Below are 115,343 nucleotides of genomic sequence, written 5' to 3' on the forward strand. Positions count from 1 at the left end.
ATATATACCACTAGGCTAGATAAATGTTTTTTTGTATATTTCGTTGTGTTCTTGATATCACTAAAAAGGAGGATCTGCCTAAGCCCACACCCATTTTGAAGCCCTTTTTATTTATGAGTTTGCAAGGTATAAAATAGAAAAATAACCTTATATAAACTTTTATTGGTTAAATATGGTATAATAAGATTGCTCGAGTTTAGCCTCAAAATTAATCTGTCGACAGAGAAGAGTTTTTTGTGATGAAAATAATATTTTCATTATGTTGTTGAATGCAATCATAATTTTACAGACTAAAAGAAAATAATGCATGTTTTTTACTTTTGGATTGCGTTTTGGTTATTTATGATTTTTGAAGAGTGTTTATTTTGAACTTTAAAGGAGAATATGTTTTGAAAAAATACTTGTTATTTACATTTACATTTTTATTGTTATTGACTATTTCAGAGAATGCTCAGGCGGCTGATAAAGAAAAAAATCTACCCCAAGAGTTTTTTGATGAACACATTAAAATAGTGATTATGGAAGAGTTAAAAGATCAAGGAATTAATTATGACCCTTCATTTGAAATTGATAAAATTGAAACTTTGCTTTTAAAAGAATCTAAGACTAATAGTAAAAAGGAAAGTGCATTAAATACAATTCGTAAATTTAAAGAATTTGACTATGTATACTTAAGTGAAGATGGAAAGGTCTATAGTTCAAAACGCGGATATCTAGGTGAAGCAGAAAAAACTGAAATAGATGCTAATAACACGCCAAATTCAAATAATATAAGTACTTTAAGTATGAGTAATCCAACTGTATCGGAAATACATGGAGGTTCTTCTGGAGCATTTGAGAGAAAACAACTTAATTTTTCCGGATTTGATGGAATAATAAGCAATCTTACTCTGCCGAATATTACCGATGTAACTAGTGGCGAACAACCTTGGGTTTACTATGGTTTTGATTCTTCACAGGGAGGCATAGAAGGAGGATATTCTTACCAAACAGGAACTAAACGATGGTTACCATATATTAGAAATAAAGAAAGTGGTTTGTTATATGCAGATGCAGCTTATGTTAAATACGATGGCAATACTATAAACAACTTTAAATTTTATATAAAAAAACAAACTGGTGCGACTTATTTTACTGCATATTTAGTAGATGGCGCTAATACAGTTAAATTTGCATCTACTCCTTTTACAAATGCAAGCACTGTATCAGTAAAAAGAAATACTACCATAGCTAAAGATAATTTCAATGGATCAAATATTTATACTCGATCTTTAAATCAAAAATGGGATAATGTACAAGTATCAAAGTATGATTCTGATTATTATTATCCGTGGTCTAATTATCCTGAATATAGTGAATGGAAAAATGGACAATGGTACGGTACAATCGATTGTTTAAATACCTATATAAAGAGATCTTCTGGTTATACATCCATTTATAAATAGAGAGAAATTATGAATCGCCATCTCAAATTATTACTATCTTCTTTTTAACATGTTTTTAGACCATACGAATATAAGTATATGAATGATCTTAAATTCCTTCATATTACAGATAAAAGAGTCTTAGCAGGAAAACCGTTCGTTAGTTTTGACGGAAATGATTTCACAGATGGTTATATCGATGGTAGTTACCATTTAAGTACTTTTAAAATCGTGAATTCAGGAACTAGTAATAAGGCACAAAATATTTATAACTCTATTGAAACAATGTAAGCCCGAAATATAAAAAATAAGCGAACCTACTCGGTACGCACGAAGAATGGCTATCTATCTGAATTTTTTCGGATAGATGGCTATTTTCTGTGAAAATAAACAATCTCTTGATCTTTCAATATTCTTATAAATAGCTGGTGATTCTGTATGTAGTTTAAAAATGCCTACAAGAAAGCAAAGGCACCTGCTGAAAGGTAACTTAAACTGGTCAAAACCTTAAAAAAGCGTGAGAAATCAAATTTTAGAAATGTTGACTTCTCGCGCTTTTCTGATGTGAAATTTGTTAATTATGCTGTGAAAATTTACTTATGTCCCCAGCCTCTTTTTCGGATTTGTCTTCTATGCAAAATAAAGCTGATACATCGAAGTTTCTTCGTCAATTGCTTTTGCGATTTCAAAGGCTTCCCGCTGTGTTCGTTCATTAGCAATGATTTCGTACATAAATCTTATAAGAAACATTAAATTTGCATTACCATCTATGTAATCATCTGGGCCTAAATAGGAGTGGCAACCACTTTTTAAAAATGCTGTAGCTAGCTGCTTTTCGCCTAAAGTACAGCCAGAGGCAATAACCTTCACATCTTTTAATTTACAATAATTTAAGACCTCTTGTGGACCGAAAAATTCACCTCTTGGTTCGTTTAACTCATAAATATCTGCACCAAGCTCAGGCATGCAAAAACGTCCTTCATTCCCGTGGAAGTTTAAAATTAAATAATCTATTCGATTATTTAAATCTTCTCCAGATAAAATATCGATTAAATCATTTGGTCTACCTATTAAATGAAGTGTTACTCTTACCCCAAATGACTCAAGTACTGAACGTAAAGCAAGTGATTCGATATCACAATCAGAGCCCACTACTAAACTAACATACAAATCTGGTTTACTCATTTTCTAAAATTCTCCTTTGTATCAGTTTTATATTAATAGTATACTCAAAATTGGGAGATATAACCAATAATGCGACTGTAAAGAAATAGAGAAGTCAAGACATTTGGGGATGTGTTCTGATTTTTGTAAAAATTTAGTGTTGATTCATGATAAAAGGCGCACCTCTTATAGGATGATAGGGATATTTGGTCTATAATCAAGAAAGATAATGTAAATAGTAGAATAGAGGGAGTCTTATGAGATTAACAGTAGAACGAAAACTGCAATTTGCTTTTGGTATAGTATTTTTATTTCTATTACTAATCACTAGTATTGCAATGTATTATTTAAATGATAATAAACAGACACTTGCGGAAATCGAAAAAAACACTGAATTAATCAACTTATATAATGATATTTCCTTCCAAACGGTTCGGGCAAACGCAGCCATTCGAGGGTATATGTTATATGGGAAAGAAGATATGCTCGACAATCATCTTGAAATACGAGATACTTTACATAAATCCATTCATCGTATTGAAGAACTCGGACATAAAAATGCAGATTTTGAGCAATTTTTAAAGCAGTTAGAGGAATGGGAAAAGCCTATAGATGAACAAATTGTGCCGCTTTTTCAAAGTGGTGAAAAACAGCAAGCACAACAGTTGGCATTACCGGTTTTAGGGAAAGGCTCTCTCAAGCTCGTTGAATTTGGGAAAACGATGGCAACGGCTCAGCAGGATGAAATGCAGGCGAGTATAGAGGCTACTAAGCAAAAAGGTGACAGAAGTGGAACGGAAATTGCTGTACTAGCAATAGTTTCATTACTTATTAGCATTATTATTGCAACAGTTTTTGGGAGAAGAGTAGCGAAAAATATACAACAAACTGTAGTAGAAATGGACAAATTCTCAAATGGCAATTTACAAACGCACCTGCAATTTAAAACAAAAGATGAGTTTGCACAGCTGGCAGCTTCCTTTAATTCGATGTCAGAAAAGCTTAGACATACTATGAAGCATGTCGCTAATTCATCTGAGCAGGTAGCTGCAACATCTGAGCAGCTGACAGCGAGTAGTATGGAAGTGACACAGGCAACAGAAGTTGTCTCAGAATCGATTCAAGATATTGCACATGGTATTGAAGAACAGGATACTTTGACAGGTGATGTACGCAACTTATCTTCACACATTTTGAAAAAAATGAATGACATATCAACGAGTATTGATCATGTAAACGATGCAACTGTAGAAACTAAAAATATGGCTAGCATAGGACGTTCCTCAGTTCGTAATGTCATTGAACAGATGAATGAAATTGCGGAAAATACAGCAGAATTAAGTACACGAGTTAAAGACTTAGATGAAAATACAGCAGCAATCGTCTCAGCAGTTAATGTTATTAAAAATATTGCTACCCAAACAAATCTATTGGCTATTAATGCCTCTATAGAAGCGGCACGAAGCGGTGAGCATGGCAAGGGCTTTGCGGTTGTGGCAGAAGAGGTGCGAAAGCTAGCAGATGAATCAAATTTAGCAGCAGTAGATATTGAAAAAGTCGTTGTGAAAATTACTGAAGATACAAGAATTATCGAGGAAGATATGATCAACAGCGATGATTCAGTAAAAGCCGGGCGTGAAAAAGTTAATGTGGCAAGAGATAATTTCATACAAATTGACGATGCCATTAATGACGTGCAAGCACAAACCGTATCAGTTACAGCGGCAATTCGAACGATCCATCAGGATATCGAAAAACTTGTAAAGGAAATCGACTACATTAGCGAAGTATCCATGAAATCGAGTAGCAATGTTCAAAGTGTTGCGGCATCTTCTGAGGAACAAAATGCAGCGATGGAAGAAGTAGCGGCAGCCTCTACACATTTGGCAAAAATGGCGATTGACTTACAAGAATCAATTCAAGCATTTAAATACTGACACAAGAACCCCAATGAATCATACATATAAAATGATTCATTGGGGTTCAATGTTTAGTGGAAAGTGGTGCGGAAAGCTCGATTTATGTCGAGAAAACCAAAAAAATGTTTGAATTCAGTGTATTTCGACCGATAAAAAGATAAGAAGAAAATTTAATGTATTAAGGAGGGGTTGTGCGCTTCGTGGGCATTCTTTGAGTCTAAAAAGAAACCTCGAAATTGGACAAACACATTTTAGGAACTAGGAAAGTCAAAAGGAGGGCTGTTACATGAAACGATTATTTGGAAGTTTTAAGGGTAAGCTCTACATATTATTTGCTCTTATCTTACTAATCCCAGTTATTTCTGTAGGAAGCTTATCGTATCTTTCAGCAAAGAATTCGATAAAAGATGAAATACTATTTAGTGCAAATGAAAGTGTAGAAATTTTAAATACGTTAATTGATAAAACCATTACTGAAAGAACAAACGACATCAATGTGTTTAGTGAGGAAATAGATTCTTCTAAGTATGAACAGCAGGGATCTGCTGTACAAACAAAATTTCAACAATATATAAAGCTACATCCGGATGTTCTGAGCATTTATCTTGGAACAAATGAGGGGTCATTATTTCTAGAACCAAAATCGAATAGCGCCGATTATAATCTTTTGGAACGAGACTGGTATAAAAAGGCTACAGCATTAAAAGGAGAAGTTTTAATTACGAACCCTTATATAGATGCGGGTACTGGAGATATGGTCGTAACAATTGCTCGTCAGGTAAAGGATCAATCTGGGGTAGTTGCAATTGATATAAAATTAACAGACCTTCAAAAAGTCTCAGACTCTATCAGTATCGGGAAAAATGGATATCCATCTATTTTTGGTGAAGATAAAATGGTCATTTCACATCCGACTATAGAACCGGGTAGCGAAATAAAAGAAAGCTTCATCGACAAGATATATGACAGTAAATCCGGAACGTTTGAATATGTCTTTGAAGGTGAAGACCGTATTTTGTTCTATACAACGAATGAATTGACGAATTGGAAAATTACCGGCACAATTTTTGCAAAAGAAATTGATGAATCAGCATCACCCATTTTATTTAAAACCTTACTCGTGTTAATTATTGCGATTGTCATAAGTGCAATTGTTTTCTACTTTGTTATTAGGGGAATCATAAAACCGATTAAATCGCTCAAAGATAGTGCAGTAACCATTAGTAAAGGTGATTTAACAGAGAAAGTGATAATCACTTCTCAAGACGAGATTGGACAGCTAGGGCAAGCCTTTAACGATATGCAAGACAGTCTAAGGACACTGATTCAAAAAATAGAACAAAATGCTGAAGAGGTAGCTTCGTCAGCAGAAGAGCTTACAGCCAATGCCACTCAAACAAGCATGGCTACAGAAAAGGTGGCCATTTCGATACAAGATGTTGCGACGAGTGCTGACACGCAAACGACGAGTGCCAACAAGAATGCAGAATCGTTACAGGAACTTTCTAAGGCCATTCTTCATATCGCGGAGATCTCTTCTACGGTAACGGATCTTTCACAGCACGCAACGCTACAGGCAGATGAAGGTGGAAAGGCAGTCCAGGATACAAAAGATCAAATGCATTCTATCCATTTATCGGTTACTGATTCAAATACGAAAATTCAAACACTACATGAACGCTCTAAGAAAATTACGTCCATTTTAGATGTAATTACTAGCATTGCAGATCAAACTAACTTACTGGCTCTTAATGCGGCGATTGAGGCAGCAAGGGCAGGAGAGCACGGAAAAGGCTTTGCAGTTGTTGCTGATGAAGTGAGAAAGCTAGCGGAGCAATCACAGGAGTCTGCACAACAAATTTTCGAGCTAATTCATGGCATTCAGTTAGAAACAGAACAATCTGTAAACATCATGGCAAAAGTTACTGAGGATGTCCAAAATGGACTACATGTATCAGATGAAGCCATCACGAAATTCCAAGTGATTAAGACAAGCATGGATAAAATTACTCCTAAAATGGAAGAGGTATCTTCTGCCTCTGAACAAATGTCAGCAAGTGTACAAGAGGTGACTGCTGTTACGGAAGATTTAGCATTCTCAGCACAAGGAAATGCAACTGCCTCAGAGGATGTCGCAGCGTCTACAGAGGAACAATTAGCTTCGATGGAAGAAATTAATGCTTCTGCACAAGCGCTTGCGCATATGGCAGATGAGTTAAAACAGCTCATTAGTCAATTTAAATATTAATAGACATACGAAAAATGCCATTCCTCCTTTGAGGGGTGGCATTTTAGATTGTTGAAAAACTATTGTGTCAATGAGATTAAGATTACATTTTAAATAAAGTATGGCTCTTCGGCAAAACGAATGGGCGCTTTTTTAAGCGTTTGATAATAGGTTGTCTTTCTGATAAAACAGGATTTTGTTTGATAAATCTTAAAAGTATTCATACAAAAATGAACTAAAGCAGCTTTAGCGATACTGTTTTGAGATATAGGAAAATAATCGCAAAGATTTCCTTAAGTATTTTGTTTTTCAACACTATTAAACGAGAATGGGACTTAACTAATTGATCGAAATGAAAAAGAGAAATCTAATAGAATCGATTTCTCTTTTTCTTGATTAACCAAGTCATTCTATTTTTTTTATCTTATTTAATAATGGGTGTGTATTTCTGGAGATTTAATGGCACCCATAAAGCCTATTTCGTTTTCAACCTTTTATTAACCACGAACAGAAACACGGACAGAAAATCGAATGTGACAAAAATTAGCCTTTAAGAATCCAAAAACAGGCTCTATATTGATTTTTAGTTGTCGATAGATGGCACCTGGTTTTTCTTGTGAAATCTTATAATCTTTTTGTTCTTCCCGCTTTTCTGAACGCAACACGGTTTTATCTGTGCGAAAGCAACAATTATGCCAATGGTAAATCAAAAAAATGAAAAAAAAGGGTTTGAAATGAAGTATTTCGTCCGATAAAAGCCTTGGGTGAAATTTCATCGATAAAAGAAACACAAAAATATATATCTTAAGAATTTTGAAGACAAAGGAGAACTGTTGCATGAAAAAATTATTTAAAAGTTTTAAGGGTAAGCTCTACACGTTATTTGCTCTTATCTTATTAGTCCCAGTTATTTCTGTAGGAAGCTTATCATATCTTTCAGCAAAAAATTCGATAAAAGAAGAAATACTTTTTAGTGCGGATGAAAGTGTTAAAATTTTGAATACGTTAATTGATAGTGCTATTAGTACAAAAATGAATGAAATCATTACTTTTAGCGAGGAAATAAATTCTTCTAAGTACGGACAGAAGGAAACTACAATACTACCAAATTTTCAAGAATATATGAAGTTGAGTCCAGATGTTTTAAGCATTTATGTTGGAACAAATGACGGAACATTTATTCAAGAACCAAAAATAAATGGTGCGGATTATAATCCTTTGGAAAGGGATTGGTATAAAGAGGCTAAGGCGTTAAAAGGTGAGACTTTAATTACAAGTCCATACATAGATGCAGGGACTGGAGAAATGGTCGTAACAGTTGCTCGTCAGCTAAAAGATCAATCTGGTGTAGTGGCAATTGATATAAAATTGACAGACATTCAAAAACTTTCGGACTCTATAAAAATAGGGAAAAATGGATATCCTTCTATTTTTGGTGAGAATAATTTGGTCATTTCACATCCGACTTTAGAACCGGGTGGCGAATTAAAGGAAAGCTTCCTTGACAAAATATACGACGACAAATCGGGAACGTTTGAATATGTCTTTGACGGTGATGACCGTATTATGTTCTATACAACAAATGAATTGACGAATTGGAAAATTACCGGCACAATTTTTGCAAAGGAAATTGACCAATCGGCATCACCTATTTTGAAAAAAACGTTTCTCGTACTAATTGCTGCGATTGTAATCAGTTCGATTGTATTCTTTTTTGTCATGAAGGCAATTATAAGACCAATTAGATCACTAAAGGATAGTGCAGTAACTATTAGTAAAGGTGATTTAACAGAGAAAGTGATAATCACTTCTCATGACGAGATTGGGCAGCTAGGACAAGCCTTTAACGATATGCAAGACAGTTTAAGAACTCTTATTCAAAAAATTGAACAAAATGCTGAAGAGGTAGCATCGTCTGCAGAAGAGCTAACAGCCAATGCTAATCAAACGAGCATTGCTACAGAAAAGGTGGCCATTTCGATTCAAGATGTTGCATCGAGCGCAGACACGCAAACGACGAGTGCCACTAAGAATGCAGAATCGTTACAGGAACTTTCTAAGGCTATTCTTCATATCGCGGAGATCTCTTCTACGGTAACGGATCTTTCACAGCACGCAACGCTACAGGCAGACGAAGGTGGCAAGGCAGTCCAGGATACAAAAGATCAAATGCAATCTATTCATGTATCGGTGACTGATTCCAACACGAAAATTCAATCACTACATGAACGCTCTCAGCAAATTACATCTATTTTAGATGTGATTACAAGCATTGCAGATCAAACGAACTTACTTGCTCTCAATGCAGCGATTGAGGCAGCAAGAGCAGGGGAGCACGGAAAAGGCTTTGCAGTTGTTGCTGATGAAGTTAGAAAGTTGGCGGAGCAATCACAGACATCTGCACAACAAATTTTCGAGTTAATCCATGGCATCCAGTTAGAAACCGAACAATCCGTAAACATTATGGCAAAAGTTACAGAGGATGTTCAAAATGGTCTACATGTATCGGATGAAGCTATCACGAAGTTCCAAGTGATTATGTCAAGTATGGATGCGATTACTCCTAAAATGGAAGAGGTATCTTCTGCCTCTGAACAAATGTCAGCAAGTGTACAAGAGGTGACTGCTGTTACGGAAGATTTGGCATTCTCAGCACAAGGAAATGCAACTGCCTCAGAGGATGTCGCAGCGTCTACAGAGGAACAATTAGCTTCGATGGAAGAAATTAATGCTTCTGCACAAGCGCTTGCGCATATGGCAGATGAGTTAAAACAGCTCATTAGTCAATTTAAATATTAATTATAAATATAAAAAAACGCCATTCCATTTGAGGAATGGCGTTTTCGAATAATTATCGATCTTCTTCCCAGCAATCAGTATTTTTCAATGTTGGGATTGATTTTGCATAAAATACAGGATTTTTGCCTGCATTACGTTGCATTGTAAAGTCGTCTAACACTTTGAAGGCAATTTTACCAAGTAATAGGATAATCGTAATATTGATGATAGCCATTAGTCCCATGAATAGGTCTGCTAAGTTCCAAACAAGATCTACTTGCGCAAGAGAACCAAACATAACCATAGCAAGAACTAAAATACGGTAGCCAAACATCCAACCTTTATGAGCATTCATAAACTCAATATTAGATTCACCGTAATAGTAATTTCCGACAATAGAACTAAATGCAAAGAAAATAATCGCAATAGCGATAAAGTAAGGAGCCCATCCACCTACATGTACAGCTAAGGAATTTTGTGTAAGAATAATTCCATTACTTTCACCAGTATTATATAGACCCGCTAAAATAATGATAAACGCTGTTGCAGAACAAATCATAATTGTATCAAAAAATACACCTAAGCTTTGCACTAATCCTTGCTTTGCAGGGTGTGATGTATTAGCTGTTGCTGCAGCATTAGGAACACTACCCATACCGGCTTCATTAGAAAATAAGCCACGGCGTACACCTTGCATAATGGCAGCACCAATCGCACCACCAGCAGCTTCCTGAAGACCAAACGCTTCTGTGAAAATCAGTTTGAAAACGGCAGGTATTTCAGTCAGATTCGTAACAATAACAAATAGGGCTACAGCTAAATAGAAAACCGCCATCACGGGTACAAGTACTTGCGTAACTTTTACAATTCTATGTACGCCACCAAAAATAATCATGGCTGTTAACACAACTAATATAATACCAATGATATAAGGCTTAATATTAAATGCCTCACCTACAGAAGTTGCAATCGTATTCGATTGTACCGCATTAAAAATAAAGCCAAAGCTTAACGTTAAAAGAATTCCAAAAATAACCCCTAATTTACGTTGACCTAACGCTTTTTCCATATAATATGCTGGTCCACCACGGAACGTATCGCCATCCTTTACTTTGTACACCTGTGCAAGCGTACTTTCAATAAAGGCAGTCGCCATTCCTAAGATGGCAATAACCCACATCCAAAAAACTGCTCCAGGTCCACCTACACCGATTGCTAATGCAACACCTGTAATATTCCCAGTACCTACACGTGAGGCTGCGCTAATCGTAAAGGCTTGGAATGGAGAAACACCTGAATCTCCCTCTCTTTTCTCCACTATTAAACGAAACATTTCAGGGAAAAGTCGAATTTGGACAAATTTTGTGCCAAATGAAAAATACAATCCAGCAACTAATAACAATGTAATAATGCAATATGTCCATAAAATATTATTAGTATCACCTACAATATTCGTTAACCATTCCATTTGCTTTCCTCCAATCTCAATACGCTTTAGTCTACACTGTTTTTTTGTAATATATCCACTTTTTGAAAATACAGAATTATATTAATTTTTTGCGTGTTGTAATGTTTTTACAATATTTGATACGTCTAGTCCGAGATGTTATAAGTAATGGATTATTTTGTCGAAATTATAAAGGATAAAAATGATTAAATGAAACGAAAGAAAAGTGCATGTGTATAAAAAAGGAGGTACGGTATCGTGTTTTACTTTCTTTTGTTTTGGCATATTTCGTTATGATTATGTTATTGATCATATTTGAGGGGAATATTACTTTTTTGTTTCCTATGTTTCCATCATTAGATATTTACTCTTCTTAAAATGAAAAGCGGAAGAAATGGAGGAAGGGGATTACAAATGGTAAAGTTTTTGAAAATTCCTTTATTTGCTGTAGCTTTTTAGTATAATAATAAAATCATTGTATAATTAACCGGAGTTTGGTATGTCATTTATTGAAACCAAGTCGATTAGAATGAAGACTGACGCCCGAAAAAGGCGTTAGTCGGAGCGGAAATCAACATGATGTTATGTGTATTCAGTCAAATTAAAGGGGGAATTCGTATGAAAACTATTGGCATGATTGGTGGTATGAGCTGGGAGTCTTCTGCAGAATATTATCGTCTTATGAATGAAGAGGTAAAGCAACAATTAGGAGGCTTACATTCAGCAAAATGTATTTTGTATAGTGTAGATTTTCAAGAAATCGAGCAATATCAAGCTAAGGGGGCGTGGGAGAAGGCCGGTGAAGTGCTGGGAGAAGCAGCGCAATCTCTGGAGAGTGCAGGGGCTGATTTTATAATCATTTGTACAAATACAATGCATAAAGTTATTGATATCATCGCAGCAAAGGTTACAATTCCAATTTTACATATAGCTGATGCGACAGCAAATCAAATAGAAAAAGCGAGTTTACAGAAAGTTGCCCTTCTTGGGACAAAGTATACAATGGAGCAAGATTTCTATAGAGCTAGAGTAGAGGAATTTGGTATTGGAGTACTTGTTCCGCCTGCTGACGTGCGTGCTGAGGTCAATCGTATCATCTATGAAGAATTATGCTTGGGTCGAATTGAGCAAGCATCGAAGGACTATTATTTACAGGTGATTGGGGACCTTGTGCAATCGGGAGCACAGGGAATTATATTAGGCTGTACAGAGATTGGATTACTTATTAAACAGGAAGATGTAAACGTACCTGTTTTTGATACAACAGTTTTACATGCACAGGCTGCTGTAAAAATGGCGATTCTTAAGGGGGACTAATATGCCAAAAAAAGTACGAGAAATAGGAATCGTCATTGGAAAGTTACCACCTGGTGAAAAAAACTGTATTACCGATGTAGCTGGCGTACGTGTAGGTCATGTAACGCTTGACGAGGAAATGAATCAAGACGGTACTTATGCCTGTACAGGAGTAACTGCGATTTTACCGCATGAGGGGAATTTATTTCAACAAAAGGTTACCGCTGCAAGCTATGTGATAAATGGTTTTGGGAAAACGACAGGGCTTGTTCAAGTGAATGAACTAGGGGTTATAGAATCACCAATTATGCTAACGAATACATTTGGTGTTCCGGCTGTAACACAAGGAACGTTACAATTTATGCTAGATTCGAATAGTGAAATAGGTCATTCAACAGGAACAATTAATATAGTAGTCGGGGAATGTAACGATAGCTATTTAAATTCTATTCGAGAATGTCCTATCAGACCTGAGCATGCTGTGGAAGCAATTCACAAGGCGTCGAATGATACCGCTGAGGAGGGGGCAGTTGGTGCGGGAAGAGGAATGATGTGCTTTGGCTATAAAGGTGGGATTGGCTCATCTTCCCGAATTGTGAAGCATGAGTCAACGAACTACACGGTAGGATGTATGGTCCTTAGTAATTTTGGCCAAAGCTCAGAGTTTCAAGCACATCGATATAATGCTTCGAATGTTCAAAGTGAATCGACATTATCTCCAACAGATGGCTCCATTATCATCGTACTTGCCACGGATGCTCCACTTAGTAGTCGTCAACTGACACGTGTCATTAAACGCTGCGGCATTGGTCTAGGACGTACAGGCAGTCACTTTTCACATGGCAGCGGAGATATAGTCATTGGCTTTACAACAGCACATCAAATCGCTCATCAATCAAATCAGCTTGTCGAAACACGCACACAACTACGTGAGGATCATCCTATCATGAATCAATTATTTGTTGCAGCAGCAGAAGCAACAGAAGAAGCCATTTTAAATTCACTTTCACAGGCACAAACTACAATTGGCCGTAATGGACATAAAGTTGAAGCTTATCAATTTTAATTTTGTAAACGATAGGATGCCATTAGATGAAATTGTAGAGCAAATAAATTTTAGCCCTGTATTCCCAGATGATAAACAAATGCAAAATATCTATAACTTTTCATTGCGCCCGGAAACAAAAGATGATCGTAGTTCTATTTATTTTTATGTAAAACTTCAGAATGGAATTATTCGAGTAAAACAATTTTTTTATGATTGGGCGTTACCTTTTATCTTCATTCAGTATAAGACATCCCCTCTGAAGGTAGTTAGTAAGATGAATGCGGATGTGGCTTCTTTTTAGTGGATGTCCAAACACCTACTGAATGAAGATAAAGCCACCGGCGGATGTCACAGATTTTGAAAGGAATGAATTGTGCGAGCCCAATTCAAAATCCGGACGCAATTACGCCAAGGCGAAATTGACTTAAGCAGATACAAATTTAGTTGAACAAGGTAATCCTTTTATCATTAATAATAGAGTAGGTTTTGTTGGAATTGATTATAAAAATAACAAGACTTTATACTATTCTGTAGGATTTACAACTGTGGAGATATCTGTTTTTGAAGGTGATGCCACGGACGATGAGTTAATTGATTACCTTGCAAATTTAATGGTGATAAACCTAGATTTGGCAAAAAAATCATTTGTTACTGCAAGTTATACAGCTAGATATGATCAAGGAAAATAGGGAGAAGAGATGGTAAAATGGTATAAACCAGAATCAATTAATTTGAAAAACTCGTTCTCAGAGACATTACTAGAATATAAGCTAGATTTGGTTGGGATTGGTAAAGAAACGAATGAAGTTCAATTACTATATCGACAAAAAGAAAACCTTACAGATGGGTGTTAGATATCAATAGCACCACATACTTTAGAAAAGGAATTACCGAAAACTTTAGGAAGAAATATTGGGATTCGTCAAAAATGGAGATTTAGGTTATTGAAAATTCCATATGGAAATAGAAAAATTGAAGTTTATTATGGAGTTTAAGAAACTTTATATCCAGCAAGATGGTTCTGGTTTAGCTTTGATAATAAAATAATTCAATGTCATATTCGTTCTTCAGTAAATGAAACCCCATCTTTAGTGCGTGAAATAGTAATAAAAATACTATTTGCTTGGCATATTTAAGTAGAAATAACTAGAAAAATCTACCTCCGTTTTGATTGATATCAAAATGGAGGTTTTTTATATAACCGAATAAGTCTGAGTTCAATTCGTCATTTTTTATTATGTTTCGGTAATCTTCTATCCCCTCCGTGAATAAAATTCCTAAATAGGTGAAAAAACGTTGTTTTTCGACTGCTTGCATCAATTGTTTGGCGAATGTTGTTTGAAATGAAGAGAATAACTATTACTCTGTAATATTGCGTTTTTTATATGGTCAATAAATTTAAGGTATGATACATTCATTAAAAACTGAATTATCCAAAAATTTATCGAAACCTTAAATTGGAGGTGTGTAATATACATGACGCTGTTTTTTATCCTATTGAGGTAAATAAAACTTTAATGGGGGAATCAACGCCAGCAATTCGTGAAAATGGCGAGCCATTCATTCAAATCGGGGAAGAACATTCGAGGATTTTTGTTAAACCAATTTACTATCAACAAAAAATACCAAACAGTTTACAAGCAATTTATTTACGTCAAGGTGTGTATGAGCTATTAACACAAGCGCTTTTATTATTGTCTAAAAATTATAGCCTCATTTTATATGATGGCTATCGTCCGTTCCAAGTGCAGCAATTTTTGTTTACGAGTTTTTCTAAGCAAATCGCACAAGATTTTCCGCATTTAACTGAGCAAGAGGTTGAAAAAGAAACGCGAAAGTATGTTGCGTTTCCTAGCATTGAAGATGCTCATTTTACACCTCATTTAACAGGTGGAGCGATTGATGTGACACTAGGAGATTTAGATGGTAATGCTTTAAATTTAGGTACCGCATTTGATGAAATTAGTGAAAAGTCTGCGACACGCTATTTTGAACAACATCCAGAGGAAGATTGGGAAGCTTGTGTTCATCGCCGTCTTCTGTATAACTGTTTGACAATGGTTGGCTTTACGAATTATTCAGAGGAATGGTGGCATTACGATTTTAATAATGCTTCATGGGCAAGACGTGTAGGTGCGCAAGAAGCTAGTTATGGGGCTGTAGAAGCAATGATCCAAGACAATAAAGTAAAGGAGTTTCGATTTCTATGAAGGTCTATATTAGTGCAGATATTGAAGGGATTACTGGCACAACAGCTTGGAGCGAAACGGAGCTAAACGCGCCAGATTATCAGTTTTTCCAAAAGCAAATGACTAAGGAAGTAGAAGCCGCAATAGAGGGGGCTATTCTTGGTGGAGCAACAGAAATTTTATTAAAGGATGCTCATGATTCAGCACGTAATCTTGATATTTCTAATCTACCAGTAAATTGCAAGGTTATTCGTGGTTGGACGTATGACCCGATGTGTATGGTTGCGGGACTTGATAAGAGCTTTGATCGCGCCATTTTTATTGGCTATCACAGTAAAGGTGGAAGCGCGCGTAATCCTCTAGCACATACGCTTTGTGTTTTTGCTGATGTGAAAATAAATGGTGAGTACGCGAGTGAATTTTTAATTAATACGTATGCGGCTGCTTTACACAGTGTTCCGGTTTCGTTTGTTAGTGGAGATGTGGGATTAACAGAGGAAATTCAATCTATCAATAATAAGATCATCACATTTGCCACAAAAGAAGGGATAGGAAATGCGACCATTAGTGTAAGTCCACAGCTGACGATTAAAGAAACGAAACGACTGGTTGAGGACTCGATGAAGGTACCTAGGGAGGATTTACAAATCCCATTACCCGAGCGCTTTCAGGTGGAAATCATTTATCGTGATCATACACGAGCTTATCGAAATTCTTTCTATCCGAATGCTACGTTTAAACCACATAATACAGTGGAATTCGTAACAGATGATTTTTATGAGGTTCTTCGAATACTACAATTCTTAACATAAGTAACGAAAAGGTAGGTGAAAGGATGAAAATTAAAAATATTGTCGTGGGGAAGGTAGAGGCACCGCTTATAACACCGTTTAAAACGGCCTTAAGAACAGTTCATAGCATTCACAATATTGCCGTCTATGTCCATGCAGATAATGGCCAAATAGGTATCGGTGAAGCGGCACCGACTGCGGTCATTACAGGTGAAACACTTGGCTCTATTTCGCACGCTATCGAAGAGTATATAAAGCCAGCGATTATCGGAATAGATATTGAGGAAATGACAGAAATTATGGAGCGAATTGACAGCAGTATTTATCAAAACACCAGTGCAAAAGCCGCGGTAGATATGGCGATTTATGATTTATTTGCGAAGCACTATCAAACACCTCTGTATAAATTATTAGGAGGCTATCGGAAAGAATTAGTAACTGATATTACGATAAGTGTAAATGATTCAGAAGAAATGGTGAAGGATAGTATAGCCGCTGTTCAACGAGGTTTTCAAATATTAAAAATAAAGGTGGGGAAAGATCCAGCCGGTGATGTAGAGCGAGTTGTTGCTATTCGTGATGCAGTTGGACACGCCATAACATTACGGGTGGACGCGAATCAGGGCTGGACACCAAAACAGGCCGTACAAATTATTGGCGCACTTGAAGATGCAGGTACGAATGTTGAATTGGTTGAGCAGCCTGTTCATTGCCATGATCTAGTAGGAATGCAATTCGTGACGGCTAATACAATGACAAATATTTTGGCGGATGAAAGTGTTTTCTCTGCAAAAGATGCCTATACAATTATTGAAAAGCGAGCCGCGGATTTGATTAATATTAAGCTCATGAAAACAGGAGGCATTTATCAAGCACAGAAAATTTGCCACATTGCGGAGGCAAACGACATACAATGCATGATTGGCTGTATGTTAGAGACAAAAATTAGCGTAAGTGCTGCTGCCCATTTTGCCGCATCACAGAAAAATATCACGATGGTAGATTTAGACGGTCCTAGTTTATGTTTGAAAGATCCTATCGATGGTGGTCCAATATTTGAAAATGATCGAATTAGGATGACGGATGCAGTTGGGATAGGTTTTTCGTAATAAAGTTGCTTTAATCAGCGAGGGGTTCGTCACGCCTACTGACTAGAAATAAAACCATACGGGCTTTATGGATAGTGAATCTCTCACTTATGTTTCGCTAAAGGTGGGATATTTACTGTCACTTTATGTAGATAAAGAAGGGGGATGCTTATGATGAAAAGGTATTGGTTGCTTTTCGTGTGTCTTGTTGTAATGCTTTGTGCAGCCTGTAGCAATGATTCTTCAAGTGAAAAAAAATCAGAGTATCGAGTGGTTTATTCAGGGGAAATAAAAACGTTAAATTACTTAAAGACCTCTGAAACGAATGAGTTTGCTATGGCTGCGAACTTGGTCGATGGGTTAATTGAGTATGATAAGTATGGTGTTGTACAACCAAGCTTAGCAAAAGAATGGTCATCAAATGATGATGCTACAGTTTGGACGTTCAAGCTACGTGACGATGCAAAATGGGTTACTCATGATGGGAAAGAATATGCGGATGTTGTTGCTCAAGATTTTGTAGATGGATTACATTTTGTTCTTGATGCAAAAAATGAATCATCCACAGCTTGGATTGCTACGGTTGTAAAAAATGGGGAAGCCTTTTATAACGGTGATATGACAGATTTTACGAAGGTTGGCATAAAGGCAATAGATGAACATACAGTAGAATATACTTTAGAAAAGCCAACACCTTACTTCCTATCTATGTTGAACTATGTCTGCTTCTTCCCAGTTAATGGTAAGTTTATAGCGGAAAAAGGTGATAGTTTCGGTACAACTAATGATAATTTCCTTTATAACGGATCTTATATTTTAGATAAATTTGAACCGCAAAATGAGCGAGTACTTGTGAAAAATGATAAGTATTGGGATAAAGACCAAGTCCTGATTGATCGTATTCGCTATAAATACAATAAAGAAGCGGCTACAGTAGAACCAGAATTATTTTTACGTGGAGAAGTAGATTCAGCGAGTATTCCAACTTCTATCATAGATGAGTGGTTTAAAGATGATAAGAAAAAATCTCAAATTCGTCAAACGCAAAATAACTTCTATACGTATTTCTATGCATTAAACTTTAACCCGCAATTTGATGCAGAATATGAGCCTGATAATTGGAAAAAAGCGGTCAATAATAAAGATTTCAGAAAATCATTGTTCCATGCATTCGACCGTGAATCTGCAATGTTAACTTTAGAACCTTATAATCCAAAAGGTTTGCTTAGCAACACGATTACCCCTAAAAACTTTGTCAATGTGGAGGGGATTGACTACACACAGTTAGCGCCATTAGCTGACATTTCAAATAACGATTCCTTCAACAAGGAGAAGGCATTGGAATACAAGGAAAAAGCGAAAAAAGCTCTAGAAGGAAAAGTAACTTTCCCAGTAAAAGTGTTGATGCCTTATAACTCCGGTATGCCAGATTGGGCAAATCGTTCACAAGTGGTGAAACAGCAGATTGAAAGATTATTAGGTACTGATTATGTAGATATTACCATAGAGGCAGGGCCATCAACAGGCTTTTTATCTGAGGTTCGTAAACCTGGTAAATTTGCATTGCTTGAAGCAAACTGGGGTCCAGACTATGCCGATCCATCAACGTATACGGATCCATTTACTGTAGACGGTACTTATAATAAACCAGAGCTAGCTGAAGGCTATACAGAAACAAACGGAAAATCAAAATATCAAAACTTAGTGGACGAAGCAAAATCGACGATCGATACAGCAAAACGTTATGAACTGTTTGCCAAAGCGGAAGCCTTCTTAATTGATGAGGCATTTGTTATCCCTTATTCAGTAGGAGGTAGCGGCTATATTGCCTCTAAATTAAATCCATTTGAGGCTCAATACTCTCCATTTGGTGTGACTGCTGAGAAATTTAAAGGTCAGCGAGTTTTAGATAAACCAATGAGTAATGAGGAGTTTAAAGAAGCTTTAGCGAAATGGGAGCAGGAACGTGCGGATGCGTTAGCTAAGGCAGCGAAATAAAAACATTGAATTTCAGTACAAGATAAATGTCATAAGCTGTGAGAAGTATTGATGAAGGAGATACCGAATTAAAAAAGTCGGCATCTCCTTCAATCTTTCTGAAGAAGGAGGATGAAATGATGCTTAGGTATATAGGGAAACGTTTATTACAATCAGTTTTAACATTATTTATTATTATTACGATTGTTTTTTCGTTACTACGGTTAATGCCAGAAGAAGGTTATTTAGGGGCAGCAGCGAATAAAATGTCACCCGCACAACAAGAAGTATATTTAACGAATTTAGGTTTACGTGACCCGCTACTTGTACAGTTGGGGAATTTTTACGCTAAGTTGTTTCATGGTGATTTAGGTAAATCCGTTACATACCGGACAGATGTACCAGTCGTCACGATTATTGCAGATAAGATTATGTATTCCTTGCTATTTGGTTTAGGGGCGGTTGCGCTTTCTCTTCTAATTGGAGTTCCGCTCGGAATATTGATGGCCCAGATGAAGGGACGTTGGCTGGACCGCTTAGGGACTGGCTATATTGTCATTATCGTTGCAGTGCCAGCAGCAGTCTATTATTTAGTCATTCAAATGTATATTACAGATATTTTTCATCTACCAATGCTTTTTGATGAATATAATCCTATTACTTGGATTTTGCCACTGACTTCGATGGCGTTAGCACCGACTGCCTCTTATGCTATGTGGATGCGGCGTTACATGGTGGATGAACTAAACAAAGATTATATTAAGCTAGCGAGGGCAAAAGGAGTTAAAGAGCGTACATTAATGTTTAAACATGTACTACGAAACGCTTTTATTCCGATGGCACAGTATTTACCAGCGACTATTCTTTTTACTATTACAGGTTCCATCTACATTGAATCCTTATATTCCATTCCTGGTATGGGGGGCTTACTCGTAGATGCTATACAGCGGCAAGATAATACGATTGTACAAGGTTTAGTGCTTGTGTTCTCTTCACTTGGAATTATCGGACTAATTTTAGGTGATATTGCAATGGCCCTTGTAGATCCACGGATTAAATTAGGGAAAGGGGAGAGTGTACGTTAATGGGAATGTATTCAGAAGAAATAAATAATATCTCAAACAAATCACGTGAAACATTGTTTGAATTTGCGGAAGTAGATGAACGTCAAGCAGAAGAAACCGCCTATTCTAATTATTCCTATTGGCGTTCAACATGGAAATCCTTTTTAAAAAATCGCATCGCTGTCTTTTTATTAGTTGGCGTGCTTATTATCGTAGCTTTTACCATTTTACAGCCGTATTTACCAGCACAAAAATCACCGACTGAAATATATTTAGATGAGCAAACGGGTCTCCAAGTACGTAATATTGCACCAAACGCTGAATTTTGGTTTGGGACAAACTCCATTGGGCAGGATTTATGGGCACGTATTTGGGCAGGAACAAGAACCTCGTTATTTATTGGCTGTGTGGTTGCTTTAGTAGAGGCTATCGTCGGTATTACGGTCGGTACGCTTTGGGGCTTTTCTCGGAAATTAGAGGTGCCCATCACACAACTTTACAATGTCGTTGATAACATTCCGACTACTATTGTACTTATTTTAATGTCCTATATTTTGCGACCAAGCATTTCAACTATTATTATTGCCATGTGTATTACGGGCTGGGTAGAAATGGCAAGATTTATTCGTAATCAAATTGTTATTTTACGTGATCGTGAATATAACTTAGCCTCAAAATGTTTAGGAACACCTGATTACCGAATTATTTTAAAAAATCTACTACCCTATCTTATTTCGGTCATTATGTTACGAATGAGTCTAGCCATCCCATTTGCAATAGGCTCAGAAGTCTTTTTAACATACATCGGATTAGGCTTACCGATCAGTGAGCCGTCTTTAGGGAATTTAATTAATGAAGGACGAGTACTCATGATGTCTCCAGAATTAAGATATCAACTCATTTTTCCAAGTATTGTATTAAGTGTCATTACGATTGCATTTTATATTATAGGAAATTCATTTGCAGATGCAGCAGATCCGAAAAATCACGTATAAAGAGGGGGATGATGGAAGTGACACAAACTCAATCACCTATTTTAACCATCCAAAACCTTGTTATTAAATTTAAACTTCGTGGTAGAGTGCTAACGGCTATTCGTAATATTTCCCTCGATTTGTACAAAGGTGAAAGTCTTGCAATCGTTGGCGAGTCAGGTTCAGGAAAATCTGTTCTAATGAAATCGATCATGGGCTTGCTCGATAAAAATGGCTACATCGATCAGGGGCAGATTATCTATAATAATCAAGATTTAGCACAGTTTAGAACCGAACGGGAGTGGCTAAGCATTCGTGGAAAAGAAGTGGCAATGGTTACACAAGATCCTATGACATCATTAAATCCACTGAAAACGATTGGTAAGCAAATCGAGGAATGTGTTCATTTACATCAAGACTTAAAGGGGAGAGCCGCATACGAAGAAACATTAAAACTGTTAAAAGATGTTGGCATACATGATGTAGAAAAACGCCATAAGCAATATCCTCACGAATTTTCCGGTGGTATGCGTCAACGAATCGTGATCGCTATTGCGCTAGCATGTAAACCCAAAATATTAATTTGCGATGAACCAACAACTGCATTAGACGTAACAATCCAAGCACAAATTTTGCAGCTTCTAAAAAATCTCCAGCAAAAGTATGGACTAACAACTGTTTATATAACGCATGATTTAGGCGTTGTGGCGAAGGTTGCTGACCGTATTGCAGTGATGTATGCAGGTGATGTCATCGAAATAGGGAAGACGCATGAAATCTTCTTTAATGGCAAGCATCCTTATACATGGGCACTCATTTCTTCTTTACCGCAACTAGGCTCAAAAGGGGAGCAGCTTTATTCTATTAAGGGTACTCCACCAAATCTTTTTCAAGAAATTAAAGGAGATGCCTTTGCTCCTCGCAATCAATATGCGTTAAAGATTGATTTTGTGGAACGTCCACCATTTTTTCAAGTGAGTGACACCCATTATGCTCGTACTTGGCTATTAGATCCACTCGCTCCAAAAGTAGAGCCTCCTGAAGCGCTACAAGCCTTTTTCGAAGAAGGGAGACGATACGCGCATGAGTCATAAAGAAGTAGTAGTTGAGGTGAAAAATCTAAAAGTTGTTTTTGGGAAGGGCAAAAATAAATTTATAGCGATTGATGATGTTAGCTTCGATATTTTTAAAGGTGAAACATTTGGTTTAGTAGGTGAATCAGGCTCTGGGAAAACAACAATCGGCCGAGCTATTATGCGTATCAATGAAGTCACTGAAGGACAAATTCTATATCACGGTAAGAAACTAAATGGCAAAATATCGAAAGAGTGGGATCGAGAAATTACACAGAAAATCCAAATGATTTTTCAAGATCCTATGGCATCGCTAAATGAACGTGCAAAGGTAGACTATATTATTTCAGAGGGACTTCTTAATACAAAAAATTTCAAAAATGAGGCTGATCGTCAACAGAAGGTACGCAATGCCTTATTAAATGTAGGATTATTGCCGGAGTTTTCTAGTCGCTTCCCGCATGAATTTTCAGGGGGGCAGCGTCAGCGTATCGGCATTGCACGTGCACTAGTAATGGAGCCAGAGTTTATTATTGCGGATGAACCAATCTCAGCATTAGACGTATCCATTCGTGCACAAGTATTAAATTTACTAGCAAACCTACAGCTGCAAAATGATTTAACATATTTATTCATTGCTCATGACTTATCTGTAGTCCGATTTATTACAGACCGAACAGCTGTTATTTATAAAGGTAAAATTGTTGAGCTAGCAGAGACAGAAAAGCTGTTTGCTAATCCCTTGCATCCGTATACAAGGGCATTATTATCGGCAGTACCGGAGCCAAATCCTTATAAGGAGCGTGATAAAGTCGTAGAAATCTACGATCCGTCACAGCATAACTATGACATTCAGCCACCGTCATTTATCGAAATAGAGGAAGGTCATTTTGTCTTGGCTAATGAAGAGGAATTGGAAAGATACCGAACTTCACTAAAAATGGAGGTAAGTAAATGATTCGTCCAAAAGCATTGAAAAAAGGTGACACAATTGGTCTTATAAGTGCTTCGGGTGCAACCCCACCTGAAAAATTTCTCCCCGCCGTTCAAAGCATTGAAAAACTAGGATTTAAGGTTGTCGCTGGGGAAACATGTAGGGCAAGACATGGCTACTTAGCAGGCTCTGATGAACTAAGAGCCGCTGAAGTTAATCGAATGTTTAGCGACTCTAATATTGACGGTATCTTCTGCATTCGTGGAGGTTACGGAGCGACGAAAATTTTACCGCTTCTTGATTTCGATATGATAAAGGCAAATCCAAAAGTATTTGCTGGCTATAGCGATGTAACGGCATTACATATCGCTTTTAACCAACGATGTGGCTTTGTCACGTATCATACACCAATGCCCTCTACAGAATTTATTCGGCCTGAGATGGATGAGTATACATGGAAGTCCTTTATCGAAAATGTGACAGCAACAGAACGTACGGACTATTGTCTTGAAAATCCACCGGGGCGTACAATGACGACGTTTGTAGCCGGAAAAGCAACCGGATCACTTATTGGTGGAAACTTAACACTAGTGACGGCGTCTCTTGGAACACCTTATGAAATTGATACAAAGGGCAAAATCTTATTTTTAGAGGATATAGATGAGAGTGAGCAACGTGTGGATCGGATGCTTACACAGCTAAAATTGGCAGGCAAACTAGATGAGTTAGCAGGTATCTTATTGGGAGCTTGGACAAATTGTGGTCCTGAAAATCCAAAACATCCGGAGCACAGCCTATCACTACAAACAATTTTTCAAGAAATTTTAGGTCCACTTAATATACCTATCATTAAGGATATTACATGCGGACACTGTTTACCAACGATGTCTCTGCCATTAGGTCGAACAATCACAATGGACACGGAGAATCAGTTGATAAAAGTCGTAGAGTAGGTGTGAATATGAAGCAAATTATTACACAGATTCTTCAAAAAGCTCCCTATAAAGTGCATGTGTTTGTAAAAGATTGTAAGACAGAGCGTTTTTTCATTAGCGAAAAACTCGAAGATACATTTTCTAGTGCTAGCTTAATTAAGGTGCCTATACTGCTTGCTGTTCTAAATTATGTAGAAAACAACAACCTATCATTAGTGCAAGAGATTAAGATAGCACCAGAAGAATGGGTGGATTTTAGTGTTATTAGTGAGCAGCATCTAGAGCAAAGTACTATTTATGAGCTTTTAGTATGGATGATTATTACGAGTGATAATACAGCAACAAATGTACTAATCGATTTTCTAGGGATGGATGCACTTAATCAATATTTTCGTCAAATTGGACTGCAGCAAACAACAATTCAACGAAAGATGATGGATTTTGAAAGGCTTGCAAAAGGCTTTGATAATACTACTACGGCAAGTGATATGGCACTGCTATTTTCACGAATTTATCGCGGGGACCTTTTATCACCGGCGTTTAATGAGCTAACGTTAGATATTTTAAGTCGTCAACGTGTACACGAATCACTAAAGCGGTATTTAGTAGATGATGTGAAACTTGCTCATAAAACAGGTAGTCTTGATACGGTAGATCATGATGTTGGGATTGTCTACAGCAACTCGGGGGATTATCTTATTGGCGTTTTCATAACAGAGGTTACTAATAATGATCAAGCGAGACAGCTAATTGGTCGAATATCCAAAGTTGTTTACGATTACTTGGTGAAGCGGAAGGAGATGATAGAATGAATGCCATTGTGACGTCAAAGATTGCAAATTTACATGCGAAGCCAGATGAAGCCTCAGAATTAGTGGATGAGGTACTATACGGAATGACGGTTCAAACCATGGAAGAAATAGACGAGAGCTGGGTACGTATACAAACGGTTTATCGCTATGAAGGTTATTGCCAGAAGGATAACTTACTAGTGGATGAAGCTAAAACGCACACCTGGCTACAAGAAGCAAACCATTTTATTAACCAAAGCTTCGCCGATGTTTTGCAGGAGCCTCGAATTCAGAGTAAGAAAATGATGACGCTCGTTAAAGGCTCAATCATCTGTTCGATTGCCATTGACGAGTTAGATCCTGAATGGGCAGCGGTGCAATTAGTGTCGGGCAAGATCGGTTATGTACGTAGGCAATGGCTACAAGAAAAAATTCCAGAAAACAGCTTACCTGAGCAACAATTACGAGAAAATGTTGTCCAAACAGCGCTTAGTTATTTAGCAGCACCCTATCGCTGGGGAGGAAAATCGCCGCTAGGTATTGATTGCTCTGGTCTATGTTCAATGGCATATATGCTAAACGGGGTATATATTTATCGCGATGCCCATATCGTTGAAGGTTTTCCTATCAAGGAAATATCTCTAGAGCACATACAAAAGGGAGACTTATTATACTTCCCAGGGCATATTGCACTGTATATAGGAGATGAACTTTATGTCCATTCATCACTTGGTGGGAATGAGGTAAATATTAATAGTCTGAATGAATTACATCCACTATATAGAAAAGATTTAGCAACAACAATAACAGCAGTAGGGAGCTTATTTTAATCCTCTGAATGAGATCATTTTATCATCATAAGTTTTCATGAACCGCTTGGGGAGTATGAAATTTACCCACGATGAAATGCAACAGACGATTGGAAACTTAAGTGGGGGGCAAAAGGCGAAACTACTCTTGTTAAAAATGATATTGGAACGTTGTGAAATATTGGTATTAGATGAACCAACAAGAAACTTTAGTCCTTTGACGACACCTGTACTATATAGTGCGTTAGCAGAATTTGGTGGAGTTATCATTAGTATTTCGCATGATCGTCGTTATTTAAACGAAGTAGCGACAACTGTTTACGAGTTGACTAGCGAAGGCTTAAAGCAGTGATATTGAATGTTCAGAAAGATATTAAAACAGAGTATTCACGGTGGCGTTTAAAAGAGTGATAGAAAGCAAATATTACTAAAACCTCCATGCTACAAGGATAAATCCTGATTAAGCTTGGAGGTTTTGGTTAGTATTTATAAATATTTAATTGTTGACCGGCTTCAAGTCTATCAGAACGAAGCTGATTCCATTGTTTAATGGAGGTAACTTTAACATTATGAGCCTCTGCAATATGCATAAGAGAGTCTCCATCAGCTACGGTAATTGTTTTTTTATCTTTGACAGGACTGTCATACTGTTGTAAATCATACTTTGCAATCACTGCATTAAGTTTTTCATTATATTGTGAATCTGTTGCATAGGAACCTGTTAAAAACTTCGTTGCATCTGTATAGGACTTTGCATTTCTTTTAAAAACACCTGCATAGAAATTTTTGTTCCAGGAAACCCCATTACGCATTAATTTTACATAATCTTGGATGGAAGCCTCATAGGAAGGATATTTGCGAAATTCAGCCATCACCCTAGTCATATTACCGCTACCATCATCTTCAGATGTTTCAAATGTAACGGAGTTATTTTGGTAACTACCTTTCATACCAAATAAATTGTTATTTGGAGCGGATCCAAGACCACTTTGTCCATGATCACTTTCTAAAACGGCCTGTGCAATGATAATTGATGCATACAAGTCATTTTCAGCACCTTGTTTCCGAGCTATTTCAGCAATAGAGCCAATAAACTCTTCTACACTAGGGCTATTATCGACAACTACAGGTTCTTCAGTTTCATGAGTATTGAAAAACTGCGTCACCATAAAAAACGAAATACAGATAACAATAACAGTAATCAGAAGACCTTTGAAAAAATTTATGAAGTATTTCATTATTCATTGATGTTGGTAGATTACCACATCTCCCTCCTTTCTTCTCAATAACAAAGTTCATATATTTCTAATTATTACAAAGTTATAAATAGAAATAAAGTCAGTTTTCTTATATAGAGTACATCATTCATAGAACGAAAAAACCCCTCATTTAGTTCCTTAATTTCCAGCAAAATCGAGTAATAAAAGTGGCCAATTAAATATAGATTTGCTCAAAGACATTATACGATTTTCTATAGAAATTATGAGAGAAATAGAGTAGAGCGTCAAGAGGACCAACGTCTTGATGTAAAACAAAAAAATAAGTTTGAAATGACTTTAGTTAGTGAAATATATATATAGTACCACGATGTCTCTTTAAAATGAGTTAGTTCTAGACCTACTATGCTTAACGTATATGAAATGAAGAGGATTAAAATAGTAGTTTATTTCTATTAAAAACATTAAGTCAAGGTAATCTTTGCAAATGTTGAAGGTGATTTCCGTTCTGAACTAAGTGGAGTGTTACTATGAGGGGCATTACTAAAAAGGGAGCATAAACAATGATAGCATTTGAAAATGTCACAAAAAAATATGTAAATGACCAAATCGCAGTAAAATCTATTAATTTAGAGATTAATAAGGGAGAATTTTTTGTTCTTATTGGACCTAGTGGTTGTGGAAAAACAACATTATTAAAGATGATTAATCGATTAATTCATTTAACAGAAGGAACCATTCGCATTAACGGTAAAAGAATTAGCGATTACAACATTCATGAATTGCGATGGAATATCGGCTATGTCCTTCAACAAATTGCGCTTTTTCCCCATATGACGATTGAAGAAAATATAGCTGTTGTACCTGAATTAAAGAAATGGAATAAACCGCAAATCCAACAACGAGTTCGCGAGTTATTGGATATGGTTGGACTTGAGCCTGATAAATATAGTCAACGCAAGCCAACAGAGCTTTCTGGTGGTGAGCAACAAAGGGTCGGTGTTGTTCGTGCATTAGCGGCTGATCCAGAAATCATTTTAATGGATGAACCTTTTAGTGCTTTAGATCCGATTAGCCGCACAAAATTACAAGATGATCTTCTGGAGCTTCAGCAAACGATAAAGAAAACAATTGTCTTTGTTTCGCACGATATGCAAGAGGCCTTAAAATTAGGTGATCGAATATGTGTAATGAAGGATGGAGAAATTGTCCAGATTGGTACTCCACATGAAATCATACAAAATCCTGTTAATGATTTTGTTCGAGAATTTGTAGGGATAAGAGAGCATGGGACTTTCCATATACAGGCTGTAATTGAACCAATTGATGATGAGGTTCATCAAAGAAATCGAGAGAATACCATTTCTTCCGAGGATTCTTTACATACCATTCTTCAAAAATTAGCTCATGATGAATGTTTAGGCGTGGAAGATGACGGGAACATAATAGGCGTTGTCACAAGAGCATCCATGCTTCAGTATTTAGCGCAAGATTCCTTAGAAAGAGGTAATATTAATGGCTAATTTTTTTGGTGTGTTTAGCGAACGAAAAGGCCAGCTAATGGCATCTTTATTAGAGCATATTCAAATTTCATTCATTGCACTATTTTTTGCAGTAGTGATTGCTATTCCTCTAGGAATCTATTTAACGAATAAAAAGAAAATAGCAGAAAGTATTATCGGTATTAGTGCAGTTTTACAAACGATTCCTTCATTAGCTTTATTAGGGTTATTGATTCCGTTGTTTGGCATCGGAAAAGTACCTGCAATTATTGCCTTAGTTGTGTATGCACTTCTTCCGATTTTACGGAATACATTTACTGGGATAAATGAAGTAGATCCTTCATTAAAAGAGGCAGCAATGGCGATGGGGATGAATACGCGAAAGCGATTAGTGAAAGTAGAATTGCCTCTTGCTATGCCTGTTATCATGGCCGGGATTCGAACAGCTATGGTATTAATCGTCGGAACGGCAACTTTAGCAGCATTAATCGGAGCTGGGGGATTAGGGGATATCATTTTGCTTGGTATTGACCGAAACAATACAGCACTTATTATTTTAGGGGCTGTCCCTGCGGCGATTTTAGCATTAGTGTTCGACTTCTTACTTAAAAAGCTTGAATCACTTTCCTTTAAAAAGACAATTTCAGCATTGAGTATTATTAGTGTTGTGGCATTATTAATGATTATCTTCCCGTTATTAAACTTTAAAGGGAAAGAAGAAATTGTCATTGCAGGTAAGCTTGGCTCTGAGCCAGAACTTCTAATTAATATGTATAAATTGCTTATTGAAAATGAAACAGACTTAAAGGTGCAATTAAAACCTGGGCTCGGTAAAACTTCCTTTGTATTTAATGCACTTAAATCTGGCAGCATCGATATTTATCCAGAATTCACAGGAACGGTAATTTCAGAGTTTTTAAAAGAGGAAGCCATCAATAATAATCAAGAAGATGTTTATCATCAGGCAAAAGAGGGCATGTTGAATAAATTTGGCATGGTGATGCTTAATCCGATGAAATATAACAATACGTATGCATTGGCAGTTTCAAAACAAATGGCTGATACCTATCATTTGCAAACAATTTCTGACATTAAGCCTATTCAAGAAACGATAAAAGCTGGGTTCACATTGGAATTTAATGACCGAGAAGATGGTTATTTAGGCATTCAAAAACGTTATGGTATTACACTTTCTAACATAACAACAATGGAGCCAAAGCTTAGATATCAGGCGATCGACTCAGAAAATATAGATATGTTAGATGCATATTCAACGGATAGTGAAATACGTCAATATAATCTGCAAGTTTTGGCAGATGATCAGCAACTATTTCCACCTTATCAAGGCGCTCCTTTACTAAGGAAAGAGACGCTAGAGAAATACCCTGAGATTGAAACAGCTTTAAATAAACTGGCAAATCAAATAACTGATGATGAGATGCGCGAAATGAATTATCAAGTAAATGTAGAAGGCCAAAACATAGAAGACGTGGCTCGCGAATATTTAATAAATGCAGGACTGTTGTAAGACGAAAATTATTTGTACAAGTAGCTGAAAAGAGATGCTGATCTTTTATCTAGCTTTTTTTTGTCTCGGATTTTGAAGAGAGCCAATGCAAAAAGTGTAGCTTAACTTTGACATATCTTTAAGAGAATATATTTTGCGTGAAAACGAAGCGACAGCGGCAATTACGCTAAGATAAAAATACGTGACTTCGCATGTGACTATAATCTTAGGTATATTATACTTATTTTCTGATAACTTAAGAGAAATACAGGTGTTTTAGTACATTAATAATTAATACTCAAAGGAATAACCTCAAAAGAGATTGGATATGGAAAATAACGGGATTATGAAAATTAGATTGAATTATTCAATATACAATATTTGGATGTGGTTTATTTCGTTAGTATAATTTCTTCCAGTTCAAGTTGTTTCAGATATAAAAATGGATTAAAATGGGTAACGGCTCAAAAAATAGCTTTAATATTTTACTTTTACAGTTGAGCATAAAAATTTTAAAGACACATTTTGGAGGAAGAAATGAAAAAGAGTTTATTTTTAATGTCTTCGCTAATTTTATCAACTTCAATCATTCTTAGTGGCTGTGGAAAAAGCGTGGACGAAACAAAAAAAGACGATGAACCAAAGAAAACACAAGAGGAAAAGGCACAAGATAAAGTCCAAAAGGAAGAACCTAAAAAAGATCAAGAATCAACTAAAGGATCAGCTGACTTTGCTTCTTTAATTTCTTATATGGAAAAAGAAACTCAAGGGAAAACTAAAGTTCTTTTTGAAAACAATGAACCACAAATACATAAAATGGAGAAAGTTTCAATTTCTCTTGATGCATATTCAGTAGTAGAATTAAAGGATTTCCATACAGATTTTAATATTCCATTTGGTGAACAAACAAACGGTGGCGTCATTTTAGCTAAATATACAGTGAAGAATGATATGGATAAAGATGTGTATTACATGCCTACTTTAGACGCTACATTCACGGGTGCAACTAAAGATTATACGAATGATAAGTATTTAATTCCTGAAGAAGATCAATTACCAACAAAACTAGGCTATAAAACAGATTATTTATTAAAAGCGGGTGAAGAGGTAACGGGGTATATTGCTTATCCATTCGGTGAAACAGATTTAGCAAAAATCAATGAACTTGGCACAGTAACAGTAAAGGTATCAAAACCGTTTACTGAAAAAGAAAATTATGGCTCTACTTTTGGTTCAGATGGAAGATTTAACCTTGCTTTAAATTCAGATGGTTCGAAAAAAGTAGCAAGTAATTCGTCATTTTATCAAGATAAAGTAACACTGGACAATATGGGTGAAAAGACGATGTTAAAGGAAAAAAGCGATATCAATGAAAGTAAGAAAATAGGGGATGTAAATGCTATTCTAGAAGGGTATCAGTTTACAAAATTTATACCAAATGAAGTAGAAGCTCCTCGTTTCTCTAATTTCACTAATGGTGTCACTTTATTAACAGTAAAGTTTAAGCTAGAAAATAAAGCAACAAGTGAAATCGGCCTATCATCTATGTCATCAAAATTGACAGTTAATGATGGCAAGCAATATTCACTAAGTGAAGGTATGCTATTAAATTACAATTATAATGAAGTTATTAAAGCTGGTGAAACTGGTGAGTTATTACAAGTATTCGTATTAGATCAAGAGCAATATGAAAAAATTTGGAAAGATAAAGCCTTTGAAATCGAATTAGGTCCTATCCGAAATAAAGGAGCGGAGGATACTTCAAAAGGTAAAAAAGAAACGTTTATATTACCGAAATAAAATGCAGGAGCCCTCTCATTATTTGAGAGGGCTTGTTTTACTATTACCATCCTTTTAGACTTATTCCTTTTCGATGGGACGATTTTAGTAGTTTTAGTTTTTCCTCCCATTCATTACATATCTTCAGTATAGTAGGATCAATTTTTCGTAACTTAGTCCTTAATTGATGGGGATTGCTAGTATTTCATTACTAAACTTCATTTTCCAGAAAATTTATGGCAGGGATAGAGAATAGAATTAGCAGAAAAGGCCAAGTAAGAAATCCATAATAATTGACGATGTATGATATAAGCTATAAAATAAAAAAAGACCGTCCAGACGGTTTTTTATGCTTTTCTAGGGGGCGATTTTATGTCATCAAAAGCAGATTTAAAACGTTCACATATTATCCAAACGGCAATTCACTATTTAAAGGACAACGATTTAAGCACTTTAACTTTAGATAAAATTGCAAATAGGGCGAACATTAGTAAAGGTGGATTATTGTATCATTTTAAGACGAAGGATACCCTGCAATCAGCCATCGCTGAAACGATTTTGAACGAGGTTGTACAATCCTATGAGCACTTTATAAGCCTTGAGCAAGGGACAGGGAGATTAACGAGAGCTTTTATTTTAGCTTCCCAAAAAGATCTTGAAAATGGGGCAGCATTAAATATTGCGATACAAATTATGCAAAATGACCATTCAGCCGTCTCAACAGTTTATGAATGTTTATTAGACGAATTATTCCAAGATGGTTTGGAGGAATCCGTAGTTCATTTGATACGTTTAACGATTGATGGATTGTATTATTCGAAACTATTAAATATCGCACCGATTTCCGTTAAGGCAGCAGACGGTGTCTTTGAACAATTAATGCACATGACAAGGAAGGACTAACATACATGAGTGCTTTTGGTTTTTTATTCATTTCAATTATCTCAGAAGTTTTTGCAAGCTCGATGTTGAAACTTACAAATGGCTTTAAACGATTATTCCCTTCAATTGGTGTATTGGTTGGATATGGGACGGCTTTTTATTTCTTTTCTCTAACATTACAATCTTTAGCAATTGGCACTGCGTATGCGATATGGGCAGGGATCGGAACGGCACTAACGGCGATCATCGGTATAATCTTTTATAAGGAATTATTCAATTTTAAAAAAATTATTGGTATTTTATTAATTATTGTCGGTGTGGTTATTCTTAACCTTGCTGGTGGCGGGCATTAGGGAGGAAATTGAAAATGAAAGGTTATCTATTTTTAGCGTTATCCATTATCAGCGAGGTAATTGCAACAACGATGCTTAAGTTTTCAGAAGCATTTACAGTTCTAGGTCCATCCATAGCTGTCGCAGTAGGATATGGCATCTCGTTTTATTCATTGTCCCTATGCTTAAAAACGTTACCATTAAGCCTTGCATATGCCATTTGGTCTGGCATAGGAACAGCATTAACAGTCATTGTGGGTATCGTTATATGGGGAGATATTTTTAATCTTTACTCAGCAATCGGAATTACACTGATTATTGGTGGTGTTATTCTGCTAAATCAGGGAGATCATCATAATGCAACAACATAACGTCTAAAAAAGAAAACGTCCAATTGTCAAATTGGACGTTTTTTTATATTTACAAGATTGGTAGACTTAGATATTATTTGTTCAATTGTGTAGTAATTGTGTACTCATGAAACACTTTGACAACATCCTTTTTAGGAACGCCACTTTTTACATTAATAGAGTGAGGAACAAGTGTAATATTTGTTATTGGATCCATGTTTTCCTTCTGGAATCGAAGTGTAGAGTTTTCAAGCATTGTTTGACCAGAAGATTGTTCTAACTGATTATTATTCTGGTCGTATAATCTAAATTGGACATCATAATCCATTGTCTTATCAGGCGCCGGAAACATATGATAATAAAGAATTAACGAAACTGGTGATTGAGTAATTTTTTCAACTATAACTTTCTGTCCGTTCGGCAAGGAAAAAGATTGATTGATCATGGTTTCTGTTGTTTTAGCCGCAATGGCTTCACCTGTGGCAGTGAAATTAAATTCCCAAGGGTCACTAATTTTATCGTTTAATGTGTTAAAAGAAAACTGAATTTCATGTGGCTTAGAAAGCTCTATATTTGGAATGCTAATCTTACTATAAATGACAAATGTTTGGTCATCGATTTTATCATGACCTGCTCCTCCTCCAGACTCTACTTTCTTCCCATCTAATTTTATTTCAGGGAAAAGGGGTAGGTAATCAGTGTCTGAAAGGTGCTTATTAACTTGAAGATAATCCGAGTTTGGAACGGGTTTATTGCTATGATAAGTAGTCGTGATGAAAAGTTCTCCTTGATCTAACATAACTTCATTTAACGTTAAGGTTCCATATTTATTTTCTTTTGTTTGTCCGATTATATTTTTATACGTTGTATACATATCGTCATTAACATCTGGGTGATTCATATATTGTTCAATGAAATTACCTATTATCGGCAATTTAGCAAGTGCATTTGGGCTAGTAATGGCTATTGTAACGGCAAGCAAAGCAACACCTACGCCACTTAAAAATGTAATCTTCTTCTTCTTTGATGTTTTAGTTTTCAATTTTGGGTGTAGTCGTTTTTTTATGCGTGCTATTTCTAAATCTGACAACTTTGTTTCATCATATTGTTCTGTTTGAATTTTTGCTCGATTAAAAAGTTTAAATAATTCACTCATCCTTATAGCCTCCCTGTAATCCATTTTTGTTTTAATGCACGAAGTTTATGACGTCCACGAGAAAGTCTGTTATGTATAACGGGGACAGACACATTTAATTCTTCCGCAATGTTCTTGGAATTTATATTATCTAAATAATATTTTTTAAATAATAATTGATCCTCAGCAGATAAATGTTGTAAAAGCTCTTCTACGTCTTCTAATTCTGTCCTCTCCGTATTTGTGAAAGACTCTTCAAATTCTAATGTTGAAATGTAGCGTTCATTATAACGTTGTAATTTTTTTCTTCGATCAAGCGCTTTATATTTTGCAATAATCGCAATCCAATTTTTAAAAGACCCTTTCGCCTCATCGAAAAATTCACCATTCTGCCAAATAGCGAGTAGAGTGTCATCCAAACATTCGTCAACTTCCTCTGAGTAAGGAAAAAGATGCTTAGTGATGATGCTTTGTAGTAATCCACCATATTGCTCAATGATGTAATGTAAAGCATGTTCATTGTGATTTTTAAGTTCATAAACGACATTATCTGCTTGTATGTTCATAACAAACTCCTTTCTAAAATAAGCGCTTCTCACTCGTTTGATTGATTAAGTGATCAGAAATATTGTTTATCCTAAAACTAATCCAGGCAAACAGGTGAGGTATTTTTCATCGTTCACTATTAAATACGATTTTTTTTATTGAAAGCTATCCTGGAGTAAAAATCTTTTTAAATTATTTTGATTTCTAGTAAAAGGAGCAGAGCAGTACCTGATGTCCGTTGCTATTACATTTTTTTCGAAGACGGAGGAGAATAGTGTAAATCTTTACTCTCTTTTAAAACATACATATTAAATATAAGGGACCAAAAAAGTCGTCATATTTCTTGTCTTTACATATTATAACAAGAGGATGTTGAATAAAATGAAACTTCGATCAGTGAGGGGGGCCCTCATTGTAGTGCAGTCGATCTTCCAATAGAGTTTTTGTTTCAAATCTTGTAGGTAGTCTAACGGCTCGTGTTTATGTTAGCAATTTTAAAAAATTATTGATAAATGGTTCATTAACACTTGGAAGGAGCTGAGAAAATGAATAATGAAAACAAAAAAAACCATTTTCTATGTGAAGCGCTCTACGACATAAAAGTACTCCAGGATGTGATAAAGGATTTTCATTCTAAATATTTTGGTCAGCTGCTTGTAAAAATAGTTGGGAGTGATACGATTCCCTTTTTTTTAATAACACACAACGGTACTCATTTAAGGTTAATGGATACAGTAAAACAATTTGAAACAGAGTTTTTTCGCATAGAGGCTATTGATAGAGAATGTTGTAGAGGAACTGTTTCGCTTTTGCGAGCCTATGATTATGAAGGGCATGATACGAATGTGATAGCAGAGGTTGTCCGATTAGAGCGAACATCCTCAGAAAAATCCATTGATTTAAGTGGTATATCTGCCATTCAGTTATTGAAGCCTGACATGTTAAAAGGGAAATTTATCATTGAGCCGAAATGGTGATGGAATCTTTAACAGACGCAATTATGCCAAGGCATAAATTGATACTATTAAAATAACATCATAATTAGAGCATCTGTCTAGGTGCACGTTTAATCATTGAATTTATTAGAGAGAGAATCCTATGAAGGGAAGAGATTAATGAATGACAATTATTGGAATGCTGCATCATCGGCTAGATCCTAGAACTGTTCTTAAGTCATATGCATTTGCGGCCGTTGCACAAGCAGAAGGAGCTCAATTTTTCTACTTTACACCAAAAAGCGTTGACTTTGACAAACGTTCCATTAGAGGAAAGGTATATGAAAAGGGTGATTGGCATGAAAAAATGATGCCCTTTCCGGATGTTATATATAATGCAGGAAGTCCAGAAAAATTATCGGTATCAAAGGACATTATTGAGAAATTGAAAAAGGAAATACCTTTTACAACTCATTCTATAGGGAATAAATGGAATGTGATGAAGCGACTTAAAGAGGCGAAGGAATTTGATAAGTATTTAATTCCATCTGAGGTTGTTGAAAATGTTGATTTACTCCATAAATTTATGACTTATTATAAAAAAGTCGTATTTAAACCGATAGATGGCCGGAAGGGAAAAGGGATTTATTTTATTTCGAAAGTAGGAAGAACTAACTTTGAGGTAAAGAAGGATAGGGAAACTATTCTTTGTACACAGTCACAGCTAGATGAGTTAATTAGAGGTCAACTTTCTACAGGGACCTTTATCGTGCAGCCCTATATACAATCAAAAACAAAATCAGGTCAAATTTATGATTTTCGTCTACATGTTCAAAAAAACGGTGAGGGTGAATGGGTTATAACGACGGTTTATCCGCGAATTGCACCAAATGGCTCGATTATACCGAATATTAACAATGGTGGTTTTACAAATTATTTAGATCCTTTTTTAGAGCAGGAATTTAAAGAAGAAGCTTATGATATTCGGCGTATGTTAGAGCATTTTTCCTTGTCGCTAGCTCGACATTTAGATGAAATTCAGATGGCGCAATTTGGAGAAGTTATTGATGAAATTGGCATAGATGTAGGCTTAGATGAACAAAGAAAAATTTGGATGTATGAAGTGAACTGGCGACCAGGTTGCCCTCCTGCTTTTTATTTAGAATTAGATGTGGTCATCAATACTATAAGGTATGCAATGTACCTTGCTAAGAACCAGAAGAAAATTAAAAGGGCAATTAGGCAATATAGGAACAATGGTGGGGATTTAGTAGAAGAAAAGGCTTTACCAGTAGAAAAAATTATAGCAGAAGAAAAGGCTTCACCAGAAGTAAAAGCTTTGCCAGAAATAAAAGCATTACCAGAAGAAAAAACTTTGCCGATTATCGCGATTACCGGCAGTGCTGGAAAAACGACATCAAAAGCATTCCTGGCTTCCATTTTATCGGTAAAATGGAATATCTTTGAGTCAAAAGATTATTGGAATACAACAGAGCATACGAAAAAACATAAAGAAGAAATTAATGCTTCACATGAGGCTGTTGTGCTTGAGTATGGGATGGCCTATCCAGGTATCATTACAAATCACTGTAGCATTATTCAACCGAATATTAGTATTATCACAAATATCGGTTTAGCTCATGTGGGCAACTTTGATGGAGATATTAAAGGAGTGGCCAAGGCAAAATCGGAATTAATACATGGCATGGACCAAAACGGTTTATTAATCCTAAATAAGGATGATGATAATTCAAAGTATTTAGAGACACAGCAGTTTAAAGGAAAAATCTTAACAGTTGGAGTTCATAGCTCAGCAGACTATAAAGCTTATGATATTCAATATAAAGACATCGGTATGACCTTTAAAATTAAGCTGCATGGACAGGAAATTGCAATGTATATTCCAATTTTAGGGGAACATCATGTTTATAATGCACTTAATGCCATTGCAGTTGCAGATTATTTAGGTTTTAGTCCAGAAGATATTAAAGTAGGGCTAAACTTCAAAAAACCACCTAGACGATTAACGATTTATAACTGTCGCGACAATATTACGGTTATTGACGATACCGTTCACTCTCATCCTCAGGGCGTACGTGCTGCTATTGATGTTCTTACAAATATAGCGAATAAACGTAAAATTGCTATTATTGGTCAAATGCGAGAATTAGGGGAGTTGAGAGAAGAGGAATATCGTAAACTGGGCGAATACATTTACGAGCAAGACATAGATTTATTCATCACTTATGGTTTTAGAACAGAGGAAATGGGAGCAGCAGCGGAAGCAGTAGGGATGGATCCTTCTAAAATTTATCATTTCCTCAATAAGGACGATTTGCATGCTCTCTTAGAGAAAGTCATAAAACCCCACGACACCATTTTAGTCAAGGGTGCTAGTAAAACAAATATGTTTGACACGGTTAAATTTTTAGATCAAAAATTTCAAGAATAAATAAAAAAGCCCGAGTAATTGACCTTTTGAAGGAAACAATTATTCGGGATATTTTTTTGCTAAGAGATCATCGTATGAGAGCATTTTTAAAATTTAAGATACTTTTAGAATGAACTTTATTTCTTTTGCGGCGTTAATGGCTTTATTTTTAGCATCGGCTAATGTCGGACCTTCCGCAATTACATATGCATAACGATGTCCCATCGATAAAGGAGGGGTTAACAATGTCCCTCTTTTCGGCTTCACATATACTTCCACAACTCCTGGTGAATTAGTTGCTCTATTTCTTCCAAGAACTTTTTCTAAAATACCTTTACTTTCAACAATGACGTATTTTGTATAGACAAACTTTCTATGCTTTGGATTGATATCGGGGAGCTCACCTAAAAATAATTTAAGTGTTTCTTCCACTAAATTAAATCCAAAAGCGGCGTGAAGCATAGTGTTCATTGCTCCCCCTGAGATTCGTGGATTAATCTCAATAAGCTTCCAGCCATTCTTTGTTAAACGAAGTTCTAAATGCAGAGCACCATTTTCGATGTTAAACGCTTTAACAATAGATTGAAGAACTTCCTCAAGACCAGCTTGAATATCTTTTGGAGCTTTAACGAGAACACCATAACCAGTAATTATAAAACGTTTACCTTGAGTAATTTCTTGTTCAATAATACCGATGATATTAGCTTGTCGTTTATAGACAAGCGCTTCTACTAAATATTGCGGACCTTCGATATATTCTTCAATCATTATTGTTTCACGCGGATTTTTGCTTCGCAGATGGCTCAAGTGTTTATTCAGTTGGTCTGAGTCGTTTGCTAACAAAACATCTTTGGAGCCTGTTGATTTCGGAGATTTCACAATAAGTGGGAATTCTAAGTTGTTAGGGACGGACTCATTTTGCTTGAGAAGAAAAAACTTCGGAGAATAAGGCTGGTTCTTTAAAAAATTTCTAGTTTTTTCTTTATCCTCCATCATTTCAATAGCTGTTGAAGACGTATAGTTGACACAAAATTCATCACACAAAATTGAGGCAATATGGACAAAAGGGTCGACAAAACTAACAATAGATTTTATTTCTAGCCCGGTTTTAGTTAAATTATAAATTTCTTCTTTCATGTCTTCTATATTCGAAGTATCAATAAGAATCATTTTATGAATATCTGGGTAGGCTTTTCTCTGCTGTAACTGCTTTTCGTTGTTTGTAAAAAGGACGGTAAAATAACCTAATTTTTCTGCTGCTTTTGTTGCTTCACGACTTGACCCGGATTTGTTTGTGCCAATAAATATAATCGTTTTCAGATATATCACTCCTTCTATTGTTCGTTAGATACTTAATCAACTATATATATATGCGAAGAAATAGTTTTCCTCTAGTTATGTATCTCGCATACATCCAAGCAACTTTTAAGAAGCTACATATACTAGAGTGGAAAGGAGGGAAAAATAATATGAAGCCTCTTACGGTGCAGAATTTAACAGTCATTACTGCAGGCCATTTAGTGCAAGGGTCGGGGGAAGTGTTGATTCAACATGGCGCTTATCGACTGAAGCAAGTGAAAAAACCAAATACCGCCCTTTTTACAAATAAGCGTATTGTGAACTGGAAAGATTATGAGTCACTTTATCCTATTGTGCTTGTAACCGATAGACTATACAGTCAAAATGAATTACCTGAGCAAATAATTATCATTAAAGTAGAAGATACAGATGAGGCCTATTGGAAGTTTGTAAATTTTTATCGCAATCAATTTAATATCCCTGTCGTAGCCATTACTGGTACTTCTGGTAAATCGACGACGAAGGAAATGATCAAACATATACTTTCTGCAGAAAAAAATGTAGCATCCACGCCACTTAGTAGTAATTCTAGAACTGCTTCTTTACAATATTTACTGAATATTGATGATCAAACTGACGCAGCCGTTTTTGAAACTGCTGTTGGTTCACCGGGGGACATCAAACTTGCGGGGGAATATTTCAAGCCGACTATTGGGATTATTACAAATATAGGGGCACACCATTTAAATTATTGTAAAACTTTAGAGGGGTATATCCAAGCAAAGGGTGAAATGCTGGACATTATTAGTCCAACAGGCTCCTTAATTCTTAATGCAGATGATATCAACTCAAGTAAAATAGATTTATCGAAGTTTCAAGGACGCATTATTAAGGTAGGTAAGCATGAATCCTGTGATTTTCAAGCGAGTGATATTCGCTACCACAAAAATGGTATGCTGTTCAATGTTCATCACAAGAAGAAACTCTATGAAATCTATGTACCAGGTTTTGGCGAGCATCAAGTATATAATGCGCTCACTGCGATTGCAGCTATTTGTGAAATGGGTATGCCGATTTCTTTAGCAGCTAAACAACTGCAATCATTCCGAAAATTGAATAAGCAGCTTCAGGTGTTTAAGGGCATTAATAATTCCATGTTAATAGATGATACTTGGAATATTACGACTACCTCTTTAGAGGCAGGATTAAAGGTTTTGAATGCGCTCGGAGAAGGCAAGAAAACGATTGCCATTATTGGGACTATTACAGATTTAGGGTCTTGGGGATATATTATTCACGAACAAGCGGGAGAATTAATTAGTGAAATAGGGGTCGATGTACTTATAACGATAGGGGAACATGCAAGCATAATGGCGGTTCATGCTATTGAGGCAGGACTGAGTTCACCTGTGTATATTTTTAAAAACAGTACGCGCGTCTATAAATTGTTAGAAGATATTGTAGATGAAAATACGATTCTTTTCATTAAAGGAGATATGTATAGTAAAGAAGTTTCTAAGTTGGCAGATGATTTAAAAATAAAAAAATCTCGTTCTTCTGAATAGATTTCACCTAAATAAATGTTAATTTTCATCATTTACTAGAATGAGCATATCTATAGTCAATTGCTAGAAATGCATAAACTATGATACTCATTTATTCAGAAATATACTTTATAGAAAGGGGGCGTAGTTAACTTGCAACATATAAGTGTGAGCGATATAAGAAAATTATTACAAGGAGAATTATTAAGCGGTTCTGAACGCTGGTCTGTTAAACATGCAATTTATTATAACCGACATGAACTGACTCAAAATCATACACTTATGTTTGTTAGTAAAAGTGATCAAATTAACTGGCAAGAAATAGATCGAAAGGGACCATCTCTTGTCATTTCTGATAAATCTTCAGAGGAATTGAAAAATGCGCTGAAGAATACTACCGTTATACGCGTCAAGAGTATTTTGCATGCCTATTGGAAATTCATGGGGTATTACAGAAATCTATTTCAAATACCAGTCGTTGCTTTGACCGGAACATGTGGTAAAACGACAACGAAAGAAATGATTAAACACATAGCTAGTAAGGAATGGAATGTTCAAGCATCTGTCAGCAGTAAAAATGAGCCACGGCAATCCTTACCGTACTTGACTGGCATCGATCAGAATACAAAAGCAGCTATCTTTGAATTAGGACTAGGAAATACAGGGAATATTAATCACCAATGCATGATCTATCAGCCTACGATTGGTATTATTACGAATATTGGTGTCCATCATTTAGATGGATGCAATAATCTTGATGGCTATATCAAAGCAAAGGCTGAAATTGTAGAAGGAATAAGAAAAGATGGCACGTTAATCATTAATGGTGATGATGAAAACATTAAAAAAATCCCCCTAAATAAATTTAAAGGAAAGATTATTACTTTTGGTGTCAACGAAAAGGCAGATTATCAAGCTACGAATATACAATTCTCAAAAGACGGCATGAAATTTGTACTAAAAGTGTCAAATGACAAATATAATTTATTTGTTCCAGGATACGGAGAACACCAAGTATATAATGCATTAGCGGCTATAGCTGCCATAAAGGAAATGGGACTTCCCATTGCTGTGGCAATTTCGCAATTAAAAACGTTCAAAGCGATGGCAAGACACTTAGAATTTTCTAAAGGCATCGGCGAATGCACTATAGTAGATGATACTTGGACAAATAACCCGACTTCTGTTGAAGCGGCACTAAAGGTTTTAGATACGATAGGAAAAGGGAAAAAAGTAATTCTTATTTTAGGTGACATAAAGAGATTAGGGGATTTCGAAGAAAAGTATCATCGAGAAATTGGCACAATGGTCGCGAAAAGAAATGTTGATACGCTTATTACTATTGGCAACAGAGCAGAAAATATTGCCAACCAAGCGATGAAGGATGGAACCAAGGCAGATGTTCATATGTTTAAAGATGTTACAGGGGTTTTAGATGTACTAAAGCACAAGCTCGATAGTGAAACCATTGTACTTATTAAAGGTCCAATGTCTAGCAAATCTATGATAGAATTTGCGAATCAGTTAAAAAATAAATAATAGAAAAAGAAGCTTCCTTAAGGAAAGCTTCTTTTTTTAAAACATTAATTCTGTAAAGCATCTCAAATTGAAGCATTTGAAATAATTCTAGTAAATTTTCTTAAAAAACACGTTTTGCTGTAATATAATGCTCTTTATAATAGTCAACCATTAGTACTCTTGTAGTAATGCCACTAGAACTTGGAATGATAAGACGTTGATCTCCTCCATAAATAGCTACTAATGAAGGGGTTTTAGAGCCTTTAACGCTATTGAAGAACACCAAATCACCCTTTTTTAAATTTGTACGTGAAACAGTTGTTCCAACATTCATTAGTTCCTTTAAATTGGTTGTTCCAAGTTTAACTCCACTCTTACGATAGATGAAGTCTACATATCCTGGCGCTGTAAAGCGAAGACTTGCTTCATTATTTGTAGAGCTCATAGTTACTTTATTTTTATAATTAAAGGCGTTTTCAACAATCTTATCGCCTTTCGTTGCAGGATTAGCTGAAAGTAATGTAGGTAGTACTCTACGTGCCCCTACATAATTATCTGTATAATATGGTTTGCTATTTAAATCAGAAATAACGATATTCTGCTTAGAATCAGCCATGTGAATCATTTTATTGTTCCCAATATACATACCAACGTGGTCAGGGTCTGTCCCAGTTTTTTTACTCTTAAAGAATAGTAAATCACCTTTTTGTAATTGACTTCTGCTAACAGATGTTCCTTGTTGTAACATATAATCTTCATTATAGGTTGCAAGGTCTACACCATTTTTCTCGAAAATGTACATGAGAAATGAAGCACAAGAAAATTTATAAGGATATGTAGCCTTGTATTCGGAATTGCTGTATGTCGCCTTACCAATTAAGCTTTTTCCAGTTTGAATTAGTTGATCTGCTTTCGCATTAACTGCTTGTGAGTTATTAAGGGCATTTGTTGTTGCAGCCTCAGCTTCAATAGGTTGAACAGTTGGCTGTACTAGCCCCACTGAGCTAAAACCTATCGTCAATGCTAATGTTGTTGTTAAAAATTTTTTATTCATGTTGTAAAGTCCTCCTGATGCTATTGTTAGGATTAATCCTAATTTGGTTTGTCACTGGAATTAATCGTAGCATGAAAAAGTAGGGCTTCTTTGAGGTAATTGTTACCACGCTGGATGGAAGTTGGTTGCAAACACCTGATATAAAAGGCTTCATAGCCTTAATTTACAGTTTTATTACAAATGTTTCAGTTGGGTGAAGTGTTTGGGGAAACGAAAGAAGGAGGATGTCGATAAAATTCAGAAGTTGGGTGATAAAACGCGAAAGTTGATCGATAAAACAAAAAAGTTTGACGACATGGCAGTTGAATAGAAATAATAACTTCTATTCAACTGTTTTCTTTTAGATTTCCTGAATCATTTCTACCCTATTACCGAATGGATCTCTAAATTCGAAGCGTTCAAAATGAGGAATAGGAACTGAGTCGAAAATTTCTATATGATGTTCGGCTAATATCTTCTTCCAATGTTCTATATTTTCAACTTGATAGGCAATATGAGCTTTTGTCGTTAATCTATCAAAGCCATCTTCTGTCCCTACATGTACCTCTCTATTGCCGACCTGTAACCAAAATCCACCTCGTCCTTTCAACGAATCAGGCTTTTCAAGTTCTTTTAGTCCTAATACTTGACAGTAAAAATGTTTCCCTATTTCTTCTTCACCTTTTGGAATTGTTATTTGAACGTGATGTAAGCCTATAACCATGTTTTCTCCTCCTTTAATTCTAATCGATATTTACTTCTAGGATAATAATGCCAAATCCTTTAATTTAACGAAGGAATAGTTTTTTTCTCACGAATGTGGCCTTTGTAAAACCAGTAATGAGAATTAGGGAGTAAGCCCATAATAGCCATGATGCGAAATATCGATCTAAGTCAGCCGATAAATTCAGGAAAATATTATCGAAAACTAATAATACAACTGCATCGATGACCATTCCAGGTAATACGATACAAATAGCAGCCAGTAACCGTTCTTTACCTTTTGTCTTTTTCAAAGAATAAATAGGTATTGTCGCTATCCAAACGATCGGAATAGCTAAAATGTAAGTAGCTATCATGAGGAAAGGTTCTTCAAGGGTAAAAAAATAATGCCCTACAAATCGAAATACAGCACTTGCTACAAGCCAAATCCCAATACCCCAGCATAAAAAGAATCGCATAGTGTTCCTCCTCTTACCTCTAATTATTTACCTAGACGATGTAATGTCTGAAGGATTTTTTCTAATTGCCGATAGAATACATCTACATCGAAATCGTCCCGCATCATCACTTGTATGGCCAAGCCATCAATAAGGGCGTTGAAAAAAATGCTCCAAGTTTCCATTGACACACCGTCAATTGGTGATGTATCCCATAATTCATTTAAAATGTTACATAAATATTCATTTTCGGCCGCTAAAATCTGTCCAATTTGCTGTCTAATAGTCGGGTTCGTAAAGCCGTAGACGATTAAAGTTAAAAATAATTTATGGTAAAAGGCATCGTTTTCATATCGACTTTTTGAAGAGAGAAGTGCAGATTGAATCATTTCTCGATCAGTCATCAGAATCTCATTCCAAGAATTTTCACAGATGTCTTGGACAATTTCAAGAATGATTTGCTCTTTTGATTTGAAATGATAATAAATAGTTCCTTGTGTCACACTAGCTTGTTCAGCAACAGCCTTTAAGGTGAATTTTTCAATCCCTTTTTCTACTAAACTTTGCTTGGCAGCCATTAATAAATCTGACTTTTCGATACCAGTAGGCTTTGCCATTCATTTACTCCTCCATTTTATTAGTTAGTTGGATAACTAACTCTAAATTAACAGAATATCCCTATATTTACAAGTTTGTTTTAGTGACACAGAATACCTGAACCTATAGAGGAATAAATGATAGAAGGCCCTCAATAATACCAGATACTATGGTATAATAATAAAAACGGAATAATAAGATAGAGGTACAAATCATAAATTCGATTTGTTTAAAAGGGAAGATCGGTGCAAATCCGACGCTGTCCCGCAACTGTAAATGGGAGCACGTTTCAATTGACCACTGTTATGTATTGTAATGGGAAGGTGAAAGGTGTGATGAACATAAGCCAGGAGACCTGCCTGTATCTAGTACAACCAAAAAACCTACGAGGATAGGGGGTGTTGAGTGTGACTAGAGAAAATCTCCTGCACGCTCATAGTACGATGATTGCTAAAAAGGTAGCTTCTATTTCTAATAGACAGCTTTATTCGCCATGTCAATCACCGTATTATGTCGTGTATTTGTCATAGTAGACATCTTTCTGAAGAAGGAAAGATGTTTTTTTATGTAAAATTGAAGGAGTGTTACACATGAATCCACAAGTAATCGAGTATTATGAAAGTTTGTTAAAATTTGAAGTCATGGAAACGCAGTATTCAAGTACTTCTCAAACATTAAAAGAGGTGGTTGAACAGTATGTAGGGCAGGATGCTGTTCATAAAAATGATATTTTAACAGCTTATACGAATGTAATGAAAGAACTAATTGGATAGAGTGAAATTTTAATCAGTGGGACGCATTATCCCACTGATTATTTAGTGTTCACCAAATTTAAAGGCTACTTAACGTTCTCCATTTTATGGGGCATTATGAAGCCTTTTTTAATGAAAAAATTTCTTTATTTAGTGAGCTTAAAAACAACGTGCTAAATGATTGACATACTAAAAATACATGGGTATGATTACGTTGAACAATTGTTTTGAACGTTTGTTCAAAAAAAGAGGTGAGCTTAATAACTAAAAAAATAGATGTACAAAACGAGAAAAATAAAGAAGTTAAGGAACAAATTTTGAAGGCCGCAAAATCTCTGTTTTCTTCAAGAGGTTATGATGGGACAACTGTAAGACAAATTTGCGATGAGGCGAATGTTTCTCTTGCCTTAGTTTCATATCATTTTGGTGGGAAAGAAAATGTTTTTAATGCTTTATTTGAACCTCTTCGCCACACCTTTATGAATGCTAACTATGACTTGAACAATCCATTAAATTCTCTTAAAAGTTTTTGCAGAAATTTCGTCCTTTATCGAACGAACGAACATGAATTGATTGATATTTTACAGCAAGAAATCGTCATGAATAGTCCTAGATTAGAAATGCTAAAGGATGTCTTTTTACCTTCTTGGGAGCAACTTCGCACTATTTTAGTAGCCTGTAAAGAGCAAAAGACAATTGATTTTGAATCGATTGATTTAGCAATAAATTTTGTTATGGGAACGTTAATGTTCTCCTTTAATAATCCGTTTTTAAATCGTTCTTCATTCGATACAACTCCTGAACATGTAGCGGACCTTGCAGTAAGCTTTGTATTAGATGGGCTTCATACAAAAAATTGAAAGGAAGGTTTTAACAATGAAAGCAGCAAAATTATATGGAATAAAAGATATCCGTGTTGAAGAAGCAGCACTTCCAGCATTGGGACGTGGAATGGTCAAAGTAAAAGTTGAGTTTGCAGGTATTTGTGGTAGTGATATGCATGAATACGTAGGGGGTGCCTATCCATTCCGTACACAACCAGTACTGGGGCATGAGTTTGCTGGTGTGGTTGTTGAAGTTGCGGACGGTGTGACAAATACAAAAGTAGGTGACCGTGTTGCTGTTGAACCACCAATTCCATGTGGAAAATGTGATAACTGTAAACGTGGCTACTCGAATCTTTGTAAAAAAGGACAATCTTATGGATATACAATTTCTGGTGGTTTTGCAGAGTATGCAGTTGTCAGAGAAGAAAATGTATATCAATTACCAGATAATATGAGCTTAGAGCTTGGGGCACTTGTCGAACCAACAGCGGTTGCGGTACATGCCGTACGACAAAGTCAGCTAAGACTTGGTGATACGGCAGCTATTTTTGGTGCTGGTCCAATTGGATTGTTAGTTTTACAAGCAGTAAAAGCAGCGGGTGCTAGTGAAATTTTTGTTGTAGAAGTTTCAGATGAAAGACGTCAAAAAGCACTTGATCTAGGTGCAACTTATGTCATTAATCCAATTGAAACAGATGCAGTTGCCTTTATCCGTGAAAAAACAAACGGTGGTGTCGAAGTAGCCTATGACGCAGCTGGTGTTCAAGCTACATTTACAAGTGGCGTAAATTCTGTACATCCAGGAGGCGAGTTCAAAATCGTCAGTGTTTGGGAAAGACCAGTTGAATTCAATCCTAATACAGTCGTTTCACCAGAGGTAAAGATTAGTGGTTCATTTGCTTACTTTAATATATTCCCTGAAGTTATTCGTTTACTTGCACGTGGCGTTATTGATGGGAATGCAGTAATTACCAGTCAAATAAGCTTAGATGATATTGTGGAAAAAGGCTTTGAAGCACTAGCAAAAGATCGTAGCCAATGCAAAATTCTTGTGAATATGAATTTGTAATATTATAGAAAAAGTAGAGTAGCCAAACTGAAAATGATTGCGTTTGGCTACTCTTTATTTCTTATAAACTTATTATATTAATAGGAATACATATATTTGTCATAAAAAAACCTCTAGGACTTCATACTTATTTCACTTTTTAACTATATAATAATTTTGCGCTTATTATTATAGATTGGAGAATTAGACATGAAGAACACGCTTTACCAGAGCTTTTGGCGAACGCATTTTTATGCCGCACTATTTATAACTCCACTTCTTATTTCGCTAACATTAAGTGGTATAGGTTTTTTATTTTATACCAATGTTGAAAATCAGTTATATGATAAATACTTTTTTGGTGAAAGTGGAAAAACCGAGGTTCAATCTATTGATGATGCTGTTAAACTTGCAGAAGAATCATATGCAGGCTATAAAACAAATAAAATTATTGAGTTAGAAGAGCCATACAATACTCGTTTATCGATGAAGAATGCAGATGGCAAAGAGAAATATGTGTTTTTAGATGATCATAACCAAATTATCGGTGGTCAGGATGCTGATTACACATTTGCAAATATTATGAGAAATGCTCATAGTTCTTTATTTATTGGAGGAACGGTTGTCAATTATTTAGTAGAATTAGCTGCGTGCTGGGCTATTTTTTTACTGCTTTCAGGCACTTACATGACATTTAAAGCAAAAATACTAAAGAAAACAAAGCAGACAAATAAACGTCAAAAGAGTAGAAAATTCCATGCGCTTGTTGGAACAATAATTACAATTCCAATGCTTGTTATTATTTTCACAGGTTTACCATGGTCTGCGTTTATGGGGAAATATATTTATCAAGCTTCACAAGATCATCCATCTTTCGGTACGCCGTTATTGCAGCAGCAGCCACCTACATCTGATGTCAGTGAGATTCCTTGGGCTACTCGTCAAGAAACTCCTCCAACGTCAGAATCGGGACATGCAGCACATCATGGTATGGCTAATATGGGGTATGTCGCTAACCCTAACCAACTGAGTGTGGAAAAGTTGCAACATGAAATTGATGCAATGAATATATCAAAACCATACGCTATTATTTATCCTACTAGTGAAGATGGTGTTTATACAGTTGCAAAATCTAGTAATACTGGTGTCACAGGTCTAGATGTTAGTCCGTATGATGAAACGACAATGTATTTTGATCAATATAGCGGAAAATATATAGACAAGGTTGGATATGAGGACTATGGCATTCTAGCTAAATGGTTCACGTGGGGAATCCCTTTACATGAAGGTCACTTGTTTGGCTGGCCAAATAAATTAATCAATTTACTAGTATGTCTAGCATTTTTAGTAGTTATTGTTTGGGGAGTTAGAACATGGCTACTACGAAAGAAACAAGGTATGCTATCTGCACCACCTAAAATCTCTCAAAAAGTATCCATTCCTTTTATCATTTTCATGATTATTTTAGGGATACTAATGCCACTATTTGGACTTTCCTTAATTGCTGTCGTAATCGTTGAAATAATCATTAATTTGGTGTCTAAAAATAAAAAAGAAGTCATTTAAAATGCTAAGCGATACTGTATCCTTCATAAATAAGGATTGCAGTATCGCTTTTCTTTTTCTAAAGCCACCCTTTATCACTGGCGACTTGAACAGCTTGTTGTCTAGATTCGACATGGAGTTTTTGAATTGAGGTTGATAAATAGTTTCGGATGGTGCCTTTCGTTAAAAAAAGCTTTTTACTAATCTCATTAGTTGTGAGTCCCTCTTTTACAAGCTGCAGCACAGCAATTTCACGTTCATTTAATGGATTCTGTTCTTTCATAAACAACGTTGCAGCTAAATCTCTACTAACTACTTTTTCACCATTCATCACTTTTCTTATTGTTTCAATTAAATAATCGATCGGTTCATCTTTTAATAAATAACCATGTACCTCACAATCCATAGCTTTTTGTAAATAACCAGGGCGTGCAAAGGTAGTGACAATCATCACCTTACACGGTAAATTTGCCTGTCTTATTTTTTCAGCAATCTCAAGTCCAGAAAGATTCGGCATTTCGATGTCCAATACACAAACATCGGGTAGCTCTTGTTGAATACATTCCCACGCTGTTTGACCATCTGAAACTTCTGCAATCACTTCTATATCTGGCTCAAACGATAATAAGGAAGTCAAGGCGCCACGTAACATTTGTTGATCCTCTGCTAGCAATACTCTTATCATGTAGCTGGCTCCTTTCTATAGTGTTGAATAGGCATAGTTAATGTCACAATCGTTCCGCCTGTCGGTAAATTGTCAATGGAAGCATTTCCTTGAAGGGCAATCATTCGTTCTTTCATCGATGATAGTCCATTGCCATGCCCTTGGTTATGTAAGCCGATACCATCATCAACTATATTTAATGTTAAAATTCCATCTATATTGTTGATATCTATTTGGCATTTTTTTGCTTGACTATGTTTAATAATATTTGTAGTTGCTTCCCGAAGACATAAGGACAGCATCGTTTCCTCCACACTAGCTAGTAGTAACTTTGGACAATTATTTTTTATTTTTATGGAGATATCCGCAGTTTGTAAATGCTGTTTACAATGAATAAGCTCACTCTCTAACGAAATAAAATTCATATCGGAAACTAATTCTCTTACTTGCTTTAGTGCTGTTCGTGTTGTTGCTAAAATATCAGTTAGCTCATCTTTAACACGCATTGTATCTTTATCGACTAATTTTGATGTTAGTTCGGTTTTTATTTTAATCATTGTCAATGTGTGGCCAAGCGTATCGTGGAGGTCTCTTGCAATACGCTGTCTTTCTTCTTGCTGAACAAGCTGGGTATTTACCTCTGTTAATTCTAATTGTAATTTTTTGGATTTTTCTACGTAGTAAATCAGCATTGGAAATAGTAGTTGAATGATCATAATGGGTATTAATGCTTGGAGTTGTAATTTGTAAGATGCTCCTGAGTCAAACCAAATAACTATAAAAAACATAAAGGCAATGGTAATCATTCCTATAGCAATATGCCTTTTCTTTTTAGCTCTCCCAATTAAATCAGCAAATGTAAATCCAAATAGTAACATAGAAGATCCTTCATAAATACCCAGTATGATAATAAGTGTAAAGCCAAATAAAGAAGCTAACAGTAAACGCCAATCTTTAAACCATAAAGCAATATAGAAGGCTGCTAAAAATAACATAAGGATAATTATTTTAGCCATTAATGGTAATGGAGAATTCGAACTCAATACCATGGTAAATAAAAAAACTAGTGATACAACATCGATAATTAAATAGCTTTTAGCCTGATCTCTTGGATAAATCTTTATAGTTCACACCAACCCTTGTCGATTATTTCTGTGTGATACTTTGAATGGCATGTTTCCGAATCCATTCCATTGGCCCAACATGAAAATGCTTGATACAAATATGTGCAATGAAAAGTTGTAGAAGGGAGAGGGTTAGCCAAATACTGATAACTTCAATACTATTCAATTTTCCACCTAAACCTAAGCCCCAGCCATAGAAAATAATAGATGCAATAACATTTTGAAGCACATAGCAACTTAGAGACATTTTTCCAATCTCGCCAAATCTTTTCCATAACCAATCAAGCTTCTTATATTCTATCATTTTACCTAAAATACCAATATAGCCAATAGATAGAATTGGTGCGAATAAATAACGAACAGGTAAATCAAATGCTCCACCGGGAATAAAGATTAGAAGGTTTAGAGGTACTCCAATAAAAATACCGATTTTGAATAATTTTTGACGTGCCTGACGTCCTTTGCCATCTTGTAAAAATACACCATTTCTCATCAGCTTAACACCAAGTAAAAATAAAAAGATATTCATTGGGATAATAAAAATGGCTTCAGTTCTATAATAAAGAAAATGTGTGAAACGATATTGTATTTGCTCAAACCAAGTGCCATTTTCATAAAGACTAATGACTGGATCGAGTCCAGCAATGGAAACATTGGCGGCACCTTGCAATGTACCAACTAAAATCAATAGAATCATTAGTGCGTGGAAACTACCAAAAACGTATAAAGCACGTTTAATCGCTTTATCACCAAATTTAACAATAAAGGCAACGATGACGGCTGTCACAGCATAGCTCATTAAAATATCATATTCCATAACTAAGGTGAAGTGGATCAGACCTTCCATAAATAAAAAGACTATCGTCCAAATATACATGCCTGGCCAAGCATTTCCTTTTCGCAAAGCTTGCTGATATTTTAATTCTAGTCCAACTCCAAACATGATTGTTAATAAACCAAGGAGTTTACCGTTAACTAAAAATAGGACTGCCATTCGTAAAAAGTCGTTTAATGACCACCAACCTGAATAACTACTCGTTGTGATATACGAAATATCTCCAAGATAAGCAAAAATCCAAATATTTGTGCCAAGTGTCCCTAAAACAGCAAAGCCTCGTAACATATCGATTAGGGGTAATCTTTGTTGAACTTTCATTATAAAATCACTCTCTCTTTGTTTTCTTACAATAATGATAAGAAAACGAAAGGGAAAAACATATTCACAGCAGTCAAAAGTTCTTTATGACAGGTGTCATTTTATGGTGTATCGAAAGTTCAGGAAATAAAAAAACAGCTATGCTTTTTATTAGCACTATGGTGTTTTGGCTATGGAAATAGGAAGCGGTCACTTTTAGAATAATGTATTAGAAAAGCAAGAATTTTTCCTATGAGGCACCGAACTAAACTTCCCTAATTTAAATATTGCAAAAACTAATTAGATTAGTTAAAATGTAAATAGAATTAGTTAAAGAAGGGGATTTAATTTAGAATGAAAATTACGAAGATTGGTACAGTTTTTCAATTGTCATTTATGCCAAGGATTTTTCCTGTTAATTGTTATATTGTAGAAGAAGAAAACGAGCTTACCCTTATTGATGCAGCACTACCATATAGTGCAAAAAGTATAATAAAAGCGGCTGAAAGTATTGGTAAACCGATTACAAGAATCATCATTACCCACGCACATGGTGATCATATAGGAGCGCTAGACACGTTAAAAGGATTATTACCGGATAGTCAGGTGTGCATTTCTTCTAGGGACGCGCTGTTATTGGCAGGGAATAGTTCCTTGTTACCAAATGAAATAAACACGCCAATTCGGGGAAGTCTTCCAAAAAATATTAAAACTAAACCGGACTTATTACTTGAAGAAGGTGATCGTGTTGGTTCATTAGAGGTGATTGCAACCCCAGGTCATACACCTGGTTCCATTACTCTTTTTGACACGCGCAATAGAAGTTTAATTGCTGGGGATGCACTAATAACTAGAGGAAAGTTAATAGTATCGGGTATGATGAATCCGTTGTTTCCGTTTCCGGCTCTAGCTACATGGGATAAAAGCACGGCTCTTAATAGCGCAAAAAAATTAAGGGATTTAAATCCAAGTTTACTTGCTGTGGGGCATGGAAAGATGTTGAAGCAACCACAGGAACTTTTGGACATAGCAATCGCAGAAGCAGAAAAAAATTTTAGACAATCAAAATAGGAAGTGAAAAAAATGTCTCGTCGAATGAAAATAGATTTATCGATTATTTTACAAAAGGCAACGGAGATAGTTGATGAACAAGGATTGGACCAACTTTCAATTGGGCTTTTAGCGGAAAGATTGGAAATACGGCCACCTTCCTTGTATAACCATCTTGATGGATTAAATGAATTGAAGCAGAAGTTAGCTATTCAAGGCGTAAAAAAACTAAATGAATATATGCTTCAAGCTGCAGTAGGACGTTCAGGCGATGATGCCATTCGAGCAATTAGTAAAGCATATATTCAATTTGTTAGAGAGCATCCGGGGTTGTATGATGTTAGCACTCGTTTTCCGGATGCTAATGATCAAGAACTAAAGCAAGCACAAGAATCAGTCGTGCAACTTGTGCTTCAAGTGCTAGATGCCTATAATTTGCAAGAAGAAACTGCGATTCATATAGTCAGAGGATTACGAAGCATACTGCATGGATTCACTTCTATTGAACAGATGGGGGGATTTGGAATACCCCTTGATATCAATAAAAGCTTTGCAATCTTAATCAATACCTTTATTGGGGGCATTCATGCAGTTACAATTAATGAAGATAAATACATGCAAATGAAAGACTAAGGAAGTTCTATTCAATTGTGTCTTCATGTAAAAATTCTCTCACAAAACGGTATGGGAACCAAAATGGCGGTTGCAAACCTTTACCAACTAAGTGTGGAGAAATTAGCTAAAAATGAAGAACACTAAAATTATAGCGATACTACTTTCCCCGTCAGTTGAGGAGGAATAGCAGTGTTGCTTTTTTTATGTAGTTACGATAAAAATAGAAATACTATAACAAATTGAACGATTTATCCCTCATCAACGGGCAGTAATTTATTTGTACCGAAAGTGAAACGTCAGATAAAAGACTCCCACCTCAAAATTCAGGGGTGAAGAAAACCCTCACTGAGAAAGATTCACTTTATAAATATTTCATGCAGATTTTATAAAGTTTTAAGATTTGTATGGTAAATTTCTTTTAGTTTCAGTTTATTGGGGGAATGTACATGTCCATTAAAACAAGGTTTTTATTATCTTATGTTGGAGTCATAATTATCGCCATCACGCTTTTAATAGCATCTGTTTTTTTATTTTCATTTGCTATTACAGGAGATGTAAAAGCCATTGAACATTTTTATAAAAAATCCTATGTGCAAAAGCCTTTAACGACGGTAGAAGAAAATGCTTTCCTAGATTTAAAGTTGCTTGCTAAAAAAAACCCTCAACAGCTGTTAGATATTGATCAGTTGAAAAAAATTGGGGATCCTTCAATTGAAACCGTAGTAAGAAAGGATCATCAGATTATATATACTTCTCAAAGAGATCATGCAAAATTGTTACTCGATAGTCTTCCTGGATTTGAAGCAACAAATATCAATTCTCGCGATACCATCATGATTGATAATTTATTTTATACGTACGTCAAGTTCGATTTTTATTTTCCAGATGAAACTGAGGGCAGTATTTTTGTGTTAAGAGAGGTTAGCTCCTCTGCAGAATTAACGAGAGAGCTGTTGCCTATACTTTTCGGTATTTTATTCTTATTGTTTATGGTGATTATTGGTTTGTTAAATTATTTAGTGTCTAGAAGCATTATTAATCCTATTTCTGCTCTAAAGGAAGGGGCTGAACGGATTAAATCGGGTGATTTGAACTTTGAAATTTCCTCCCATTCAAACGATGAAGTTGGACAACTAAATCGATCGTTTGAGGAAATGCGATTAAAGCTTAAAGAATCTGTTCAACTACAATTGCAATATGAAGAAAATCGTAAAGAATTGTTATCAAATATTTCCCATGATTTAAAAACACCGATTACTTCGATCATTGGCTATGTAGAAGGGATTAAGGATGGAGTGGCGAATACAGAAGAAAAAATGGATAAATATTTAACGACCATTTATACGAAGGCGAAAGATATGGATTTATTAATTGATGAGCTGTTCTTATTTTCTAAACTGGATATAAAGAAAATCCCATTCCAAATGGAAAATGTTAATATTCATCAATACATGACTGATTATGTGGAAGAAGCGAGTTTTGATTTGATTGCAAAAGATATTCACTTACAATATGTTTCATCTCATACACCGCTTTATGTACAAGTAGATCTAGATAAGTTAAGACGAGTATTGTCGAACTTATTGAGCAACAGTGAAAAATATATGGATAAACAACAAAAGCAAATAATCATTTCATTACTGGAAAAGCCTGATGAAGTCATTATTCAAGTAACGGACAATGGAACTGGTATTGATCCTGTTGCTTTACCTAGTATTTTTGAACGTTTTTATCGTGCTGAACTATCACGCAATAGTCAAACAGGAGGTAGTGGCTTAGGCTTGGCAATTGCCAAACAAATAGTCCTTGGAATGGGTGGCGACATTTGGGCGACAAGTGAATTAAAAGAGGGAACCAGCATCTTCTTTTCATTGAAAAAAGCTGAGGAAAAGGTGAGAGATAGTGAAAAAAATACTACTAATTGAAGATGAAGTGAGCATTGCGGAGCTTCAACGAGATTATTTGGAAATTAACGGCTTTAGCGTGGAGATTCAACATAATGGGGATACTGGGCTTCAGCATGCGCTTCAAGGGGGCTACGATTTAATCATCCTCGATATTATGCTTCCTGGGATGAACGGCTTTGAAATTTGTAAACAGATACGTGCAGTTACCAATATTCCTATATTGTTCGTATCGGCCAAAAAAGAGGATATCGATAAAATACGTGGTTTAGGACTTGGTGCTGATGATTACATCACCAAGCCATTTAGCCCAAGTGAACTCGTAGCAAGGGTGAAGGCACATCTTTCGAGATATGATCGTTTAGCAAATAACCAACAAACGAACAATATCATTTCTATTCATGGGATTACTATTGATACGTCTGCAAGAAAGGTATTTGTTAATGGTGAAGAGGTTGCCTTTACCACAAAGGAATTTGATTTGCTCGTCTTTTTTGTGAGGCATCCAAATCAAGTGTTAAGTAAGGAGCAGCTATATGAAAGAAACTGGGGCTACGAATCAGCCGCAGATGTTTCGACCGTAACGGTACATATTCGAAAGTTACGTGAAAAAATAGAGCGTGACCCAGCACAGCCAAAGTTTTTGGAAACGGTATGGGGTGCAGGCTACCGTTTAAATGTCTAAGAATAATATCTCGTCATGATATGGCGGGATATTTTTTATTTCTAAAAAAGTTGTAAATACAAACAGTTCTTAAATTAATTTTCCTATTTTTTTATTCTTTTTTAATAATTTATTTATTGGCAGTTTAGAAATGGTCCTTATGATAAATATTGTAAATGAATTTTATGGAAAAGGAGAGATTTAAACAATGAAATTAAGAAAACGCATTGTCCCTGCAGCATTAGCCTTATCGGTTTTATCAGCAGGTCTAGTAACATTGAATGAGCCATTACATGTAGATGCAGCAAGTAATAAAACGGTGGCAGCAGCTCAAAATGAACAAGTAGCTAAAATTACAAACATTAAGCCATTAAACACAATGACGCTGCAAATTACGTTCAATCAGCCACTTACAGCTGAAGATGTGGATGCCAACAATTTAGATGCTATTAAAAAACATTTTGTTTTTAACGGTGATTTAGTGATTGTCAATGTCCCTCGATTAATGACTGGTTCTAAGAGTACATATATTGTACCCGTAACATTCCAGGAGGATGACTTCATCTATACGTTGAGCTATAAAGAACAACGTAATCAAATTTTTGAAGGAACAGATGAAAAGGTATTCGTGCGCAATGTAGAGCAAGTGACAAACGATACATTTAAACTGGAGGCATTCCAAGAGGATGGTGTAGTTGACTATGCCAATATTATTGAAGCCTATCGTGCAGGTCGCGGAAGTCTAGCGTTTAGCTTAGATCGTAATAATAGAGATGCTAGTGGCAAACGCTTTGACATCATTTCTTCGTTACGCGACCGCTATGTTACTGTGAAAACGAGCGAAGGGGAAGAGTTTGTAGCGGATTATGTTCCATTTACACAAGCTGCTGATGGCAAACAAGCACCTCAATTTAGACTACCTGCAGGAAAAACATTAAAGCCAGGTGTCACATATCGCGTTTACGCAGAATGGGCTGAGATTGATTATAAAAGCTTCGTAGCAAAGGAAATTGCTCCATTTACGCTTCAGTCTGCTAAAGCTATTGATAATAAATCATTTGAATTACAATTAACAAAAGACCCTCAATCCGATTTACTTGCAGGTAGAAGTGTAGAGCTACGAGGAAATGATGGTAGCACAATACAAGCACAATATCGCTATTCATCACGTAAAGGTGCTGTAGGCATTTTTGATCTTACAAACGGTGGCACATTAAAAGCTAATGTAAATTATATGGTTACACCATTAAACAACTGGGCTACAGCGACAAATGTAGTCTTACAAGGGAAATAATAGTTTATAAAATAATGAATCTGTCATTTGAAACCTAAACCTAATTTATCCAAGAGGATATTTCGAACATGAAAAAAATCTCGTCACGACTGCGGCGAGATTTTTTGCTTTAATCAACTTTTTCACTTAGTAATTGGGCAGCCTGTGGATCGATGAAGCCAACTACTTAGTACATGAATAAATCCTATAATCTAGAATCCCTTCATACTTTAAGTTCATATCAAAATGTTTATCCATTACTTCGTAAAGTTCAGGTGCAATATCCTTCGAGTGATGAAGTTCAGGGATTGAGAAGATTGATTTGTTTTTTTGTATTCGAGTATTTTTAAAACCAGCCTGGTTAAACAAAGCTACCCAATCTTTTTTCATTGAACATGAATCGAATCCATAAAACTGTTTGATTTCTTCTTCAATTTCCTCTTCAAGTGGTTCGTGAATAGTAAATTCAATGGCAATAAACCGACCGTCTTTCTTTAATAAACGAAAAATCTCTTTTAGGGCATTAGGTTTATTAACAAAAGAAAGCACAGATTCAGAAATAATAAAATCAAATGTATGATCAGGTAATGGTACTTGTTCTATAGAGCATTCAATTATTTTTACGGGTAAGCGATTATTTTTCATTCTCCTTTTAGCCTTTGCAACCATTTCGGAATTGATATCAATACCAGTTACTTTTGCTTTATATTCCTCAGCTAAATAGGCAGCGGTTTGGCCTGTGCCACACCCTACATCCAAAATACGGGAATGTCTGTTAATGTTTTCAGTCTTGAAAATTTCCTTTGTTAGATTAATACCACCAGGGTGCGCACCGCCCACGCCAAATTTGGACAGAAAATCTAGATATTTTGAATTTTGAATTGTAATCCCTTCTTTATTCGTATTTTTGTATAATATGAAATTAAAAATAGTATGGTTCCTGTAAGAGACAAAGTTGTCATGAACCTTTACAAAAAAGGAGGGTAGAATAATAAATTATTGGGCTTCAATATTTTTACAATACATATGTATATAATTTTTTAGCAACTTCTCCGATAGTCTAAACAATAAAAAAATACAAACGTATACTAGTTTAAAGATATTTGATTGGGGGTGAATTGATGCCATTTTATCCGCCTAATTCTAGAATGAGACCATTCCCACCAAGATATAGACAAGGTTTTGGCCCTCCTATTCAAGGTAGAAGGGAGCAACCTTTCTTTTACCCTAATCAACAACCCAGAACTTCTAGATTTGGAAGATTACCACAGCATTTAAATACAATTATGGGTCATGCGGGAACAATAACAAATGGAGTTGGTATGCTAAGGCAAATGGGAGCACTTTTAAATTTCTTTAGGTAGTTTATTTCGATGGAATATAAGGCATTGTAAGTGTTTAAGCTGAATAAAAACCCTCTTAAGTGTAAATTCTTAAGAGGGTTTATTGTGATTATAAACAGAGTAAACATTACATTTAATGCTTATTTTGTATAAGGTGCTTTTCAATAATAGAGCGATTTTTCTCTTTAAATACTTCGTTATGTGATGACACAACCCCATGGCGATAGGCAGTAGGCTCCAAATAAGTTTTAATAGAGTTCACCGCATTGGCAGCATCTTGGAAGGTCCCTAGAAGGAGATGAATTTTTCCTTCGAACGTTAAAATATCACCAGCTGCAAAAATTCCAGGCTGTACTGTTTCTCCCGTTGCTTTTCCTTCGAAATAGTAATCATCTTTTTTAGGAATGGTCATCGTTTGATCCAATTCTAATGATGCTTCGCGATTATAGCCATGACTAACAATTACTTCATCGATTTGACGCGTATAGCTTTGCTTTGTTTTTGAATCCTCACAAGTCACTAATTGAATCGCTGTTTTGTCAACATTAGCAGTCAATTTTGTAATAGTTGTATTGCATTCAATCTTTACGCCAGCATCTAAAGCCTCTTGAATTGTGGCTTCATGGGCAGATAACTTATCTTTACGATAAACAACAGTTACGTTTTTAGCGATAGGACTAAGTTCAACTGCCCAGTCAATAGCCGCATTTCCGCCTCCTGAAATAATAATTTCTTTGTCCGCAAAGTGTCGATAAGACTGCACGGTATAGTGTAAATTAGTCATTTCATATTTTTCTGCACCTTCTAGAGAAAGCTTTTGAGGGTTAATAATACCACCACCAACTGCTAAAAGAACGGTTTTAGAGTAATGTTTCTCTCCTTGCGCAGTATGTAGAACAAACATATCATCTTGGCGCTCGATGAAGTCGACTTTTGTGCTTGTTAATATAGTTGGATCAAAAGTTTTTGCCTGCGCAATTAACTGTTTTACAAATTGTTCTCCTAGTACAGGAGGGTGACCACCAATATCCCAAATTAGCTTTTCAGGATAAAGTAAAACTTTACCACCAAGCTGTTGTTGACTCTCAATTAATTTCGTTTTCAATCCTCGTAAACCACTATAAAAGGCGCTATATAGACCTGCAGGGCCACCACCAATAATTGTAACATCGTATACATGTTGCATTTATATCACCACATCCTCCAAAAAATAATAAAAAAGTGTTTGACAAAACTTTATAGGAAAACTAGACTAACTTTAGTGATAATGATTATCATTATCGGCTAATCGTTATCATAGCATGGAAAGAAGTAAAAGGAAAGAGAGGTTATGTTGTGCGTTTACAAGTTGAATCGATTCGTATCGGCTATGAGGACAAAACCATTGTGCATGATTTATCGCTACAAATTCCAGACGGTAAAATAACGACCATTATTGGTTCTAATGGCTGTGGTAAATCAACACTTTTAAAGGCTATTACAAGGATCTTAAAGCATAAAAGTGGACAGGTCATTTTAGACGGTCAAAATATTTCCGAGATGAATACGAAAGAATTAGCGAAAGAGCTGGCCATATTACCACAAAGTCCGGAAAGTGCACATGGTTTAACTGTTGAAGAGCTTGTATCCTACGGTCGATTTCCATATCAAAAAGGCTTCGGTAATTTATCGCAAAAGGATAAAGAAATGATTGACTGGGCCTTAAAGGTGACGAAAACTGATGACTTTCGTCAGGATACAGTTGATGCCTTATCAGGTGGACAGCGTCAACGTGTGTGGATTGCTATGGCATTAGCACAAGAGACCGATATTATTTTTTTAGATGAGCCAACAACCTATTTAGATATGGCCCATCAATTAGAGGTTTTAGAATTACTTTACAAGCTTAACGAAGAAGAAGGACGCACAATTGTTATGGTGCTACACGATTTAAATCAAGCAGCACGTTTTTCAGATTTTATTGTTGCGCTGTCAAAAGGAGAGCTTGTGAAGTTTGGTACTGCAGAGGAAGTCATGGTACCTGAAGTATTAGAAAAAGTGTTTAATATTGATGCAGTCATTGGTAAAGATCCACGTACAGGTAAGCCAATGTGCATTACATATAACTTACTAGAAACGGTAAAAAAGGAGATATATTCATGAAAAAGTGGTTATTACCTATGTTTATGATGGTCGTACTAGTGCTTGCAGCGTGCGGCAATAAAGAAGAGAAGACGGAAGAGGGCTCTAAAGATAAAGCATCTGCAGAAACGATTACGTATCAATCAGAATCAGGTTCTATTGAAGTACCAGCTAACCCAAAACGTGTAGTTGTGTTATCTTCATTTGTTGGGGATTTACTAAAGCTTGGCATTAATGTTGTCGGTGTTGATTCATGGGCTGCAGATAATCCAAACTTCCAAGATGAAATTAAAGATGCAGTAGTTGTTGAGAATACGGATATCGAAAAAATTATCGAGCTTGAGCCAGATTTGATTATTGGTTTAAATGGTATTGAAAATGCGGATAAATTAGCAGAAATCGCACCAACTGTATTATTTACTTATGGTAAAGTTGATTATTTACAGCAATTTATTGAAATAGGTAAAGCGGTCAACAAAGAAAAAGAAGCAACTGAATGGGTAAAAGACTTTAAAGCACGTGCTGCAGAAGCAGGAACGAAAATTAAAGAAAAAATCGGTGAGAATGCAACAGTTACTGTCGCAGAAATGTTTAATAAACAAATGTATGTTTATGGAGATAACTGGGGCCGTGGGACAGAAATTTTATATCAAGAAATGGGCTTAAAAATGCCTGAGAAAGTGAAGGAAGGTGCTTTAAAACCAGGTTATTTAGCAATTTCTACAGAAGTATTAAATGAATATGCAGGTGACTATGTGATTTTTAGTACGTTTAAAGGTGAGGATAGCGCCATTAAAAATGCTGCGTGGTTTAAGGATTTAGAAGCGGTGAAGAATGGTCATTTATTTGAAGTAAGCGGCAACGAATTTTACTTTAATGACCCAATCACTTTAGATTATCAATTAGATTTCTTTGAAAAGAAATTTTTACAATAATTTCAGTAGAGAGTAGCGAAGGCAAATGACAAAGTTTCGATATTTCCCATTTTGGCTTCAGGTGTTGCTTGCACTGATTTTATTAGCAGTGACAGTTACGATTTCGCTTTGTATCGGAGCGGCAAATACGAGTATTCAAGATGTCTTTCAAGCGATTGTTGGACAAGACGGCGGTAAGCATTATGCTATTTTACGAGAAATTCGATTTCCTCGTATTATTGCTGCTATTTTTGTAGGTAGTGCACTCGCAGTTGCTGGGGCTATTATGCAAGGGGTAACTAGGAATCCATTAGCAGATCCGGGACTTCTTGGTCTCACAGCAGGTGCGAATGCGGCTCTTGCATTGACGATGGCATTTATCCCAAATACGTCGTACTATTCGCTTATTTTTGCATGTTTCATAGGTGCAGGTGTAGGGATGATTGTTGTCTATGGTATTGGCGCTTCAACAAAGAATGGCTTTTCTCCATTAAAGTTAGTCTTGGCTGGGGCAGCTGTATCCGCTTTATTACAAGCAATAGCAGATGGTACGGGAATATTATTTCAAATTTCAAAAGATGTTTCGATGTGGACGAGTGGTGGTTTAATTGGCACTACATGGCAAACTTTAATAATTGCTCCTGTTATCGTTGTCGGATTAATTGTTGCGTTTGTATTTAGTCGTCAGCTAACCATTTTAAGTTTAAATGAAGAAGTAGCTGTTGGGTTAGGACAAAACACAGCAGTTATTAAAGGAATTATGATGTTTGTAGTTGTAATTCTTGCAGGCTCTGCAGTTGCACTTGTAGGTAATCTAGCATTTGTTGGCTTAATGGTACCACATATTGTCCGAGCGATTGTTGGCACAGACTATCGATTTGTTTTACCGATGAGTGCCATCATTGGTGGATGGTTTATGGTGACTGCAGATTTTGCAGGTAGAATGATTAATGCTCCATATGAGACACCAGTAGTTGCAATTATTTCAATTATCGGCCTTCCATTCTTCTTACTTCTTGTTCGGAAGGGAGGGCGTCAAATTGTTTAATGTAGGCCGAAAAAAACAACGTAGATGGTTAATGGCCTGGATACTATTAACAATAGTTATTTTTGTTATGGGTATATCAATGGGAGCAGCTTCGGTTTCGATTGATCGCATCATACCGATTATACTGGGCGACGGCAGCTTCAAAGAATCATTCGTCTTGTTTTCTGTTCGCTTGCCAAGGTTGTTTGTGCTGGCAGCAGCAGGAATGGCGTTAGCACTAGCTGGTGCTGTTTTGCAGGGAGTGACACGCAATGATTTAGCGGACCCTGGTATTATTGGGATTAATGCGGGAGCAGGTGTTGGTATTACGCTTTTTTATCTCCTTGTCAATGGAGATTTACCTAATTTTGCGTATGTGTTACCACTTGTCGGATTTGTCAGCGCTTTATTAACGGCACTTTGCATTTACTTTTTCTCGTATAAGCGCAACGTGGGAGTGCAGCCAGTCCAGCTCATTTTAGTCGGAGTAGGTGTAGCATCTGCATTATCTGGGGTAATGATGATATTAATCTCCTCTGCCGAGCGTAGTGACGTGCAATTTATCGCTCAATGGCTTGCGGGCAGTATTTGGGGAACAGATTGGCCATTTTTCTGGGCTTTATTGCCGTGGCTTGTGTTAGGTATTCCATTTATTTTTTATAAAGCAAATGTCTTAAATGTACTGGCGATGACAGAACAAACAGCAGTAGGTTTAGGTTTGAATATCGGTCGAGAGCGTTTGCAACTATTAGTTGTCTCTGTAGCATTAGCTGCGGCGGCTGTATCGGTCACAGGCGGCATTGCCTTTATCGGTCTAATGGCTCCACATATTGCAAAACAGCTTGTCGGACCGCGTTTCCAATTGTTTTTACCGCTCACGTTATTTATCGGTGCAAGCTTACTAATGCTAGCGGATACAATCGGCCGCGTAGCTATTTCAAGTGCGACAGTGCCAGCAGGTATTGTCGTAGCATGTATCGGAGCGCCATATTTTTTATATTTACTACGAAAAAACGACTGAATGGCTTATTAGAATATAGGGTAAATAATATAATAAAATAAAACCAGACCTTATATTTAGAGGATATAAGTTTGATTATATATAATCAAACTTATAATCAAACTTTTATTTGTATATAAAAATACATCCATTAAATCTTTATTGAGATAATGGATGTATTTTTTATTGTGGTCTTTTAAAAAGATTGATAATTTATAATTAAGTTCGATCATTTATAATAAAGTTTGATAAAAAACCTGTATGGAATGCAGTTTTCTTATTCAACAATCGGGCCAGATTGTTGAACAACATTCTTTTATAAATGGTACTACGTGATGCTTTGGTAACTATTTATTACAAACATAAATTATTTATAAATATCCAAATTGTATTTTATTAACATATCTTGTATTATTAATATAATTTAAAAGGAGGTAAAAATTATGGTCGATTTCGTCGCAACAATTTATAAAACTACACATCATCATCATATTAATTAGTCTTGCTATCTTTATTTTTTTTTAATATTGAATAGGAAGACTTTTTCCCGTTGAATCGTATAATTAAAGCCGTTTAGGAGCTTTAGTGTTATACGTTTTTTTATTTGCTAAAAACGAGGAGGAAGATATGATGAAAAAGATGGATTACCAAAATGTAAGAGGAACACAAGATTATTTACCTAAACAAGAGGCTATTCGCCGCACAATTCGTAGAACATTAGAAGATACGTTTATTTTATATGGCTGTAAACCCTTGGAAACACCAATTCTTAATTATAAAGATTTAATGGCATCTAAATATGCAGGTGGAGCAGAGATTTTACAGGAGATGTATACGCTAACGGATCGTGGGGAACGTGATTTAGCGTTACGTTATGATTTAACAATTCCATTTGCAAAGGTTATCGCTATGAATCCAGAACTATCGATGCCATTTAAACGCTATGAAATTGGTAAAGTATTTCGTGACGGGCCCATTAAGACAGGGCGTTTTCGTGAGTTTACTCAATGCGATGTGGATATTGTTGGCGTCAAATCACAAGCTGCTGAAGCAGAGCTTATGATGATGGCTGTTGATGCATTTCGTAAGCTGGACGTAGACATTCTCATTCAATATAACAATCGAAAGTTACTTTACGGTTTGTTGCAATGTTTTGCTGTACCTGAAGCAGTGATGAATCGCGTTATATTAGTGCTTGATAAAATGGAGAAAATTGATCGAATGACATTAGTGAAGGAGCTAGAAGAGTTAGACTTAACAAGCGATTCATTAGCTGCAATCGAACAATTTTTAGATGCTGAACCAGTACTTGATTATTTCAATCAATATACAGTGTTGAATAGCTTTGTGCAAGAAGGCATTGAAGAGCTACGTGAGTTAGATTCGTATTTACAAGCTTTAAATATAAAGGATTATTGCGTTTTTTCTCCATTTTTAGCGCGAGGTCTTGAAATTTACACAGGAACAATCTATGAACTTTTCTTAAAAAATGGTTCCATAAAATCAAGCATTGGCAGTGGTGGTCGCTATGATAACGCGATTGGAGGGTTAATTGGCATCGATCAAAGCTTCCCGACAGTCGGCATTTCATTTGGTTTAGATGTGATTTTTACAGCATTCGAATTGAATGGAAAAGCTGCTGCTGAAAGTGAAATTGACGTTTATATTATTGCTATTGGTGTTGAAAAGGAAGCATTACAGCTGGCCACAACACTTCGTCAACAAGGTAAACGTGCGGTCGTTGAACTTGGCGACAAGAAACTACGCAAGGCAATGGACAAGGCTAACCGTGAAAATATACCGAACGTTATAGTATTAGGTGAGCAAGAAGTTATGAATAACACATATCAACTTAAAGATATGATGACAGGAACGACTAAAGAAAAAATTTATAATTTTAATGGTTAAACGATGACATAGGTGAAAATGCAAAAATCTCCTGATGTTGCAACGAATAGCTTTTATTTCAGCTGTTTTCAATAAAGATAGAATTTATTCACCTTCTTCTTCCACAATCGGGCGCGTTTATGAAGTAACGCTGTAGAAAATGATCAAACTTTTTTATAATAAGAAAACAAAAAATGCTAAGGAAGCATCCATTTTGATTAATCTTTTTTCAAAATGGACGCTTCTTATTAATCTTAGTGTAAGGATTTACGAGGTGTTTTTGTTCAAACTTTATTTTAAAGCTACATTTATATTTCATTTAGTTTGATTATAATATTACATATAATACCATGGGTATTTCATATAACTACAATAAAAAAGGTACTACATCATTAAAATGTAATACCTTTTTAGTAGTTTGATTATAAATATTTCACCCTAAATAACTTTAGCTATTCAATTGTTTTTTGTTGAAAGGCTTTACGGAAAGCAAGGCCTCATCGATAGAAGTCTCAGAGTGACAGAAAGAACCCCTGCATCGATGTATGGCAATCCCAAGGCGACGGATTAAAGTGGTGGCGACGGAAAGTGAGGGCCTATCGAAGGAAAGAAGTCTCAGAGCGACGGAAAGAACCCCTGAATCGACGGATGTTAATCTGAGGGCGACGGATTAAAGTAGCGGCGACGGAAAGTGAGGGCCTATCGAAGGAAAGAAGTCTCAGAGCGACGGAAAGAACCCCTGAATCGACGGATGGCAATCCGAGGGCGACGGATAGAATTAGTGGCGACGGAAAGCGATGCCCCAACGACGAAAAGAACTCCGGTACCGACGGATAGCAAGCAAAAAAATGCTAGCAAGAGTTGAATAGTAGGGATTTTTCCGTTCTTTCTATCTAAAAAAGTTGGTGAAAGATTTAATTTGTACTATATGTATTTCAAGTTTTTTGGAACCTCTTTTTATGAGGTTCTTTTTTTATAAAATAGTTATAGGAGGTGAAGAAACAATGATTTTATTAAATCGTCAGGAATCGGAGCAACACAAAATTTTAGAAGCTTTGATACGAAGATTACCTAGTACACATACAGACTACATGAATTATTTTGAGAAGTTGAGGCGTATTCAAGCAGGCTTTGCTGGGGAGCAAAGAATTGATGCCGAATGGCTTGAAATTATTTTACCTCATCCGCATTATTTTCTTCATGATTTGCAAATAGTTAATCACTTTGGTACTACTCATCAAATAGACACGGTTTTACTATGTCCTCAATTAATATTGATTATCGAAATTAAAAATGTAACAGGCTTTCTAGATTTCGATGAATCCTTTAGTCAATTTACAAGAACAACAATAGAAGGCGATGTTGAGGGAATGACTAATCCGTTTCATCAAGGTTCGCGTCATTTAGAATGGATGACTGAGATGTTACATCAGTCCCGACTTAAGATTCCAGTTCATTATGCTGTCGTTTTGGCAACTAAAAATGCAATTTTATCAAAGAGTTTAAGGGGGCAACCAATTTTTCATGTTTCAGGTTTACGATATTACGTTAGAGAATTATTTCAACAGCATAAAGAGGCGACGTTGGATGAGGAAAAGCTTTTTCAATTTGCTTCTAAATTATTGTCCATGCATAGGCCAATCAAAAGAGAGATAGCACTGCCTGTTCAGGATATAGTAAAAGGTGTGCTATGTGAAAGTTGTTTAAATGGACAACCTATGAATTATCGTTATCCAAAATGGTACTGTCAACGCTGTGAAACAATTGATAACGAGGCTATTTTTAGAACGCTTGAAGATTATAGATTGCTAGTAGGCGAAACGTTAACGAATAAAAGTTTTTGTGAGTTTTTTAAAATAGATTCACCTAATTCAGCTTATAAATTACTACAAAAGTTACCGTTAAAAGCTGAAGGAACAAAAAGTAATAGGAAGTATTTAATTGTTAATTAAAGAGCAAAAAATTCAAGCGGTCTAAATATTTGCTAGATATGTTGTAGACGGAACGATGCGACGGAAAGCGATGCCCCATCGACGGAAAGAAGTGTCAGAGCGACGGAAAGAACTCCGGTACGGACGGAAAGAAACCTCGAGGCGACGGATAGAATTAACGGCGACGGAAAACAAGGGTTCACCGACGGAAAAAAATATCAGAGCGACGGAAAGAACCCTTGCCCCGACGGAAAGAACTTTCCTAACTGCGGTTTTCTCGCAAATTCCCTACTAGACAAATAGATTTTTTAAGTATATAGTTAGCTAGGCTAACTAATATAAAAGGAGTGGTATTTTTGACAATTGAACAAGAATTTTTTAATCAGTACCGCTTAATGTACAGACCGTTTATCAATTTAGTGAATATGCAGTTAGAGAAATATCAGTTATATAGTTCTCAATGGGCACTCCTTCGATTATTGATGGATAAAGGTCCACATACATTTGTTGACATTGCGAATTTCATGTATATTGAAAAACCGAGTGTGACAAGGCTTGTGCAAAAGCTTGTGGAGCTTGGCTATGTGGAAACTGTAGCGGGTAGGGATAAGCGTGAAAAGCTTGTGCAATTAACGGCTAATGGTGAGGAGGTTGTGCAGGAAATTAAGGCACAATTAAAACCATTTTTTGAACAGGCACTCGCAGGAGTATCAGAGAAAGATATTGAAATTGCGACAAAAGTGTTAGCGAACATTTGTGCAAACATCAATCGGTAGGAGAGAGAAAAAGTGGAAGCAACTAGACATAAACTTTGGACGAAGGACTTTTTAATCGTCTCACTTATTAACTTTACCATTACATTAATTTTTTATTTATTAATGGTAACAATTGCAGGCTATGCAGTTGAGCATTTTGGGGCATCAACTAGTACGGCAGGGCTTGTATCGAGTATTTTTATTATTGGTACTTTATTTGGTCGTCTCGGGACAGGGCGTATCATTGGGGATTGGGGTAGCAAGAAAACATTATTTTGTGGGTTATTATTGTTTATGTTATCAACGATGTCTTATTTTATCGCGACGAATTTGCCGCTTTTGATGATCAATCGCTTAGTACAAGGGATTGCACTTGGGATGGCGAGTACGGCGACAGGAACAATTATTGCACAAATTTTACCGCCTGAGCGACGAGGAGAAGGTATTGGTTATTACAGCTTAAGTGCTATTTTAGCTACTGCTATTGGACCTTTTGTTGGTATTCTTTTAACACAGCTGTTTGAAGATTATCGGATGATTTTTGCAGTCGATTCTGTATTAGCTATTGTTTGTTTTTTAATGTATTTTATCGTAACCGTTCCAGATGCACCGAAGAAGGCTAAAGAAATGGCTGAGAAAACAGGATTTAAGCTATCCAATTTTATCGAAATGCGAGCTGTGCCAATTGCTTTTGTGGCGCTTGTTATTGGTTTTGCCTATTCAGGAGTTATGTCATTTATGACGTTTTATGCGAAAGAGCTTGATTTGGTAACAGCGGGAAGTTATTTCTTTATCATTTATGCCATTGTTATTTTAGCGACACGTCCATTTACAGGGAAATTGTTAGATACTAGAGGTGCGAACATTATTATCTATCCATGCCTAGTTATTTTTGCAGTCGGCATGTATGCCTTTAGTTCGGCAACAAGTGGTGTTGCATTTTTACTTGCTGCTGCCTGCATTGGGATTGGATATGGCAATTTCAATTCAGTAGCGCAAGCAATAGCTATTAAAGTTACGCCAAATGAACGTTTAGGACTTGCGACATCGACATATTTTATATTATATGATTTAGGTTTAGGGGTGGGTCCTTATTTCTTAGGATTCTTCGTTCCGACGTCGGGGTACAGTGCTATTTTCTTCGCGATGGTATTTGTTATTTTAGTGTCAATTGTCCTTTATTATTTCTTATACGGAAAATTTGAGAATTTAAAACAAGCGTAAATCTCATACCATAGAATCTTTATATTGAAGAAAAAACATCAATATCAACTAGATAATGATGTTTTTTTCTTTAAATAAAAATACTTCTTGCAATCAGAGATGATAATCATTATCATTCTCAATATAAACTATTTCGGAAGTAGGTACTTAGCATGAAAAAAACATCATTATTGTCAGTATTAGTTGCAGGGGGCATTCTTATGACTGGCTGCGGCAATACAGATGAAGCTAAAAAAGAAGATAAGCCTGCAACAGAGCAAACAGAGCAAACTTCAAAGGTTGATCTAACTGCTGAACTAGAAGCTTATCAAAAATTCGCTTTAGAGCAAATGGATCAATTCTTAATAAAAACAACAGACTTTGTGGACGCATTTAAATCTGGTGACATTGAAAAAGCAAAAGCAGCTTATGCACCAGCACGTATGTATTTCGAGCGTTCGGAACCAATCGCAGAGAGCTTTGGTGACCTTGACCCACGTATCGATGGTCGTTTAGCTGATATCCAAGAAGAAGGTAAGGGTGAGGAAGAATGGACGGGCTATCATAAGCTTGAGCATGCGCTTTGGGTAGAAAATAAAACAGCAGGCTACGAGAAAATAGCAGATCAATTACTAGCAGATGCAAAAGAATTACATGCTTTAGTTCAAACTGTAGAAGTAACACCAGATGTAATGATTACAGGTGCGGTTGATTTATTAAATGAAGTATCGACATCTAAAATTACTGGCGAAGAGGAAATCTATTCTCACACAGACCTTTATGACTTTAAAGCTAACATCGAAGGCGCAGAAAAAATCTTTGAAATCCTACGTCCGAAATTAGAAGCGAAAGACAAAGACTTAGTAGCAACATTAGATGAAAAATTCAAAGCAGTCGATGATTTATTGGCACAGCATGCAACAGTAGATGGTGGATATGTTTCTTACAAAGAGTTAACGGAAGAAAACACAAAAGCACTTGCAGCAGCAGTAAATCAACTTGGAGAACCATTAAGCCAAATGGGTATTATTTTGGAGTGATAATAAATGACAGTGTCAAATGATGAAAAATGGATCAATAAAAAAATATCTAGACGTGACATGTTAAAGCTAACAGGCATGGGAGTAGCAGGTGTAGCTATCGGTGCTTCTGGCTTAGGTGGGGTTATGAAAGTAATGGGCTATGATGTGTTTGAGCCTGTTGCGGACAGCACGACAGCACATAATAAAATTGATTTCTATGGAAAACATCAATCTGGCATTATTACACCGGTTCAGACAAATATATATTTTGCTTCTTTAGATGTTTTATTTACATCAAAGAAAGAATTACAAGAGTTGTTCAAACAATGGACACCTCTTGTTGTACGTTTAATGAATGGTGAATTAATGGTAGATTTAACAACAAATACTAGAGTGCCGACGGGAGATACAGGTGAAGCGGAGGGCTTAGACGCTTCAAATTTATCGATCACAATAGGTGTTGGACCATCTTTGTTTGATAAGCTTGGTATCCAACATTTGAAGCCTGAGGAATTAAAAGACTTACCTCATTTCCCAAAGGATCAGTTACAAAAAGAATTTACTGGTGGAGATCTTTGTATTCAGGCATGTGCGGATGACCCTCAGGTGGCATTCCACGCAGTACGTAACTTAGTTCGTGCAGCATCTGGTAAAGTAGAAATTAAATGGTCACAGTCAGGCTTTAACTCATTCCCAGCTGGTGGAGGAACACCGAGAAATTTATTTGCATTCAAGGATGGCACTGGGAATCCATCGACTACTGATGACAAAGATTTAAATAAAGTTGTATGGGTCGATAAAGGCTGGCTAAAAGGTGGCTCTTATTTAGTTGCACGTAAAGTTCAAATGCATCTTGAAACATGGGATCGCACATCTTTGAAAGATCAGGAGGCAACATTTGGGCGTTATCGCGATAGTGGTGCACCTTTTGGTAAAAAGAAAGAGTTCGATGATTTCGATGTAGAGGCGAAGGATAGCAAAGGTGAGTATATTATGCCAGATACGTCACATGTACATTTGGCACGTAAATCAGGGGCGCGTATTTTACGTCGTTCTTACTCTTATGCATCAGGTGTTATGACGAATACAGGTGCGCATGATGCGGGACTCATGTTTATTTCTTTTCAAAAAGATCCAGCCCAATTTATAACAGTTCAAAATAGCTTAGGACGTATGGATAAAATGAATGAGTATACTACACATCGAGGCAGCGCAGTGTTCGCTTGCTTCCCTGGTGTACAAAAGGGGAGTTATATAGGTGAAGCACTTTTTAACGCGCTGTAGTTTAGTACTTTGCTTGTTATTGGCACTTGCTGTACCAGTGCAAGCAGCGCAATCATATAGTCACTTATACATTTCTATTAGTGATGCGCTAATGAATACGAAGCAGGACAAAGAAACTGAGGCAGAACATGCCCTTGAACAATTTGCAACAGACTGGGCGTCAGTCACGTCTGAGCAAAAAGAAGCAAAAGAAAAAGTGGATGAAATTCTTGCGCAAGCAGTTAAAGCTACTTCCAAGGATGAACGTTTAAAGGCACTATCTGACTTGTCAAATGCCTTACGTGCTTTAGAAAAGCTTGAGAATCCTGTAGATGAAGTAGCGCAGCGAGCAGAATTTGGCACGAAATTTAAACCTATCATGAAAGCATTTGAAGATGCCCTAGCAAGTGGTGATTTAACTACAATTGACGCAGCGTATAAGGATTTCAATGCAAAATGGAAGAAAATTGAACGCCCTGTACGCGAGCAAAGCATTGCGATGTACGGCCAAATTGAAACACAGATGGCCTTTATACGGATTTCACTTGCTTCTGAAAAGCCAGATGTAGCCTTAATGCAATCTCAATATGCAGAATTAAAACAAACAATTGAGGATTTTGTAGCAGGCAATGATACGGCGGAAGTTGTTGAAGGTGAGTATTCTTTAGCAACACTAGTCGCTTATATTGATGAAGCAAACGATTTTATCGATACGGGTGATTTCAAGGCTGCATCTGATAAAATTCGAGAGTTCATTAAAATATGGCCGAGTGTAGAAATTGATATTTCAACACGTAACGGCAGCCTTTATACAAAAATTGAAAGTGATATGCCGATCCTCGTTAGTGACTTATTAAAATCTAACGTCGACGTCAAAGCAATTAAAAGTAAGCTTGATACTTTCCGTACTGAAATTGAGCTGATTCAAGATGACTCAGATTATACTCTGTGGGATGCAGCCTTAATCTTACTTCGAGAGGGCTTAGAGGCACTGCTCATTATTATGGCATTAGTATCGTTCTTGGATAAATCTGGACAAAAAACAATGCGTAAATGGATATATGCTGGCGCATTTGTAGGGATCTTATTATCAGCGGTAGCAGCAGTTTTAATGTCGACACTTTTCCAATCAGCGACAATTGATACAAGTCGAGAGCTGATGGAAGGATATATTGGGTTACTAGCAGCTGCAATGATGATTGGAGTTGGTATTTGGCTCCATAGTAAATCAAGTGTGACAAGCTGGAATCGCTATATCTCCAAACAAATGGGCAATGCAATCTCAACTGGTTCGGTGTTTGCAATGGCAGCAATTAGCTTCTTATCCGTTTTCCGTGAAGGGGCAGAAACACTTGTCTTTTATGCGGGGATTGCACCTAAAATGGAGACATCTCAATTTGTGCTAGGTATCGTAGTAGCACTTATATTATTAGCTATTTTTGCATTTGTGTTATTGAAAGCAAGTGCGAAAATACCAATTCATAAATTTTTCGCAGTGGCAACGGTGTTAATCTATGTATTGGCGTTTAAAATTATTGGTGTCAGTCTGCATACATTGCAGCTAAGAGGTACTGTTTCAACAACAATTGTAGATGGCTTGCCAGTTGTCAGCTTCATTGGTTTCTATCCAACAGTAGAAACAATGCTCGGACAGGCAATTTTACTTTTACTTGTTGTAGCTACGATTATTTATAAAAAGAAACAAAAATAAGTAGAGGGCGGATGAATATACTTTCATCTGCCTTTTTTTGATGAAAGTATAAAGTAGTAATATTCAAAATCTGAATTTAGAGAAGTGAGTTAACCTTTGAAGATCATTTAAGCTACCCTAAAAATATAGAATAAGAATGTTAGGTAAAAATCCGCGTGACTTCTACGGGGAGTGGAAGAGCACGAGATACAGCAGAGAGTGTTGGCGTAACTATGCTTGCGTCAAAGCGTGAGTAAAAAATACAGCGATACGAATCGTGCCTTGCCAGAGAAGAGCAGGGCGGATTTTTACCATTTGAAAATATGCTAGAATTATTTTGAAGGAACCTTCAGACAACACCTTGTAGATCACTTATTTTTTTTAACTCAGCTTCATGCTCAATCGAGCGAGCTGATAGTAATTCAATAATGCGGTGCTGACTTTCTTGAATAACTGCTAGTCGGTTTACTTTTTCGTTCGTTTCTAAAACAGCTTGTTTGATTTGTTGCTGCTCAAATTCTACTATTTCAAGACGGTTTTCCAATGAATCAAGGCGGTTTTCCACAGACTCAAGACGGTTTTCGATTGAATCAAGACGTTGATTGATTTGCTTTAGTTCGCTTAAAACTGCCTCCATCGATTTCACCTCTCTTCTATTTAATATATCTATTTTGTTAATCTATCTCTCTTTATGATAATTCCTATCATTATAGCATGGAAAATCTAACTTACAAGTATCATTATTGCACTCATGGCCTAATGATGGCAGACTTAAATATTTTAGAAGAACGTTTTAGTGATTAAAAAAATGAAAAAGTTGAACATTTTTTTATTTTTTCAATACACCTTTACGAGTATATGTAATTAATTGTATATTTATCTTTTATAAGTATTTTGTTACTGAAACTAACAGTGGGAGTTTCTTAACTATGTAGAAATGGAGTATTATTGTATGGGGAGGATGGACATGACAAAAAATATAAAGAAAAATATACAATTTTCTCTAACTTTTTTCATACTATCTATTACATTTCAATGGTTGTTTCGTGATGACATTCAATGGGGACAAATTATTGGAATTTCAATTTTAGTTTTCCTTTTTAATATATTTTACGATTGGGCGAATATCCCCTATAAATGGAAGAAGGAATAAGTTTATTTGAGTGATTATTCGAATAGGCTTAATAAAATTGCTAAGTAGCTAATTCAGCGGATGTCTAAACATTCTCTAAAAAAGAGGAGCTTAGTCTAAGAACGCCATGCTGTGGCAATTTATCTGTGCGAAAGCGAAGCGACAGCAACAAAAGGGTTTATCTGTGCGAAAGCGAAGCGACAGCAACAAAAGGGTTTATCTGTGTGAAAGCGAAGCGACAGCAACAAAAGGGTTTATCTGTGCGAAAGCGAAGCGACAGCAACAAAAGGGTTTATCTGTGCGAAAGCGAAGCGACAGCAACAAAAGGGTTTATCAAAGCGACAACAACAACAACAACATCAAGTTGGCCTTAAAAAGATGGGGGGATGGAGATGGATAGTGACAAATACGGTAATGAAAGTAACGAAACCTACAGTTATAATACCTACAATATTTTCGCGTATATTATCGGTATTCTATTTTCACCAGTACTAGGGGTGATTATGGGAATTGTAGGTGTAGTACAGCGTAAGAAAAATGCTTGGAGTATTATTATCATTTCAATTCTTGGTTGGGTTCTGAATTTATTGGTAATTAAAAATCTATAATTGTAGCTTTACTGAAATAGGGATTGTATTATCATTAGGTGCAATTTAATAATGTTATTTAGCTCCAATAATCTAGGGGACTTGTGCGTATTACAACTCATACACATAAGTCCTTTTGTTATGTTGTTCATTTACAGATAGCGTTGTCAACCGTTTAAAATACCAAACATCTTAAAGGGGATATGCAAACAAATGAAAAATATTTTTGACCATTTGCATACAGCAGAAGTTTTAAAGCGTATAGACAAATTGAGTCCAAATTCACAACCGCAATGGGGAAAAATGGATGTTGCCCAAATGCTAGCGCATTGTTCATCTTTCCAAGACATCGCAATGGGAAAATCTTTTCCACCAAGAAGTTGGTTAGGTATAATAGTTAGGAAGGTTTGCAAAACAAATCGTTTACAATGACAAGACATTGCCACATAATATGTCTACGATTCCAACTATTTTGATTGCAGATGATAGAGAATTTGAGATAGAAAAAGAAAAGCTTAAACAAAAAATTATCACATTCCAACATAACGGACCTGAGAAGTGCACAACACATCCTCATCCTTTTTTTGGGAAACTCACTTCTGGACAATGGGGTAAATGCGTATACAAGCACCTTGACCATCATTTTAAACAGTTTAGAGTTTAAACATTTAAATAAAAAGATGTGCACCATTAGTTGAAGATTAGAAAAAGCATGTTTTGATCAATCTTAGTTCAAAACACGCCTTTTCTATTTGCTCTTTTTCAAGGTTTATAGAAACTATTCAGAAAACAAAATAGTTTTTTCTTAGTCTAAGGGGGAATAGTTCTGCCCTTTTTTAGAAGTTAGTTATCCCAATGTGATGGACGTTTCAAGTGGGAGGGAAGTTTTGTTTGGTGATTACCTTGGGCAGAATTAATTTGCATTTGGGTTAAAAACATACTGCTTGAAAGGTCTGCCCCGCGTAAATTGGCGTCACGTAAATCAGCACCTATAAAATCAACACCTCTTAAATTAGCATTTTGAAAGTTAGTGGCAATTAAATAAGCCCCTCTAAGATCAGTTGCTCTTAAATCTTTGTCCTTTAAATTTTTCCCAATCCAATCAACCCCACGATTGTCATACTTTCGAGTGTTTTTTCCAATCTTTACAATAAGGCTTTGGCGAATTTGTTCACTTGTTTCTAACAATAAATCATTCACGGGCAGTCGGAAATTAGGAATATCTATTGCTAGTAAATCATCTGCTTCTAGCTCTATTGTACGTTGAAGCTGTTCATATTGAATATGTAGTTTGTTAAATAGGGATGAATCAACCGTATACGATAATGCCTCTGATACGTAGGCAATCATTTCATACAATTGTTCCATAATCGGAAAGGCACTAAACATTTTCTCGGAAATTTCAGGGTGTTGTCGCCAGTCCTGTCCATGGAAGGTTGTTTGAGAAACCTTTTGACCAGCTCCTAAACAATCAAAAACTGTACATCCTTTAAACCCTTGATCTCTAAGTGTACTATGAATTTGACAACTAAAATCCGATTGTAGATTAGGGCAAGGTGTCCCAGCTGCTTTATTAATGGCAAAGTCGCTAGAGGCGGCAATATTTAAAGCCGTGCAGCATAGACCAAAACAGCTTTGGCAATCTGCCTGTAAGCCTTCACGTATCTTTTTCCCAATTGTATAATCGATTTTTTTTACTTCAGACATTATTGCTTACCTCTCTTAACACATAAACTTCTTACATTTAATTCTATCACTTATTATGAATAAAAGGATATTTTTACATTGATGAATTTTACATGGAGGGACTTTATTATTCGTTTAAATTAATAGTTTTTACAAAATCGGAACTTCGTATTGACAATTTATTGTAAAATGCTATAATTTTATCGACAGACAGTCGGTCTGGTGAGGGGGAATAAAAATGAGAAAAGAAGCGATAGAGCGCAGAAACGAAATACTTGATGCGGCTGATGAGCTTTTTGGTCAGAAGGGCTTTGATGGCACAAGTACTAACGATATTCTAGAAAAGGTCGGAATTGCACGGGGAACGCTTTATTATCACTTCAAGTCGAAGGAAGATATTATGGACGCGTTAATTGATCGATATAATACTCAAATTTTAGATGCAGCCAATGGAATCGCTGCAGATAAGAGCATACCCATTCACGAGCGTATTGTCCGTGTTGTAATGGCACTTAACATAAGTGGCGAAAACGGCAAGGAAATTATTGACCATATACATAAGCCTCAGAACGCGCTTATGCATCAAAAAATACAAAAAGTCATCATTAATGGCCTTCCTCCAATATTGACGGAAATAATCCGTGAGGGTATTGAGCAAGGACTTTTCAGTACGCCATATCCATATGAATGTATGGAAATGATTGTTGCCTATACGAATACTGTTTTTGATGATGATATGGTTGATATGACAGATGAAGAACGTGCGTCACGTATACCAGCTTTTGTCTTCAATGTAGAAAGACTGCTTGGTGTCGATAGCGGAAGTCTTATGTACATGATGAAGATGTTTGGGAATGGAGGTGAGGGTTAAGGATTTGGAATCGACAGTTCTGAGAATTCTTCAGAAAATTTTTCTGCAAAAGTCGGGAAAGCTCATTTCAGAAATAGGAATGGGTTTGCGAATTTGTGTTACTTCATTGATTTTCTTCAACTTGAATATAGAGGTGACGTATGTATTTCAGAATAATCCGGAATGACATTTCTAAAAGCAAACTGATAACGCTGACAACAACAATATTTGTCGCCGTAGCGGCTATGCTCGTTTCTCTCTCGGCGATACTTATCGTCAATCTTTCTGGTGCGATTGATTCACTTATGAATCAGGCGAAAACTCCGCATTTTATGCAAATGCATACGGGTGATATTGATACCGTACGGCTTGCGAATTTCGCGGATCAAAATAGCAATGTCGATGAATTTCAAGTGGTTGAGTTTCTCAATATGGATAACGGGCAAATTATTTTAGGGGGAAGTTCGTTAGCGAATAATGTTCAAGACAATGGTTTCAGCATACAAAGTGAAAAATTCGATTATCTTCTTAATCTTGACGGAAACATTATCAACGTAACCGATGGCGAGCTTTATGTTCCAATTAACTATATGAAAGACAACACCACAAAAGTCGGTGATAATGCAATAATAGGCGGAAAGAAATTTACTGTTGCGGGCTTCCTCCGGGATTCACAGATGAATTCCATGCTGTCTTCCTCAAAAAGATTTCTTGTCAGTCCGAATGATTACGCGGCAATAAAAGACCATGGAAGTACGGAGTATTTGATTGAGTTTAGATTAAAGGATTTATCGTCGTTAGGTGAGTTTGAAACTGCTTATGCCTCGGCTGGTCTTGAAACGAACGGACCAACGATTACATATCCACTTTTCAAAACACTTAACGCAATTTCTGACGGGATAATGATAGCAGTTATCCTTCTTATAAGCGTTCTTGTCGTTACTATTGCATTTATGTGTATACGCTTTACACTTCTTGCGAAAATCGAAGACGATTACCGTGAAATAGGTGTTATGAAAGCAATAGGGCTGCGTCTTTCTGACATTAAGAAAATTTATCTTGCGAAGTACACAGCGATTGCAGCAGGGGGGAGTATTCTCGGTTTTGCACTTTCGTTACTATTCAAAAACATCCTTCTTGAAAATATCCGGCTTTATATGGGGGAAAGCGAAAACTCTTCCTTTGCCGTTGCATTAGGAATAATCAGCATACTACTCGTATTCCTTGCAATAATAGCCTATGTCAGTGGTGTGTTGAGACGCTTTCGGAAAATATCTGCTGCAGAAGCAATACGCTTTGGCACTTCACAGGGAAAAAACGCAGGCGCAAAACGTTTTTGCCTGAACAGAAATAAGTTGTTTAACACAAACATTTTTCTTGGTATCAAAGATGTTCTCGCAAGGAAAAAACTTTACACCACAATGCTTTCAGTACTTATCATTTCAGCATTTATCATTATTGTTCCACAAAACCTTTACAGCACGATTTCCTCAACAAGTTTCATTAAATATATGGGTATTGGAAACTACGATATTCGTATTGATATCCAGCAGACTGATCACATTTCTAAAAAATCTGTCGAAGTTTTAAAGTCTATGAACAGCGACAGTTCCATTTCAAAATATACCATCCTTACAACTAAGACATTCAAAATAAAAAAGGAAGACGGTTCGGAAGAAAATATAAAAATCGAACTCGGCGACCATTCGATATTCCCGATTCAATATATCGAAGGCAGAGCACCAGCAGCAGAAAAAGAAATTGCACTCTCATCTTTGAACGCTGATGAAATGAGCAAAAATGTCGGCGATGTCATTACGATTGTGATAAAGGGGAGGGAGACGAAGCTCACGGTAAGCGGTATTTATTCCGACATTACCAACGGCGGAAAAACGGCAAAGGCAGTATTTACCGACACTTCGGAAAATATAATGTGGAGCGTTATTTGCGCGAAGCTTTCTGATAAATCTCATGTAAATGAAAAAGTCTCAGAGTATACGGACAGATTTACTTTCGCCAAGATTTCTAATATCGATGAATTTATAACTCAAACATTCGGCTCGACTATTAAATCAGTCGGTAAAGCATCCATTGCTGCCATTGCCTTAGCACTCGTAATAACGGTACTAGTAACACTGTTATTTATGAAAATGCTTGTCGCAAAGGACAAATATTCGATTGCCGTCATGAAAGCATTAGGTTTTACAAACTCGGATATTACTATACAGTTTGCTTCGCGAGCAGTATTTGTATCAACGATCGGCATTGTTCTAGGCACTCTACTAGCAAATACTCTTGGAGAAGTACTTGCAGGCGCAGTTATCTCCTCGTTTGGGGCGTCATCGTTTAGTTTTTCAGTCAATCCACTTTCGGCTTACGTTATTTGTCCGTTAATGATGCTATGCACGGTACTAATCACAACATTAATTGGTACATCTGGCGCGGGGAAAATAAAAATATCCGAAAATATAAAGGAGTAGTTTATGAAGAAGATTATCATCGGTGAACAAATTGAAAAATCTTTCGGTGAAGGTGATGAAAAGCTTAATGTTCTCGACGGAGCGTCCATTGACATAAACGATGGGGAGTTTGTTGCAATAATGGGACCCTCTGGCTCGGGAAAATCAACGTTAATGTTTGCATTAAGCGGCATGGACAGCATTGATGGCGGAAAGGTTATTTTTGATGGTAGTGAATTATCGTCCGTCGGGGAGGTTGAACTTTCAGATATACGTAGAACTAAAATGGGCTTTGTATTTCAGCAGCCGACGATGATTAAAAATCTAAATATTCTCGATAATATTATTCTTCCATCAATGCGTCAGAACAGAAAAAGTGTTGCAATAATATCAGAGAAGGCAAGAGCACTTATGAAGAGGGTAGGTATTGCGGAGCTTGAAATGCGCGACATTACACAAGTTTCGGGGGGACAGTTACAGCGAGCGGGGATCTGTCGAGCGCTTTTGAACAACCCGAAAATCATTTTCGGCGATGAGCCTACGGGTGCACTTAACTCAAAGTCAGCGCAAGAGATCATGGACATTTTTTCTGAAATAAACGCTGAAGGTACTACGATAATGCTTGTTACTCACGATGCAAAGGTAGCGGCGCATACGGAACGTGTTATGTTTATGCGCGATGGAAAAATCGTAAGTGAGCTGAAACTTCCGAAGTTTAATGGTACGAATATTGATGGCAGAGTAGGGAAAATAACGGAGAAAATGAGGGAAATAGGGATATGAGTTGCAGTATCTCACAATGTGATTGGTCAGATTGATCTTTTGAGTGGTTCCGTACCAAATTAGCAATAAATACTTGTCTACAGAGCATCAAAAAATCGCTAGCCTGTACCTCTTTAAAACGAAACAGGGCGATCCGATAAGGTCAATAGACCAAAGGATCGCCTATTTTGACCTTCCAAGTAAAGCTCAAGGATCTATAGAGCGATGCCAATAAGGAAGTGAAATAAGTTAAACCTATCAATTTATACGTTATAGCCGATGATACCAGATTTAGCCTATCTCTTCTTCTATAACAGGGAATGTGGTATTCTTCTTCATAAGGACGAATATGTTAAATTTTTATTAGGTGGGTTACTAGGAAAATATGAATATCATTGGCTATGCTGATAGTATGTTCTACCACAAGTTGGAGTCGAGGCTTATGGACTTTGTGAAATCACATCTGAGATTACATAATAATTTTACAAAGAAGAAGTGGTGAATGAAAATGGGGTAACAGTAAAAGATATATTGCAATTGCCATCGTTTAGAGGGGCAGAAGTATTAACTGGAAAAAATAATCTTCATCGTACGGTCTCATCCTTATCTGTGTTAGAAGTATCAAATGTCGATTTTTTATCTACGATTATCCAATCAGTTCAGGAAGAGTGGTATGCTGAAGAACTAGTCATTAGCTCTTTTTATTCAATTAGAGATAGTATTGAACAACAATGTGCAACCATTCAACACTTACATGATCTTGGCGAATTGGGACTTATCTTATATTATGTGGGAATTGTTATGCCAGAAATTCCAGAGGAAGTACTACAATTAGCTGACTCTCAAGGTTTTATTATTATTTGTATGCCTAAAAATGATTATTCTCTACGTTATAACGAAGTTATTTACGAAGTGATGGAAGCAATCGTTAATAATCAGGCTGTCAATGATCTGTTTGTGAAGGAAACATTAGAAAAGGTCAGTTTGCTACCAGAGCATTTACAAAGTGTAGAAATCACATTGAAAATGCTAGCTGATCGCCTGAAAGCAAATATTGTACTGACAAACAATAATTTTGATATTGTGAATCAAGTGATGTGGCCTAGAAATTCATCTTTAGATGTTTGGCAAGTTATACAGGAATTTTCACAAAGTCATCTGAATAAGGACAATGGAAAACTAGAATTTCAAAGAAACGATTTATCGTGTGTAGTTGAATATAAAAATGTTCAACAAAAAAATGGAGAACAGCTTCATCTATTTGTAATTAAAGAGAATACGCCATTGCCAGCGAAGACCATTGAAAAAATTAGTGAAGTTGTACAAGTGGCCATTAATTTATGGGGAGATAAGCATGATGAAGTTAGTGAGTATGCTTTAGTAAAAGCGATCATTAACGATGAAAGCGAAAAAATGCGAAGATTGGCTAACGTGCTAAATATCGATGTCTCTGCTATTCAAATGATGTGGTTAATTTATATATATGATTTATCAGAAGAGAAGAAAATAAGGGATGAACTGGAAGAGCAACTTTCAAAATATTATCAAACGACAGTGATTCAATGCATTGATCATTGTATTATTGTTCTTTTAGGAAATGGCTTGAATAAATTTCATGAATTTGAGATTGCTACGGAGTTTATTGAAACGACGAGTTACTACTCGCACATATCAGAAATCGTTTACTCACCGAAAATGAAAAATACTAAAGCTGTTCGTCAAATGTATCAATTGGTGAATCAAGTAGGTAAGAAAGTCCATATCATTTATCCAATGCGCAAATTATTTACTGCAGCTGAACTTCGATCGATGAAGCGTGCCATTGATTTAAGTAAACAAGGGGAAGAAGTAATTGAAGAATACCTGTCAGTTATTGACCCCATTCTAAATGATAAAGAGTCTCTAAATACATTAATTGCTTTTCTTTTAGATGCAAATGGAAGTTTTGATGAGTGTGGGAAAAACTTATACATTCACAAAAATACAGTAAAGTATCGTATCAGAAAAATTAGTGAATTAATTGGCAACGATGTAACGGTTTATTCGGAATTTTACGATGTGTATATGGCCTGCATGATCTATCGCCTAATTAATGGTTAGAAAAGTCTGAATTTTTGTCAAAAAAGATAAAAATTCAGACTTTTTTTTCATTTTTGAAAAAGACGTACGTTCCTAGCTTCTTCTATAATAAAGAACATTAATTAATGAACTATAAAAGGAGGGGTCGATATGGGGGAAGATAGTAAAGGTCAGTCTTGGTATAGTCTAGGGATTATTTGGGCCGGTGCAATGATTTGTATACCAAGCTTATTAGTAGGGAATACATTGATTTCTGGTATGAGTTTAACAAAGGCATTAGTCGTGTCTTTTGTTGGATATGCAATTGTAGTAATCATCATGATTTTGCAAGGAATGCAAAGCAGTGATTTAGGAAAGCCGACCGTTCATGTCGCAGGACAAGTGTTTGGTAAAAAAGGATCACGGACGATACTATCTATTATTTTGGCTATTGCTTGCTTAGGCTGGTTTGGCATTCAAGCCAATGTTTGCGGGGTTGCACTAGCTAATTTGTTAGCAACGTATGATATGAATGTACCTATTCCATTAGCTTCTTTACTTAGTGGTTTAGTGATGGTGATTTCAGCTGTTTACGGCATCAAAGTGCTACGTGTCTTAAGTTATATTGCAGTTCCATTTTTAATTGTCATTTGTATACTAGGTCTAGTTCAAGCTTTATCCGGCGATAATCTACAGCTTATCTTGGATTACAAACCTAAAAATAACATGAGTTTTTCGAATGGACTAGCTATAACGATTGGTTCATTTGCACTTGGGGCTGTAATCGCGGGTGATTATTCTCAATTTTCCGAAAAACGCTCAGATGTTTTTAAAGCTGCAACATTTGGGATTATTCCAGCTGGAGTATTGATGATTGGCGTAGGGGCAGTTTTAACAATCGCCTATCAAACAAGTGATATTACTGCTGTCTTTCTGAATATTGTCACTCCATTTATCGGTGGAATCGCTTTGATATTAGCTACATGGAAAACCAATTTGGTGAATGCAATATCAGGAGGAATCGCCTTAAATAATGTTTTTAACGTTTCGAAGGACAAAGAAAAAATGGCAATTGGCATAGCTGGAACGATTGGGACTTTACTTGCCGTGATCGGTATTTTAAATTTCTTTACACCAATTATGTCGATATTATCAGCGATGATTCCACCAGTTGCAGGCGTTATGATTGCCTCTTATTGGGTGATGAATAAAGGAGATAAAACAAGCTGGAAGGAAGTTGATGGTGTAAATCGTTTAGGTGTTCTCTCTTGGCTAGTTGGTGCAGTAATTGCAAGTATTCCAGTTGTTTTATCATTATTCCCTAGCATGCCGCAATTACCGAATCAGCCCCTAATTGGTATTGTTATTTCATTTGTAATTTATTATTTCGGTTATCGTTTAACAGTGCAAAAGACTGTCATATTGGAGGAGAATAGATGAGATATATAGATAAAGAAGCTATTGAACATATTGCGATTGGAGCCGCTTTTTTAGGAACAGGTGGAGGGGGAGACCCTTATATCGGGAAAATGATGGCTCTCTCTGCTATTGAAAAAAATGGACCAGTAAAATTATATTCAGTTGATGAAATTGAAGATGGGGACTTTTTCATTCCAGCAGCTATGATGGGGGCACCTTCTGTTTTAGTTGAGAAATTTCCGCGGGGAGATGAATTTGTTAAAGTTTTTCAAAAGCTAGCGAAGTATATTGGAAAAGAAAAGATTACAGGGACATATCCAATGGAAGCGGGTGGCGTGAATTCGATGATCCCAATTGTAGTAGCTGCACAACTGGATATCCCTCTCATTGATTGTGATGGAATGGGACGTGCATTCCCAGAATTGCAAATGGTGACGTTTAATTTGGATGGTATTTCTGCAACACCGATGGCTATTACAGATGAAAAAGGCAATATCGGAATTTTTGAAACGATTGATAATAAATGGACAGAACGCATTGCACGCTCAGCAACTGTTGAAATGGGCGCAAGCTCTTTAGTTAGCTTGTACCCAACGACAGGAGATCAGATTAAACAGAGCGGAGTCCATCATATCATTACCCTTTCAGAAAAAATCGGTGAAATTATTGCTACCAAAAGTAGAAATGTGAAAGATAAACTACATGAATTGCTACAGCTAGTTTCAGGTTATGAATTATTTCAAGGTAAAATTGTCGATGTTATTCGAGAAACGAAGGGTGGATTTAACCTTGGAAAAATGAATCTGGAAGGCATGGAAGTCAATAAAAACGATACTATGAAGGTCCATTTTCAAAATGAAAACCTTATTGCACAAAAAAATGATCAAGTTGTCGCAATGACCCCTGATTTGATTTGTTTAGTAGATTATGAAACTTTGTTGCCAGTGACAACGGAAAGCTTAAAATACGGTAAGCGTGTCCGAGTTATTGGATTGCCAGCTCATGAAAAATGGAGAACTGATAAAGGAATTGAAACAGTAGGTCCAAAATATTTTGGTTATGATTACGATTATGCTCCAATTGAGGAATTGGTTAAAAAGGTGGTAGTTGAACATGTATAAGATTGGAATTGATGTTGGTGGGACGAATACGGATGCCATTATTTTAGATGAAAAAAATAATCTCGTTCATAGTGTTAAATCTCCAACGAGTTTAGATATAAAAACAGGTATTGAAACAGCTTTACGAAACTTATTACGAGAATCGAACATTGATAAGACGAAAATTACGCATGCAATGTTAGGTACAACGCAATGTACAAATGCCATTGTAGAGCGTAAAAAGTTAGCTAAAGTTGGTGTAATCCGTCTAGGATACCCTGCAACCGCGTCTGTACTTCCATATACTGCTTGGCCAAAAGATATGATTGAAAAACTATCGGGGAATTATGCCTTAGTCCATGGTGGCTATGAATATGATGGTCAACTTTTAGGCGAGCTTGACGAAGGCGAAATTCAAACCCTTTTAGAGGACTGGCGTGATAAAGTGGAATCCATAGCAATAGTTGGCGTCTTTTCTTCCATAAAAAATGATCAAGAGTTGAGGGTACGCAGTCTTATACAAAATGTATATGGAGAAGAATTTCCTGTTTCATGCTCGTCGTTGATTGGCTCGGTAGGTTTAATTGAACGTGAAAATGCAACTATTTTAAATGCGGCCTTATGCAAAGTAATTGAAACGACAACAACAGGCTTTATTCATGCGTTAGAAGGAGAAGGGATTTTCAATGCCAAAGTCTTTTTATGTCAAAACGACGGAACATTAATGTCTATTGATTATGCTAAACAATTTCCAATTTTAACGATAGCATGTGGACCGACGAACAGTATACGAGGCGCTTCTTATTTAGCAAAAATCAAAGATACAATGGTATTGGATGTTGGCGGAACGACCTCTGATATTGGGGTTTTGCAGGATGGATTTCCAAGGGAATCTTCTGTAGCAGTAGAAGTAGGAGATATTCGCACAAATTTTAGAATGCCAGATATTATTTCCGTTGGGCTAGGTGGAGGCAGTATTGTCCGAGTAAATAACGATAAAATTACGGTTGGTCCTGATAGCGTTGGATATAAAATCGCTGAAGAAGCACTTGTTTTTGGCGGGAATACCCTTACGACAACAGACATTGCTGTTCGTCTTGGGTTAGCTGATGTTGGTGATCGTCGTTTAGTAGCGCATATTGATGAAGCATTTGCGAAAGATGTTCAATCAGAAATATCCTCTTTAATTGAGCAAGCCATTGATAAAATGAAAACTTCATCAGAGGATGTTCAGCTTGTATTAGTTGGTGGAGGCAGTATTATTGTTCCAGATACCCTTCAAGGAGTCTCTAATATTGTTAATTTTGAAAATGGGACTGTAGCAAATGCGATTGGTGCTTCTATTGCTCAAATTAGTGGTCAATATGAACAGATTTATATTTATTCTAGAGAGCCACGCGAGACTTCACTGAAAGATGCTCAAGAAAAAGCAGTGAAACAAGCAGTATTAGCTGGAGCCATGTCTGAGACGATTGAATTAGTGGAAGTAGAAGAAACACCACTTGCGTATCACCCAGAAAATGCGACAAGATTAAAGGTTAAAGTGGTAGGGAAAATGGGTTAGGATTTCTTCACTGCTTTACGGGTTACCTCTTAGCGGCGTTCATTGCTTGGTTAGCGGCGGAATATCGGGTTTTAGCGGCGTTCTTCCTATGGTTAGCGGCGCAACTCACACTTTTAGCGGCGAATTCCAACAAAAGTTGGACAATTTGACAAAACTAAAGCCAGAGTTGGAAAACTTTGTATAGAATTTTACACAATATTAAGGACTTGACTGGACGCCCCCAGGAAAGCGACCAGTCGGAACAGAAATCACCCGCTCATTGGCTCCGAATTAACGGACAGTTTTTCTGTATGAATCTTTTTTGCTCTTTGGAAGGCGATGTCGATATAATTCAAAAGTTGGGCGATAAAACGGAAAACTGTTCTGATAAAATTAAAAGTTGCATGTTTTGTTAAAACGTCAAAATCACCCTCAAATTGCTGAAGATACATTCTTTATTAAACTTAATTTCATTACAACATGAAGGAAGTAGCCTATATTTTAAAGGTTCTTCCTTTTTTTTGCTTTTAATACTTGCAAACTTAAAAGTCATAGTGTACTATTTGACTAGTACACTATGACACGAGGTGTTTACTTTGAAAAAAATTGCAGGGTTATTGAACAAGGAATGGGTGCTCTATAGGGTATGGCTATTCAGTGGGATTTTTATTGGGATCATGCTGTCAATGGTCATTCCATATTTAATTAGGCGTTATAGTGATGAATTTACGATGGAAAACCAGCTGCCATTTTTCTTCTCGATATTAGTACTGATGTTAGGTGGATTTTTTTCGGTATTACAATATCTAGTTAGTATCCGTAATGATTTAAGGACCAAAGAGATCTGGCTGCATTCAACTAGTTCCATTGCACAGCTTATAGGTGTGAAAATTGTATTCTCCTTAATAGGATACGCTATCTTCAATTTTATCTTTGTAAGTATAGCTATATACAATATCAAAGATGAAATTATAGGCAGCTTCGCCCAAATACTTTCATTGCTAACACTGGTTGTGGCGATTATTGTTATTTTCCAATTGATGATGTTTGTGCTAGTGCTACTATTTTTTGCATTTAATCTCCAAATGAAACACTTTATTGGTAACTTTTCCGTAGTTATCACCATGGTTACCTTTTTCATCAGTATGAATGCATGGTTAAAATTTACAGGGAGTAAATTATATGATAATATTTTCCATCATATAGGCATTCCTTTGACTGGTCTGGAACCATTTTTCCCAAAGTCATCAACAATGAATTTAAGTTTGGGCACAATGTATATCGTAGATGAAGTAGCAACTTTTATTTTGGTAGCCATCCTATTTATCATAGCGACAAAGTGGCTTGAAAAGGTGGTTTTACGATGACAATCGACTTTTCACGTGATAAGCCAATTTATAGTCAGCTTGTAGATCGGATATGTGGGGATATTTTGAAAGGGAAGCTAGTACTTGGGGATCGACTTCCTTCAGTTCGAGAATATGCAGTGGAAACAGGTGTAAACGTCAATACTGTGCAACGGGTGTATAAGGAGTTAGAAGCGATGAAGATAACGGAAACCAAACGAGGTCAAGGTACATTTATTACAACTGAAGAAGAGCGAATTGCGCTTTTACGCGAAGAAATGAAAACTCAATTAGCAGATCATTTTTTAACTTCCATTGAAGCACTTGGATTTTCGAAGGAAGAGATGCTCGTTGTTTTACAAAAGAAATCGTGAGGTGAAATAAATGCTACAGTTATCGAATGTCTCTTTTCGTTATATGAAAAAGCCTATTCTACAAGATGTGTCTTTTTCCTTTCCTGTTGGACAAATCATTGGGCTTGTTGGAGAAAATGGTAGTGGCAAGTCGACACTATTAAAAGTGTTGGCAGGCTTATTACGTCCGTCTAGTGGTGAAGTATTGTTAAATGGAACATCTGTTACACGCAGAAGTGCTGATAAAATTGCTTATTTACCAGATATTGATTTGTTTTTTGATTTTTACACAGGTGAGCAGCTTTTTCAGCATTATTCCTCTCAATTCGAAGATTTTTCGTATGATAAGGCATGTATTGTTGCGGAGTTTTTACAGGTTGATAAAAATGTGAAGCTACGGCAATTATCAAAAGGGAATCGTGGTCGAATGAAAATGGCCGCAACTCTTGGGCGAGAGGTACCATTTTATTTAATGGATGAGCCATTTTCAGGTCTTGATCCAATTGTTCGTGAACAGCTCATAAAAGGGTTAATTCAATTTACCGATATTGAACATCAGACCATATTATTATCAACACATGAGTTATATGAAGTAGAGCCTATTTTAGATCAAATCATATTATTGCAAAATGGTTCGATCATTGCACATGAGGAAGTAGAAACGATTCGAGATGTCTCGAATAAGGATGCTGTGCAATGGATGAAGGCGTATTATAAGAAAGGGTGAAATTAATGACAACACAACCAATTGTTCAATTGCAAAATATATCAAAGACCATTGGCGGTAAGCAATTAATTCAGCAATTGAATATCGATTTATATCCAGGTCAAATTACTGGATTTTTAGGACCGAATGGCGCAGGGAAAACGACGACAATTCGTATGATGACAGGGCTTATGCGACCAACTGAGGGGAAAGTCATTATTGATGGTCTTTCTTTACAGGATAATTATGAGGAAGCGATTAGTAAGGTCGGCGTAATTGTAGAAAATCCGGAAATGTATAAATATATGACGGGCTATAAAAACTTACTGCACTTTGCACGTATGCATAAAAACGTTACAAAAGAGCGTATTGAAGAGGTCGTTAAACAAGTTGGTCTTGAGAAACGCATTCATGAAAAGGTATCGACGTATTCGCTAGGGATGCGTCAGCGTTTAGGACTCGCACAGGCACTACTTCATCGACCAAAGTTTTTAATTTTAGATGAACCAACAAATGGGCTAGATCCAGCAGGTATCCGCGAGTTTCGTATGTATTTACGTAAAATTGCAGCGGAGGATGGAGTATCTGTTTTTGTCTCCAGTCATTTATTATCCGAAATTGAGTTAATGTGTGATCGAGTGGCTGTCATACAAAATGGCAAGCTCATCGATATTCGTGATATCAACGTTGAAACTTCTTCGTTTTATTATATTGAAGCTACACCAAATGATCAGGCTGCAGCACTTCTACAAAAGCATGATTACAACTTCGTTACAGAAAATAATGGTTATGTAGTGGAAATAATGAAAGAGGATATCCCGAAACTAATTTCACAATTTGTTCATGAAGGAATTCAAATATTTGCCGTTCAACCGCATCAAAAAACGTTAGAGGATCAATTCCTAGAAATGACAGGAGGTGGCCAAATTGCTGAAGCTAATTCAAAATGAATGGATGAAATTATGGCATAAAAAAGGAACTTGGGTAATGGTCGCGCTATTAATCCTCTTTATTATTGGTCCTGGTATTATGATGAAATACTATGATACAAAAATGACAGAGGATATAACGTGGCAGGAAAGTGAACAGCAGGCGATTAATAATAATAAAGAGATAATGAAAGATGAAGGTTTATCGACTGAGGATAAAAAACGCTTCGAGGAGCAAATTGCTATTTCTGAGTATCGATTAGCAAACGATGTGCCGTCTCAAGTAGAAGGAAGCGTAGCAAGCTTTATGTCATTTTCAGGTAACATGCTGACTTTAATTACATTATTTACGGTTATTACGGCAGCAAGTATTGTATCTAGTGAATTCTCTACTGGTACGATTAAAATGCTATTAACGCGTCCGGTTTCACGAGCAAAAATATTAACTTCAAAATTACTTACAACTTTCATATTTGGAATCTTGTTACTTGTTGTCAATGTAGTAGTAAGTGCTCTTGTTGGACTGATACTATTTGGTGGTACAACTGGTGTTGAGCTAGAAATGGTCAACGGTCAGGTTGTTGAAAAATCAGTATGGAATGACTTAGCTTATCACTATTTACTTTCTGGCGGAGACTTTGTCATGTCAATATTGTTTGCTTTCTTAGTGGGTTCAGTTTTCCGTTCAAGCTCTTTAGCGATTGGCTTAACGATGTTCTTATCTTTTACAGGTGGAATGATTGTAATGTTCTTAAGTAGATTTAAAATCGTTAAATATATTTGGCTAACACATTCAGATTTGACACAGTATGAACATAATCAATTTATAATAGATGATATGACAATGCCATTCTCACTCACAATTCTTGCGATTTATGCTGTTCTTTTCCTTGGGATCAGCTACATGTCCTTTATGAAACGTGATGTCACAGCATAATTAAAAAATATGAACCGCAGCCCAATTGGTGAAAGAAAATCTTCCAATTGGGCTGTAGTTTGTTACAATGCTTGCTTAGACTAATTACATCCTCGTATAAAGCATACGATGGCTTCATTTAATTAATAGTCTTAAGGACCTTCATTTCAAAAATAGTGTTTATTTTTCGTGAGAGTGGTAATATAATTGATAGAAACTTAATGAAAACGCTTTTTTTTCTATTAAGTGGTCTAGACAACTATACCAAAGGGGGAGAATAAATGTTAGCTTTCTTACAAAAAATCGGTAAGTCGTTAATGTTTCCAATTGCTACTTTACCAGCAGCTGCATTACTTTTACGCTTAGGCTCTGGGGACATGCTTGGTGCAGTTCCAAATGACGTTGTCCAGCATATTGCAACTGTTATGGCAGCATCTGGTGATGCGATTTTAGGTAATTTACCTATTATTTTTGCAATCGGTATCGCGATGGGCTTAGCACATGATAATAGTGGTGGAGCAGCGTTAGCGGGCGCCATTGCACATTTGGTGTTAGTCGCAGTATTAGGAGCCGTAAATAAAGATCTAAATATGGGTGTATTTGGTGGAATCATTGCAGGTATTACAGCAGGTCTACTCTATAACAAATTTTATAATGTAAAATTCCCAGAATGGCTGTCATTCTTCGGAGGACGGCGTTTTGTGCCAATTATAACGTCCATCACCATGGCGATTTTAGGTGCTATTTTAGCTGTCATATGGGGACCGATTCAAGGTGGTATCGATTCAGTAGGGAACTGGTTAATCGGTGGTGGAGCATTTGGTGTTGGGATGTATGGTTTCTTAAATCGTTTACTAATCCCAGTAGGTCTACACCATGTAATTAATACAATAATTTGGTTTGACTTCGGTGAATTTACCAATGCTGCAGGCGATCTTGTTAAAGGTGATATTAACCGATTTTTAGCAGGAGACCCATCAGCAGGACATTTCCAAGCAGGTTTCTTCCCAATCATGATGTTTGGGTTACCAGCAGCGTGTCTTGCGATGTTCTTTGCAGCGAAAAAGGAAAAACGTGCAGTAGTCGGTGGTATGTTTGTATCCATCGCTTTAACAGCATTTTTAACAGGTGTAACTGAGCCTATTGAATTTACATTTATGTTCTTATCTCCAGTACTTTATGGTATCCATGCAGTTTTAACGGGTATTTCGCTTGCCATTTCTTATATTATTGGATTCCGTGATGGGTTTGGATTTTCGGCAGGCTTAATTGACTATCTTTTAAACTTTGGTTTAGCAGATAGACCATTGCTATTAATTCCATTGGGATTAGGTTTCGGCGCTATTTACTTTGTCGTTTTCTATTTCTTAATCAAGATATTAGACTTAAAAACTCCTGGTCGTGAAGACGACGATGAAGAAGGGACAGATGTTGATGCAGCTGTTTCCAATGATTTAGATTTACGTGCTTACAAAACAATCGAAGCATTAGGTGGACAAGAGAATATCAAGCAAGTGGATTACTGTACAACACGTCTTCGTATGACTGTGGATGATGCAGAACAGGTGGATGAAAAAACATTAAAACAAACGGGTGCGCGAGGTGTTATGCGTATTAGTAAGACAAATGTACAAGTCATAATCGGTACATCCGTAGAGTTTTTAGCAGAAGCTATGAAAGATCGCCTGAAAAAGGGTAATCCAGCACCTTCAAATGTAGATTTACAAAAAGAGACGCCTGTTGGAGAAACATCAGTAGAAGAAGGGACAATTTCTTCCAATGATTTTGAGATGCCAATTACAGGCGATTTAATTCCGTTATCTGACGTACCAGATGAAGCATTCTCATCAGGTATAATGGGGCCTGGTTTTGGTATTCATCCAAAAGGTGGTACAGTTCATGCACCATTTGATGGACAAGTAGTAATGATTTTCCCAACGAAGCATGCTATCGGGTTAAAATCTGATACAGGTGTGGAAATATTAATTCATGTCGGTTTAGATACTGTCACACTAAATGGTGAAGGATTTGAAACGATGGTTACAGAGGGTCAATTAATTCAACGTGGTGATACGTTATTAAAAGTTGATTTTGAAAGTATTAAAGACAAAGTACCTTCTATCGTCACACCAATTGTTTTCACAAGTTTAATGGGACAAGAAATAACACTTGAAAAATCTGGTTTCCAACGAGCAGGTTCTAATAACATTATTTCGATGAAGAAGTAATAAATAAGAGATGCTGTCTAAAAAAGTCCATCAAACTAAATGAACAAGAGTAATTCCGCTTTATTTTCTGTGGGAAAACATGTTGATCCCACAGATATCTAGGCGGGTATAAACGCTATACTAAAATATCAGCATTGATAGGATCGCTTCAAATATACTATTTTTTTAGGACAGTCTCTTCTATCAATCCTAGGAGATGTTTTTAATGAATTTATTAATCCGTAACATCACAGTCGTCAATGCAACAGGACGAAAGGAACATGTCGACGTTTTCATAAAGGATGGGAAAATTGCGCAAATTGCACAACGAATTATAGTAGACCATGTGCAAATAATTGATGGTATAGGGAAATTTTTAGTTCCTGGTTATATCGATATGCATATCCATGGCTCTGCTCAAATGGACACGATGGATGCATCGAGTGAAGGTCTTCATAAGATGGCAAAATCACTTGCCAAAGAAGGTACAACAGGCTTTTTAGCAACGACTATGACACAAAGCTTTCAAAATATTGAACGTGCAATTGAAAATATTGCGCAGTTTACATCAAATCCAGATGAGGCAGAACTTCTAGGGATTCATGTAGAAGGTCCTTTTATATCAGAAAAGCGTGTAGGTGCACAGCCAATTGAATATATCGTACCTCCTGATTTCGCTGTATTTACAAAATGGCAAAACTTAAGCGGCAATAAAATTAAAGAAATTACAATGGCGCCAGAAGAACCAAATGGATTTGATGTAGTTCAAGCAATTGCAGAAAGTGGTGTGGTCGTATCAATTGGTCACTCTGATGCAACATTTGAACAAATGAAAGAAGCCGTTCATCATGGTGCAACACAAGGCACACATTTATACAACCAAATGCGGCCATTCCATCATCGAGATCCAGGTGTTGTCGGTGGTGTATTATTATTAGAGGAAATTAAGGCCGAAATCATTGTTGATTTTATTCATATGCACAAGGATGCCGTGAATATGGCTTATCGTTTAAAAGGAGCAGACGGTATTATTTTAATTACCGATGCAATGCGAGCAAAAGGAATGCCATATGGAGATTATGACTTAGGTGGTCAAATGGTTCACGTCTCCGAAAGTGGTGCCCATTTATCAAATGGTGCTCTTGCTGGTAGTGTATTAAAAATGGACCAAGCTGTACGTAATATGCAACTCATCACGAATTGTTCGTTAGAAGAACTTGTTAAAATGTCGAGCTACAATGCTGCAAAACAATTAAAATTGGCTAACAAAGGACAAATTGAACAAGGATTTGATGCAGATTTTGTAATTTTGGATGAACATTTAATGTTGCAACAAACGGTTAAGGCTGGCAAGGTAATTTACGAAGCCTAAGTTGTATGCTAATAAGGGGGAATAAAGATTGAGACTGGAACGCTTTGCTTCAAAAGAAGATTTATACGCCCGTGCAGTAGACATAATTGTGAATACTAAAAATGAAGGTGCTACAACGTTCGGTCTAGCTACAGGTGGTACAATGGAGGCGTTATATGCTAAGATTTGTGAGACTAATATCGATTTTACTGATTGTATTAGCTTTAATTTAGACGAATACGTTGGCCTAAGTGCTAAACATGAACAAAGTTACGCATATTATATGTACAAACATTTATTTCACAACAAACCATTTAAAGAATCCTATTTACCAAATGGTTTAGCTGATCATCCTACAGAGGAAGCGGCACGCTATGAATCATTATTACAGCAGCTTCCATTAGATTTTCAATTACTTGGTATTGGACAAAACGGTCATATCGGTTTTAATGAACCAGGAACATCTTTTGATACGTTGACACATCTTGTAACGCTTGAAGAATCAACTCGCCAAGCAAATGCACGCTTCTTTGATTCGATCGATGAAGTTCCAACCCAAGCATTTACGATGGGGATTCAATCTATAATGCGCGCAAAGTGCATATTGTTAATCGCAGTTGGAGAAGCAAAACGTGATGTATTAGAACGTGTGCTTGCATCTGAATATACAGAAGATGTACCAGCAAGTGTATTAACAAAACATCCAAATGTTATCATTTTAACAGATTTACAATAAGAGGAGAATAAACAATGAAAACAAAACAATTTACAGTAGTAGACCCGCAAGGAATTCACGCACGTCCAGCTAGCCAGCTTGTAGCAGCAGCAACACCATTTGCTTCTTCTATAGAATTACAGACAGAACAAAGAACGGCAAATTTAAAATCTATTTTAGGCGTTATGGGATTAGCCCTAAAACAAGGTTCAGTATTTACACTACAAGTAGAAGGGGAGGATGAAGAACAAGCGTTTACTGCATTAACTAATTTAATTTCAGAAACGGGGCTAGCACAATGATACAACTCAAAGGTATTGCCGCATCTGACGGCATTGCCATTGCGAAAGCATATCGTTTAGTTCAACCGGATTTAACGTTTACGAAAATAACTATTCAGGATATTGATGCAGAACAACAACGTTTAGTGGCAGCGCTCGAAAAAACAGAAGAAGAATTAGCCGCAATTCAACAGCTAACGCATGAAAAGTTAGGCGCGAAAGAAGCAGCAATTTTCGGTGCACATTTACTTGTTGCGAAAGATCCAGAATTAATTGGACCTATCCAACAAAAAATTGCTGATGAAGCGGTTAATGCAGAATATGCATTAAGTGAAGTTTCAACGATGTTTGTTTCATTATTTGAAAATATGGATGACGAATATATGAGTGAGCGTGCTGCAGATATTAAAGATGTATCAAACCGCGTTTTAGCACATTTACTCGGTGTACATATTCCAAATCCAAGTAATATTAGTGAACAAGTGATTGTTGTAGCAAATGATTTAACACCTTCTGAGACAGCACAATTGGACCGTAATTTTGTGCTTGGTTTTACAACGGATATTGGTGGTCGTACATCTCACTCTGCCATTATGGCACGGTCACTTGAAATTCCTGCAGTTGTAGGGGCAGGTAAAGCAACGACGTCCATTCAAGATGGTGATTTATTAATCGTAGATGGTTTAACCGGTGATGTACTTGTGAACCCAACAGAAGACGTTGTTGCAACATATAGAAAAAAAGCGGAAAACTTTACTGCTCAACAAGCAGAATGGGCAACATTACTAAATGAAAAAACGATTTCTAAAGATGGAGTTCAAGTTGAACTAGCCGCGAACATTGGGTCATCAAACGATTTAGAAGGTGTACTTCGTCACGGTGGTGAAGGAATCGGTTTATACCGTACAGAATTTTTATATATGGGACGAGAAAACTTACCGTCAGAAGACGAACAATTTACAGCGTATAAAATGGTATTAGAAGGAATGAAAGGGAAAGCAGTTGTCATCCGTACACTTGATATTGGTGGAGATAAAAATTTACCCTATTTACCACTCCAAGAAGAGATGAATCCGTTCCTCGGCCATCGCGCGATTCGTTTATGCCTAGATCATCAAGATATTTTCCGTACACAATTACGTGCATTATTACGTGCATCCAATTATGGGAACCTAAAAATTATGTTCCCTATGATAGCGACATTACAAGAATTCCGTGACGCGAAAGGGATTCTTTTAGAAGAAAAGGAAAATCTACTTGCTAAAGGCGTAGCTGTTAGTGATCAGATTGAAATCGGCATTATGGTTGAAATTCCATCGACGGCAGTGATGGCAGATATTTTTGCGAAAGAAGTGGACTTCTTCTCGATTGGTACAAATGATTTAATCCAATATACGATGGCAGCGGATCGTATGAACGAAAAAGTATCTTATTTATATCAACCTTATAATCCGGCTATTTTACGATTGGTTAAAATAGTCATTGATGCAGCACATAAAGAAAAGAAATGGGCTGGTATGTGTGGTGAAATGGCAGGGGACGAATATGCTGCACCACTATTACTTGGTTTAGGTCTAGATGAATTTTCAATGAGTGCAACATCCATTTTAAAAACACGTTCCTTAATTAAAAATTTATCTGCGGCGGATATGCAAGCATTAGCAACAGAAGCGTTACAATTAGCAACATCCGATGAAGTGTTAGATAAAGTTAAGCAAGCTGTTAACTAATTGTTTAATAACAATGAGACAATATAATAAGTAGTTGAAGATACAAGAAATTGAGGATCTTCAACTACTTTTTTAATTGTCCAATTTTCGTATATGTTGGTATGAATAATGGCCAGTTTTTAGAAAAGGTTTCAAGATGTAAATAGAATTCGATATAATGAATGAAAAACTAGAGAGGCCTATTTATGGAAACAGAATGGTTACGAACTTTTATTGTTGCTGCGAAAACAGAGAATTTTCGTGAGACGGCAGAACAACGTTTTATTACACAATCAACAGTTTCTAAGCATATTCAACACCTAGAGAAAGAACTACAAACACCGCTTTTTGATAGACAGGGGAAGCATGTGAAGTTAAATCATATCGGCGCTCACTTCCTTCAACACGCCGAGAAAATGATGGCAACGATTGATGAAGGATTACAAACTACTGTATCTCTATTGGATGGTTTTACGTCCCAGCTAACGATTGGTGTCGCACCACAAATCGCCAATTCTACATTACCGGTAATCATTGATACATTTCAGCAGCAAAAACCTTCTATTCAAATAACGATAGAACTGTTAAAGTCCAATGAAATCGGGGAAGCAGTATATGCTGGCGTAGTAGATATCGGTTTATCAAAATTAATAACAACGCGTGATCTTCATACAGTTCTTCTCGCGCAGGAACCACTGCAATTGATTGCTCCGATATCAAAAAAGGCGACAGATGCACAGACTCTTTTACAGCAGGAAACTATTTTAACTTCTTTCAGTGGATGTCCAAACATCCACTGAAAGAAGTTAAAGCCTTCGGCGGATGTCACGGAATCGGAAAGGAATTCTTTGTGTGAAAGCACAAAGCCGATTCCGGACGCAATTATGCCGAGGCATAATTGATCGCATGAATATGCACCATACTGGCAGGACATACAACAAGTATTGCAACAATTCCCAAGCTATAAAAGTATGAATATTAATCAAACAGAGGTTATTAAAAACTTTGTTAAGCAAGGATTAGGCATCGCCTTTTTACCAAAGAGTGTAATTGAGGCTCAATCTCACCAGCAAGTACTTCAAAGCTATTCGTTAGAGGAATGTGCCCATATCGTTTCGAGTACCTATTTTTTAACGAAATATGTATCAGCGGATATTGAGGCGTTCTTAGGCATTTGCTATCTGATATACAAAGACGTAGTTGGTGATTAAAAGAGCAAGTCAACTGTTTAAATTGTTTATAATATTATTAAATTTCTTATACAAAGTTGGTGTAATTAGAAAATGATAGTGCTAATTGTCGATGATGAAGAAAAGATTACAGAGGTATTGGCATCTTATTTTAAAAATAAGGGAGATCATACATATATTGCACATACAGGAGAGTCCGCAATTCAAGTGATCGATCAAGTACCTCTTGATATGATTATTTTAGATTTAATGTTGCCGGATATGGCTGGAGAAGACATTTGCGAATATGTAAAATCAAATTACGATATTCCTGTGATTATGCTTACAGCGAAAATCTCTATTGATGATAAGGTAATCGGATTTGGAATTGGTGCAGATGACTATGTAGTTAAACCATTTCATCCTAAAGAAATAATAATAAGAGCAGAAAGATTGTTACCCAGCTCACAAAAAAAACAAATTATTATTTTAGGACAGTTGGAATTCCATAAAGATGAGAGAAAAGTATTTGTAAATCATCAAAGTATTCAGCTCACGCCACATGAATTCAGCATTTTACTATTACTAGCTGAAAATCCTAAAAAGGTTTTTAGCAGGGATGATATCATTCAAAAAATATATAGTTTTGATTTGAACATAAATCCTCGTATTGTGGATCAACATATTAAAAATATTCGTAAAAAAATGAAAGAAGAGTACATCCAAACGGTCTTTGGTTTGGGGTATAAAATAAACGAAAAGGTTATAAATCAATGAAATTTCATATAAAAGTTGCCTTAATTATAGCTATATTTTCTACAAGCATACTCTTATTCATAACAGGGATATTACTTTATAAAGGTCATGAACATTTGATGATGCTCCAAATTACAGATTCCGAGGAACTAATTCACCACTTTGATATGGCATTACGGGAAACGGCAATGTGGTCATTTGGCCTTTTACTTATTTTTATACTAATTTCTAGTTTGTTAATCGCAAAAACATTAACGAAACCTATCCAAGAACTGGATCTCTTTGCGTTAAGACTAGTGCGTGGAGACCGTCACTTAAATATTAGTTACAACATTAATGATCAAATTGGTCAATTAGGTAGATCACTGGTGAAACTAGATGAAACGTTAAACACTTATGAACTTCGTCGTAAAGAAATGACACAGGATCTTGCACATGAAATACGTAATCCATTAGCCTCAATAAAAAGCTATTTAAGTGCATTTGAAGATGGAATATGGACAGCTACTCCAGAACGTTTGAAAGCATGTGTGGAGGAAATTGATAGGCTAATTCTCCTTGTTGGAGAATTAGATACATTAAATGATATTAATAATCCTACATTTAAGGTCATTATGAAAGAGCAACCGATTGCTAATTTGATCGAAAAGTCTGTAATTGCGTTGGCAAGTGAATTACTTGAAAAAGAAATACAGGTAGAATTGGATTTAGACAAAACAATCAATGCAAAGGTAGATGCCTTGAGATTGAATCAAATTCTACACAATATTATAAAAAATGCAATGTATCATGTTCAAAAAGATGGAACTATATTAATCAAATTATTTAATAAAAGCGACGGTTATATAATTCTTGTACATGATAATGGAGTCGGTATGGATCAAGAAACAAGTCAAAAAATCTTTGAACGAAATTACCGAGTGGAAAATCGATATACTGGCAATGGTATTGGTATGACAATTACCAAAAAGCTAGTGGAAGCTCATAACGGTACAATTTCCGTCAAAAGTGAGAAAAATATTGGAACAACATTTTATATACAAATGCCGTTTTCTACATAATTCCTACACAACTGTTCTTTATACTTAAGGTGAAAGGAATGGTTGATATGAGGAAAACAGTATTAATAGGTATTATTGCAAGTTTGGGCTTACTTGGGGCTTGTAGCCAAGGAAATAATAACGATATGAATGACATGGATCATTCCTCTATGAAGATGGAGGGGATGGATCACTCTTCAAAAGATATGAAAGACATGGACCAAGATAAGATGAAGGGACATGAGAGTCATAGCAATGTTTTAAGTTTAAACAATTCAACCGGTAAAAATGAAGTGAAAATCCCTGCTGAACTTCAACGTAATAATAAAGATGAAGTTGTATACACTGTTAGGGCACAAAAAGGAAAAACAGAAATATTTGATGGTTTTCAAACAAATACCTATGGGTATAATGGATCGTTTCTCGGTCCGATGATTCGTCTTGAAAAAGGTGAAATCGTAAAGATTAGAACTATCAATGAACTTGATGACGATACAACTTTTCATTGGCATGGACTAGAAGTGTCAGGGGAAGAAGATGGTGGGCCAGAAAGCATACTTAAACCAGGAGAAGAAAAAACCATCGAATTTACGGTGAATCAAGAAGCAGCAACGCTATGGTTCCATCCCCATCCACATGGAAAAACGGCTGAACAGGTATATAACGGATTGGCAGGCTTGGTTTATATTGAAGATGAACATTCAAAAAGTCTTGGATTGCCTAATGATTATGGGAAGAATGATTTCCCCTTGATTTTCCAAGATAGAACATTTGATGATAATAAACAATTGAATTATAGCTCTACAATGAACCAAGACGGAACAATCGGTGATACATTATTAATTAATGGAACGCTCAATCCTAAATTGACTGTAACCAAAGAGAAAGTGCGTCTTCGTTTATTAAATGGATCTAATGCGAGAAATTATACATTTAAATTGAATACAGGGGATTCTTTCCTTCAAATCGCAACGGATGGTGGTTTCTTGAATGAACCCGTTTCTTTAAAAGAGATTACACTAACGCCATCCGAAAGGGCAGAAATCGTAGTTGACTTTTCAAAAATAAAGGACATTAATGACTTAGCTTTAATAAATGAGGATGGATCGGTCCTTTTACCATTTGTAGTTACTAATCAAAGTGGAGAGAATAGTATGGTCCCTAAACAATTGAATGATCTGTCATTAGTAGATAAAGAAATGAATCTACCTGTTACAAAAAAAGTGGAACTCTTTGGAATGATGGACATGGTAACGATAAATGGAAAGAAATTTGATCCGGAAAGAATTGATTTCACCCAAAAACAAGGGGTTACTGAGGTATGGGAAATTTATAATAAACCGGATATGATGGGCGGCATGATTCATCCGTTTCATATTCATGGAGCACAATTTACAATACTCTCTCGTGATGGGAAAAAGCCACCTGAAAATGAGCAAGGATGGAAGGACAGTATCTCCGTAAAACCAGATGAGACAGTAAAAATAGCTGTACAATTTAAGCATAAGGGCGTCTACATGTTCCATTGTCATATTCTAGAGCATGAGGATAATGGAATGATGGGTCAAATTAAGGTGGATTAACACTTAATTGTGATTAAAAATGAAGTTTGATTAAAATCCTGTGTTAATTTTTTGATACAGGATTTTTCTTTTATGTTCTTGTGAATGATTATAGTGAATACCTATTTTTTAACGAATTATGGCACAGCTGATATTGAGGCATTCTTAACAGTTTGTCATCTGATATTCAAAGACGTAGTAGTTGGAACTACATCTGTGACTTACTACAAAAAATAGAAGGTGTTTCTAGATGTATAGTATAATGTCGAAAATAAGCCAAATCATTAGTGGACCTATTACAGTATTTTTAAATTCCTATGAACATTCCCCAGTCATTATTGCGATTCTTCTTGGATTAATAGGCGCTTTAGCTCCTTGTCAATTAACGGGGAATATGAGTGCTATCACTTTTTATGGGAATCGAACATTGCAAATGAAAAACAGTTGGCAAGAAATTGTTTTTTTTATACTAGGGAAGGTCGTCGTATTTAGTTTAATAGGTTACTTCGCCTGGTTATTCGGTCAGTCCTTTGAAACAGAGATGACGAAGTATTTTCCTATTTTTCGTAAAGCGATTGGTCCAATCATGCTCATAACAGGACTCGTGCTAATTGGATTATTAAAATTGAAATTTCTTAATCGAATACCTAAGTATATTCCGTCTGTTTTAAAAGAGGGGAAATGGGGATCTTTTCTGATGGGTGCTAGTTTTTCCATAGCCTTTTGCCCTACGATGTTTGTTCTATTTTTCGTGTGGTTAATGCCAACAGTCGTAACCTCTGCGTATGGGGTAGTTTTATCGGCCATTTTTGGAATAGCAACCTCTGTACCATTACTAGTGATGCTGTGGCTTATTCATTTATTTGATGCAAAAAGATTCATTATGCGTACAAGCATGAAAATGGGAAGAGTGATTCAAAATGTAGCGGGTGTTATTCTGATTTTTATTGGCGTTACGGATACGATTACATACTGGGGATTGTATTAAAGAGAGGAAGAAGCAGGAAAAGGAAGGGGAGTATATTCAAACATAATAGCAATACCTACTTTCTATATTTCACCTTTCTCCTGTTAAAAAGCAATCGCTTATAATTGGTTGTACTGGGGAAAGGCGGAATTTTTTTGATTTCATTCAAAGTAACGTGTTTTTATGTATAATAGAGCAGATAATAAATGTTTCTTTTTAACATATATAGAAAGTGTGAAAAAAATGATTGGTGCAACATTATTATTTATCCTCGCAGGAATTGGCGAAATTGGGGGCGGCTATTTAATATGGCTTTGGTTAAGAGAAGGTAAACCATTTTACTGGGGAATTATAGGTGGGATTGCGTTAGCTTTATATGGAGTTGTCGCAACTTTCCAGACCTTCCCAACCTTTGGTAGAGTATACGCAGCCTATGGAGGTGTCTTTATTGTCCTTTCTATTTTATGGGGATGGGGAATCGACGGGAAAAAACCAGACATCTTGGATTTCGTTGGAGCAGGCATTTGTTTGATTGGTGTTTTAGTAATTTTAATACCTCGTTCATGATGGATAAAATGTTACATTTGTGATGATGACCGAAATACCGAAATAAGTCAGGAATTTCATATAAATAAATAGTAAAAACGCTTGGATATTTTTCCAAGCGTTACACTATTCGATTTCATATTAAAAATAACTGTTATTTTTAATAGCAACAAAGCGTAATCTGCAATAATCAGCAACCCATTGATGATCCTGATAAAATTTTGGCTTTAACAATTCTTCACATTTGTCATAAATCTGTTCCTTTTCAGTTTCTGATAAATGCTGAAGCATATTATTGCTAAACATCACTAGCCAATTACGAAGCCCATCCTCGCCTTGAAGCGGTGTTGGGCGCTCATATAGTGTAATCATTTCAACTGTAAATCCAGCGCTTTCTAATTTCGACTGATATTCTTCTATAGTAGGAAAATACCATGGGAAATACTCCTCAATATAAGAAAGTTTTAATTCCTCCATACTTTTTTGAAGTGCCCAAACAATTGAAGCAATATTACCGTGTCCACCCATTTCAGCAACGAAACGACCACCTTGTTTAAGTGAACGGTAAATATTTTGAATAACTTCATCCTGTTGTTTCATCCAATGTAATGCAGCGTTTGAAAAGACTGCATTGAATTGGTTTGCCATGTGAAGTGCAGTAGCATTCATTGTGTGAAACGTAATATCAGGGTATTTTTGCTGTGCAGCGATAATCATGTCATGGGAGGCATCGATTCCTTGAACATTAGCACCAAGAGCGGCAATTTCATGGGCTAAATCACCTGTACCACAGCCGACGTCTAAAATACATTCATCTTTTTGTGGTGCAAGCAAATCCACTAAGCTCCCTCCAAATTTTGAAACAAAGTCATGCTTTTGATCATATAAATTAGCATTCCATTTTGTTATCATTGTCCCTCATCTCCTTTCTATTAGCGTAACAGAGAGTTTAATTGAACAGAAATGCGTAAAATTATCAGTTTTGATTCCATATTGGAATATAAAAGGGATAAGCGCTGTAATAATGCTATACCTCCTTCGAACTAATACCCATGGCTCAATCGGTTCATTGAAAGCCCCTGCGGAATGTAATCAATCTCAAGTTATGCTGATAGCAAATATTTTTTTATTAATTCGCACACTATATTGTGTTACCAAAATATTGTTGTTTTTTTGTCAATGTTTTTAGAAATTCAGGCACAATTTGTCAACATGAATAATATGATATAAAAAAATAAGGGATGTGGTATGGTGACTTGGTTAATCATTTTGGCTTTTACTTTTTCATCCAGTATTGATAATTTGGGTGTCGGACTTTCTTACGGGATTCGAAAGATAAATGTTAGATTTGATAAAAATATTTTAATCTCGGTCATTTGTTTTCTTATGAGTATGGCAGGCATTACATTTGGTGTATGGCTATCAAAAATTCTTCCAGGTATGCTTCCTGTGGTCATCGGAGCGTTATTATTATGTATAATCGGAATTCGGATTATTCTTTTGGCTAAACCGCAGAAACAAGAAACTTTAAAAGTGTATAGTAACAAAGAAATAAAGTCTAATAATAATGTTCAAGATATTTTAAGAAATCCGGAGGAGGCTCAATTTAACAAGTCTGGGGAAATTGGATGGGGAGAAGCTGTACTTCTCGGTATTGCCTTATCGGCGAATGCACTTACGAATGGGGTAGGTGCAGGTTTACTCGGTCTTTCGCCGCTTGTCATCTCGATACTTGCTGCGATTGGGAGTTTTATTACTGTTTGGTTAGGTGTTAAGTTAGGGAGTAAGGTAGCGGATGTTCGGATTGGTTCATTTACTGTAGGGCAATTTGGAACAATTATTAGTGGAGTAATGTTGTTAATAATCGCTTTTGCAGCATTCTTCTAACTAAAGTGTTGACAAAATGTCAACGTGATTATACACTTCTTGAGAATGATAATTTCATATCATATTAGACAACTGGTTTAGTCACTGTAAGAGGGGAGAATCGAAAATGGCTGAACAGAGAAACAGTAATAGTCTTGGTTTATTGCTGAGGGAGTTATTGAAAGAACGTTCATTATCTATGCGAAAGTTTAGTGAACTCACTGGAATCGACACAGCTACGATCTCACGGATAATAAATGGTAAGAGAAATGCGACACCACAACATTTGGAAATTTTTGCCGATTTCCTTGAAGTTCCTTTAATCAATCTTTTTGAAGCAGCAGGATATCCAATTGAACAGAGACAAGAAGATTCAGATTCAGATATTCATACGTCTGTTGACGCAATACAAGCTTTGCTTAAGTCTTCAAATGTGTACGATGATGAATTTTCGGTGTTAAATGTTGAACAGAAACTAGAAAGCTATGGACTATATGCACAAACAGAAGAAGGGAAAAATTCGATACTTAAGGATTTTGATGAAAAAATTAAGAGTGTAGGAAGCGTAGGTCCTTTTATAAGCAAGTTAAAAGAATTATATGAGAAATTCGCATCGGGAAAAGGAACACTTTTTGAACTAACCTTAATCGGAAGTACATTATTATATTTTATTATTCCAGTAGATGTTATACCGGATTATCTATTTCCTATTGGTTATTTAGACGATGCAATAGCTGTGCAACTTACTACAAAGGCATTACTAAAAAAATAACTTAGACTTAAGTGATAGGTGGATTAATTTATGAAAAGAAGCAAAAAGAGACGGAAATGGCTAAGAAATTTGTTCTTAGCATTCGCATTAGTAATCGTAGCAGGGATTATTTATGGGGTTTATCAATACAATAGCGGATTGGCTATGGCAGATGATAGTCAATTAAAAGATATCGAAAACGCGTATGACCCATTTGAAGGTGCGGATGTGCAATTTGGTCAGATTAATGTGCTACTAATGGGAAGTGACGCTAGAGACGAGGATGGTAGATCAGATAGTTTAATGATTGCACACTATGATCAAACGACAAATGATGTCAAACTGATTTCTATTATGAGGGATACGTATGTAGACATCCCAGATCACGGAATGAATAAAATAAATGCTGCTTTTGCTTTTGGAGGTCCCGAACTTGTAAGGAAAACAATTAAGCACAATTTTGATATTGATGTTAATTACTACGCTCTTGTGGATTTTAAAGGTTTCCCTAAAATAGTAGATCTATTAGCACCGGATGGGATTGAGGTTGATATTCCTTATGAAATGTCCCATGGAATTGGTATGACATTACATCCTGGGAAACAAGTTTTACATGGTAACGAGTTATTAGGCTATGTACGATTCCGCCACGATCGTTTAAGTGATTTTGGTCGAGTGGAACGTCAGCAAGAGGTCTTGGGTAAGGTGAAAGAACAAATCGGTGTTTCAAGTTTAATGAATTTGCCAAAAATACTTGGTGTTGCTGATTCCTACATTGATACAAATGTTGATAATAAAACAATCCTGACAATTGCAAAAGGGATGGTAAATGGAAAGTCTAAAGGAATTGACACTTTACGAATTCCTGTTGCAAATGCTTATGAAGACAAACGTGTAGATGTAGGCGACGTCTTAGATATTGACTTTGATAAGAATAAACAGGCATTAGAAGACTTTTTATCATCAAAGGACAATGAAAAAAATGACTAAGATACGACAAAAGGTAACAATCTAATCAGGGCAAAAATAAGAGTATGTTTTGAACAATTATTTCAAAACATACTCTTTTGTTATTTTATGGGTTCCCTTTCAAGAAAAGCGCGATAAATTTGAATGATAATCAGCTTCAATTTCATTATAGTGCCATTCTTTTTATGGAATGTTACAAAAAAGAACCTCTAGTAACAAATGTTTATAAATAATAAAAATAAAATCAACAGTAAATTAACATTTACATAGTTTAATAGAACTGTACAAAAGAAATCTACTAGGGTGATTATTAGATGATTAATAACAAACTTGTAAAAAAAGGCGCTACTCTAGCACTTGCTCTAGCTATTACAAGTCCAGCATTATCACCAACAGGAGTGAATGCTCAGGAAAATATATCAATAGAAGCTGTTAAATTTAATGGAATGAAGGCACCAACTACTATTGAAGAAATGGTAAAAACGTATACAACCGCAACAGTTGATGTGAAATATAGCAATGGAGAAGTAAAAACATTACCATTGTCCTACAACTACCTATTTAAATCGGAAGATAAGGTAGCAACTGTTAAAGGGAAAAAAATCCCTGCAGGTACACCAATTGATGTAAAAGGAAATCCAATTAAGGATCCAAGTAGCACAGACGGAAAATACTTTGTTTCCGATGCTCCAGATTCAAACAGTTTAATGTTGCCTATTAATGGGAAGCTTTATATGGTTACACATTATGAATATCATACTATTGATGCTGCTGGCAAATCAGCATACGGTTTAGTTCCTGCATCTATGTCTTTAACTGAGTTGGAACAGGACGATAAAACAGGTGAATTGAAACCTGTAAAAGTAGAAAAAATTGATTTTTCGACAGTAAATGGACTTTGGATTCCATGTAACGGATCATTATCTCCTTGGAATACACATTTAGGTTCTGAAGAGTACGAACCAGATGCACGACTTTTCTTAGATCCAACATCGAAAGTAAGAAGTCAAGTTGAAACATTCTCTCAATTCTATTTTGGAGATAAAGCAAAGGCTAATCCTTATTTCTATGGGTACACTCCTGAAATTACAGTAGAAAAGAACGGGAAAACATCAGTTGTAAAGCATTATAGTACAGGACGCTTCTCTCATGAGTTAGCGAAAGTCATGCCAGATAACAAAACTGTTTTTTACGGGGATGATGGCGGTAATACAGGAATGTTTATGTATGTGGCCGACAAAGCAAAAGATTTATCATCAGGTACATTATATGCAGCCAAATTTAAACAAATTGGTACTGATAACGGTGGTTCAGGAGATTTACAATGGATTAAGTTAGGGCATGCAACGGATAAAGAAGTGAAAGATATTATTAATAGTGGGATTACATTCAATAATATTTTTGAAACTTCAGATGTTCCTAAAGAAGGTTTCACAGCTATTAAAACATACTCAAATGAAGGAAAAGTAGAGTATCTAAAACTTAAACCAGGAAAAGAAAAAGCAGCTGCCTTCCTTGAAACTCGCCGTTATGCAGCTATGCTTGGTGCAACTACAGAATTTAACAAAATGGAAGGTGTAGCACTAAACGCAAAGGATAAAAAAGTATATATCGCAATTTCCGATCAAAGTAAGGCTATGGAAAAAGATTTAACAGGAAAAGACCCAGCAGATCATATTCAATTACCAAAAATTAAAGCTGGTGTAACTTATCAATTAGATTTGCAAGGTGGTCAAAAGGATAGTGGAGGACATGCAATTGATAGCTCTTATGTAGCACTATTGATGTCTGGATTAGTTGTTGGTGAGGATTTAAAAGATGCTGATTCATTTGGTAACACTGCGAATGTAGATAAAGTAGCTAATCCAGATAACTTAAGTTACTCTGAAGCAATGAGAACACTATTTATTGGTGAAGATAGTGGTGCCCACACAAATAACTACGTTTGGGCTTATAACGTTGATACAAAGGAATTAGATCGTATTCTATCTGTCCCAACAGGAGCGGAAGCAACTGGATTATTTGCTGCTGATGACCGCAATGGTTTCTCATACATTTTCAGTAATTTCCAGCATCCTGGTGATGAAGTGGATGCTAAGTCAATTACAGCTGTAAATAAAGATGAATTACTTAAAGCTGTTGACGAACAAATTGGTATTAATAAAACAGGCGGTATTGGTTATATCTCTGGTCTGCCTTCTTTAACAAACATGCCAAAATTCAGTGCACCTGAAGCTGCTAAAGTAGATAAAGTAACAATAAAATCCAAATCAGTTACAGGTAAAACTGAAAAAGATGCTACTGTACAAGTTTATAACGGGGAAACATTATTAGGGGAAGTAAAAGCAAATTCAAAAGGGAAATTCACTGTGAAGATTAAAGCCCAAAAAGTAGGAACAAACCTAACTGTTGTAGCTAAAGACAAAGATGGAAACAAAATTGAATCAACAGTCATAAAAGTTGCTTCTAAATAACAAACACTTACATTTTATTGTGAATGAAAAAAATGAAAAGGGCTGTCATAAAAGTGACTTTTGTGACAGCCTTTATTCTATCCCGCTATCCTGTGGCTTTCTATAAGAATGGATAAACTCCATAGAACTCAAATAGAGTTTTAGAATAAAAATGCAAATTGAAATACTGCTTAGACCGGACTCTTATAATAGAAAAAAGGTAGCTGACGATTTCATCAGCTACCCATCTTATTTTTCAAGCTTCGTTAATGTTTTACCGCTCCAACCAAAGATGATTGTTAAAATTGGTCCGAGTAGACAGAAGAAGGTAAATGGTAGGTAAGTTGTTGTTGGTATATCTAGTACACTAGCAATGAAAATACCACAAACACTCCACGGGACAAGAGGATTGACTACAGTACCTGCGTCCTCCATAACACGAGATAAATTTTTAGGGGCCAGCCCTACCTTCTCAAACTGTGCTTTAAAAGCTTCACCAGTAAGTAGGATGGATAAATATTGCTCACCAATTAATGTGTTAACACCAATCCCCGTAATGGCAGCTCCTGTAATAACAGAGCCAGCACTTTTAAAGAGGCTCTCTACCTTCGATAAAATACTTTGAATAATACCGAGAGTAAATAAAAGACCGCCCATTGTTAATGCTAATAAAACAAGTGCAATTGTAAATAGCATACTGTTCATACCACCGCGACTCAGTAATGCATCTACATCTTTATTTCCCGTAGTAGATTTATAGCCTTCAAAAAGCATTTTAAAGACATTTGATAGTGCAATCGGTTCTTGTATGTAGGCTAGTCCAACACCAATAACTGAGACGACTGCGAGTGTGATAAGTGCAGGTGCTTTATAAAAAGTCATAATAACAAGCACAACAATTGGTAATAATGTATACCAATGAATAAGCCCAGTTGACAGTAATCCCTCTTTAAATTGCTCAACTGTTTCAAAAGAAGTATTTCCTTCTGTTGGTGATAATATTGCATAAAGGACGAATGAGATTACGAAAGCTGGAATCGTTGTCCAACCCATATTTTTAATATGCTCGAAAAGATCTACACCAACCGTACCAGATGCAAGATTGGTTGTATCCGATAGCGGAGACATTTTATCCCCAAAGAAAGCTCCTGAAACAATCGCACCAGCTGTTATCGCTAAAGAGATGTCCATTGCACCGGCAATTCCCATAAAGGCAACGCCCACAGTTGCTACAGTAGTTAATGAACTACCAACAGAAACACCAACGATACTACAAATCAAAAATACGATTGCAAAGAAAAAGCTTGGTGTAACTGTTAAAAAGCCGTAGTAGATAAGTGTTGGAATTGTGCCGCCCATAATCCAACTCGAAATTAAAATACCGATAAAGAAGAAAATAAAAACTGCCCCAAGTCCAGCGCTTGCACCTGCAACCATACCAGCTTCAAGCTCACGAAACGGAACTTTTTTTAGTAATCCATAGGCAATTAAAAGTGAAATGACAAGAAAAATAGGTATATGGGGTGTCGCTTTTAAATACCCAATACTGAATGCCATAGTGGCAATAATTAAAAGTATAATAAAGCTTGCCTCGATAAATCGAGGGTTACTCTTTGCTTCAATTCGAAACATGCTAATCCTCCTACTAGTTACTTCTTCGCTTCAACGCGGTGAAGCCTAAAAGAATTATAGCACGCAAATAATTTTTGTCAATTGACTGAAAATTTTTGTCAATAAAATCAGAACTATTTTGCTGTTAAAAGTACACCTTAATGAATACTGAAATAATCCCATGCATTTTTGACAATTAATGTACAAGTCATGATGATAAAAATAATACGCATCATTTTTGTCCCACGTTTCAGCGCAAATTTTGAACCTAGGATTGCACCGAAAATCATGACGAAGCCCATAGGTAAACCGTATAAAAAATTTACCTTTCCTAATAGTAAAAACATAGCAAGTGCGGCTAAGTTCGATGTGAAATTAAAGGCTTTTGCATTACCTGCAGCTTGCAAGAAATCATTTCCCATCATTAATAAAATAAAAATAAAAAAAGAACCAGTGCCAGGTCCGAAGAAACCATCGTAAAAGCCAACAGCAGCAAAAGCGCCAATAAAGGCGATTTTCTTCACAGTACTTAATGTCCGTTCTTCAGGTTGTTGTCCCCAATCTTTTTTGAAAATTGTATAAGTGGTAACAAGGACGAGCATAACAAGCATTAGAGGCTTTAAAATAGCTGGTGAAACGAGATGCACGGTGTATGCACCAATGAATGAACCAATGAAGATAAAAGGTATTATCTTCTTATTCTTTTTCACATCAACCTTGCCAGCTTGTAAAAAAGTTAACATGCTAGCCCCATTGCTAATGGTATTTGCGAGTTTGTTTGTGGCAATTGCAGTACTAGGAGGTAAACCAACTGCCATAAGCGCAGGTAATGAAATTAATCCTCCGCCACCGACAATTGCATTTAAAAACGACGCGATAAAGCCAAGTACTAAAAGTATAACAAGTGAAAGTAAATCGATGTCCATATGTATGATATTCAACCTTCTTTAACGCTTATTGTGTAAGATCATTTTTCTTATAACAGTACTGCGAATTGTAATAAATGACAATGCAGTTTTTCTTTGTATGTAAATATTGTTTACAATTCCTTAACATTGATAACGATGAAAAAATAGAAAGGAAAAAAGTTTTTTCAAGTATTTTTATAAAAATAAAAGAAAAAACGGTAATATTTAAAGAAAAATCGATAATTTTTATTATTGGGTTTCCAACGTTTTCAACTTGGAAAAGTACCTAAAAATATTTGTGGCGAATTTTATATTACATTTTTGTAAATTCAACTATTTTATCTTTAAAAATCTGTAGAACTATGTGAAAGTTTTGTTATGATGATTGCAGAAATCGTCAATATTCATTCAACAGGAGGAACATGATGTTCAACTCAAACAAACAAGATCCATTTTTTAAAGCATTATTAAACATTTCTAAAAACGTTAAAGAAGGTATTTATTACGCTCATAACGCACGTATTGAAAATATAGATTCACTAAAAGAAATCGCAGACACAATGAAGCGATATGAAACAAGTGGAGATAAATTGATTCACGAGCTTATCGTCATGTTAAATAAATCTTTCATGACACCGATCGAGCGTGAGGATATTTTATCACTTGCCAATAAATTAGATGATGTCATTGATGGTATGGAAGGCTGTATTGCTCATTTTGACATGTACAATTTAACAGAAGTTACGGACCCGATGCGCCAATTCTTAACATATATTGCGAAAAGTACAGACGAAATGGTCCAAGCAATGGAGCTATTAAATAGTAAAAAGCTTGTTGAAATGCGTAAACATGCTATTCAAATTAAGGACTATGAACGTGAATGTGATGAAATTTTCCGCTCTTCGATGAAGCAATTATTTATTCAAGAAAAAGATCCGATGCGCATCATCGTTTTCAAAAGTATCTATGAACAATTTGAAGATATTGCAGACTACTGTCAAACTGTAGCAAACACAATTGAAACAATAATTATGCGTAACGCGTAAGATGGAGAGTAAGAAATGGATACGATATTACTGATAACAATATTAGTCGTTATTTTCGCACTTGTGTTTGACTTTATTAACGGCTTTCATGATACAGCCAATGCAATAGCAACTTCGGTATCAACAAGAGCATTAAAGCCACGTACAGCAGTATATATGGCTGCCCTTATGAACTTCGTTGGAGCTATTACATTCGTTGGAGTAGCAAAAGCATTAACAAAGGATATTGTTGACCCGTTCAGCTTAAATGCTTTTGATGGAGATATTACAGGTTCTGTCGTTATTTTAGCGGCATTATTATCAGCGATTACTTGGAATTTAGTAACGTGGTACTTTGGAATTCCATCTAGTTCATCACATACATTGATCGGTTCTGTGGCAGGTGCTGCCATTGCAGCGGCAGGCTTTAATGTATTGAACTATAGCGGCTTCATAAAAATCATTCAGGCACTTATTTTCTCACCATTACTTGCGTTTGCAGGCGGTTTCTTAATGATGTCTTTATTTAAAGTGTTATTTAAAGATATGAACTTATATCGAACAAATAAAGGCTTCCGCACAATGCAAATTGGTACAGCAGCTTTACAATCATTTACACACGGTACAAACGATGCGCAAAAGGCGATGGGGATTATTACGCTTGCTTTAATTGCAGGAGGCTTGCATCATACAGACGATATTCCTTTCTGGGTACGTTTTGCGGCAGCATGTGCGATGGGTCTTGGTACTTCTGTAGGTGGTTATAAAATCATCAAAACAGTCGGCGGCAAGATTATGAAAATCCGTCCAGTAAACGGGGTAGCAGCAGACCTTGCTTCTGCATCCATCATCTTCGGTGCGACATTAATTCACTTACCAGTTTCTACAACACATGTTATTTCTTCATCTATCATGGGAGTAGGAACAGCACACCGTGTAAAAGGTGTTAAATGGGGCATGGCACGAAAAATCGTGACAACCTGGGTAATCACTATGCCAATCTCCGCAGTCATGGCTGCAGCTATTTACTTTATATTAAGTCTATTTTTCTAACAGAATGGAAGGAATGCACAAATTGCGTGCATTCCTTTTTTGTTGATTAATAAGTAGGGTCGGCGAATAGAAATGGCAAGGTGACGGAAGGCCCGAGTAGACCGAC

At 36.2% G+C, this 115,343-nt stretch carries 106 protein-coding genes, 1 pseudogene and 1 riboswitch; of the genes and pseudogenes, 87 read left to right on the plus strand and 20 right to left on the minus strand.

Translation table 11 applies throughout. The features are described from left to right. The first annotated feature begins 389 nt into the window (after nt 1–389). Together ACFVT8_RS14700 and ACFVT8_RS14705 are read left to right on the plus strand one after the other, a co-directional pair. The gene (locus ACFVT8_RS14700) at nt 390–1,445 is read left to right on the plus strand and encodes a hypothetical protein (protein WP_387081239.1); all 1,056 of its coding nucleotides are present in this window, start codon (nt 390–392) and stop codon (nt 1,443–1,445) included. Between the two features lie 78 nt (nt 1,446–1,523). Next, nucleotides 1,524–1,715: a hypothetical protein gene (locus ACFVT8_RS14705; RefSeq protein WP_387081240.1), complete on the plus strand. Its 192-nt coding sequence runs from the start codon at nt 1,524–1,526 to the stop codon at nt 1,713–1,715. A gap of 339 nt (nt 1,716–2,054) precedes the next feature. Here the strand turns inward: ACFVT8_RS14705 and ACFVT8_RS14710 are convergent, their stop codons facing one another. Beyond that, nucleotides 2,055–2,609: a delta-aminolevulinic acid dehydratase gene (locus ACFVT8_RS14710; protein WP_387081241.1), complete on the minus strand. Its 555-nt coding sequence runs from the start codon at nt 2,607–2,609 to the stop codon at nt 2,055–2,057. A 236-nt stretch (nt 2,610–2,845) separates the two neighbouring features. Here ACFVT8_RS14710 and ACFVT8_RS14715 point away from each other — a divergent pair, with 236 nt between their 5' ends. The 3 genes from ACFVT8_RS14715 to ACFVT8_RS14725 all read left to right on the plus strand — a co-directional run bounded on the left by ACFVT8_RS14715 (nt 2,846) and on the right by ACFVT8_RS14725 (nt 9,533). Beyond that, the gene (locus tag ACFVT8_RS14715) at nt 2,846–4,525 is read left to right on the plus strand and encodes a methyl-accepting chemotaxis protein (protein ID WP_387081242.1); all 1,680 of its coding nucleotides are present in this window, start codon (nt 2,846–2,848) and stop codon (nt 4,523–4,525) included. Nucleotides 4,526–4,793: 268 nt separating this feature from the next. After that, entirely contained in the window at nt 4,794–6,755 is a 1,962-nt protein-coding gene (locus tag ACFVT8_RS14720; RefSeq protein ID WP_387081244.1) for a methyl-accepting chemotaxis protein, read from the plus strand. Between the two features lie 816 nt (nt 6,756–7,571). Next, complete coding sequence (locus tag ACFVT8_RS14725; RefSeq protein ID WP_387081245.1) at nt 7,572–9,533, plus strand: methyl-accepting chemotaxis protein; 1,962 nt, start codon at nt 7,572–7,574, stop codon at nt 9,531–9,533. 52 nt (nt 9,534–9,585) lie between these two features. Here the strand turns inward: ACFVT8_RS14725 and ACFVT8_RS14730 are convergent, their stop codons facing one another. Beyond that, nucleotides 9,586–10,980 carry an alanine/glycine:cation symporter family protein gene (locus tag ACFVT8_RS14730; protein WP_387081247.1) on the minus strand — a complete coding sequence of 465 codons (1,395 nt, stop codon included), beginning with the start codon at nt 10,978–10,980 and terminating at the stop codon, nt 9,586–9,588. Between the two features lie 597 nt (nt 10,981–11,577). Here ACFVT8_RS14730 and ACFVT8_RS14735 point away from each other — a divergent pair. The 17 genes from ACFVT8_RS14735 to ACFVT8_RS14815 all read left to right on the plus strand — a co-directional run bounded on the left by ACFVT8_RS14735 (nt 11,578) and on the right by ACFVT8_RS14815 (nt 26,280). Next, a complete protein-coding gene (locus tag ACFVT8_RS14735; protein WP_387081248.1) occupies nt 11,578–12,276 on the plus strand; it encodes an aspartate/glutamate racemase family protein in 699 nt (232 codons plus the stop codon). 1 nt (nt 12,277) lies between these two features. After that, nucleotides 12,278–13,321 carry a DmpA family aminopeptidase gene (locus ACFVT8_RS14740; RefSeq protein ID WP_387081250.1) on the plus strand — a complete coding sequence of 348 codons (1,044 nt, stop codon included), beginning with the start codon at nt 12,278–12,280 and terminating at the stop codon, nt 13,319–13,321. A 16-nt stretch (nt 13,322–13,337) separates the two neighbouring features. After that, nucleotides 13,338–13,604, plus strand: a complete 267-nt coding sequence (locus ACFVT8_RS14745) for a hypothetical protein (RefSeq protein WP_387081252.1) — start codon at nt 13,338–13,340, stop codon at nt 13,602–13,604. A 244-nt stretch (nt 13,605–13,848) separates the two neighbouring features. Beyond that, nucleotides 13,849–13,992, plus strand: a complete 144-nt coding sequence (locus ACFVT8_RS14750) for a hypothetical protein (RefSeq protein WP_387081254.1) — start codon at nt 13,849–13,851, stop codon at nt 13,990–13,992. Nucleotides 13,993–14,001: 9 nt separating this feature from the next. Then, complete coding sequence (locus tag ACFVT8_RS14755) at nt 14,002–14,157, plus strand: hypothetical protein (RefSeq protein WP_387081255.1); 156 nt, start codon at nt 14,002–14,004, stop codon at nt 14,155–14,157. A 663-nt stretch (nt 14,158–14,820) separates the two neighbouring features. Continuing rightward, a complete protein-coding gene (locus tag ACFVT8_RS14760; RefSeq protein ID WP_387081257.1) occupies nt 14,821–15,513 on the plus strand; it encodes a M15 family metallopeptidase in 693 nt (230 codons plus the stop codon). Next, nucleotides 15,510–16,304: a M55 family metallopeptidase gene (locus ACFVT8_RS14765; RefSeq protein ID WP_387081259.1), complete on the plus strand. Its 795-nt coding sequence runs from the start codon at nt 15,510–15,512 to the stop codon at nt 16,302–16,304. Before ACFVT8_RS14760 ends, ACFVT8_RS14765 begins: the two co-directional genes overlap by 4 nt. Nucleotides 16,305–16,327: 23 nt before the next feature. Then, nucleotides 16,328–17,392, plus strand: a complete 1,065-nt coding sequence (locus tag ACFVT8_RS14770; RefSeq protein WP_387081260.1) for a dipeptide epimerase — start codon at nt 16,328–16,330, stop codon at nt 17,390–17,392. 153 nt (nt 17,393–17,545) lie between these two features. Further along, a complete protein-coding gene (locus tag ACFVT8_RS14775) occupies nt 17,546–19,369 on the plus strand; it encodes a peptide ABC transporter substrate-binding protein (RefSeq protein ID WP_387081529.1) in 1,824 nt (607 codons plus the stop codon). A gap of 116 nt (nt 19,370–19,485) precedes the next feature. Beyond that, on the plus strand, nt 19,486–20,433 hold the full coding sequence (locus ACFVT8_RS14780) for an ABC transporter permease (protein WP_387081262.1): 948 nt from the start codon (nt 19,486–19,488) through the stop codon (nt 20,431–20,433). Beyond that, nucleotides 20,433–21,407 carry an ABC transporter permease gene (locus tag ACFVT8_RS14785; protein ID WP_387081264.1) on the plus strand — a complete coding sequence of 325 codons (975 nt, stop codon included), beginning with the start codon at nt 20,433–20,435 and terminating at the stop codon, nt 21,405–21,407. The genes ACFVT8_RS14780 and ACFVT8_RS14785 overlap by 1 nt, the downstream gene beginning before the upstream one ends. Before the next feature lie 17 nt (nt 21,408–21,424). Beyond that, nucleotides 21,425–22,480 carry an ABC transporter ATP-binding protein gene (locus ACFVT8_RS14790; protein ID WP_387081266.1) on the plus strand — a complete coding sequence of 352 codons (1,056 nt, stop codon included), beginning with the start codon at nt 21,425–21,427 and terminating at the stop codon, nt 22,478–22,480. After that, nucleotides 22,470–23,417, plus strand: coding sequence for an ATP-binding cassette domain-containing protein (locus ACFVT8_RS14795; RefSeq protein WP_387081268.1), 948 nt, complete (start codon nt 22,470–22,472; stop codon nt 23,415–23,417). Before ACFVT8_RS14790 ends, ACFVT8_RS14795 begins: the two co-directional genes overlap by 11 nt. Continuing rightward, entirely contained in the window at nt 23,414–24,346 is a 933-nt protein-coding gene (locus ACFVT8_RS14800) for a S66 peptidase family protein (protein WP_387081270.1), read from the plus strand. Before ACFVT8_RS14795 ends, ACFVT8_RS14800 begins: the two co-directional genes overlap by 4 nt. 8 nt (nt 24,347–24,354) lie before the next feature. After that, nucleotides 24,355–25,140: a serine hydrolase gene (locus ACFVT8_RS14805; protein ID WP_387081271.1), complete on the plus strand. Its 786-nt coding sequence runs from the start codon at nt 24,355–24,357 to the stop codon at nt 25,138–25,140. Further along, entirely contained in the window at nt 25,137–25,949 is an 813-nt protein-coding gene (locus ACFVT8_RS14810; protein WP_387081273.1) for an NlpC/P60 family protein, read from the plus strand. Before ACFVT8_RS14805 ends, ACFVT8_RS14810 begins: the two co-directional genes overlap by 4 nt. A 37-nt stretch (nt 25,950–25,986) precedes the next feature. After that, nucleotides 25,987–26,280: an ATP-binding cassette domain-containing protein gene (locus tag ACFVT8_RS14815; protein WP_387081275.1), complete on the plus strand. Its 294-nt coding sequence runs from the start codon at nt 25,987–25,989 to the stop codon at nt 26,278–26,280. A 127-nt stretch (nt 26,281–26,407) separates the two neighbouring features. On the opposite strand, the gene ACFVT8_RS14820 is transcribed toward ACFVT8_RS14815, so the two are convergent. After that, the gene (locus ACFVT8_RS14820; protein ID WP_387224280.1) at nt 26,408–27,166 is read right to left on the minus strand and encodes a glucosaminidase domain-containing protein; all 759 of its coding nucleotides are present in this window, start codon (nt 27,164–27,166) and stop codon (nt 26,408–26,410) included. Nucleotides 27,167–27,708: 542 nt separating this feature from the next. Between ACFVT8_RS14820 and ACFVT8_RS14825 the strand changes: the two genes are divergently transcribed. The 6 genes from ACFVT8_RS14825 to ACFVT8_RS14850 all read left to right on the plus strand — a co-directional run bounded on the left by ACFVT8_RS14825 (nt 27,709) and on the right by ACFVT8_RS14850 (nt 33,518). Next, on the plus strand, nt 27,709–28,668 hold the full coding sequence (locus tag ACFVT8_RS14825; RefSeq protein ID WP_387081279.1) for an ABC transporter ATP-binding protein: 960 nt from the start codon (nt 27,709–27,711) through the stop codon (nt 28,666–28,668). Then, on the plus strand, nt 28,661–30,175 hold the full coding sequence (gene opuFB / locus ACFVT8_RS14830) for an osmoprotectant update ABC transporter permease/substrate-binding subunit OpuFB (RefSeq protein WP_387081281.1): 1,515 nt from the start codon (nt 28,661–28,663) through the stop codon (nt 30,173–30,175). Before ACFVT8_RS14825 ends, opuFB begins: the two co-directional genes overlap by 8 nt. Nucleotides 30,176–30,691: 516 nt before the next feature. After that, nucleotides 30,692–31,954: a DUF5068 domain-containing protein gene (locus ACFVT8_RS14835; protein ID WP_387081282.1), complete on the plus strand. Its 1,263-nt coding sequence runs from the start codon at nt 30,692–30,694 to the stop codon at nt 31,952–31,954. Nucleotides 31,955–32,305: 351 nt separating this feature from the next. Then, nucleotides 32,306–32,836, plus strand: a complete 531-nt coding sequence (locus tag ACFVT8_RS14840) for a TetR/AcrR family transcriptional regulator (protein WP_387081284.1) — start codon at nt 32,306–32,308, stop codon at nt 32,834–32,836. A 5-nt stretch (nt 32,837–32,841) separates the two neighbouring features. Beyond that, nucleotides 32,842–33,168 (plus strand): DMT family transporter, encoded by a 327-nt coding sequence (locus ACFVT8_RS14845; RefSeq protein ID WP_387081286.1) that lies wholly within the window; start codon nt 32,842–32,844, stop codon nt 33,166–33,168. A gap of 14 nt (nt 33,169–33,182) precedes the next feature. Then, nucleotides 33,183–33,518 (plus strand): DMT family transporter, encoded by a 336-nt coding sequence (locus tag ACFVT8_RS14850; RefSeq protein ID WP_387081288.1) that lies wholly within the window; start codon nt 33,183–33,185, stop codon nt 33,516–33,518. A gap of 73 nt (nt 33,519–33,591) precedes the next feature. Here the strand turns inward: ACFVT8_RS14850 and ACFVT8_RS14855 are convergent, their stop codons facing one another. Further along, a complete protein-coding gene (locus ACFVT8_RS14855) occupies nt 33,592–34,653 on the minus strand; it encodes a DUF4179 domain-containing protein (RefSeq protein ID WP_387081290.1) in 1,062 nt (353 codons plus the stop codon). A gap of 2 nt (nt 34,654–34,655) precedes the next feature. Continuing rightward, nucleotides 34,656–35,198 (minus strand): sigma-70 family RNA polymerase sigma factor, encoded by a 543-nt coding sequence (locus ACFVT8_RS14860; protein WP_387081291.1) that lies wholly within the window; start codon nt 35,196–35,198, stop codon nt 34,656–34,658. Nucleotides 35,199–35,723: 525 nt separating this feature from the next. Between ACFVT8_RS14860 and ACFVT8_RS14865 the strand changes: the two genes are divergently transcribed. Beyond that, nucleotides 35,724–36,155 (plus strand): hypothetical protein, encoded by a 432-nt coding sequence (locus ACFVT8_RS14865; RefSeq protein ID WP_387081293.1) that lies wholly within the window; start codon nt 35,724–35,726, stop codon nt 36,153–36,155. Between the two features lie 142 nt (nt 36,156–36,297). Further along, on the plus strand, nt 36,298–38,565 hold the full coding sequence (locus tag ACFVT8_RS14870; RefSeq protein WP_387081294.1) for a YheC/YheD family protein: 2,268 nt from the start codon (nt 36,298–36,300) through the stop codon (nt 38,563–38,565). Nucleotides 38,566–38,658: 93 nt separating this feature from the next. Here ACFVT8_RS14870 and ACFVT8_RS14875 read toward each other — a convergent pair whose 3' ends face one another. Beyond that, nucleotides 38,659–39,864: an ATP-grasp domain-containing protein gene (locus tag ACFVT8_RS14875; protein WP_387081531.1), complete on the minus strand. Its 1,206-nt coding sequence runs from the start codon at nt 39,862–39,864 to the stop codon at nt 38,659–38,661. A 149-nt stretch (nt 39,865–40,013) separates the two neighbouring features. On the opposite strand from ACFVT8_RS14875, the gene ACFVT8_RS14880 reads away from it, so the two are divergent. Together ACFVT8_RS14880 and ACFVT8_RS14885 are read left to right on the plus strand one after the other, a co-directional pair. Next, nucleotides 40,014–41,408, plus strand: coding sequence for a UDP-N-acetylmuramoyl-tripeptide--D-alanyl-D-alanine ligase (locus ACFVT8_RS14880; RefSeq protein ID WP_387081296.1), 1,395 nt, complete (start codon nt 40,014–40,016; stop codon nt 41,406–41,408). 132 nt (nt 41,409–41,540) lie between these two features. Continuing rightward, nucleotides 41,541–42,926 (plus strand): UDP-N-acetylmuramoyl-tripeptide--D-alanyl-D-alanine ligase, encoded by a 1,386-nt coding sequence (locus ACFVT8_RS14885; protein ID WP_387081298.1) that lies wholly within the window; start codon nt 41,541–41,543, stop codon nt 42,924–42,926. A gap of 100 nt (nt 42,927–43,026) precedes the next feature. Here ACFVT8_RS14885 and ACFVT8_RS14890 read toward each other — a convergent pair whose 3' ends face one another. From ACFVT8_RS14890 to ACFVT8_RS14905, 4 genes are all read right to left on the minus strand, one after another. Next, a complete protein-coding gene (locus ACFVT8_RS14890; protein WP_387081300.1) occupies nt 43,027–43,959 on the minus strand; it encodes a C40 family peptidase in 933 nt (310 codons plus the stop codon). 340 nt (nt 43,960–44,299) lie between these two features. Next, the gene (locus tag ACFVT8_RS14895) at nt 44,300–44,662 is read right to left on the minus strand and encodes a VOC family protein (RefSeq protein WP_387081302.1); all 363 of its coding nucleotides are present in this window, start codon (nt 44,660–44,662) and stop codon (nt 44,300–44,302) included. A gap of 64 nt (nt 44,663–44,726) precedes the next feature. Then, complete coding sequence (locus ACFVT8_RS14900) at nt 44,727–45,119, minus strand: DUF5367 domain-containing protein (protein ID WP_387081303.1); 393 nt, start codon at nt 45,117–45,119, stop codon at nt 44,727–44,729. 23 nt (nt 45,120–45,142) lie between these two features. After that, a complete protein-coding gene (locus tag ACFVT8_RS14905; protein ID WP_387081304.1) occupies nt 45,143–45,715 on the minus strand; it encodes a TetR/AcrR family transcriptional regulator in 573 nt (190 codons plus the stop codon). 166 nt (nt 45,716–45,881) lie between these two features. Then, nucleotides 45,882–46,072: riboswitch (cobalamin riboswitch) on the plus strand. A gap of 30 nt (nt 46,073–46,102) precedes the next feature. Here ACFVT8_RS14905 and ACFVT8_RS14910 point away from each other — a divergent pair. The 5 genes from ACFVT8_RS14910 (at nt 46,103) to ACFVT8_RS14930 (ending at nt 49,888) form a co-directional block, all read left to right on the plus strand. Continuing rightward, on the plus strand, nt 46,103–46,225 hold the full coding sequence (locus ACFVT8_RS14910; RefSeq protein WP_387081306.1) for a hypothetical protein: 123 nt from the start codon (nt 46,103–46,105) through the stop codon (nt 46,223–46,225). Between the two features lie 60 nt (nt 46,226–46,285). Beyond that, the gene (locus ACFVT8_RS14915; RefSeq protein WP_387081307.1) at nt 46,286–46,468 is read left to right on the plus strand and encodes a hypothetical protein; all 183 of its coding nucleotides are present in this window, start codon (nt 46,286–46,288) and stop codon (nt 46,466–46,468) included. Between the two features lie 296 nt (nt 46,469–46,764). Then, entirely contained in the window at nt 46,765–47,307 is a 543-nt protein-coding gene (locus ACFVT8_RS14920) for a TetR/AcrR family transcriptional regulator (protein ID WP_387081309.1), read from the plus strand. Between the two features lie 16 nt (nt 47,308–47,323). After that, nucleotides 47,324–48,343 (plus strand): 2,3-butanediol dehydrogenase, encoded by a 1,020-nt coding sequence (locus ACFVT8_RS14925; RefSeq protein WP_387081311.1) that lies wholly within the window; start codon nt 47,324–47,326, stop codon nt 48,341–48,343. A 189-nt stretch (nt 48,344–48,532) separates the two neighbouring features. Then, a complete protein-coding gene (locus ACFVT8_RS14930) occupies nt 48,533–49,888 on the plus strand; it encodes a PepSY-associated TM helix domain-containing protein (protein ID WP_387081313.1) in 1,356 nt (451 codons plus the stop codon). Nucleotides 49,889–49,946: 58 nt separating this feature from the next. On the opposite strand, the gene ACFVT8_RS14935 is transcribed toward ACFVT8_RS14930, so the two are convergent. The 3 genes from ACFVT8_RS14935 to ACFVT8_RS14945 all read right to left on the minus strand — a co-directional run bounded on the left by ACFVT8_RS14935 (nt 49,947) and on the right by ACFVT8_RS14945 (nt 52,811). Then, nucleotides 49,947–50,552 carry a response regulator transcription factor gene (locus tag ACFVT8_RS14935; protein WP_387081315.1) on the minus strand — a complete coding sequence of 202 codons (606 nt, stop codon included), beginning with the start codon at nt 50,550–50,552 and terminating at the stop codon, nt 49,947–49,949. Continuing rightward, nucleotides 50,549–51,526 (minus strand): sensor histidine kinase, encoded by a 978-nt coding sequence (locus tag ACFVT8_RS14940; protein WP_387081316.1) that lies wholly within the window; start codon nt 51,524–51,526, stop codon nt 50,549–50,551. The genes ACFVT8_RS14935 and ACFVT8_RS14940 overlap by 4 nt, the downstream gene beginning before the upstream one ends. A gap of 151 nt (nt 51,527–51,677) precedes the next feature. After that, nucleotides 51,678–52,811, minus strand: coding sequence for a DUF418 domain-containing protein (locus ACFVT8_RS14945; RefSeq protein ID WP_387081318.1), 1,134 nt, complete (start codon nt 52,809–52,811; stop codon nt 51,678–51,680). 333 nt (nt 52,812–53,144) lie between these two features. Here ACFVT8_RS14945 and ACFVT8_RS14950 point away from each other — a divergent pair, with 333 nt between their 5' ends. From ACFVT8_RS14950 to ACFVT8_RS14970, 5 genes are all read left to right on the plus strand, one after another. Further along, nucleotides 53,145–53,861, plus strand: coding sequence for an MBL fold metallo-hydrolase (locus ACFVT8_RS14950; RefSeq protein WP_387081320.1), 717 nt, complete (start codon nt 53,145–53,147; stop codon nt 53,859–53,861). Between the two features lie 12 nt (nt 53,862–53,873). After that, entirely contained in the window at nt 53,874–54,473 is a 600-nt protein-coding gene (locus ACFVT8_RS14955) for a TetR/AcrR family transcriptional regulator (RefSeq protein WP_387081322.1), read from the plus strand. Nucleotides 54,474–54,901: 428 nt separating this feature from the next. After that, the gene (locus ACFVT8_RS14960) at nt 54,902–56,380 is read left to right on the plus strand and encodes a sensor histidine kinase (protein ID WP_387081323.1); all 1,479 of its coding nucleotides are present in this window, start codon (nt 54,902–54,904) and stop codon (nt 56,378–56,380) included. Next, nucleotides 56,358–57,044, plus strand: coding sequence for a response regulator transcription factor (locus ACFVT8_RS14965; RefSeq protein ID WP_387081325.1), 687 nt, complete (start codon nt 56,358–56,360; stop codon nt 57,042–57,044). Before ACFVT8_RS14960 ends, ACFVT8_RS14965 begins: the two co-directional genes overlap by 23 nt. A 187-nt stretch (nt 57,045–57,231) precedes the next feature. Further along, nucleotides 57,232–58,317: a hypothetical protein gene (locus ACFVT8_RS14970; protein WP_387081326.1), complete on the plus strand. Its 1,086-nt coding sequence runs from the start codon at nt 57,232–57,234 to the stop codon at nt 58,315–58,317. Nucleotides 58,318–58,479: 162 nt separating this feature from the next. On the opposite strand, the gene ACFVT8_RS14975 is transcribed toward ACFVT8_RS14970, so the two are convergent. Continuing rightward, on the minus strand, nt 58,480–59,136 hold the full coding sequence (locus tag ACFVT8_RS14975) for a class I SAM-dependent methyltransferase (RefSeq protein ID WP_387081328.1): 657 nt from the start codon (nt 59,134–59,136) through the stop codon (nt 58,480–58,482). A 636-nt stretch (nt 59,137–59,772) separates the two neighbouring features. Next, nucleotides 59,773–60,825 (minus strand): NAD(P)/FAD-dependent oxidoreductase, encoded by a 1,053-nt coding sequence (locus ACFVT8_RS14980; protein ID WP_387081330.1) that lies wholly within the window; start codon nt 60,823–60,825, stop codon nt 59,773–59,775. A gap of 149 nt (nt 60,826–60,974) precedes the next feature. Between ACFVT8_RS14980 and ACFVT8_RS14985 the strand changes: the two genes are divergently transcribed. The 11 genes from ACFVT8_RS14985 to ACFVT8_RS15035 all read left to right on the plus strand — a co-directional run bounded on the left by ACFVT8_RS14985 (nt 60,975) and on the right by ACFVT8_RS15035 (nt 74,473). Then, on the plus strand, nt 60,975–61,781 hold the full coding sequence (locus tag ACFVT8_RS14985; RefSeq protein WP_387081332.1) for an ABC transporter ATP-binding protein: 807 nt from the start codon (nt 60,975–60,977) through the stop codon (nt 61,779–61,781). After that, on the plus strand, nt 61,778–62,695 hold the full coding sequence (locus ACFVT8_RS14990; RefSeq protein ID WP_387081333.1) for an iron-hydroxamate ABC transporter substrate-binding protein: 918 nt from the start codon (nt 61,778–61,780) through the stop codon (nt 62,693–62,695). Before ACFVT8_RS14985 ends, ACFVT8_RS14990 begins: the two co-directional genes overlap by 4 nt. Nucleotides 62,696–62,720: 25 nt before the next feature. After that, nucleotides 62,721–63,722 (plus strand): FecCD family ABC transporter permease, encoded by a 1,002-nt coding sequence (locus ACFVT8_RS14995; RefSeq protein WP_387081335.1) that lies wholly within the window; start codon nt 62,721–62,723, stop codon nt 63,720–63,722. Then, nucleotides 63,715–64,722: a FecCD family ABC transporter permease gene (locus tag ACFVT8_RS15000; RefSeq protein WP_387081337.1), complete on the plus strand. Its 1,008-nt coding sequence runs from the start codon at nt 63,715–63,717 to the stop codon at nt 64,720–64,722. Before ACFVT8_RS14995 ends, ACFVT8_RS15000 begins: the two co-directional genes overlap by 8 nt. A gap of 609 nt (nt 64,723–65,331) precedes the next feature. Next, nucleotides 65,332–66,609 carry a histidine--tRNA ligase gene (locus ACFVT8_RS15005; RefSeq protein ID WP_387081532.1) on the plus strand — a complete coding sequence of 426 codons (1,278 nt, stop codon included), beginning with the start codon at nt 65,332–65,334 and terminating at the stop codon, nt 66,607–66,609. A gap of 983 nt (nt 66,610–67,592) precedes the next feature. Then, the gene (locus ACFVT8_RS15010; protein WP_387081339.1) at nt 67,593–68,540 is read left to right on the plus strand and encodes a nuclease-related domain-containing protein; all 948 of its coding nucleotides are present in this window, start codon (nt 67,593–67,595) and stop codon (nt 68,538–68,540) included. A 326-nt stretch (nt 68,541–68,866) separates the two neighbouring features. Then, nucleotides 68,867–69,295, plus strand: coding sequence for a MarR family winged helix-turn-helix transcriptional regulator (locus tag ACFVT8_RS15015; protein WP_387081340.1), 429 nt, complete (start codon nt 68,867–68,869; stop codon nt 69,293–69,295). A gap of 12 nt (nt 69,296–69,307) precedes the next feature. Then, a complete protein-coding gene (locus tag ACFVT8_RS15020; protein ID WP_387081341.1) occupies nt 69,308–70,498 on the plus strand; it encodes an MFS transporter in 1,191 nt (396 codons plus the stop codon). A 152-nt stretch (nt 70,499–70,650) separates the two neighbouring features. Next, nucleotides 70,651–71,517: an iron uptake system protein EfeO gene (efeO, locus tag ACFVT8_RS15025; protein WP_387081343.1), complete on the plus strand. Its 867-nt coding sequence runs from the start codon at nt 70,651–70,653 to the stop codon at nt 71,515–71,517. Between the two features lie 6 nt (nt 71,518–71,523). Then, nucleotides 71,524–72,783 carry an iron uptake transporter deferrochelatase/peroxidase subunit gene (gene efeB / locus ACFVT8_RS15030; RefSeq protein ID WP_387081345.1) on the plus strand — a complete coding sequence of 420 codons (1,260 nt, stop codon included), beginning with the start codon at nt 71,524–71,526 and terminating at the stop codon, nt 72,781–72,783. Continuing rightward, on the plus strand, nt 72,758–74,473 hold the full coding sequence (locus ACFVT8_RS15035; RefSeq protein WP_387081347.1) for an FTR1 family iron permease: 1,716 nt from the start codon (nt 72,758–72,760) through the stop codon (nt 74,471–74,473). The genes efeB and ACFVT8_RS15035 overlap by 26 nt, the downstream gene beginning before the upstream one ends. 328 nt (nt 74,474–74,801) lie before the next feature. On the opposite strand, the gene ACFVT8_RS15040 is transcribed toward ACFVT8_RS15035, so the two are convergent. Further along, nucleotides 74,802–75,089 carry a hypothetical protein gene (locus ACFVT8_RS15040; protein WP_387081349.1) on the minus strand — a complete coding sequence of 96 codons (288 nt, stop codon included), beginning with the start codon at nt 75,087–75,089 and terminating at the stop codon, nt 74,802–74,804. A 330-nt stretch (nt 75,090–75,419) separates the two neighbouring features. Between ACFVT8_RS15040 and ACFVT8_RS15045 the strand changes: the two genes are divergently transcribed. The 4 genes and pseudogenes from ACFVT8_RS15045 (at nt 75,420) to ACFVT8_RS15060 (ending at nt 76,835) form a co-directional block, all read left to right on the plus strand. Further along, nucleotides 75,420–75,605 (plus strand): hypothetical protein, encoded by a 186-nt coding sequence (locus ACFVT8_RS15045; RefSeq protein WP_387081351.1) that lies wholly within the window; start codon nt 75,420–75,422, stop codon nt 75,603–75,605. 203 nt (nt 75,606–75,808) lie between these two features. Beyond that, a complete protein-coding gene (locus ACFVT8_RS15050; RefSeq protein WP_387224283.1) occupies nt 75,809–75,958 on the plus strand; it encodes a hypothetical protein in 150 nt (49 codons plus the stop codon). Between the two features lie 18 nt (nt 75,959–75,976). Then, nucleotides 75,977–76,192, plus strand: coding sequence for a hypothetical protein (locus ACFVT8_RS15055; RefSeq protein ID WP_387081352.1), 216 nt, complete (start codon nt 75,977–75,979; stop codon nt 76,190–76,192). A gap of 192 nt (nt 76,193–76,384) precedes the next feature. After that, nucleotides 76,385–76,835 (plus strand): annotated as a pseudogene (locus ACFVT8_RS15060) (DUF1569 domain-containing protein). Nucleotides 76,836–77,014: 179 nt separating this feature from the next. Here the strand turns inward: ACFVT8_RS15060 and ACFVT8_RS15065 are convergent. Then, nucleotides 77,015–77,878, minus strand: coding sequence for a pentapeptide repeat-containing protein (locus ACFVT8_RS15065; protein WP_387081354.1), 864 nt, complete (start codon nt 77,876–77,878; stop codon nt 77,015–77,017). A gap of 217 nt (nt 77,879–78,095) precedes the next feature. Here ACFVT8_RS15065 and ACFVT8_RS15070 point away from each other — a divergent pair, with 217 nt between their 5' ends. From ACFVT8_RS15070 to ACFVT8_RS15185, 24 genes are all read left to right on the plus strand, one after another. Beyond that, on the plus strand, nt 78,096–78,728 hold the full coding sequence (locus ACFVT8_RS15070; RefSeq protein WP_387081355.1) for a TetR/AcrR family transcriptional regulator: 633 nt from the start codon (nt 78,096–78,098) through the stop codon (nt 78,726–78,728). Nucleotides 78,729–78,868: 140 nt separating this feature from the next. After that, nucleotides 78,869–81,187, plus strand: a complete 2,319-nt coding sequence (locus ACFVT8_RS15075) for an ABC transporter permease (RefSeq protein WP_387081357.1) — start codon at nt 78,869–78,871, stop codon at nt 81,185–81,187. A 3-nt stretch (nt 81,188–81,190) separates the two neighbouring features. Further along, nucleotides 81,191–81,949, plus strand: a complete 759-nt coding sequence (locus tag ACFVT8_RS15080; RefSeq protein WP_387081359.1) for an ABC transporter ATP-binding protein — start codon at nt 81,191–81,193, stop codon at nt 81,947–81,949. A 477-nt stretch (nt 81,950–82,426) separates the two neighbouring features. Next, nucleotides 82,427–84,028, plus strand: coding sequence for a PucR family transcriptional regulator (locus ACFVT8_RS15085; RefSeq protein WP_387081361.1), 1,602 nt, complete (start codon nt 82,427–82,429; stop codon nt 84,026–84,028). Between the two features lie 129 nt (nt 84,029–84,157). Beyond that, nucleotides 84,158–85,426, plus strand: a complete 1,269-nt coding sequence (locus ACFVT8_RS15090) for a cytosine permease (protein WP_387081362.1) — start codon at nt 84,158–84,160, stop codon at nt 85,424–85,426. Then, nucleotides 85,423–86,526, plus strand: a complete 1,104-nt coding sequence (locus ACFVT8_RS15095) for an S-methyl thiohydantoin desulfurase family protein (RefSeq protein WP_387081363.1) — start codon at nt 85,423–85,425, stop codon at nt 86,524–86,526. Before ACFVT8_RS15090 ends, ACFVT8_RS15095 begins: the two co-directional genes overlap by 4 nt. Beyond that, nucleotides 86,519–88,069, plus strand: coding sequence for a hydantoinase/oxoprolinase N-terminal domain-containing protein (locus ACFVT8_RS15100; RefSeq protein WP_387081365.1), 1,551 nt, complete (start codon nt 86,519–86,521; stop codon nt 88,067–88,069). Before ACFVT8_RS15095 ends, ACFVT8_RS15100 begins: the two co-directional genes overlap by 8 nt. 566 nt (nt 88,070–88,635) lie before the next feature. Next, complete coding sequence (locus ACFVT8_RS15105) at nt 88,636–89,415, plus strand: hypothetical protein (protein WP_387081366.1); 780 nt, start codon at nt 88,636–88,638, stop codon at nt 89,413–89,415. After that, entirely contained in the window at nt 89,412–89,768 is a 357-nt protein-coding gene (locus ACFVT8_RS15110; RefSeq protein WP_387081368.1) for a GntR family transcriptional regulator, read from the plus strand. Before ACFVT8_RS15105 ends, ACFVT8_RS15110 begins: the two co-directional genes overlap by 4 nt. A gap of 10 nt (nt 89,769–89,778) precedes the next feature. Further along, entirely contained in the window at nt 89,779–90,474 is a 696-nt protein-coding gene (locus ACFVT8_RS15115; RefSeq protein WP_387081369.1) for an ABC transporter ATP-binding protein, read from the plus strand. A gap of 5 nt (nt 90,475–90,479) precedes the next feature. After that, complete coding sequence (locus tag ACFVT8_RS15120; RefSeq protein WP_387081371.1) at nt 90,480–91,403, plus strand: ABC transporter ATP-binding protein; 924 nt, start codon at nt 90,480–90,482, stop codon at nt 91,401–91,403. Then, on the plus strand, nt 91,372–92,319 hold the full coding sequence (locus ACFVT8_RS15125) for an ABC transporter permease (protein ID WP_387081373.1): 948 nt from the start codon (nt 91,372–91,374) through the stop codon (nt 92,317–92,319). The genes ACFVT8_RS15120 and ACFVT8_RS15125 overlap by 32 nt, the downstream gene beginning before the upstream one ends. A gap of 260 nt (nt 92,320–92,579) precedes the next feature. Then, complete coding sequence (nagE, locus tag ACFVT8_RS15130) at nt 92,580–94,526, plus strand: N-acetylglucosamine-specific PTS transporter subunit IIBC (protein ID WP_387081374.1); 1,947 nt, start codon at nt 92,580–92,582, stop codon at nt 94,524–94,526. 205 nt (nt 94,527–94,731) lie between these two features. Further along, the gene (nagA, locus tag ACFVT8_RS15135) at nt 94,732–95,877 is read left to right on the plus strand and encodes an N-acetylglucosamine-6-phosphate deacetylase (protein WP_387081376.1); all 1,146 of its coding nucleotides are present in this window, start codon (nt 94,732–94,734) and stop codon (nt 95,875–95,877) included. Between the two features lie 28 nt (nt 95,878–95,905). Then, on the plus strand, nt 95,906–96,592 hold the full coding sequence (locus ACFVT8_RS15140) for a glucosamine-6-phosphate deaminase (RefSeq protein WP_387081377.1): 687 nt from the start codon (nt 95,906–95,908) through the stop codon (nt 96,590–96,592). Nucleotides 96,593–96,606: 14 nt separating this feature from the next. Beyond that, nucleotides 96,607–96,873 carry an HPr family phosphocarrier protein gene (locus tag ACFVT8_RS15145; RefSeq protein WP_387081379.1) on the plus strand — a complete coding sequence of 89 codons (267 nt, stop codon included), beginning with the start codon at nt 96,607–96,609 and terminating at the stop codon, nt 96,871–96,873. Beyond that, on the plus strand, nt 96,870–98,582 hold the full coding sequence (ptsP, locus tag ACFVT8_RS15150) for a phosphoenolpyruvate--protein phosphotransferase (RefSeq protein WP_387081381.1): 1,713 nt from the start codon (nt 96,870–96,872) through the stop codon (nt 98,580–98,582). The genes ACFVT8_RS15145 and ptsP overlap by 4 nt, the downstream gene beginning before the upstream one ends. Nucleotides 98,583–98,767: 185 nt before the next feature. Next, complete coding sequence (locus ACFVT8_RS15155; protein WP_387081383.1) at nt 98,768–99,361, plus strand: LysR family transcriptional regulator; 594 nt, start codon at nt 98,768–98,770, stop codon at nt 99,359–99,361. 132 nt (nt 99,362–99,493) lie between these two features. Next, nucleotides 99,494–99,772, plus strand: coding sequence for a LysR substrate-binding domain-containing protein (locus ACFVT8_RS15160; protein WP_387081534.1), 279 nt, complete (start codon nt 99,494–99,496; stop codon nt 99,770–99,772). 72 nt (nt 99,773–99,844) lie between these two features. Further along, complete coding sequence (locus tag ACFVT8_RS15165; RefSeq protein WP_387081384.1) at nt 99,845–100,507, plus strand: response regulator transcription factor; 663 nt, start codon at nt 99,845–99,847, stop codon at nt 100,505–100,507. Next, nucleotides 100,504–101,547, plus strand: a complete 1,044-nt coding sequence (locus tag ACFVT8_RS15170) for a sensor histidine kinase (RefSeq protein WP_387081386.1) — start codon at nt 100,504–100,506, stop codon at nt 101,545–101,547. Before ACFVT8_RS15165 ends, ACFVT8_RS15170 begins: the two co-directional genes overlap by 4 nt. Nucleotides 101,548–101,594: 47 nt before the next feature. Next, on the plus strand, nt 101,595–103,109 hold the full coding sequence (locus tag ACFVT8_RS15175) for a multicopper oxidase family protein (RefSeq protein WP_387081388.1): 1,515 nt from the start codon (nt 101,595–101,597) through the stop codon (nt 103,107–103,109). 229 nt (nt 103,110–103,338) lie between these two features. Beyond that, nucleotides 103,339–104,076, plus strand: a complete 738-nt coding sequence (locus tag ACFVT8_RS15180; RefSeq protein WP_387081390.1) for an urease accessory protein UreH domain-containing protein — start codon at nt 103,339–103,341, stop codon at nt 104,074–104,076. A gap of 222 nt (nt 104,077–104,298) precedes the next feature. Next, nucleotides 104,299–104,622 (plus strand): YnfA family protein, encoded by a 324-nt coding sequence (locus ACFVT8_RS15185; protein WP_053593001.1) that lies wholly within the window; start codon nt 104,299–104,301, stop codon nt 104,620–104,622. 120 nt (nt 104,623–104,742) lie between these two features. On the opposite strand, the gene ACFVT8_RS15190 is transcribed toward ACFVT8_RS15185, so the two are convergent. Next, nucleotides 104,743–105,513, minus strand: a complete 771-nt coding sequence (locus ACFVT8_RS15190) for a class I SAM-dependent methyltransferase (protein WP_387081392.1) — start codon at nt 105,511–105,513, stop codon at nt 104,743–104,745. A gap of 336 nt (nt 105,514–105,849) precedes the next feature. On the opposite strand from ACFVT8_RS15190, the gene ytaF reads away from it, so the two are divergent. The 4 genes from ytaF to ACFVT8_RS15210 all read left to right on the plus strand — a co-directional run bounded on the left by ytaF (nt 105,850) and on the right by ACFVT8_RS15210 (nt 110,661). Continuing rightward, a complete protein-coding gene (gene ytaF / locus ACFVT8_RS15195; RefSeq protein ID WP_387081393.1) occupies nt 105,850–106,488 on the plus strand; it encodes a sporulation membrane protein YtaF in 639 nt (212 codons plus the stop codon). Between the two features lie 106 nt (nt 106,489–106,594). Next, nucleotides 106,595–107,239: a helix-turn-helix domain-containing protein gene (locus ACFVT8_RS15200; protein ID WP_387081395.1), complete on the plus strand. Its 645-nt coding sequence runs from the start codon at nt 106,595–106,597 to the stop codon at nt 107,237–107,239. Nucleotides 107,240–107,269: 30 nt separating this feature from the next. Then, complete coding sequence (locus tag ACFVT8_RS15205; RefSeq protein WP_387081397.1) at nt 107,270–108,208, plus strand: LCP family protein; 939 nt, start codon at nt 107,270–107,272, stop codon at nt 108,206–108,208. 293 nt (nt 108,209–108,501) lie between these two features. After that, the gene (locus ACFVT8_RS15210) at nt 108,502–110,661 is read left to right on the plus strand and encodes an alkaline phosphatase PhoX (protein WP_387081398.1); all 2,160 of its coding nucleotides are present in this window, start codon (nt 108,502–108,504) and stop codon (nt 110,659–110,661) included. 228 nt (nt 110,662–110,889) lie between these two features. Here the strand turns inward: ACFVT8_RS15210 and nhaC are convergent, their stop codons facing one another. Together nhaC and ACFVT8_RS15220 are read right to left on the minus strand one after the other, a co-directional pair. Next, on the minus strand, nt 110,890–112,272 hold the full coding sequence (nhaC, locus tag ACFVT8_RS15215; protein ID WP_387081400.1) for a Na+/H+ antiporter NhaC: 1,383 nt from the start codon (nt 112,270–112,272) through the stop codon (nt 110,890–110,892). A 137-nt stretch (nt 112,273–112,409) separates the two neighbouring features. Next, nucleotides 112,410–113,177, minus strand: coding sequence for a sulfite exporter TauE/SafE family protein (locus tag ACFVT8_RS15220; RefSeq protein WP_387081401.1), 768 nt, complete (start codon nt 113,175–113,177; stop codon nt 112,410–112,412). Nucleotides 113,178–113,584: 407 nt separating this feature from the next. On the opposite strand from ACFVT8_RS15220, the gene ACFVT8_RS15225 reads away from it, so the two are divergent. After that, nucleotides 113,585–114,205, plus strand: a complete 621-nt coding sequence (locus ACFVT8_RS15225; protein WP_370082328.1) for a DUF47 domain-containing protein — start codon at nt 113,585–113,587, stop codon at nt 114,203–114,205. A 15-nt stretch (nt 114,206–114,220) separates the two neighbouring features. Next, on the plus strand, nt 114,221–115,237 hold the full coding sequence (locus ACFVT8_RS15230) for an inorganic phosphate transporter (protein ID WP_387081402.1): 1,017 nt from the start codon (nt 114,221–114,223) through the stop codon (nt 115,235–115,237). Nucleotides 115,238–115,343 lie beyond the last annotated feature (106 nt).

This window comes from Lysinibacillus sp. NPDC058147 (genome assembly GCF_042884205.1).
Taxonomy (GTDB): Bacteria; Bacillota; Bacilli; order Bacillales_A; family Planococcaceae; genus Lysinibacillus.

Excerpts from the sequence above, each read along its gene's own strand:
- ACFVT8_RS14705 (WP_387081240.1), top strand. The coding sequence starts at position 1,524 with ATGAATGATCTTAAATTCCTTCATATTACAGATAAAAGAGTCTTAGCA.
- ACFVT8_RS14710 (WP_387081241.1), bottom strand. The coding sequence starts at position 2,609 with ATGAGTAAACCAGATTTGTATGTTAGTTTAGTAGTGGGCTCTGATTGT.
- ACFVT8_RS14715 (WP_387081242.1), top strand. The coding sequence starts at position 2,846 with ATGAGATTAACAGTAGAACGAAAACTGCAATTTGCTTTTGGTATAGTA.
- ACFVT8_RS14720 (WP_387081244.1), top strand. The coding sequence starts at position 4,794 with ATGAAACGATTATTTGGAAGTTTTAAGGGTAAGCTCTACATATTATTT.
- ACFVT8_RS14725 (WP_387081245.1), top strand. The coding sequence starts at position 7,572 with ATGAAAAAATTATTTAAAAGTTTTAAGGGTAAGCTCTACACGTTATTT.
- ACFVT8_RS14730 (WP_387081247.1), bottom strand. The coding sequence starts at position 10,980 with ATGGAATGGTTAACGAATATTGTAGGTGATACTAATAATATTTTATGG.
- ACFVT8_RS14735 (WP_387081248.1), top strand. The coding sequence starts at position 11,578 with ATGAAAACTATTGGCATGATTGGTGGTATGAGCTGGGAGTCTTCTGCA.
- ACFVT8_RS14740 (WP_387081250.1), top strand. The coding sequence starts at position 12,278 with ATGCCAAAAAAAGTACGAGAAATAGGAATCGTCATTGGAAAGTTACCA.
- ACFVT8_RS14745 (WP_387081252.1), top strand. The coding sequence starts at position 13,338 with ATGCCATTAGATGAAATTGTAGAGCAAATAAATTTTAGCCCTGTATTC.
- ACFVT8_RS14755 (WP_387081255.1), top strand. The coding sequence starts at position 14,002 with ATGGTAAAATGGTATAAACCAGAATCAATTAATTTGAAAAACTCGTTC.
- ACFVT8_RS14760 (WP_387081257.1), top strand. The coding sequence starts at position 14,821 with ATGGGGGAATCAACGCCAGCAATTCGTGAAAATGGCGAGCCATTCATT.
- ACFVT8_RS14765 (WP_387081259.1), top strand. The coding sequence starts at position 15,510 with ATGAAGGTCTATATTAGTGCAGATATTGAAGGGATTACTGGCACAACA.
- ACFVT8_RS14770 (WP_387081260.1), top strand. The coding sequence starts at position 16,328 with ATGAAAATTAAAAATATTGTCGTGGGGAAGGTAGAGGCACCGCTTATA.
- ACFVT8_RS14775 (WP_387081529.1), top strand. The coding sequence starts at position 17,546 with ATGAAAAGGTATTGGTTGCTTTTCGTGTGTCTTGTTGTAATGCTTTGT.
- ACFVT8_RS14780 (WP_387081262.1), top strand. The coding sequence starts at position 19,486 with ATGATGCTTAGGTATATAGGGAAACGTTTATTACAATCAGTTTTAACA.
- ACFVT8_RS14785 (WP_387081264.1), top strand. The coding sequence starts at position 20,433 with ATGGGAATGTATTCAGAAGAAATAAATAATATCTCAAACAAATCACGT.
- ACFVT8_RS14795 (WP_387081268.1), top strand. The coding sequence starts at position 22,470 with ATGAGTCATAAAGAAGTAGTAGTTGAGGTGAAAAATCTAAAAGTTGTT.
- ACFVT8_RS14800 (WP_387081270.1), top strand. The coding sequence starts at position 23,414 with ATGATTCGTCCAAAAGCATTGAAAAAAGGTGACACAATTGGTCTTATA.
- ACFVT8_RS14805 (WP_387081271.1), top strand. The coding sequence starts at position 24,355 with ATGAAGCAAATTATTACACAGATTCTTCAAAAAGCTCCCTATAAAGTG.
- ACFVT8_RS14810 (WP_387081273.1), top strand. The coding sequence starts at position 25,137 with ATGAATGCCATTGTGACGTCAAAGATTGCAAATTTACATGCGAAGCCA.
- ACFVT8_RS14815 (WP_387081275.1), top strand. The coding sequence starts at position 25,987 with ATGAACCGCTTGGGGAGTATGAAATTTACCCACGATGAAATGCAACAG.
- ACFVT8_RS14820 (WP_387224280.1), bottom strand. The coding sequence starts at position 27,166 with ATGAAATACTTCATAAATTTTTTCAAAGGTCTTCTGATTACTGTTATT.
- ACFVT8_RS14825 (WP_387081279.1), top strand. The coding sequence starts at position 27,709 with ATGATAGCATTTGAAAATGTCACAAAAAAATATGTAAATGACCAAATC.
- opuFB (WP_387081281.1), top strand. The coding sequence starts at position 28,661 with ATGGCTAATTTTTTTGGTGTGTTTAGCGAACGAAAAGGCCAGCTAATG.
- ACFVT8_RS14835 (WP_387081282.1), top strand. The coding sequence starts at position 30,692 with ATGAAAAAGAGTTTATTTTTAATGTCTTCGCTAATTTTATCAACTTCA.
- ACFVT8_RS14840 (WP_387081284.1), top strand. The coding sequence starts at position 32,306 with ATGTCATCAAAAGCAGATTTAAAACGTTCACATATTATCCAAACGGCA.
- ACFVT8_RS14845 (WP_387081286.1), top strand. The coding sequence starts at position 32,842 with ATGAGTGCTTTTGGTTTTTTATTCATTTCAATTATCTCAGAAGTTTTT.
- ACFVT8_RS14850 (WP_387081288.1), top strand. The coding sequence starts at position 33,183 with ATGAAAGGTTATCTATTTTTAGCGTTATCCATTATCAGCGAGGTAATT.
- ACFVT8_RS14855 (WP_387081290.1), bottom strand. The coding sequence starts at position 34,653 with ATGAGTGAATTATTTAAACTTTTTAATCGAGCAAAAATTCAAACAGAA.
- ACFVT8_RS14860 (WP_387081291.1), bottom strand. The coding sequence starts at position 35,198 with ATGAACATACAAGCAGATAATGTCGTTTATGAACTTAAAAATCACAAT.
- ACFVT8_RS14865 (WP_387081293.1), top strand. The coding sequence starts at position 35,724 with ATGAATAATGAAAACAAAAAAAACCATTTTCTATGTGAAGCGCTCTAC.
- ACFVT8_RS14870 (WP_387081294.1), top strand. The coding sequence starts at position 36,298 with ATGACAATTATTGGAATGCTGCATCATCGGCTAGATCCTAGAACTGTT.
- ACFVT8_RS14880 (WP_387081296.1), top strand. The coding sequence starts at position 40,014 with ATGAAGCCTCTTACGGTGCAGAATTTAACAGTCATTACTGCAGGCCAT.
- ACFVT8_RS14890 (WP_387081300.1), bottom strand. The coding sequence starts at position 43,959 with ATGAATAAAAAATTTTTAACAACAACATTAGCATTGACGATAGGTTTT.
- ACFVT8_RS14895 (WP_387081302.1), bottom strand. The coding sequence starts at position 44,662 with ATGGTTATAGGCTTACATCACGTTCAAATAACAATTCCAAAAGGTGAA.
- ACFVT8_RS14900 (WP_387081303.1), bottom strand. The coding sequence starts at position 45,119 with ATGCGATTCTTTTTATGCTGGGGTATTGGGATTTGGCTTGTAGCAAGT.
- ACFVT8_RS14905 (WP_387081304.1), bottom strand. The coding sequence starts at position 45,715 with ATGGCAAAGCCTACTGGTATCGAAAAGTCAGATTTATTAATGGCTGCC.
- ACFVT8_RS14915 (WP_387081307.1), top strand. The coding sequence starts at position 46,286 with ATGAATCCACAAGTAATCGAGTATTATGAAAGTTTGTTAAAATTTGAA.
- ACFVT8_RS14925 (WP_387081311.1), top strand. The coding sequence starts at position 47,324 with ATGAAAGCAGCAAAATTATATGGAATAAAAGATATCCGTGTTGAAGAA.
- ACFVT8_RS14930 (WP_387081313.1), top strand. The coding sequence starts at position 48,533 with ATGAAGAACACGCTTTACCAGAGCTTTTGGCGAACGCATTTTTATGCC.
- ACFVT8_RS14935 (WP_387081315.1), bottom strand. The coding sequence starts at position 50,552 with ATGATAAGAGTATTGCTAGCAGAGGATCAACAAATGTTACGTGGCGCC.
- ACFVT8_RS14940 (WP_387081316.1), bottom strand. The coding sequence starts at position 51,526 with ATGTTATTTTTAGCAGCCTTCTATATTGCTTTATGGTTTAAAGATTGG.
- ACFVT8_RS14945 (WP_387081318.1), bottom strand. The coding sequence starts at position 52,811 with ATGAAAGTTCAACAAAGATTACCCCTAATCGATATGTTACGAGGCTTT.
- ACFVT8_RS14950 (WP_387081320.1), top strand. The coding sequence starts at position 53,145 with ATGAAAATTACGAAGATTGGTACAGTTTTTCAATTGTCATTTATGCCA.
- ACFVT8_RS14955 (WP_387081322.1), top strand. The coding sequence starts at position 53,874 with ATGTCTCGTCGAATGAAAATAGATTTATCGATTATTTTACAAAAGGCA.
- ACFVT8_RS14960 (WP_387081323.1), top strand. The coding sequence starts at position 54,902 with ATGTCCATTAAAACAAGGTTTTTATTATCTTATGTTGGAGTCATAATT.
- ACFVT8_RS14970 (WP_387081326.1), top strand. The coding sequence starts at position 57,232 with ATGAAATTAAGAAAACGCATTGTCCCTGCAGCATTAGCCTTATCGGTT.
- ACFVT8_RS14980 (WP_387081330.1), bottom strand. The coding sequence starts at position 60,825 with ATGCAACATGTATACGATGTTACAATTATTGGTGGTGGCCCTGCAGGT.
- ACFVT8_RS14990 (WP_387081333.1), top strand. The coding sequence starts at position 61,778 with ATGAAAAAGTGGTTATTACCTATGTTTATGATGGTCGTACTAGTGCTT.
- ACFVT8_RS14995 (WP_387081335.1), top strand. The coding sequence starts at position 62,721 with ATGACAAAGTTTCGATATTTCCCATTTTGGCTTCAGGTGTTGCTTGCA.
- ACFVT8_RS15005 (WP_387081532.1), top strand. The coding sequence starts at position 65,332 with ATGAAAAAGATGGATTACCAAAATGTAAGAGGAACACAAGATTATTTA.
- ACFVT8_RS15010 (WP_387081339.1), top strand. The coding sequence starts at position 67,593 with ATGATTTTATTAAATCGTCAGGAATCGGAGCAACACAAAATTTTAGAA.
- efeO (WP_387081343.1), top strand. The coding sequence starts at position 70,651 with ATGAAAAAAACATCATTATTGTCAGTATTAGTTGCAGGGGGCATTCTT.
- efeB (WP_387081345.1), top strand. The coding sequence starts at position 71,524 with ATGACAGTGTCAAATGATGAAAAATGGATCAATAAAAAAATATCTAGA.
- ACFVT8_RS15040 (WP_387081349.1), bottom strand. The coding sequence starts at position 75,089 with ATGGAGGCAGTTTTAAGCGAACTAAAGCAAATCAATCAACGTCTTGAT.
- ACFVT8_RS15045 (WP_387081351.1), top strand. The coding sequence starts at position 75,420 with ATGACAAAAAATATAAAGAAAAATATACAATTTTCTCTAACTTTTTTC.
- ACFVT8_RS15055 (WP_387081352.1), top strand. The coding sequence starts at position 75,977 with ATGGATAGTGACAAATACGGTAATGAAAGTAACGAAACCTACAGTTAT.
- ACFVT8_RS15065 (WP_387081354.1), bottom strand. The coding sequence starts at position 77,878 with ATGTCTGAAGTAAAAAAAATCGATTATACAATTGGGAAAAAGATACGT.
- ACFVT8_RS15070 (WP_387081355.1), top strand. The coding sequence starts at position 78,096 with ATGAGAAAAGAAGCGATAGAGCGCAGAAACGAAATACTTGATGCGGCT.
- ACFVT8_RS15075 (WP_387081357.1), top strand. The coding sequence starts at position 78,869 with ATGTATTTCAGAATAATCCGGAATGACATTTCTAAAAGCAAACTGATA.
- ACFVT8_RS15080 (WP_387081359.1), top strand. The coding sequence starts at position 81,191 with ATGAAGAAGATTATCATCGGTGAACAAATTGAAAAATCTTTCGGTGAA.
- ACFVT8_RS15090 (WP_387081362.1), top strand. The coding sequence starts at position 84,158 with ATGGGGGAAGATAGTAAAGGTCAGTCTTGGTATAGTCTAGGGATTATT.
- ACFVT8_RS15095 (WP_387081363.1), top strand. The coding sequence starts at position 85,423 with ATGAGATATATAGATAAAGAAGCTATTGAACATATTGCGATTGGAGCC.
- ACFVT8_RS15100 (WP_387081365.1), top strand. The coding sequence starts at position 86,519 with ATGTATAAGATTGGAATTGATGTTGGTGGGACGAATACGGATGCCATT.
- ACFVT8_RS15110 (WP_387081368.1), top strand. The coding sequence starts at position 89,412 with ATGACAATCGACTTTTCACGTGATAAGCCAATTTATAGTCAGCTTGTA.
- ACFVT8_RS15115 (WP_387081369.1), top strand. The coding sequence starts at position 89,779 with ATGCTACAGTTATCGAATGTCTCTTTTCGTTATATGAAAAAGCCTATT.
- ACFVT8_RS15120 (WP_387081371.1), top strand. The coding sequence starts at position 90,480 with ATGACAACACAACCAATTGTTCAATTGCAAAATATATCAAAGACCATT.
- nagE (WP_387081374.1), top strand. The coding sequence starts at position 92,580 with ATGTTAGCTTTCTTACAAAAAATCGGTAAGTCGTTAATGTTTCCAATT.
- nagA (WP_387081376.1), top strand. The coding sequence starts at position 94,732 with ATGAATTTATTAATCCGTAACATCACAGTCGTCAATGCAACAGGACGA.
- ACFVT8_RS15145 (WP_387081379.1), top strand. The coding sequence starts at position 96,607 with ATGAAAACAAAACAATTTACAGTAGTAGACCCGCAAGGAATTCACGCA.
- ptsP (WP_387081381.1), top strand. The coding sequence starts at position 96,870 with ATGATACAACTCAAAGGTATTGCCGCATCTGACGGCATTGCCATTGCG.
- ACFVT8_RS15155 (WP_387081383.1), top strand. The coding sequence starts at position 98,768 with ATGGAAACAGAATGGTTACGAACTTTTATTGTTGCTGCGAAAACAGAG.
- ACFVT8_RS15165 (WP_387081384.1), top strand. The coding sequence starts at position 99,845 with ATGATAGTGCTAATTGTCGATGATGAAGAAAAGATTACAGAGGTATTG.
- ACFVT8_RS15170 (WP_387081386.1), top strand. The coding sequence starts at position 100,504 with ATGAAATTTCATATAAAAGTTGCCTTAATTATAGCTATATTTTCTACA.
- ACFVT8_RS15175 (WP_387081388.1), top strand. The coding sequence starts at position 101,595 with ATGAGGAAAACAGTATTAATAGGTATTATTGCAAGTTTGGGCTTACTT.
- ACFVT8_RS15180 (WP_387081390.1), top strand. The coding sequence starts at position 103,339 with ATGTATAGTATAATGTCGAAAATAAGCCAAATCATTAGTGGACCTATT.
- ACFVT8_RS15185 (WP_053593001.1), top strand. The coding sequence starts at position 104,299 with ATGATTGGTGCAACATTATTATTTATCCTCGCAGGAATTGGCGAAATT.
- ACFVT8_RS15190 (WP_387081392.1), bottom strand. The coding sequence starts at position 105,513 with ATGATAACAAAATGGAATGCTAATTTATATGATCAAAAGCATGACTTT.
- ytaF (WP_387081393.1), top strand. The coding sequence starts at position 105,850 with ATGGTGACTTGGTTAATCATTTTGGCTTTTACTTTTTCATCCAGTATT.
- ACFVT8_RS15200 (WP_387081395.1), top strand. The coding sequence starts at position 106,595 with ATGGCTGAACAGAGAAACAGTAATAGTCTTGGTTTATTGCTGAGGGAG.
- ACFVT8_RS15205 (WP_387081397.1), top strand. The coding sequence starts at position 107,270 with ATGAAAAGAAGCAAAAAGAGACGGAAATGGCTAAGAAATTTGTTCTTA.
- ACFVT8_RS15210 (WP_387081398.1), top strand. The coding sequence starts at position 108,502 with ATGATTAATAACAAACTTGTAAAAAAAGGCGCTACTCTAGCACTTGCT.
- nhaC (WP_387081400.1), bottom strand. The coding sequence starts at position 112,272 with ATGTTTCGAATTGAAGCAAAGAGTAACCCTCGATTTATCGAGGCAAGC.
- ACFVT8_RS15220 (WP_387081401.1), bottom strand. The coding sequence starts at position 113,177 with ATGGACATCGATTTACTTTCACTTGTTATACTTTTAGTACTTGGCTTT.
- ACFVT8_RS15225 (WP_370082328.1), top strand. The coding sequence starts at position 113,585 with ATGTTCAACTCAAACAAACAAGATCCATTTTTTAAAGCATTATTAAAC.
- ACFVT8_RS15230 (WP_387081402.1), top strand. The coding sequence starts at position 114,221 with ATGGATACGATATTACTGATAACAATATTAGTCGTTATTTTCGCACTT.